Source organism: Nonomuraea sp. NPDC004702, assembly GCF_053601695.1.
This window is the reverse complement of the sequence record NZ_JBSGCE010000020.1, coordinates 55,378-164,775: the sequence shown is the minus strand read 5'-3', so window position 1 is coordinate 164,775 and position 109,398 is coordinate 55,378. Positions and strand designations below refer to the sequence as shown.

The 109,398-nt window shown below is 70.3% G+C and carries 118 protein-coding genes, 3 tRNA genes, 3 pseudogenes and 1 riboswitch (1 of these 125 only partly in view); of the genes and pseudogenes, 55 read left to right on the top strand and 69 right to left on the bottom strand.

Annotated features, from left to right (window positions below; genetic code table 11):
• Positions 1-336: 336 nt before the first annotated feature.
• From ACWEJ6_RS25350 to ACWEJ6_RS25340, 3 genes are all read right to left on the bottom strand, one after another.
• Positions 337-567 (bottom strand): hypothetical protein, encoded by a 231-nt coding sequence (locus tag ACWEJ6_RS25350; protein ID WP_358290834.1) that lies wholly within the window; start codon positions 565-567, stop codon positions 337-339.
• A 531-nt stretch (positions 568-1,098) separates the two neighbouring features.
• Complete coding sequence (locus tag ACWEJ6_RS25345) at positions 1,099-1,725, bottom strand: response regulator (RefSeq protein ID WP_452426595.1); 627 nt, start codon at positions 1,723-1,725, stop codon at positions 1,099-1,101.
• Complete coding sequence (locus ACWEJ6_RS25340; RefSeq protein ID WP_452426593.1) at positions 1,722-2,918, bottom strand: sensor histidine kinase; 1,197 nt, start codon at positions 2,916-2,918, stop codon at positions 1,722-1,724. The genes ACWEJ6_RS25345 and ACWEJ6_RS25340 overlap by 4 nt, the downstream gene beginning before the upstream one ends.
• A gap of 461 nt (positions 2,919-3,379) precedes the next feature.
• Here ACWEJ6_RS25340 and ACWEJ6_RS25335 point away from each other — a divergent pair, with 461 nt between their 5' ends.
• Together ACWEJ6_RS25335 and ACWEJ6_RS25330 are read left to right on the top strand one after the other, a co-directional pair.
• Positions 3,380-3,925, top strand: a complete 546-nt coding sequence (locus tag ACWEJ6_RS25335) for a hypothetical protein (RefSeq protein WP_358290847.1) — start codon at positions 3,380-3,382, stop codon at positions 3,923-3,925.
• 57 nt (positions 3,926-3,982) lie between these two features.
• Positions 3,983-4,055, top strand: a tRNA-Arg gene (locus ACWEJ6_RS25330).
• Between the two features lie 103 nt (positions 4,056-4,158).
• On the opposite strand, the gene ACWEJ6_RS25325 is transcribed toward ACWEJ6_RS25330, so the two are convergent.
• A complete protein-coding gene (locus ACWEJ6_RS25325; protein WP_452426591.1) occupies positions 4,159-4,671 on the bottom strand; it encodes a tyrosine-type recombinase/integrase in 513 nt (170 codons plus the stop codon).
• Positions 4,672-4,684: 13 nt separating this feature from the next.
• Between ACWEJ6_RS25325 and ACWEJ6_RS25320 the strand changes: the two genes are divergently transcribed.
• Positions 4,685-4,834, top strand: a complete 150-nt coding sequence (locus ACWEJ6_RS25320) for a hypothetical protein (protein ID WP_452426589.1) — start codon at positions 4,685-4,687, stop codon at positions 4,832-4,834.
• A 236-nt stretch (positions 4,835-5,070) separates the two neighbouring features.
• Here ACWEJ6_RS25320 and ACWEJ6_RS25315 read toward each other — a convergent pair whose 3' ends face one another.
• The gene (locus ACWEJ6_RS25315; RefSeq protein ID WP_452426587.1) at positions 5,071-5,883 is read right to left on the bottom strand and encodes a TetR/AcrR family transcriptional regulator; all 813 of its coding nucleotides are present in this window, start codon (positions 5,881-5,883) and stop codon (positions 5,071-5,073) included.
• Positions 5,884-5,953: 70 nt separating this feature from the next.
• Here ACWEJ6_RS25315 and ACWEJ6_RS25310 point away from each other — a divergent pair, with 70 nt between their 5' ends.
• The 4 genes from ACWEJ6_RS25310 (at position 5,954) to ACWEJ6_RS25295 (ending at position 9,261) form a co-directional block, all read left to right on the top strand.
• A complete protein-coding gene (locus ACWEJ6_RS25310) occupies positions 5,954-6,664 on the top strand; it encodes a hypothetical protein (protein ID WP_452426585.1) in 711 nt (236 codons plus the stop codon).
• A 262-nt stretch (positions 6,665-6,926) separates the two neighbouring features.
• Positions 6,927-7,499: an RNA polymerase sigma factor gene (locus tag ACWEJ6_RS25305; protein ID WP_387672142.1), complete on the top strand. Its 573-nt coding sequence runs from the start codon at positions 6,927-6,929 to the stop codon at positions 7,497-7,499.
• Complete coding sequence (locus ACWEJ6_RS25300; protein WP_452426583.1) at positions 7,496-8,542, top strand: CU044_5270 family protein; 1,047 nt, start codon at positions 7,496-7,498, stop codon at positions 8,540-8,542. The genes ACWEJ6_RS25305 and ACWEJ6_RS25300 overlap by 4 nt, the downstream gene beginning before the upstream one ends.
• A 98-nt stretch (positions 8,543-8,640) precedes the next feature.
• Positions 8,641-9,261: a DedA family protein gene (locus ACWEJ6_RS25295; RefSeq protein WP_452426581.1), complete on the top strand. Its 621-nt coding sequence runs from the start codon at positions 8,641-8,643 to the stop codon at positions 9,259-9,261.
• Positions 9,262-9,277: 16 nt separating this feature from the next.
• Here the strand turns inward: ACWEJ6_RS25295 and ACWEJ6_RS25290 are convergent, their stop codons facing one another.
• Positions 9,278-10,870, bottom strand: coding sequence for an FAD-dependent monooxygenase (locus ACWEJ6_RS25290; RefSeq protein ID WP_452426579.1), 1,593 nt, complete (start codon positions 10,868-10,870; stop codon positions 9,278-9,280).
• 95 nt (positions 10,871-10,965) lie between these two features.
• Here ACWEJ6_RS25290 and ACWEJ6_RS25285 point away from each other — a divergent pair.
• A pseudogene (locus ACWEJ6_RS25285) lies at positions 10,966-12,432 on the top strand (BTAD domain-containing putative transcriptional regulator); the annotation flags it as partial.
• A gap of 1,680 nt (positions 12,433-14,112) precedes the next feature.
• Here the strand turns inward: ACWEJ6_RS25285 and ACWEJ6_RS25280 are convergent.
• Positions 14,113-14,949, bottom strand: a complete 837-nt coding sequence (locus ACWEJ6_RS25280; RefSeq protein ID WP_358290929.1) for an ABC transporter permease — start codon at positions 14,947-14,949, stop codon at positions 14,113-14,115.
• Positions 14,946-15,971, bottom strand: coding sequence for an ATP-binding cassette domain-containing protein (locus ACWEJ6_RS25275; RefSeq protein WP_452426577.1), 1,026 nt, complete (start codon positions 15,969-15,971; stop codon positions 14,946-14,948). Before ACWEJ6_RS25275 ends, ACWEJ6_RS25280 begins: the two co-directional genes overlap by 4 nt.
• A 74-nt stretch (positions 15,972-16,045) precedes the next feature.
• Between ACWEJ6_RS25275 and ACWEJ6_RS25270 the strand changes: the two genes are divergently transcribed.
• Positions 16,046-16,624 (top strand): shikimate kinase, encoded by a 579-nt coding sequence (locus ACWEJ6_RS25270; RefSeq protein ID WP_452426575.1) that lies wholly within the window; start codon positions 16,046-16,048, stop codon positions 16,622-16,624.
• Between the two features lie 54 nt (positions 16,625-16,678).
• Here ACWEJ6_RS25270 and ACWEJ6_RS25265 read toward each other — a convergent pair whose 3' ends face one another.
• Positions 16,679-17,869, bottom strand: coding sequence for a serine hydrolase domain-containing protein (locus ACWEJ6_RS25265; protein WP_452426573.1), 1,191 nt, complete (start codon positions 17,867-17,869; stop codon positions 16,679-16,681).
• Between the two features lie 238 nt (positions 17,870-18,107).
• Between ACWEJ6_RS25265 and ACWEJ6_RS25260 the strand changes: the two genes are divergently transcribed.
• Both ACWEJ6_RS25260 and ACWEJ6_RS25255 read left to right on the top strand, forming a co-directional pair.
• A complete protein-coding gene (locus tag ACWEJ6_RS25260) occupies positions 18,108-18,815 on the top strand; it encodes a PAS domain S-box protein (protein ID WP_387672213.1) in 708 nt (235 codons plus the stop codon).
• Complete coding sequence (locus ACWEJ6_RS25255; protein WP_387672111.1) at positions 18,799-19,257, top strand: hypothetical protein; 459 nt, start codon at positions 18,799-18,801, stop codon at positions 19,255-19,257. Before ACWEJ6_RS25260 ends, ACWEJ6_RS25255 begins: the two co-directional genes overlap by 17 nt.
• Here ACWEJ6_RS25255 and ACWEJ6_RS25250 read toward each other — a convergent pair.
• The 3 genes from ACWEJ6_RS25250 to ACWEJ6_RS25240 form a co-directional block, all read right to left on the bottom strand.
• Positions 19,254-20,249, bottom strand: a complete 996-nt coding sequence (locus ACWEJ6_RS25250) for an LLM class flavin-dependent oxidoreductase (RefSeq protein WP_452426571.1) — start codon at positions 20,247-20,249, stop codon at positions 19,254-19,256. The two genes, ACWEJ6_RS25255 and ACWEJ6_RS25250, sit on opposite strands and share 4 nt — an antisense overlap.
• A gap of 142 nt (positions 20,250-20,391) precedes the next feature.
• Positions 20,392-21,738, bottom strand: a complete 1,347-nt coding sequence (locus tag ACWEJ6_RS25245) for a glycoside hydrolase family 6 protein (RefSeq protein ID WP_387672105.1) — start codon at positions 21,736-21,738, stop codon at positions 20,392-20,394.
• 144 nt (positions 21,739-21,882) lie between these two features.
• A complete protein-coding gene (locus ACWEJ6_RS25240) occupies positions 21,883-22,443 on the bottom strand; it encodes a TetR/AcrR family transcriptional regulator (RefSeq protein WP_452426568.1) in 561 nt (186 codons plus the stop codon).
• A gap of 99 nt (positions 22,444-22,542) precedes the next feature.
• Between ACWEJ6_RS25240 and ACWEJ6_RS25235 the strand changes: the two genes are divergently transcribed.
• From ACWEJ6_RS25235 to ACWEJ6_RS25210, 6 genes are read left to right on the top strand one after another with little or no spacing between them, the layout of a single operon-like run.
• On the top strand, positions 22,543-24,342 hold the full coding sequence (locus ACWEJ6_RS25235) for an MDR family MFS transporter (RefSeq protein ID WP_387672099.1): 1,800 nt from the start codon (positions 22,543-22,545) through the stop codon (positions 24,340-24,342).
• A complete protein-coding gene (locus tag ACWEJ6_RS25230) occupies positions 24,339-24,764 on the top strand; it encodes a hypothetical protein (RefSeq protein ID WP_452426566.1) in 426 nt (141 codons plus the stop codon). Before ACWEJ6_RS25235 ends, ACWEJ6_RS25230 begins: the two co-directional genes overlap by 4 nt.
• The gene (locus ACWEJ6_RS25225) at positions 24,761-24,997 is read left to right on the top strand and encodes a hypothetical protein (RefSeq protein WP_387672093.1); all 237 of its coding nucleotides are present in this window, start codon (positions 24,761-24,763) and stop codon (positions 24,995-24,997) included. The genes ACWEJ6_RS25230 and ACWEJ6_RS25225 overlap by 4 nt, the downstream gene beginning before the upstream one ends.
• A 13-nt stretch (positions 24,998-25,010) precedes the next feature.
• Positions 25,011-25,496, top strand: coding sequence for a universal stress protein (locus ACWEJ6_RS25220; RefSeq protein ID WP_387672091.1), 486 nt, complete (start codon positions 25,011-25,013; stop codon positions 25,494-25,496).
• Positions 25,497-25,525: 29 nt separating this feature from the next.
• Positions 25,526-26,257: a M15 family metallopeptidase gene (locus ACWEJ6_RS25215; RefSeq protein ID WP_387672088.1), complete on the top strand. Its 732-nt coding sequence runs from the start codon at positions 25,526-25,528 to the stop codon at positions 26,255-26,257.
• A gap of 11 nt (positions 26,258-26,268) precedes the next feature.
• Positions 26,269-27,114 (top strand): NUDIX hydrolase, encoded by an 846-nt coding sequence (locus ACWEJ6_RS25210; protein ID WP_452426563.1) that lies wholly within the window; start codon positions 26,269-26,271, stop codon positions 27,112-27,114.
• A gap of 13 nt (positions 27,115-27,127) precedes the next feature.
• Here the strand turns inward: ACWEJ6_RS25210 and ACWEJ6_RS25205 are convergent, their stop codons facing one another.
• The gene (locus ACWEJ6_RS25205) at positions 27,128-27,463 is read right to left on the bottom strand and encodes an STAS domain-containing protein (RefSeq protein WP_387672082.1); all 336 of its coding nucleotides are present in this window, start codon (positions 27,461-27,463) and stop codon (positions 27,128-27,130) included.
• 36 nt (positions 27,464-27,499) lie between these two features.
• On the opposite strand from ACWEJ6_RS25205, the gene ACWEJ6_RS25200 reads away from it, so the two are divergent.
• Positions 27,500-27,586: transfer RNA gene (locus ACWEJ6_RS25200), tRNA-Ser, on the top strand.
• Position 27,587: 1 nt separating this feature from the next.
• On the opposite strand, the gene ACWEJ6_RS25195 is transcribed toward ACWEJ6_RS25200, so the two are convergent.
• Complete coding sequence (locus tag ACWEJ6_RS25195; protein WP_452426561.1) at positions 27,588-29,756, bottom strand: nucleotide-binding protein; 2,169 nt, start codon at positions 29,754-29,756, stop codon at positions 27,588-27,590.
• A 114-nt stretch (positions 29,757-29,870) separates the two neighbouring features.
• Here ACWEJ6_RS25195 and ACWEJ6_RS25190 point away from each other — a divergent pair, with 114 nt between their 5' ends.
• Both ACWEJ6_RS25190 and ACWEJ6_RS25185 read left to right on the top strand, forming a co-directional pair.
• Positions 29,871-30,827 carry an NAD(P)H-quinone oxidoreductase gene (locus ACWEJ6_RS25190; RefSeq protein WP_452426559.1) on the top strand — a complete coding sequence of 319 codons (957 nt, stop codon included), beginning with the start codon at positions 29,871-29,873 and terminating at the stop codon, positions 30,825-30,827.
• Between the two features lie 5 nt (positions 30,828-30,832).
• The gene (locus tag ACWEJ6_RS25185; RefSeq protein ID WP_352318235.1) at positions 30,833-31,345 is read left to right on the top strand and encodes a bacterial proteasome activator family protein; all 513 of its coding nucleotides are present in this window, start codon (positions 30,833-30,835) and stop codon (positions 31,343-31,345) included.
• Here ACWEJ6_RS25185 and ACWEJ6_RS25180 read toward each other — a convergent pair.
• The gene (locus ACWEJ6_RS25180) at positions 31,336-32,115 is read right to left on the bottom strand and encodes an HAD family hydrolase (RefSeq protein ID WP_397212740.1); all 780 of its coding nucleotides are present in this window, start codon (positions 32,113-32,115) and stop codon (positions 31,336-31,338) included. The genes ACWEJ6_RS25185 and ACWEJ6_RS25180 overlap by 10 nt on opposite strands.
• Positions 32,116-32,365: 250 nt before the next feature.
• On the opposite strand from ACWEJ6_RS25180, the gene ACWEJ6_RS25175 reads away from it, so the two are divergent.
• Positions 32,366-32,569, top strand: coding sequence for a cold-shock protein (locus ACWEJ6_RS25175; RefSeq protein ID WP_043619750.1), 204 nt, complete (start codon positions 32,366-32,368; stop codon positions 32,567-32,569).
• A gap of 335 nt (positions 32,570-32,904) precedes the next feature.
• On the top strand, positions 32,905-34,272 hold the full coding sequence (locus tag ACWEJ6_RS25170; RefSeq protein WP_452426556.1) for a hypothetical protein: 1,368 nt from the start codon (positions 32,905-32,907) through the stop codon (positions 34,270-34,272).
• Here ACWEJ6_RS25170 and serS read toward each other — a convergent pair.
• From serS to ACWEJ6_RS25150, 4 genes are all read right to left on the bottom strand, one after another.
• Positions 34,236-35,498 carry a serine--tRNA ligase gene (serS, locus tag ACWEJ6_RS25165; protein ID WP_358290963.1) on the bottom strand — a complete coding sequence of 421 codons (1,263 nt, stop codon included), beginning with the start codon at positions 35,496-35,498 and terminating at the stop codon, positions 34,236-34,238. The genes ACWEJ6_RS25170 and serS overlap by 37 nt on opposite strands.
• Before the next feature lie 170 nt (positions 35,499-35,668).
• Positions 35,669-36,589 (bottom strand): prephenate dehydratase, encoded by a 921-nt coding sequence (pheA, locus tag ACWEJ6_RS25160; protein ID WP_387672065.1) that lies wholly within the window; start codon positions 36,587-36,589, stop codon positions 35,669-35,671.
• Positions 36,590-36,662: 73 nt separating this feature from the next.
• Positions 36,663-37,085 (bottom strand): DUF4446 family protein, encoded by a 423-nt coding sequence (locus tag ACWEJ6_RS25155; protein WP_358290965.1) that lies wholly within the window; start codon positions 37,083-37,085, stop codon positions 36,663-36,665.
• Between the two features lie 22 nt (positions 37,086-37,107).
• Positions 37,108-38,298, bottom strand: a complete 1,191-nt coding sequence (locus tag ACWEJ6_RS25150; protein WP_452426553.1) for a glycosyltransferase 87 family protein — start codon at positions 38,296-38,298, stop codon at positions 37,108-37,110.
• A 186-nt stretch (positions 38,299-38,484) separates the two neighbouring features.
• Here ACWEJ6_RS25150 and ACWEJ6_RS25145 point away from each other — a divergent pair, with 186 nt between their 5' ends.
• Complete coding sequence (locus ACWEJ6_RS25145) at positions 38,485-40,824, top strand: hypothetical protein (RefSeq protein WP_452426551.1); 2,340 nt, start codon at positions 38,485-38,487, stop codon at positions 40,822-40,824.
• On the opposite strand, the gene mptB is transcribed toward ACWEJ6_RS25145, so the two are convergent.
• From mptB to ACWEJ6_RS25130, 3 genes are all read right to left on the bottom strand, one after another.
• Complete coding sequence (gene mptB / locus ACWEJ6_RS25140) at positions 40,709-42,322, bottom strand: polyprenol phosphomannose-dependent alpha 1,6 mannosyltransferase MptB (RefSeq protein ID WP_452426549.1); 1,614 nt, start codon at positions 42,320-42,322, stop codon at positions 40,709-40,711. The genes ACWEJ6_RS25145 and mptB overlap by 116 nt on opposite strands.
• A gap of 122 nt (positions 42,323-42,444) precedes the next feature.
• Positions 42,445-43,176 (bottom strand): glycosyltransferase family 2 protein, encoded by a 732-nt coding sequence (locus tag ACWEJ6_RS25135; protein WP_452426547.1) that lies wholly within the window; start codon positions 43,174-43,176, stop codon positions 42,445-42,447.
• On the bottom strand, positions 43,173-43,520 hold the full coding sequence (locus tag ACWEJ6_RS25130) for an STAS domain-containing protein (RefSeq protein WP_352318253.1): 348 nt from the start codon (positions 43,518-43,520) through the stop codon (positions 43,173-43,175). The genes ACWEJ6_RS25135 and ACWEJ6_RS25130 overlap by 4 nt, the downstream gene beginning before the upstream one ends.
• Positions 43,521-43,680: 160 nt before the next feature.
• Here ACWEJ6_RS25130 and ACWEJ6_RS25125 point away from each other — a divergent pair, with 160 nt between their 5' ends.
• Positions 43,681-44,106, top strand: coding sequence for a hypothetical protein (locus ACWEJ6_RS25125; protein ID WP_358290975.1), 426 nt, complete (start codon positions 43,681-43,683; stop codon positions 44,104-44,106).
• Between the two features lie 83 nt (positions 44,107-44,189).
• Here ACWEJ6_RS25125 and ACWEJ6_RS25120 read toward each other — a convergent pair whose 3' ends face one another.
• Both ACWEJ6_RS25120 and ACWEJ6_RS25115 read right to left on the bottom strand, forming a co-directional pair.
• The gene (locus tag ACWEJ6_RS25120) at positions 44,190-45,314 is read right to left on the bottom strand and encodes a sensor histidine kinase (protein ID WP_364327934.1); all 1,125 of its coding nucleotides are present in this window, start codon (positions 45,312-45,314) and stop codon (positions 44,190-44,192) included.
• Entirely contained in the window at positions 45,311-46,009 is a 699-nt protein-coding gene (locus tag ACWEJ6_RS25115; protein WP_452426544.1) for a response regulator transcription factor, read from the bottom strand. Before ACWEJ6_RS25115 ends, ACWEJ6_RS25120 begins: the two co-directional genes overlap by 4 nt.
• A gap of 106 nt (positions 46,010-46,115) precedes the next feature.
• Between ACWEJ6_RS25115 and ACWEJ6_RS25110 the strand changes: the two genes are divergently transcribed.
• From ACWEJ6_RS25110 to ACWEJ6_RS25100, 3 genes are all read left to right on the top strand, one after another.
• Positions 46,116-46,289, top strand: a complete 174-nt coding sequence (locus tag ACWEJ6_RS25110; RefSeq protein WP_452426542.1) for a hypothetical protein — start codon at positions 46,116-46,118, stop codon at positions 46,287-46,289.
• Positions 46,286-46,486, top strand: a complete 201-nt coding sequence (locus ACWEJ6_RS25105) for a DUF6412 domain-containing protein (protein WP_352318263.1) — start codon at positions 46,286-46,288, stop codon at positions 46,484-46,486. The genes ACWEJ6_RS25110 and ACWEJ6_RS25105 overlap by 4 nt, the downstream gene beginning before the upstream one ends.
• Before the next feature lie 75 nt (positions 46,487-46,561).
• Positions 46,562-47,203 carry a YidC/Oxa1 family membrane protein insertase gene (locus tag ACWEJ6_RS25100; RefSeq protein WP_352363277.1) on the top strand — a complete coding sequence of 214 codons (642 nt, stop codon included), beginning with the start codon at positions 46,562-46,564 and terminating at the stop codon, positions 47,201-47,203.
• On the opposite strand, the gene ACWEJ6_RS25095 is transcribed toward ACWEJ6_RS25100, so the two are convergent.
• Entirely contained in the window at positions 47,200-47,625 is a 426-nt protein-coding gene (locus ACWEJ6_RS25095) for an ATP-binding protein (protein WP_352363279.1), read from the bottom strand. The two genes, ACWEJ6_RS25100 and ACWEJ6_RS25095, sit on opposite strands and share 4 nt — an antisense overlap.
• Before the next feature lie 151 nt (positions 47,626-47,776).
• Complete coding sequence (locus ACWEJ6_RS25090) at positions 47,777-49,645, bottom strand: ATP-binding protein (RefSeq protein WP_449915694.1); 1,869 nt, start codon at positions 49,643-49,645, stop codon at positions 47,777-47,779.
• A 95-nt stretch (positions 49,646-49,740) separates the two neighbouring features.
• On the opposite strand from ACWEJ6_RS25090, the gene ACWEJ6_RS25085 reads away from it, so the two are divergent.
• Positions 49,741-50,313: a methylated-DNA--[protein]-cysteine S-methyltransferase gene (locus ACWEJ6_RS25085; protein ID WP_452426540.1), complete on the top strand. Its 573-nt coding sequence runs from the start codon at positions 49,741-49,743 to the stop codon at positions 50,311-50,313.
• Here ACWEJ6_RS25085 and ACWEJ6_RS25080 read toward each other — a convergent pair.
• The 4 genes from ACWEJ6_RS25080 to ACWEJ6_RS25065 all read right to left on the bottom strand — a co-directional run bounded on the left by ACWEJ6_RS25080 (position 50,299) and on the right by ACWEJ6_RS25065 (position 53,663).
• Positions 50,299-51,636 carry a purine-cytosine permease family protein gene (locus tag ACWEJ6_RS25080; RefSeq protein ID WP_452426538.1) on the bottom strand — a complete coding sequence of 446 codons (1,338 nt, stop codon included), beginning with the start codon at positions 51,634-51,636 and terminating at the stop codon, positions 50,299-50,301. The genes ACWEJ6_RS25085 and ACWEJ6_RS25080 overlap by 15 nt on opposite strands.
• A riboswitch (TPP riboswitch) is annotated at positions 51,627-51,740 on the bottom strand. (Overlaps the previous gene by 10 nt.)
• A gap of 51 nt (positions 51,741-51,791) precedes the next feature.
• Positions 51,792-52,115 carry a rhodanese-like domain-containing protein gene (locus ACWEJ6_RS25075; RefSeq protein ID WP_352318274.1) on the bottom strand — a complete coding sequence of 108 codons (324 nt, stop codon included), beginning with the start codon at positions 52,113-52,115 and terminating at the stop codon, positions 51,792-51,794.
• A 26-nt stretch (positions 52,116-52,141) separates the two neighbouring features.
• On the bottom strand, positions 52,142-53,020 hold the full coding sequence (locus ACWEJ6_RS25070) for an Fpg/Nei family DNA glycosylase (RefSeq protein WP_387672027.1): 879 nt from the start codon (positions 53,018-53,020) through the stop codon (positions 52,142-52,144).
• A gap of 37 nt (positions 53,021-53,057) precedes the next feature.
• Positions 53,058-53,663, bottom strand: a complete 606-nt coding sequence (locus tag ACWEJ6_RS25065; RefSeq protein WP_397154971.1) for a TenA family protein — start codon at positions 53,661-53,663, stop codon at positions 53,058-53,060.
• A gap of 23 nt (positions 53,664-53,686) precedes the next feature.
• On the opposite strand from ACWEJ6_RS25065, the gene ACWEJ6_RS25060 reads away from it, so the two are divergent.
• A complete protein-coding gene (locus ACWEJ6_RS25060) occupies positions 53,687-54,337 on the top strand; it encodes a GOLPH3/VPS74 family protein (RefSeq protein WP_452426536.1) in 651 nt (216 codons plus the stop codon).
• A 57-nt stretch (positions 54,338-54,394) separates the two neighbouring features.
• Here the strand turns inward: ACWEJ6_RS25060 and ACWEJ6_RS25055 are convergent, their stop codons facing one another.
• Positions 54,395-55,657, bottom strand: coding sequence for an LCP family protein (locus ACWEJ6_RS25055; protein WP_364327965.1), 1,263 nt, complete (start codon positions 55,655-55,657; stop codon positions 54,395-54,397).
• 244 nt (positions 55,658-55,901) lie between these two features.
• On the opposite strand from ACWEJ6_RS25055, the gene ACWEJ6_RS25050 reads away from it, so the two are divergent.
• Together ACWEJ6_RS25050 and ACWEJ6_RS25045 are read left to right on the top strand one after the other, a co-directional pair.
• Positions 55,902-57,248, top strand: a complete 1,347-nt coding sequence (locus ACWEJ6_RS25050; RefSeq protein WP_452426533.1) for a hemolysin family protein — start codon at positions 55,902-55,904, stop codon at positions 57,246-57,248.
• A complete protein-coding gene (locus ACWEJ6_RS25045) occupies positions 57,245-58,291 on the top strand; it encodes a hemolysin family protein (RefSeq protein ID WP_357982951.1) in 1,047 nt (348 codons plus the stop codon). Before ACWEJ6_RS25050 ends, ACWEJ6_RS25045 begins: the two co-directional genes overlap by 4 nt.
• On the opposite strand, the gene pdhA is transcribed toward ACWEJ6_RS25045, so the two are convergent.
• On the bottom strand, positions 58,261-59,328 hold the full coding sequence (gene pdhA, locus ACWEJ6_RS25040) for a pyruvate dehydrogenase (acetyl-transferring) E1 component subunit alpha (protein ID WP_452426531.1): 1,068 nt from the start codon (positions 59,326-59,328) through the stop codon (positions 58,261-58,263). The genes ACWEJ6_RS25045 and pdhA overlap by 31 nt on opposite strands.
• 386 nt (positions 59,329-59,714) lie before the next feature.
• Positions 59,715-59,797 (bottom strand) — tRNA-Leu (locus ACWEJ6_RS25035).
• A 198-nt stretch (positions 59,798-59,995) separates the two neighbouring features.
• Between ACWEJ6_RS25035 and ACWEJ6_RS25030 the strand changes: the two genes are divergently transcribed.
• The 7 genes from ACWEJ6_RS25030 (at position 59,996) to pknB (ending at position 68,706) form a co-directional block, all read left to right on the top strand.
• On the top strand, positions 59,996-60,736 hold the full coding sequence (locus ACWEJ6_RS25030) for an FhaA domain-containing protein (RefSeq protein ID WP_125640997.1): 741 nt from the start codon (positions 59,996-59,998) through the stop codon (positions 60,734-60,736).
• 17 nt (positions 60,737-60,753) lie between these two features.
• Positions 60,754-61,224: an FHA domain-containing protein FhaB/FipA gene (locus tag ACWEJ6_RS25025; protein WP_357693136.1), complete on the top strand. Its 471-nt coding sequence runs from the start codon at positions 60,754-60,756 to the stop codon at positions 61,222-61,224.
• The gene (locus ACWEJ6_RS25020) at positions 61,221-62,510 is read left to right on the top strand and encodes a Stp1/IreP family PP2C-type Ser/Thr phosphatase (protein WP_452426528.1); all 1,290 of its coding nucleotides are present in this window, start codon (positions 61,221-61,223) and stop codon (positions 62,508-62,510) included. Before ACWEJ6_RS25025 ends, ACWEJ6_RS25020 begins: the two co-directional genes overlap by 4 nt.
• Positions 62,511-63,929: an FtsW/RodA/SpoVE family cell cycle protein gene (locus ACWEJ6_RS25015; RefSeq protein ID WP_358291006.1), complete on the top strand. Its 1,419-nt coding sequence runs from the start codon at positions 62,511-62,513 to the stop codon at positions 63,927-63,929.
• On the top strand, positions 63,926-65,386 hold the full coding sequence (locus ACWEJ6_RS25010) for a peptidoglycan D,D-transpeptidase FtsI family protein (protein WP_387672012.1): 1,461 nt from the start codon (positions 63,926-63,928) through the stop codon (positions 65,384-65,386). Before ACWEJ6_RS25015 ends, ACWEJ6_RS25010 begins: the two co-directional genes overlap by 4 nt.
• A gap of 21 nt (positions 65,387-65,407) precedes the next feature.
• A complete protein-coding gene (locus tag ACWEJ6_RS25005) occupies positions 65,408-66,778 on the top strand; it encodes a serine/threonine-protein kinase (protein ID WP_387672009.1) in 1,371 nt (456 codons plus the stop codon).
• An 83-nt stretch (positions 66,779-66,861) separates the two neighbouring features.
• Complete coding sequence (gene pknB, locus ACWEJ6_RS25000; protein WP_452426525.1) at positions 66,862-68,706, top strand: Stk1 family PASTA domain-containing Ser/Thr kinase; 1,845 nt, start codon at positions 66,862-66,864, stop codon at positions 68,704-68,706.
• Positions 68,707-69,173: 467 nt separating this feature from the next.
• Here the strand turns inward: pknB and ACWEJ6_RS24995 are convergent, their stop codons facing one another.
• The 3 genes from ACWEJ6_RS24995 to ACWEJ6_RS24985 are packed head-to-tail and all read right to left on the bottom strand — an operon-like array spanning position 69,174 to position 70,526.
• Positions 69,174-69,746 (bottom strand): anthranilate synthase component II, encoded by a 573-nt coding sequence (locus ACWEJ6_RS24995; RefSeq protein ID WP_364327984.1) that lies wholly within the window; start codon positions 69,744-69,746, stop codon positions 69,174-69,176.
• The gene (locus ACWEJ6_RS24990; protein WP_452426522.1) at positions 69,743-69,901 is read right to left on the bottom strand and encodes a hypothetical protein; all 159 of its coding nucleotides are present in this window, start codon (positions 69,899-69,901) and stop codon (positions 69,743-69,745) included. Before ACWEJ6_RS24990 ends, ACWEJ6_RS24995 begins: the two co-directional genes overlap by 4 nt.
• Position 69,902: 1 nt before the next feature.
• Positions 69,903-70,526: a class E sortase gene (locus ACWEJ6_RS24985; RefSeq protein WP_387672001.1), complete on the bottom strand. Its 624-nt coding sequence runs from the start codon at positions 70,524-70,526 to the stop codon at positions 69,903-69,905.
• Positions 70,527-70,670: 144 nt separating this feature from the next.
• On the opposite strand from ACWEJ6_RS24985, the gene ACWEJ6_RS24980 reads away from it, so the two are divergent.
• The gene (locus ACWEJ6_RS24980; RefSeq protein ID WP_387671998.1) at positions 70,671-70,916 is read left to right on the top strand and encodes a cell division protein CrgA; all 246 of its coding nucleotides are present in this window, start codon (positions 70,671-70,673) and stop codon (positions 70,914-70,916) included.
• Between the two features lie 34 nt (positions 70,917-70,950).
• Here ACWEJ6_RS24980 and ACWEJ6_RS24975 read toward each other — a convergent pair whose 3' ends face one another.
• Both ACWEJ6_RS24975 and ACWEJ6_RS24970 read right to left on the bottom strand, forming a co-directional pair.
• Positions 70,951-71,814, bottom strand: a complete 864-nt coding sequence (locus ACWEJ6_RS24975; protein WP_358291022.1) for a rhomboid family intramembrane serine protease — start codon at positions 71,812-71,814, stop codon at positions 70,951-70,953.
• 112 nt (positions 71,815-71,926) lie between these two features.
• Positions 71,927-72,463, bottom strand: a complete 537-nt coding sequence (locus ACWEJ6_RS24970) for a peptidylprolyl isomerase (protein WP_352363322.1) — start codon at positions 72,461-72,463, stop codon at positions 71,927-71,929.
• A 219-nt stretch (positions 72,464-72,682) separates the two neighbouring features.
• Between ACWEJ6_RS24970 and ACWEJ6_RS24965 the strand changes: the two genes are divergently transcribed.
• A complete protein-coding gene (locus ACWEJ6_RS24965; RefSeq protein WP_352363324.1) occupies positions 72,683-73,120 on the top strand; it encodes a hypothetical protein in 438 nt (145 codons plus the stop codon).
• A gap of 99 nt (positions 73,121-73,219) precedes the next feature.
• The gene (locus ACWEJ6_RS24960; protein ID WP_452426519.1) at positions 73,220-74,296 is read left to right on the top strand and encodes a hypothetical protein; all 1,077 of its coding nucleotides are present in this window, start codon (positions 73,220-73,222) and stop codon (positions 74,294-74,296) included.
• A 2-nt stretch (positions 74,297-74,298) separates the two neighbouring features.
• On the opposite strand, the gene ACWEJ6_RS24955 is transcribed toward ACWEJ6_RS24960, so the two are convergent.
• Complete coding sequence (locus ACWEJ6_RS24955) at positions 74,299-74,919, bottom strand: hypothetical protein (protein WP_452426517.1); 621 nt, start codon at positions 74,917-74,919, stop codon at positions 74,299-74,301.
• Between the two features lie 125 nt (positions 74,920-75,044).
• On the opposite strand from ACWEJ6_RS24955, the gene ACWEJ6_RS24950 reads away from it, so the two are divergent.
• Together ACWEJ6_RS24950 and ACWEJ6_RS24945 are read left to right on the top strand one after the other, a co-directional pair.
• Complete coding sequence (locus tag ACWEJ6_RS24950; RefSeq protein ID WP_352363329.1) at positions 75,045-75,716, top strand: response regulator transcription factor; 672 nt, start codon at positions 75,045-75,047, stop codon at positions 75,714-75,716.
• The gene (locus tag ACWEJ6_RS24945) at positions 75,713-77,059 is read left to right on the top strand and encodes an ATP-binding protein (RefSeq protein WP_452426515.1); all 1,347 of its coding nucleotides are present in this window, start codon (positions 75,713-75,715) and stop codon (positions 77,057-77,059) included. Before ACWEJ6_RS24950 ends, ACWEJ6_RS24945 begins: the two co-directional genes overlap by 4 nt.
• Here the strand turns inward: ACWEJ6_RS24945 and ACWEJ6_RS24940 are convergent.
• From ACWEJ6_RS24940 to ACWEJ6_RS24870, 15 genes are all read right to left on the bottom strand, one after another.
• Positions 77,046-78,011 (bottom strand): GNAT family N-acetyltransferase, encoded by a 966-nt coding sequence (locus tag ACWEJ6_RS24940; protein ID WP_452426513.1) that lies wholly within the window; start codon positions 78,009-78,011, stop codon positions 77,046-77,048. The genes ACWEJ6_RS24945 and ACWEJ6_RS24940 overlap by 14 nt on opposite strands.
• A gap of 10 nt (positions 78,012-78,021) precedes the next feature.
• A complete protein-coding gene (locus tag ACWEJ6_RS24935) occupies positions 78,022-78,372 on the bottom strand; it encodes a hypothetical protein (RefSeq protein WP_452426511.1) in 351 nt (116 codons plus the stop codon).
• A complete protein-coding gene (locus tag ACWEJ6_RS24930) occupies positions 78,369-78,746 on the bottom strand; it encodes an SgcJ/EcaC family oxidoreductase (protein WP_452426509.1) in 378 nt (125 codons plus the stop codon). Before ACWEJ6_RS24930 ends, ACWEJ6_RS24935 begins: the two co-directional genes overlap by 4 nt.
• A 115-nt stretch (positions 78,747-78,861) precedes the next feature.
• Positions 78,862-79,434 (bottom strand): PadR family transcriptional regulator, encoded by a 573-nt coding sequence (locus ACWEJ6_RS24925; protein WP_452426507.1) that lies wholly within the window; start codon positions 79,432-79,434, stop codon positions 78,862-78,864.
• 35 nt (positions 79,435-79,469) lie between these two features.
• Entirely contained in the window at positions 79,470-80,264 is a 795-nt protein-coding gene (locus tag ACWEJ6_RS24920) for an MBL fold metallo-hydrolase (protein ID WP_397155006.1), read from the bottom strand.
• A 34-nt stretch (positions 80,265-80,298) separates the two neighbouring features.
• Positions 80,299-80,940: a response regulator gene (locus ACWEJ6_RS24915; protein WP_452426505.1), complete on the bottom strand. Its 642-nt coding sequence runs from the start codon at positions 80,938-80,940 to the stop codon at positions 80,299-80,301.
• Positions 80,928-82,088, bottom strand: a complete 1,161-nt coding sequence (locus ACWEJ6_RS24910; protein ID WP_452426503.1) for a sensor histidine kinase — start codon at positions 82,086-82,088, stop codon at positions 80,928-80,930. Before ACWEJ6_RS24910 ends, ACWEJ6_RS24915 begins: the two co-directional genes overlap by 13 nt.
• A 61-nt stretch (positions 82,089-82,149) precedes the next feature.
• Positions 82,150-82,566, bottom strand: a complete 417-nt coding sequence (locus tag ACWEJ6_RS24905) for an acyl-CoA thioesterase (protein WP_452426501.1) — start codon at positions 82,564-82,566, stop codon at positions 82,150-82,152.
• Positions 82,563-83,180 carry a TetR/AcrR family transcriptional regulator gene (locus tag ACWEJ6_RS24900; RefSeq protein ID WP_387671965.1) on the bottom strand — a complete coding sequence of 206 codons (618 nt, stop codon included), beginning with the start codon at positions 83,178-83,180 and terminating at the stop codon, positions 82,563-82,565. Before ACWEJ6_RS24900 ends, ACWEJ6_RS24905 begins: the two co-directional genes overlap by 4 nt.
• A gap of 42 nt (positions 83,181-83,222) precedes the next feature.
• Positions 83,223-83,612 carry a hypothetical protein gene (locus tag ACWEJ6_RS24895; RefSeq protein ID WP_452426499.1) on the bottom strand — a complete coding sequence of 130 codons (390 nt, stop codon included), beginning with the start codon at positions 83,610-83,612 and terminating at the stop codon, positions 83,223-83,225.
• An 11-nt stretch (positions 83,613-83,623) separates the two neighbouring features.
• The gene (locus ACWEJ6_RS24890; RefSeq protein WP_452426497.1) at positions 83,624-84,343 is read right to left on the bottom strand and encodes a DUF6082 family protein; all 720 of its coding nucleotides are present in this window, start codon (positions 84,341-84,343) and stop codon (positions 83,624-83,626) included.
• Positions 84,344-84,347: 4 nt separating this feature from the next.
• The gene (locus tag ACWEJ6_RS24885; RefSeq protein WP_452426495.1) at positions 84,348-84,962 is read right to left on the bottom strand and encodes a DUF6879 family protein; all 615 of its coding nucleotides are present in this window, start codon (positions 84,960-84,962) and stop codon (positions 84,348-84,350) included.
• Positions 84,955-85,224, bottom strand: a complete 270-nt coding sequence (locus ACWEJ6_RS24880; protein WP_358291054.1) for a hypothetical protein — start codon at positions 85,222-85,224, stop codon at positions 84,955-84,957. The genes ACWEJ6_RS24885 and ACWEJ6_RS24880 overlap by 8 nt, the downstream gene beginning before the upstream one ends.
• Positions 85,225-85,352: 128 nt before the next feature.
• Positions 85,353-87,152 (bottom strand): flavin-containing monooxygenase, encoded by a 1,800-nt coding sequence (locus ACWEJ6_RS24875; RefSeq protein ID WP_452426492.1) that lies wholly within the window; start codon positions 87,150-87,152, stop codon positions 85,353-85,355.
• Positions 87,153-87,188: 36 nt separating this feature from the next.
• The gene (locus tag ACWEJ6_RS24870) at positions 87,189-87,614 is read right to left on the bottom strand and encodes a DUF6010 family protein (protein ID WP_352363358.1); all 426 of its coding nucleotides are present in this window, start codon (positions 87,612-87,614) and stop codon (positions 87,189-87,191) included.
• Between the two features lie 130 nt (positions 87,615-87,744).
• Here ACWEJ6_RS24870 and ACWEJ6_RS24865 point away from each other — a divergent pair, with 130 nt between their 5' ends.
• A complete protein-coding gene (locus tag ACWEJ6_RS24865) occupies positions 87,745-88,725 on the top strand; it encodes a GlxA family transcriptional regulator (RefSeq protein WP_452426490.1) in 981 nt (326 codons plus the stop codon).
• On the opposite strand, the gene ACWEJ6_RS24860 is transcribed toward ACWEJ6_RS24865, so the two are convergent.
• On the bottom strand, positions 88,706-89,236 hold the full coding sequence (locus tag ACWEJ6_RS24860) for a flavoprotein (protein ID WP_387671949.1): 531 nt from the start codon (positions 89,234-89,236) through the stop codon (positions 88,706-88,708). The genes ACWEJ6_RS24865 and ACWEJ6_RS24860 overlap by 20 nt on opposite strands.
• Complete coding sequence (locus ACWEJ6_RS24855; RefSeq protein ID WP_452426487.1) at positions 89,233-89,721, bottom strand: MarR family transcriptional regulator; 489 nt, start codon at positions 89,719-89,721, stop codon at positions 89,233-89,235. The genes ACWEJ6_RS24860 and ACWEJ6_RS24855 overlap by 4 nt, the downstream gene beginning before the upstream one ends.
• Before the next feature lie 66 nt (positions 89,722-89,787).
• Here ACWEJ6_RS24855 and ACWEJ6_RS24850 point away from each other — a divergent pair, with 66 nt between their 5' ends.
• Complete coding sequence (locus ACWEJ6_RS24850) at positions 89,788-90,618, top strand: alpha/beta fold hydrolase (protein ID WP_452426485.1); 831 nt, start codon at positions 89,788-89,790, stop codon at positions 90,616-90,618.
• A 28-nt stretch (positions 90,619-90,646) separates the two neighbouring features.
• Here the strand turns inward: ACWEJ6_RS24850 and ACWEJ6_RS24845 are convergent, their stop codons facing one another.
• Positions 90,647-91,318 (bottom strand): HNH endonuclease family protein, encoded by a 672-nt coding sequence (locus ACWEJ6_RS24845; RefSeq protein WP_452426483.1) that lies wholly within the window; start codon positions 91,316-91,318, stop codon positions 90,647-90,649.
• Between the two features lie 85 nt (positions 91,319-91,403).
• Between ACWEJ6_RS24845 and ACWEJ6_RS24840 the strand changes: the two genes are divergently transcribed.
• The gene (locus tag ACWEJ6_RS24840) at positions 91,404-92,000 is read left to right on the top strand and encodes a hypothetical protein (protein WP_452426481.1); all 597 of its coding nucleotides are present in this window, start codon (positions 91,404-91,406) and stop codon (positions 91,998-92,000) included.
• A 58-nt stretch (positions 92,001-92,058) separates the two neighbouring features.
• A complete protein-coding gene (locus ACWEJ6_RS24835) occupies positions 92,059-92,904 on the top strand; it encodes a helix-turn-helix domain-containing protein (protein ID WP_452426479.1) in 846 nt (281 codons plus the stop codon).
• A 16-nt stretch (positions 92,905-92,920) separates the two neighbouring features.
• Here ACWEJ6_RS24835 and ACWEJ6_RS24830 read toward each other — a convergent pair whose 3' ends face one another.
• The 3 genes from ACWEJ6_RS24830 to ACWEJ6_RS24820 form a co-directional block, all read right to left on the bottom strand.
• Positions 92,921-93,574 carry a class I SAM-dependent methyltransferase gene (locus tag ACWEJ6_RS24830; protein ID WP_387671933.1) on the bottom strand — a complete coding sequence of 218 codons (654 nt, stop codon included), beginning with the start codon at positions 93,572-93,574 and terminating at the stop codon, positions 92,921-92,923.
• A 63-nt stretch (positions 93,575-93,637) separates the two neighbouring features.
• A complete protein-coding gene (locus ACWEJ6_RS24825; protein WP_452426477.1) occupies positions 93,638-94,528 on the bottom strand; it encodes a permease-like cell division protein FtsX in 891 nt (296 codons plus the stop codon).
• A gap of 25 nt (positions 94,529-94,553) precedes the next feature.
• A complete protein-coding gene (locus ACWEJ6_RS24820) occupies positions 94,554-95,015 on the bottom strand; it encodes a hypothetical protein (RefSeq protein WP_452426475.1) in 462 nt (153 codons plus the stop codon).
• A gap of 272 nt (positions 95,016-95,287) precedes the next feature.
• Between ACWEJ6_RS24820 and trpS the strand changes: the two genes are divergently transcribed.
• Positions 95,288-96,268 carry a tryptophan--tRNA ligase gene (trpS, locus tag ACWEJ6_RS24815; protein ID WP_452426473.1) on the top strand — a complete coding sequence of 327 codons (981 nt, stop codon included), beginning with the start codon at positions 95,288-95,290 and terminating at the stop codon, positions 96,266-96,268.
• Positions 96,269-96,326: 58 nt separating this feature from the next.
• Here trpS and ACWEJ6_RS24810 read toward each other — a convergent pair whose 3' ends face one another.
• The 3 genes from ACWEJ6_RS24810 to ACWEJ6_RS24800 all read right to left on the bottom strand — a co-directional run bounded on the left by ACWEJ6_RS24810 (position 96,327) and on the right by ACWEJ6_RS24800 (position 98,670).
• The gene (locus tag ACWEJ6_RS24810; protein ID WP_452426471.1) at positions 96,327-97,766 is read right to left on the bottom strand and encodes a hypothetical protein; all 1,440 of its coding nucleotides are present in this window, start codon (positions 97,764-97,766) and stop codon (positions 96,327-96,329) included.
• 264 nt (positions 97,767-98,030) lie between these two features.
• Entirely contained in the window at positions 98,031-98,360 is a 330-nt protein-coding gene (locus tag ACWEJ6_RS24805; protein ID WP_452426469.1) for a hypothetical protein, read from the bottom strand.
• Between the two features lie 184 nt (positions 98,361-98,544).
• Positions 98,545-98,670, bottom strand: a complete 126-nt coding sequence (locus ACWEJ6_RS24800; RefSeq protein ID WP_452426467.1) for a hypothetical protein — start codon at positions 98,668-98,670, stop codon at positions 98,545-98,547.
• 262 nt (positions 98,671-98,932) lie between these two features.
• Between ACWEJ6_RS24800 and ACWEJ6_RS24795 the strand changes: the two genes are divergently transcribed.
• Positions 98,933-99,463 (top strand): CbrC family protein, encoded by a 531-nt coding sequence (locus ACWEJ6_RS24795; protein WP_452426465.1) that lies wholly within the window; start codon positions 98,933-98,935, stop codon positions 99,461-99,463.
• 23 nt (positions 99,464-99,486) lie between these two features.
• Here the strand turns inward: ACWEJ6_RS24795 and ACWEJ6_RS24790 are convergent, their stop codons facing one another.
• From ACWEJ6_RS24790 to ACWEJ6_RS24780, 3 genes are all read right to left on the bottom strand, one after another.
• Complete coding sequence (locus ACWEJ6_RS24790) at positions 99,487-100,032, bottom strand: GrpB family protein (RefSeq protein ID WP_452426463.1); 546 nt, start codon at positions 100,030-100,032, stop codon at positions 99,487-99,489.
• A gap of 250 nt (positions 100,033-100,282) precedes the next feature.
• A complete protein-coding gene (locus ACWEJ6_RS24785) occupies positions 100,283-101,062 on the bottom strand; it encodes a hypothetical protein (protein ID WP_452426461.1) in 780 nt (259 codons plus the stop codon).
• The gene (locus ACWEJ6_RS24780; protein ID WP_452426459.1) at positions 101,059-101,559 is read right to left on the bottom strand and encodes a SigE family RNA polymerase sigma factor; all 501 of its coding nucleotides are present in this window, start codon (positions 101,557-101,559) and stop codon (positions 101,059-101,061) included. The genes ACWEJ6_RS24785 and ACWEJ6_RS24780 overlap by 4 nt, the downstream gene beginning before the upstream one ends.
• Before the next feature lie 232 nt (positions 101,560-101,791).
• On the opposite strand from ACWEJ6_RS24780, the gene ACWEJ6_RS24775 reads away from it, so the two are divergent.
• The 4 genes and pseudogenes from ACWEJ6_RS24775 to ACWEJ6_RS24760 all read left to right on the top strand — a co-directional run bounded on the left by ACWEJ6_RS24775 (position 101,792) and on the right by ACWEJ6_RS24760 (position 104,853).
• Positions 101,792-102,100 carry a hypothetical protein gene (locus ACWEJ6_RS24775; RefSeq protein WP_452426457.1) on the top strand — a complete coding sequence of 103 codons (309 nt, stop codon included), beginning with the start codon at positions 101,792-101,794 and terminating at the stop codon, positions 102,098-102,100.
• A gap of 736 nt (positions 102,101-102,836) precedes the next feature.
• Positions 102,837-103,781, top strand: a pseudogene (locus ACWEJ6_RS24770) (CehA/McbA family metallohydrolase); the annotation flags it as partial.
• Between the two features lie 82 nt (positions 103,782-103,863).
• Positions 103,864-104,019: a hypothetical protein gene (locus ACWEJ6_RS24765; protein WP_452426455.1), complete on the top strand. Its 156-nt coding sequence runs from the start codon at positions 103,864-103,866 to the stop codon at positions 104,017-104,019.
• A 3-nt stretch (positions 104,020-104,022) separates the two neighbouring features.
• Positions 104,023-104,853 (top strand): protein phosphatase 2C domain-containing protein, encoded by an 831-nt coding sequence (locus tag ACWEJ6_RS24760; protein ID WP_452426453.1) that lies wholly within the window; start codon positions 104,023-104,025, stop codon positions 104,851-104,853.
• Here ACWEJ6_RS24760 and ACWEJ6_RS24755 read toward each other — a convergent pair.
• Complete coding sequence (locus tag ACWEJ6_RS24755; protein WP_397212643.1) at positions 104,833-105,060, bottom strand: hypothetical protein; 228 nt, start codon at positions 105,058-105,060, stop codon at positions 104,833-104,835. The genes ACWEJ6_RS24760 and ACWEJ6_RS24755 overlap by 21 nt on opposite strands.
• A 511-nt stretch (positions 105,061-105,571) precedes the next feature.
• Between ACWEJ6_RS24755 and ACWEJ6_RS24750 the strand changes: the two genes are divergently transcribed.
• A complete protein-coding gene (locus tag ACWEJ6_RS24750) occupies positions 105,572-106,006 on the top strand; it encodes a hypothetical protein (protein ID WP_452426451.1) in 435 nt (144 codons plus the stop codon).
• A 202-nt stretch (positions 106,007-106,208) separates the two neighbouring features.
• Here the strand turns inward: ACWEJ6_RS24750 and ACWEJ6_RS24745 are convergent.
• Both ACWEJ6_RS24745 and ACWEJ6_RS24740 read right to left on the bottom strand, forming a co-directional pair.
• Positions 106,209-107,037 (bottom strand): annotated as a pseudogene (locus tag ACWEJ6_RS24745) (IS5 family transposase).
• Positions 107,038-107,627: 590 nt separating this feature from the next.
• A complete protein-coding gene (locus ACWEJ6_RS24740) occupies positions 107,628-108,017 on the bottom strand; it encodes a hypothetical protein (RefSeq protein ID WP_452426449.1) in 390 nt (129 codons plus the stop codon).
• Positions 108,018-109,182: 1,165 nt separating this feature from the next.
• On the opposite strand from ACWEJ6_RS24740, the gene ACWEJ6_RS24735 reads away from it, so the two are divergent.
• A protein-coding gene (locus ACWEJ6_RS24735) for a hypothetical protein (protein ID WP_387671892.1) crosses the window boundary here: on the top strand, positions 109,183-109,398 show its 5' portion. It continues 204 nt past the right edge of the window; only the first 216 of its 420 coding nucleotides appear in the window; the start codon lies at positions 109,183-109,185; its stop codon lies off the right edge, out of view.

The following is a 109,398-nucleotide window of genomic DNA, read 5'->3' as shown; positions in this document are numbered from 1 at the left end:
GCCTGTGGCGGTGGCGGGGCCGTCGGCCTCGCCTGTGGCGGTGGCGGGGCCGTCGGCCTCGCCTGTGGCGGTGGCGGGGCCGTCGGCCTCGCCTGTGGCGGTGGCGGTGGCGGCGGCAACGGTCCTGGCTGTGACGACGGCGGTGGCAACGGCCCTGCCTGTGATGGCGGCGGGGGCATCGGCCCTGCCTCTGGCGGTGGCTGTGACGACGGCGGGGGCGACGATGGTGGTGGCCAGTTCTGGTGCGGCCCCGGCGAGCCCTGTGGCGGTGGTGTCGTCATCCCGCTACCTCTGGCCGGCAGGGGATGCTGCGTGCCGAACGATCAATGCCTTCACCTATGCGTACAGGCCGGGGTTCAGCCCCGTGCAATATCCGGCCGAGACGATCGACGCCAACGACCATCCGATCATCAACCCGAGCCCCAGGCCGAACGACCATGGCTTGCGCAGGACGACCAGCACGATGCCCAAGCCGAGCCCCAGAAGCAAGAGGAACCCCGCCGCGACGCCGATCCCCGCCGAGGACTGCGTGCTCAACGCGAGCAGCCCGACCACCAGGTTGATCATCAGGTAGGCGAAACTCCCGGCCAGCGCCAACGCAACGGTCAGCCCAGGCTGCCGCCGCGGCTCCGACGGCCCGCCCGGCGGCCCAGTTGGCGGCCCGGTTGGCGGCCCGAACGGCGGCTGCCCGGTTGGCGGTCCGGTTGGCGGCCCGAACGGCGGCTGCCCGGGAGGGGGCCCAGGTGGACGCTGCCCGGACGAAGGCTGCCCAGAAGCCCCGGACGGAGACTGCTCGAACGGCGGCTGCCCGTACGGCGACTGTCCGTACGGCGACTGTCCCAACGGCGGCTGCCCAGACGGCCCGGACGGACGCTGCCCGGACGGATGCTGCCCGGAGGGTGGCTGCCCAGCTGGAGGCTGGCCACCCGGCGGCCCGGGCGGACGCTGCCCGAGTGGAGGCCCCTCGGGGGATGGCTCCCCAGGTGGAGGCTGGCTGCCGGGCGGCCCGGGCGGACGCTGCCCGAACGAAGGCCCCTCGGGGGGCGGCTCCCCGGCTGGAGGGAGCGGCGGCGTGGTCACGGCGTTCACCCTACGGGGCTAAAGCGACTCTGAGTAGTAAATCGCCGCCTGCACGCGGCTCTTCAGGCCCAGTTTGTTAAGCAGCCGGCTGACGTGCGTCTTCGTGGTGGCCTCGGCCATGTCGAGTTCCTTGGCGATCTCGGCGTTGGACAGGCCGCGACCGATGCAGGCCAGCACCTCACGCTCGCGCGGGGTCAGGGCCTCCGGCTCGGGTGGCTCGCGGCGGGGCGGCTGGTCCGCGAAGGCGGCGATCAACCGTCTGGTGACGCCCGGCGCGATCATCCCCTCGCCGCCCGCCACCAGCCTCACCGCTTCCACCAGGGCATCGGCCTCGGTGTTCTTGAGCAGGAAACCGGCCGCCCCCGCCCGGAGAGCGCCGAAGACGTACTCGTCGACGTCGAACGTCGTGAGGATCAGGACGTCACTCACCCCCGCCAGCTCCCTGGTGGCGGAGATGCCGTCGAGACGAGGCATGCGGATGTCCATGAGGACGACGTCAGGGCGCAGCTCATGAGCCAACCGAACCGCCTGCTCACCATCGGCGGCCTCACCCACGACCTCGACGTCGTCGGCGCCGTCCAGAATCATCACAATCCCGGCCCGTACGGCCGCATGATCGTCAGCCACCAACACCCTGATACTCATGCCACGTCCGTTCCGCCATCACCATTCCTGGCACACTCGCCGCTCCTGGGACGGGCGTCGAGCGGCTGTGTGTCCGGGGTGAGCGACGTCGGAAAGGCCGCCGCGATGCGCCACCCATCCCCCGACCGCCCCGCCTCGAAGAACCCTCCGACCAGCGAAGCCCGTTCGCGCATGCCGATCAGCCCCGCCCCCGAACCCGGCAGCCGAGCCCCCCGCCGCCCGACCCGGTTCTCGACCGTCAGGAGAACCTCCCGAGGTTCGTAGGTCAGCGAGACGACGACCGGCGCCTCACCATGCTTGAGCGCGTTCGTCAGCCCTTCCTGAAGGATGCGATAACCGGCCAGATCCACCGAAGCCGGCACCTCACGCACCTCCCCGTCGATCCGCAACTCGACCTCCATCCCAGCCCGCCGCGTACGCTCGACCAGGCTCTCCGCGTCGGCCAGCCGCGGCCGGGTGGCCTCAAGCTCCGGCCCGTCCCCCTCACGCCCGCCGTTGGCCTCCCGCAGCAGTCCGATCATGTCCCGCATCTCGGCCATGCCCTTGACGCTGTTCTCCCGTACGGACTCCATGACCTTCCGCACCGTCTCCCGATCCAGGTCCTTGCGGGACAGAGCAGCCGTCGACTGGATGGCGATGGCACTGAAATGGTTCGCGATCATGTCATGCAACTCACGAGCCATCCGCGTACGTTCGGCAGCGATCGCGGCCTGCCGGTCGAGCTCGGCGAGATGCGCGACCTGCTCGGCCCGCGCGCGTTCCGCGGCCGCCCGGTCGCGCTGCTCCCGCAGCACCCAGGCCGTGGTGACCGGCGTGACCAGCACCAGCCCCGCCTGGATCCCCATGACGGCCAGCAACCGCCAGTCCGCCGCGATGAACGCCGCCACGGCGCCGGCCACCACGGCCAGCACCGTCGTGATCCCGAGCAACCACCGAGCGAGCCGCGCCGGCCCATAGAGCGCCGCGGCGTAAAGATTGTCAGTGAACACCAGCACGGTCGCCAGCGACGGCCCCACCAGCCCGTCGATCGTGATGGCCACCACCCCCAGCGCCAGCGACCACAACGGCGCCCGCTGCCGCAGCAACACGGCCGAACAGGTGATCGCCAACGGCACCAGCAACACCCACACCGGCACGCCGCGGCGCAGGTATCCACCGGCCAGAATCAGCAGCGCCCCCAGAACGAAGGCCACCCCGGCCGCCACCCCAGGCGGCACCCTGCCCTTCTCCTGACCGCCGCCCCCGGAGGCCCCTCGCGCCTCGAACCGCCTCAACCACCGTGAACCCGGCCGCACCCCGGCACCCCACGGCAGCGGCACCGACCGCCACCACTGTGAAACCGACCGCCTCGAGGCCGGCGGCCGGTCAGCGACCCTACGCACCCGGACCACCCGGCCTACTCCGGCCCCGCCCACACCCTGAACAACCGAAGGCGGCCCCCAGCGACGCCCCGGACAGTGTCGCCCGACCCGCCACCGCCCGCGCCCCGGCGCCACAGCCCCTCACCGCCGCTCGTGTCATGTCCTCATCTCACCACTCCCGAACGCCGCCGCCGTCCTCCGAGGGTCAGCCTGTGGATACACCTTTCGATGTATCCACAGGCTCGTTTTCGCCGACGATGTGCCGGGCCGCGAATCACAACAAGCTGGTACATGTGATTGTCGCCATCCTCATCGGCTGCGAAATCGGCTTCTGGCTCCTCCTGGGCCTCGGCCTGGCCTGCCGCTACCTCTGGAAGCGCCGACGGCTGAGCACGGCCCTCCTGCTCTGCGTCCCGCTCCTCGACGTGGTCCTCCTGGCCGCGGCGGTCATCGACATGCGCGGCGGCGCCACGGCGGACCTGCGCCACGGCCTGGCCGCGGCCTACCTGGCCTACTCCATCGTCTTCGGCCACCGGACGATGCGCTGGGCCGACGCCCGCTTCCACCACCGCTTCGCCGGCGGCCCCCCGCCCTGGAAGCCTCCAGCAGGCGGACCCGCCCGGACACGCTACGAGTGGGCGTTCTGGCTGAAACTGCTCCTGGCGTACGGAATCTCGTGCCTCATCCTCTTCGGCCTCATCTGGCTCGTGAACGACCCCTCCCGCACAAAAGCCCTGGTGGACTTCATGCTCAACCTCCTCAAGGTCCCCCTGATCGCCCTGATCTGGCCGGTGAGCCACACCCTCTGGCCCAAGAAGGAGGAGCCGGCTCGCCAGTGATCGCGGTATTCGGTTCGATGCACTGCACAGAACCCGCTATGCTTGCTTACGCAGCGAGCGGCCGTAGCTCAATGGATAGAGCATCTGACTACGGATCAGAAGGTTGGGGTTTCGAGTACCTCCGGCCGCACACATGCGAAAGGCCCGCAACCAGGGGTTCCTGGGAGCGGGCCTTTCTGTTTGTCAGGACAATCTCCGGAGCTTGCTAGCACCTCTGCTAACACGGGTCCTTCTCACTCACCGATCGCCTCGGCGAATATGTCGGCGGCTGATGCTTCGGCCGTGCGGATCACGTGGGCGTAGACCCTGAGCGTGATCGACGGGTCGGCGTGGCCGAGGCGGGCCGCGACCACATGGACGGGGGCGCCGGCCAGGAGCAGGATCGTGGCGTGGATATGGCGTAGGTCGTGAAGCCGTGCATGGGGCAACGGCGTGCCGGTGTTCGTTTGGTTGTGCCGCTTAATCAAGATCGGGAAAAGCGAGCTGAGCGTGTCGGGGTGAACGGGCTCACCCCATCCCGTGGTGAACACGTAGTCGCCAACGCCTCGCCACTCGGGGCCGAGCTGGAGCTTGTCCGCGGCTTGCTGGGAGCGTTGTGCGCGCAAGACCTGGACCGTCCGCGCGTCGAGGCTGACGACGCGCTTACGACCGCTCTTGGTGGTGCCCTCGACGCGCTTGCCGTTGATCCGGGTGGCGCTTGTCGGCGGATATGAAGGACAGCGGCACCGGGTGGTCACCGGGAGCATCCAGGGAGAAGGCTTGTCGGTGGATCGTCCCACCCGGCTGGTGATGCCCGACGGACGGCCGGTTCCCAGGACGGCGGTCGTGCTGGGACGGGGCAGTGAGCTGCACGTCGTCGTGGGGCCTACTTGGTTGAAGGCGGGGTTCGAGGACCTGGCGGCGGCGTGAGTGATCGAACGGCACGTGCGGAGTCTGTGCCAGTCGAGTGGCCATGGTTTGCGGCCTATGGCGAGAACGTGGCCGAGGATCGATCGCGGTGGGACGACATTGCCGTCGCCGAGACCTGACGCTGTTCGTACGTGATGGCGCCGCGGGAGGCGTTGGACCAGGCGTAGGAACGCACGCCTGATAATTCATGCACGCCTGCCGACGGGAACATCCGGGGGCTGGCTGCTGCGGCGTTCCTACTGCTGGACGTATGCCTCGATGCCGTCGAGGATTCTGGCGAGGCCGAATTCGAAGCCGTCGAGCGGAGGTTCGTCGGCGAGGAACATCGGGTCCTGGATCGCGTCCGCGACGGCGTTCAGATTGCGGGAGCGGAGCTGGCCGTCGAGGAACACGCGGACCGCGCGTACCGCCCGCTGCTGGTCGGGGTTCGCGCGGCGCAACGCGGCCGGCGTCGGAGTGTTGCGCCGCAGGTTGGCGCCGTACCGGGCGTGGCTGTCGAGGAGGTACGCGCAGTTCAGCATCAGCTGCGCCTCCATGCCGGTCGATCCGAGCGCGGTGATCAGGGCGTCCAGCCAGGCCGCGTTGTGCGGGGTCAGGGAGACGGTGGTCGGCACGTCCAGCAGCCACGGACGGGAGAGGAAACGCTCGAACAGCCGGCGTGACCACAGCGCGGCCGCCTCTCGCCAGTCGCCGTCGGGCAATTCGGGCGGGTCGCCCCAGGCGCGATCGGCCAGGAGCACGATGAGCTCTTCCTTGGAGCTGACGTAGCGATACAGCGCGTTGGCGGTCACGCCGATCCGGGCGGCCACCTTGGGCAGGGAGGCGGCGGCGATGCCCTCCTCGTCGGCCAGTTCGGTCGCGACCGCGATGATCTTCTCGACGCTGTGCGCCGGCTTGGGGCCGCGCCGCCCGCCGGTGTCGACGACGCCCCAGGCCGCGGCCAAGCCAGGCGGCAGCGCATCGAGGTCTGCGTCGTCGGCGGGCCCGAGATCCGGCGCGGGCTCGCGGTCTCGCGTGAGGTCGCGTCCGGAGCTCTTGCGTGGGGTCATGGCCGGCATCCTCTCGAAGATCTAAGGGAAATAGTAGACGGCTTACACAGTTGTTGCTACTGTGCATGCCATGAACACTTCATTACTTACACAGATTCAGCTTCCGCCCACGGCTCGCCGCTGGATCGGCGTGGCCGCGATCCTCGGCGCCGTCTTCGCGATGGCCGAGCTCCCCCTCTACTTCGTCGTGCCCGCGTGTGACCCTCCGGCCTGCGGTGTCGAGACCGGCGCCCTCATGCCGGACTGGCTGATCCTCACCCGCACGCTCTTCAACTTCTGCGCGCTGACGCTGTTCCTGGTGTTCATGAGCGGCGTCAGGTCCCTCATCACGCGGGCCGACGCCCGCTACGAATGGTTCGGGGCGGTCGCCGGCACCGCCGGCGTGGCGTGGACGATCATCGACATGGTCGCCAAGGGGATCGAGGGCAGCAACGCCATCAAGGCCGTCGAGGAGATCGACCCGACCCGCACCGTGCCCACCTACCTGCTCTACGGCTCGATGAGCCACCTGATGCTGGTCGTCTTCGGTGTCGCCTTCGGGTACGCGGTGCTGCGCACCGGCGCCCTTTCCCGGTGGGTCGGCTGGTCGGCGTTCGGCATCGCCGCACTGCATCTGGCCGGGGTGCCGTCGATGTTCTTCGGCTTCAACTCGTCGGAGTTCTACGCCTCGAACGGCTGGGGCGCGGTCGCGATGTTCAACGGCATCGCCGCCATCTGGGTGGCGGCCGTCGGCGTCGCGGCGCTGAGGAAGAGAGTCATCCCGACGCCACGGTTCGCCTGACGGCGGCGACGCACAGGCACGTACGCGTGGCGAGTTCGACGGGCCGGATCCCGCTCAAGCGAGTCGAATTCCGCTCAAGCAGGTCGAATTCCGCTCAAGCAAGCTGAAGCAGGTTGGATTCCGCTCAAGCAGGCTGAAGCGGGTCGGATTCCGTTGAACTCCCACGCGCCGAACTCCCACGAGGAGCGATGGAACCGAAAGGCCGGTGCGGGTGAGTCTGTGGTGAAGGGTGCGAACGCGCCCTGTGGAAGGACTTCCCCCCATGAGAGGACTCACCCCGGTGGCGGCCATCACGGACGCCGCCCTCATCGAGGAGTCGCTGGCCGACCCCGATCGGTTCGCGGGCCTCTTCGACCGGTACGCGGATGAGATCCACCGATATGCCACCAGACGCCTCGGCCAGGAGAACTCCGCCGCGGCCGACGACGTGACGGCCGAGACGTTCCTCGCGGCGTTCCGAAAACGGTCCCGCTACGACCTGTCCAGACCGGACGCCGCCCCCTGGTTGTACGGCATCGCCGCCAACCTGATCGCCAAACACCGCCGTACCGAGGTGCGCAGGCTGCGGGCCCTGGCCAGGATGCCGGGTCACGACGACAACCCCTTCGAGCAGCGCAGCATCGACCGGATCGACGCCCAGCGGCTCGGTCCCCGCCTGGCCGACGCGCTGGCCAGGCTCTCTTCGGCGGAACGCGAGCTGCTCTTCCTGGTCACCTGGGCCGAACTGTCCTACGAGCAGGCGGCTCAGGCGTTCGACATCCCGGTGGGCACCGTCCGTTCCCGTCTGTCCCGGATCCGGGCCAAGATTCGCAACGTCCTGGAGGACCCCCGATGAACGAGTTCGACCTGATCAACGAGGTCCGGCCGGAAGTGGCGCCCTACGACCCCGGCACCAAGGCCATGGCCAGGGATCGGCTGCTCAGGGCGGGGCGGTCCCGGTGGGCCTGGCGCAGGCCGTACACCTTCGCCCTCGCCGGAGGGCTGGCGGTGGCCGTCGGCGTGGTCGCGGTGCAGGTCCCGTCCCCCTCGAACCCGCCTCACGAGATGAAGCTGCTGTCGGCCGCCGAAGTGCTCAACCGCGCGGCGAGGGCCGCGGTCGACGAGATCGAGCCGCGCGACGACCAGTACATCGTGGTGAAGACCCTGCAGACGATGGACTACTCCCTGATGCCCTACGAGAAGTCCAAGGACCACTACTACCGGCGCTACAAGAACACCATCTGGCAGCGAGCGGGCGAGCGGCGGCCAGGGCAGTACGCCGACGGCGTGCGCAAGCAGACGCCCATCGAGCCCCTGGCCTATGCCGGCGAACCGATCCCGAAGTCCGCCTACAAGGACATGGGAACCAAGATCCAGCCCATCGTCTACTGCAAGGACTTCAAGAGCGACTACCCGACGATCAAGAACCTGCCGACCGACCCGGCCGGCATGCGCACCCACCTCGACGCCATGTGGAAGCCCAAGGCGGAGAAGCTGACGCCGTTCCTCGCCTTCCTCGCCGCACGTGAGCTGCTGTGGCAGACGTACCTGCCGGCCGCGCAGCGCAGCGCGTTGTACCAGGCCCTGAGCACGTTCCCCGGCATCACCATCGACGAGGAGGTGCAGGACGCGGCGGGCCGCGAGGGCGTCGGCGTGGGCTTCACGAGCCCGGACGGGCTGCGCTGGGAGCTGATCTTCGACAGGGACACCTACGCGCTGCTCGGCGACCGTCAGGTGGTGGTCGACACCAAGACGGCCAAGGCGGCCAAGGCTGCCAAGCCGCCGGCCGGAACCCTGGTGGCCGCCACGGCGCAACTCGACATCTCGGTGGCCGACTCGGCGCCCGACGTCGACATCGAGGAGAGGTTCAAGACCGGACAGTGGTGCACCGGCAGCTAGTCCCGACGAGGGCGGCGGGTGGGGTGTGGTTTCCCGCACCCCTGAACGGCCACCTGCCTCATGGTGGCCACCCCTTGGTCGTTCCTAGTCTCTGACGCATGACGGAATGGCTGATCGACCTGATGGAGCTGCTGGGCGCGCCGGGAGCGGGGATCGCGATCGCGCTGGAGAACCTGTTCCCGCCCCTGCCCAGCGAGGTGATCCTGCCGCTGGCCGGCTTCACCGCCTCCCAGGGGGCGATGAACCTTGCCGCCGTGCTGCTGTGGACCACGGCCGGCTCGGTGATCGGGGCGCTGGCGCTGTACTGGGTGGGCGCGGTGCTCGGCCGTGAGCGCACGCTGGCCCTGGCCGCCCGGCTTCCGCTGCTGAAGGTCTCCGACATCGCGCGGACGGAGGCGTGGTTCCACAAGCACGGGCGCAAGACGGTGTTCTTCGGGCGGATGATCCCGATCTTCCGCAGCCTGATCTCCGTTCCCGCCGGGGTGGAACGTATGCCGCTGGGCGTCTTCACGCTCCTGACCACGGCCGGGAGCCTGCTCTGGAACACCGTGTTCGTGCTGGCCGGCTGGGCGCTCGGCGAGAACTGGTCGCTGGTGGAGTCCTACGTCGGCATGGGCACCAACGCGGTCATCGCCGTGGTGATGCTGGCCGTGCTGGTCTTCGTGGGCGTCCGGCTGGGCGAGCGGCGCAAGGGACGGCATGCGGCACAGGCCGGATGACGGCGCGGGCCGGTCGTCACGGAGGCGCTGCGCGACGGACGGCTCGGGCGTCCTGCCCGGTCAACGCGGCGAGGGCGTCGAGGAGGGTGGAGGCGGCCGGAGGGCCGGACCAGCGGGCGGCGACGTGCCCGTCGGGACGGACGAGCAGCGCTCCCTGCGCGGTGATCCCGCAGAACGCCGCATGTTCCACGGGCAGGGACTCGACCCGCACCGGCCACGGCGTCGTCGGCCCGGCCCAGGCGACGGGGTCCGGGGTGAGCACGGTGAACCATTCGCCGAACGTGTCCAGGGTCGAGCGGTCGCGGGCGAGCCAGAGGTGCGGCATCCGGCGACCTGGTTCCGCGCTGGGCGCGTAGTCGGCGCCCGGCGGCTCCGGCGCGGGCCCCTCACCCGCGAGCACGGCGCCGGAGCGGTACGTGCCGCCGAGCACCAGGCCGAGCTGCGCGAAGTACCGCTCCGACCAGGGCAGCTCGACGTGGTCCGGCGCCGCCCGGCCGGGCTGGAGCTGGGCGCGGCGCCGGTTCTGCACGTCGAGCATGAGCTCGGTGTTGGCCACCGCCTGGCGCAGTGTCCGGCAGGCGACCGGCCGCCGCTCCTCCTCGTACGTCTCCAGCAGGCCGGGAGCGGCCCACCCCCGCAGGACGCCCGCCAGTTTCCAGCACAGGTTGTGCACGTCGGCGATGCCGGTGTTCATGCCCAGCCCGCCGACGATGGGCATCGCGTGCGCGGCGTCGCCGGCCAGCAGGATCCGGCCATGGCGGAAACGCTCGGCGACGAACGCGTCGGTCTCCCAGTGCTGGATCCGTACGACGTCGGCGGGCACGCCGCCGAGGGCGCGCGCGAGGAGGGCGGGCCAGTCGGCGTGCGGGCCGTCGTCCGGGGTGGGGACGAACCAGGCCCAGCCTCCTTCCGGATACAGCGGCGCGAACAGGCCGTGCGCGGTGAAGTAGACCCCGGCGGGCCGGTCGGCGCACCAGCGGCGCAGGTCGGCGTCGAACACGACGGTGGTGAAGCCCCCCATGCTCCCGGGCCCGGTGACGCCGATGCCCAGCAGGCGCCGCACGGTGGAGTTCGCGCCGTCGGCGGCGAGGACGTGACGGACGCGGAGCCGGGTGCGCTCGCCGCGCCGGGGTCCGCCGAGCAGGACGGCCACGACGCCGTCCGCCTCCTCGGCAAGCTCCGCGAGCTCGACGCCGAAGCAGGCCGGCGACCCCGCCCCGGCGAGCAGGACGGGTTCCAGGCGGTCCTGCGAGGTGACCACGCCGGTCACGGGGCTCTCGGGCACCGGCGCGTCGATGCCGGTCATCGCCGCCGTGGCGAAGTCGCGGCCGCACAGCGTGTCGCGGAAGCGGATGCGGCCGTACTCGGGGGCGAACGCGTGGGCGGTGATCCCGGCGGCGAGCCCGAGCCCGCGGTAGATCTCCATCGACCGCACGTTGACCAGCCTGGCCCGCGGGAAGGGCGACGGCTCGCGGTGCCGTTCGACCAGCAGGGTCCGCACGCCCCAGCGGTCCAGCAGCGCCCGTGCGGTGAGCCCGACCGGCCCGCCGCCGACGATCAGCACCTCCACCTCGCCGTCCGCCATGGGGACGCTCCGCAGCCGATCCACGCCTCATCGTAAGCAGGGCCTGCCCGGCCGGGTCGTCGCGGCGGGGCGGGCGCGGGAGGCGGCGCGGGCCGGTGAATCGTCCGTAAGCTGAGGATGTGTCTCCCGCACTGGTCCTCCTCGACGGCGTCCGCTGGCACGGCGCGCGCGTCGTGGGCGACCGCGCGCACACCCTGCTGGCCGTGCTCGCCCTGCACGGGCGCGCGGGCGTCGGCGACGAGCGACTGGTCGAGGAGCTGTGGCCCGACGGCGCGCCGGCCAACCCGACCAAGGCGCTGCAGGTGGTCGTCTCCCGGACCAGGGCCGCGACCGGCCCCGACGTCGTCGTGCGCGTCCCGCGCGGTTACCGGCTCGGGCTGTCCGCGGACCAGGTCGACGTCCTGCTGCTGGGGACGCTGGTGGAGCAGGCGCGGGCCGCGCTGGGCCAGGACGACGCGGCGCTCGCGCGCCGCCGTGCCGAGGAGGCCCTGGACCTGGTCGTGGCCGGCGGCCCCGACGGCGCCACGGGCGCGCTGGCCGACCTGCGCGCCGTCGCGGCGCGGCAGGCGGCCGAGGCCCGGCGGGTGGCGGCGATCGCGGCCGCCCGCGGCGGCGCGCACGAGGCCGCGCTGCCGCTGCTGGAGGAGGCCGCGGCCGACCGGCCGCAGGACGAGGAGCTACTGGCCTGCCTGCTGCGCAGCGAGGCCGCCGTCCGCGGCGCCGCCGCCGCGCTGGAGCGCTACGAACGCCACCGCTCGGGCCTGATCGCCCGGCTCGGCACCGAACCCGGCCCCGAGCTGGCCCGCGTGTACGCCGAACTCCTCGCCGCGGACCGGCCGGTGCGCGTCGGCCTCCAGTTCGACGGCTCCTCGCTGCTCGGCCGCGAGGACGACATCCGCGCCGTCCACGCCCTGTTGCAGACCAACCGGGTGGTCTCCGTCGTCGGCCCCGGCGGCCTGGGCAAGACGCGGCTGGCCCATGTGGCGGGCCGGAACGCCGCGCAGCCCGTCGTGCACTTCATCGAGCTGGTCGGCGTCTCCTCGCCGGAGGGCGTGGTGGGCGAGGTGGGGTCGGCGCTCGGGGTCCGCGACTCGGTCAGCGGGCGCCGGATCCTGACCGCCGGGCAGCGCGCCGACGTGCGCGCCCGCATCGCCCAGCATCTCGACCAGGCTCCGGCGCTGCTCGTCCTGGACAACTGCGAGCACGTGATCGAGGCCGTCGCCGACCTGGTGGCGTTCCTGACCGTGACGACCCGCGACCTGCGGGTGCTGACCACCTCGCGCGCCCCGCTGTCGATCCCCGCCGAACGCGTCTACCTGCTCGGCGAGCTGCTCGCCGAGGACGCGGCGGAGCTGTTCCGGCAGCGCGCCACGGCCGCCCGCCCCGGGGTGCGGATCGGCGAGGAAGCGGTCGCCGAGGTCGTCGCCCGCCTCGACGGGCTGCCGCTCGCGATCGAGCTGGCCGCGGCCAAGGTACGGGTGATGTCGGTCGAGGAGATCGCGCGGCGGCTGGCGGACCGGTTCGCCCTGCTGCGCGGCGGCAACCGGACGGCCCCCGACCGCCACCAGACGCTGCTCGCGGTGATCGACTGGTCGTGGAACCTGCTGGACGAGCCCGAACGGCGGGCCTGGCGCTGGTTGTCGCTGTTCGGCGACGGGTTCACGCTGACCGCCGCCGAGCACGTGCTCGGCCCGGACGCCCTGGCCGTCGTGGACGCGCTCACCGAGCAGTCGATCCTCGGCGTCCGCGAGACGGCGTACGGACTGCGCTACCGGATGCTGGAGACCGTCAGGGAGTTCGGGCGGCTGCGGCTGAAGGAGGCCGGCGAGGAGGCGGCGGCACGCGCGGCGCAGCGGAAGTGGGCCACGGCGTACGCCCTCGCCCACGCCTACGCCATGTTCGGCCCGGGGCAGTACGAGTCGGTCGACGCGCTGCACGCGGAGGAGGGCAACCTCGCCGACCTGCTCCGGCAGGCACTCGGCGAGCCCGACCCGGCCGCGACGGTCCAGTTGCTGGCCGGCGTGGGCTCGCTGTGGTCGATCCGCGGCGACCACACCCGGATCTTCGTCCACCGGGAGGCGATCGGCCAGGCGCTCAAGGGCTGGACGCCGCCACCGCCGCTCGTCGAGGTGACCAGGACCGCCCTGCTGATCACGCTGATGAACACCATCGCCGTCACCGACCGCGCCCACGATCCCCTGCGCCTGCTCCTTGAGGAGCTGCCGGAGACCGGCGAGACCGATCCCCGCCTGGGGGCCATGACCATGGTGGCGCTCGCGTGGGACCGGGACGACGCCCACCGCCAGCTCCTGGAGCTGCGCCGGAGCCCCGACCGCGACGTGGCGCTGGCCGCGGCGCAGGCGAGCATCCACGTCCTGGAGAACGTCGGGGAGGTGCACCAGGCGATCGGCGCCGCCGAGCAGACCCTGTCGCTGCTCCGCGAAAGTGAGGGCCCGTGGATCGGCGCGGTCGCGCACGCCGTGCTGGCCCAGCTGTACATGCAGCTCGGCGACCGCGGGCGGGCGGTCGGCCACGCGCGGACCGCGCTGCCGGTCCTGCGCCGGCTCGGCGCCGTCAACGACGAGGCCCAGCTCCGCTCCGTCCTGCTGATCTCGGCGCTGGCCGACGGCGATCTCGACGCCGCCGAGGCCGAGCTGGCCGGCATCAACGGGATCAGCGAGGGCGACACCGTGCTCGGCGGCGCGGCGATCGACTCGCTGTGCGCGGCCGAGATCGCCCTCGCCCGCGGGGAGACGTCCGCGGCGCTGGTGCACTACCGCAGGGCGGTCGAGCGGGCGCGCGACCTGCGTCCGCCGGGGGTGCCGTACGAGGGGGCCACGTCGTGGTCGGTCGTCGCGGAGTCGATCGCGCTGACGGCGTACGCCCACCACGCCGGGCCGCGGGAGGTCCGGTACGGCGCGGAGCTGTTCGCCGCCGCGCGGGGCTACGACCTGCTGATCGTGACGAACCCGGTCCTCGACTTCCCGGTGTGCGGCTCGATGTTGTTCGCGCTCGGGACGTGGGGGCTGCTGCGGCAGGCCGTGGCGGCGCGCGACGCGATCAGGCTGCTGGTGCTGGCCGAACGGTTCTCGTACAACAGCACGATGCCGAGCATGCACTTCGCGCTGATCGAGCCGCACGCGGAACGGGCCGCGCCGGGCACGCTCGCGGCCGTCCGGGCCGAGTACGGCCACCGGCGCGGCCCTGACCTGCTCGACGAGGCCCGGCGGCACGTCGATCAGGTCTTCGGCCATGACCGGCGGCGCTCACATGTGCCGCTTGTAGCTGCGCACCGACAGGGGCGCGAAGATCGCCATGACGACCGCGCACGCCAGCAGGGTCCAGGCCACCTCGCCGCTGACGAGGGCGTTGTTGGCGAGGTCCCGGGTGGCCGTGACCAGGTGTGAGACCGGATTGACCCGGACGAACGCGGCCAGCCACCCCGGCAGGGTCTCCACGGGGACGAACGCGTTGGACAGGAACGTCAGCGGGAACAGGATCATCATCGAGATGCCCTGCACGGCCTGGGCGCTGCGGGCGATCGTGCCGACCCAGGTGAAGATCCACGCCAGCGACCAGCCCGTGAAGATCGCCAGCAGGATCGCGGCCAGCACGCCGCCCACCCCGCCGCCCGGCCGGTAGCCCATCACCATGCCCATGCCGAAGGTCAGCGTGGCCGCGATCGTGTAACGCAGCAGGTCGGCCACCATCGGGCCGGCGAGCGGCGCGATCCGGGCGATCGGCAACGACTTGAACCGGTCGAAGACGCCCTTCTCCATGTCCTCGCGCAGCTGCGTGCCCGTCGCCATGCACGTCGTCAGCACCGTCTGGGCGAGGATGCCGGGGATCATCAGCGGGAGGTAGCTCTGCACGTCGCCGGCGATGGCGCCGCCGAAGATGAAGGCGAACATCGCGGTGAACAGCAGGGGTTGCAGCGCCACGTCGAAGAACTGCTCCGGATTGCGACGCATCTTCTTCAGCGCCCGCCAGGCCATCGACAGGGTCTGGCTGACGGTCTCCGCCAGGGTCACGCGCCGCCGCGCGGCCTCCACGCGGTCGGCGGCCCTTACCGTCTCGCGGGTGGGGGCGATCATGGTGCTCATCGGTTCTCCTCCGTGCCGGTCGCGGCGTCGTCGTCCGTCCCGTGGCCGGTCAGGACGAGGAACACCTCGTCCAGGCTGGGCTTGGCCACGCTCACCGACGAGATCGACACCCCGGCGGTGCGCAGGGCGATCAGCACCTCGGCGGCCAGGTCGGCCTGGTCGAGCGCGACGTTGAGGCGGCCCTGCTCCGGGCTGAGCACCGGGTCGGAGCCGAGCACGCGCCGCACGACCTCCACGGCGGCGGGCACCTCGTCCGGCTCGGCGAGCAGCAGCTGCAGGGTCGAGTTGCCGACCGCGCTCTTCAGCTGGTCGGGCGTGCCCTCGGCGACCTTGCGGCCGTGGTCGATGACGGCGATGCGGTCGGCGAGCTGGTCGGCCTCGTCCAGGTACTGGGTGGTCAGCAGCACGGTGCAGCCGTCGGAGACCAGGTCGCGGATGGCGTCCCACATCTGGCCGCGGGTGCGGGGGTCGAGGCCGGTGGTGGGCTCGTCCAGGAAGATCAGCGGCGGTCTGGTGATCAGGCTGACCGCCAGGTCCAGGCGCCTGCGCATGCCGCCGGAGAACTGCGAGATCGGCTTGTCGGCCGCGTCCTCCAGGCCGAACTGGCCCAGCAGCTCGGTGGCGATGCGCCGGGCGCGCGGCTTGGCGATGCCCTGGAGGCGGCTGAACAGCCAGAGGTTCTCGCGGGCGGTCAGGTTCTCGTCGACCGAGGCGTACTGGCCCGTGACGCCGACGAGCTGGCGGGTCACGTGCGGGTTGGCGGCCACGTCCACCCCGAAGATCTCGGCGCGGCCGGCGTCGATCTTCAGGAGGGTGGCCAGCATGCGGAGGGTGGTGGTCTTGCCCGCGCCGTTGGGGCCGAGGACGCCGAAGATCTCGCCGGTGCGTACGTCCAGGTCGATCCCGTCCACGGCCCGGTGTGCGCCGAACGTCTTCACCAGCCCTTCGGCGCGTACGGCCGCCTCGGTGGCCGCTCTGGGGGGCGGGCCGACCCCGGTGTGCCCGAGTTCTGTGATGCTCATGGCTCCAGTGTCGGGGACGCCGGTTTCATGGCGCCCTCGACAAGGTTTCACCGGTTGCCGAGGAGAATGTACGGATGCGTGAATCGCCGTGGATGATCCTCATCGGTCCCGCCGCGGCGGGCAAGAGCACCCTGGGCGAGGGCATGGCCGCGGCGACGGGCCGGCGCTTCGTCGACATCGACGCGATCGGCGCCGACTACTACGCCGAGGTGGGCTGGGACATGGACCGGCTACGCTCCCGGATCCGGGCCGTCGGCCGGGTCGCGGCCGAACGGGAGTGGGAGCCGGCCCGCGCCCATGCCGTGGAACGCGCGGTGGCCGACCACCCGGACGCGATCATCGCCCTCGGGGCCGGCCACAGCCACTACACGCGGCCGGAGCTGTTCCGGCGCGTCCGGGCCGCCCTCGCCGCCGTCGAGCACGTGGTGCTGGTGCTGCCCTGTCCGGACGAGGAACGATCCGTCCGGGTCCTGCGGCGGCGCAGCCTGGCCACGAAGCAGACCGACTGGATCAGCGCCGACGGCCACGACTTCCTCGCGGAATGGGTGCGCGACCCGGGCAACCGCACCCTGGCCACGACCGTCCTGCACACCGACGCGGACACCCCCGACCAGACCCTCACCCGCCTCCTGACCGCGTGCGGGACCGGCTAGCGCTCGGAGCCGAATCGGTAGACGGTCGAGTTCCTGGCCCGGAACCCGAGGCGGTCAGGCGCCCAGGACGGCGTTTCTCTCCTGGCGGATGATGGCCTGGATGTCGAGGTCGTAGTTGCACAGGATGACCCCGACCCAGTCGCTGTCGAGGTAGATCGACCAGTTCGTGTTGCCGCCCGCGATGCCGCCCCCGTGGCTGACGTGCCGCTGGTCGCCCGTGATCCCGGCGACCGGCCCGTACGCCTGGAACGCCTCCGCCGCGGGCGCGGGGCCGGGGCCGGCGAGGGGCGGGCCGGAGACCTTGGGGCTCAGGTAGAGCTGGGTGTAGGCGTGGTTCAGCAGCTTGTCGCGTTGCAGCGCGAGCGCGAAGCGCACCAGGTCGGGGGCCGTGGAGAAGCCGCTGCCGCCGCCGGAGCCGATGAAGGCGCGGGCGGCGTTGGTGCCCGGCCCGCCGTTCAGCACGGCCCCCGCCTCCAGGTGGCGGACGCCGTCCACCCGCGAGCCGTCCGACTGGTAGATGTACGGATGGGCGATGCGTGCGTCGTTGAGCCAGTCCGTCCGGGTGTAGTAGGCGGAGCGGGTCATCCCGGCGGGGACGAAGATGTTGCGCCGCACGTACTCGTGGAAGGGCAGCCCGGAGAGCGTGGCGACGAGCTCGCCGAGGATCTCGTAGCCGGAGCTGCTGTAGGTCTTGTCGGTGCCGGGGGTGTAGACGGGCTTGAGCAGGCGGGTCCGCGTCCTGATGAACCGGGTCTGCTCCTCGACGCTGTGGGTGACCACCTTGACGTCGTCCGGGTCCTGGACAGTGAAGTCCGGCAGCCCGGAGCTGTGGGTGAGCAGCTGGTGCACGGTGACGTGCCTGGCGACCTCGTCGGGGAAGCCGTCCAGGTACGTGCCCAGCTTCTCGTAGAACCTGAGCCTGCCCTGCTGGGCGAGCTGCACGACCGCCAGCCCGGTGAACGGCTTGGACGCCGACGCCAGGCAGTACACGGTGTCGGTCCGATTGCGGATCGACCGTTCCTTGTCCGCCATCCCGTACGAACGGGCCAGCACCGGACGCCCGCGACGGGCCAGCAGCGCCGTCCCGGAGAACTTGTCCTGCTCGGCCAGCGAACGGAGATGACGGTCATAGGCGGCCACCCCGCCCTCGGCAGGCGTCAGCCCGCCACCGGCCGCCAGGGGCACCGCCCCGAGCAGGCCCAACGTCGTCCGCCGCGACGGCCTCGCGGATCCGGCTCCACTCATGCGCACCTCTTCTCGGACAGGTCCAGGAAAGGCATGCAACCGGTCACGGCGTTTCCCCGGTGTTTCCCGTACGGCCGCCACGCCGGGCGAACCAGCACGGTAATCTCATCGGACGATAACTAAATGCATTAATCTGACGACTGTGAGTAATGGACACGTTGTCGGTACGCCGCCGCTTCGCCGTACCCTCACCCGCGTCCTCCGCCGCGTCGGGAGGCGGGGCGCCTCCTTGACGTTCGTGGGCCTGCTGAGCCTGGCCATCGCGGCCTCGCTGGCGTTCGTGCCGGGCAACCAGCGCGGCACGCCCGGCTACGCCTCGCTGGCCGTCGTCGCGCCGTTGCCCGCCTGGGCGGCGGTCTGGTGCGCGCTCGGTATGCTCTGCCTGGCGCAGGCGTTCATGCGGTCCGACCGGGTGGCCTTCGCCGCCGCGACCGCGCTGCTCCTCACGTACGGGCTGATCTATCTGATCTCGACCTTCACCGGCGACAACCCGCGGGGCTGGGTCGGCGGGGCGGTCTGGCTGGCCTTCGGCGGCTGGATCGCGCTGATCGCCACCTGGCCCGAGGCGGTCGTGCTGGGCCGCCTGCCGGGCGGCCGCGCGGCGTCCTCGACGGCCGTCATCGTGGCCGACGCCTCGGGCACGATCCAGTCGTGGAACCCGCAGGCCGAGGCCCTGTTCGGCTGGGACACCGACGAGGCGGTCGGCAGGTCGCTGACGATCCTGATGCCGCCGCGCTTCCGCGACCCGCACACCGACGGGCTCGCCCGGGTGCTCTCCGACGGCCACTCCGACCTGGCCGGCCGGATCATCCCGCTGGTCGGCCTCCACCGCGACGGCAGCGAGTTCCCGATCGCGCTGACGGTCAACGCCTGGCACAGCGACGACGGCGTCACCTACACAGGGGTGATCCGTCCATTGGGGGGCCGCCATGTCCGCTCTGAGTGACATCCTGGTCCAGCTCGGCGTCGGCATCGTGCCGCTCGGCGTGGCCTACCTCGCCTTCCGCTCGGCGACGGACGCCAGCAAGAAGTCCCAGCAGAGCGCGCTGCTCCAGGTCGAGCACCAGGCCGAGGTCGAACGCTCGAAGGTCGACGCCGAGGCCTTCATCCGCGCCAAGACGATCTACGAGGACGCCCTGGCGCAGATGGAGAAGCAGATGACCCGGATGCAGGGCCAGGCCAGCCAGCTCGGCGCGGAGCTGGTCAACGAGCAGAGCAGCTCGGTGGCGATGCGCGACCAGATCCGCCGCTTGCAGGCCCAGATCCGGGCACTGGAACGCACGGTTCTCGCGTTGCGCTCCCAGCTCGTGGACGCGGGGTTGTCACCGGCGCCGCCGTCCGACCTGACCGGGCCGCATCTGCTGCGGCCGCAGCACTCGGCCGACTAGGAGGCGTCGCGGGCCAGGCCGTGGGCGGCGGCCAGCAGCTCGATCGAGCGCAGCCACGCCTTCCTGTCGGGCGCCGAGGAGACCACGATCAGCTCGTCGGCCTGCGCGTGCGCGGCGAAGCGGGTGAGATAGTCCTCCACCTCGCCGGGCGTGCCAACGGCCGAGTACTGCATCATCCGCAGGATCTGCTGCCCGGCCGGCGATTCGAGCACCATGTCGGCCTCCTCCGGCGTGAACGTGCGCCCGCGCCCGAGGAACCGGCTCACCCGGTACCGCTTGGCCGTCAGCAGCTGCTCCTGCGCCTCCTCGCGGGTGTCGGCGGCGATCACGTTCACCCCGGCGATCACGTACGGCTCGGCGAGCTGCTCGGACGGCTTGAACTCGCGCCGGTAGAGCGCCACGGCCTCCTCCAGCGCGTCGGGCGCGAAGTGCGAGGCGAACGCGTACGGCAGCCCGAGCGCGGCGGCGAGCTGGGCGCCGAACAACGACGAGCCGAGGATGTACAGCGGCACGTTCGTGCCCTTGCCCGGCGTGGCGTCCACACCGGGGATGCGGGACTCGCCGGTCAGGAATCCCTGGAGTTCGAGGACGTCCTGGGGGAAGGTGTCGGCGGCGCCCGGGGTGCGCCTCAGGGCGCGCATGGTGGGCTGGTCGCTGCCGGGGGCGCGGCCGAGGCCGAGGTCGATGCGTCCGGGGTGGAGGGTCTCCAGGGTGCCGAACTGCTCGGCGATGGTCAGCGGGGAGTGGTTGGGCAGCATGATGCCGCCCGCTCCGAGGCGGATCGTCCTGGTGTGAGCGGCTACATGGGCGATGAGCACGCTGGTGGCCGAGGAGGCGATGCTCGGCATGTTGTGGTGCTCGGCGTACCAGATGCGGTGGTATCCCAGTTCTTCGGCCCGCTGGGCCAGACCCACGCTCGCGGCCAGACTCTCGCTCGCCGTCTCTCCGTCGCCGATGTGCGCCAGATCAAGGATGGAGAGTGGAACAGTCATGGGGAACGAGCCCTTTCGCCTGGACGGTGGCCATCGGGCAGTGCAACCGTAATGGCTCTCCGCTTATTTCCCGGGCTGGTTTCCGGGCTGCTTCCCGGGCTTGTTCCCCGGGCGCCCCCGTGCGGGGGGCGCCCGGGAGGCGTCAGGACGCGGTGCAGGTGAGGGCGGGCGGGGTGCTGGTCGCGGCGTCGCCGTTGGCGAGGAAGCCGAACGTGGTCGTCGCGCCGCCGGCCAGGGCGCCGTTCCAGCTCAGGTTCGTCACGGTGGCGTTGCCGGACAGGGTGCCGTTCCAGAGCTGGCTGATCGTCTGGCCGCCGGGGAACGTCCACTGGACCTTCCAGCCGGTGGTCGGCGCCGAGCCGGTGTTCTTCACGGTGACCTCGCCCTGGAAGCCGCCCTGCCACTGGCTGGTCACCTTGTAGGCGGCCGAGCAGCCGGCCGGGCCGGTGGTGGGGGTGACGGTGGGCGTGACCGTCGGGGTCACGGTCGGGGTCACCGTGGGCGTCACGGTCGGGCTCGCGGTGGGCGAGGGCGCGGCCATGGCCAGGTCGTACGCCCGCTGCGGCACGAACTGCCCGGCCCCCGCGATGCAGCCGTCGGCCTCGCCCGGCGGCTTGACCCACAGGTAGGCGTCGATCGCCGCGTCACCCGTGTTCGTGGTGCTCCAGATGCCCGTGGCCCGGCCGGCGGGGTCGCACCACTCGCTGCCCGCCGGGCCGTTGCCGTTGCGGCTGGTGTCGATGACCGCCTTCAGCCTGGACACGCCGGTCGCCGCGATGACGCTCTTGGCGTACGACACCAGTCCCGGCGTCGCGCGGTAGTTGGAGGTGTTGAGCGCGATGCCGTCGGCGCTGCCCCCGACGTCGGCGCCGTTGAGCCTGGACGCGGCCTCCGACGGCGACAGCCAGGCGTCATGGCCGATGTCGAAGTACACCTTGACCTGCGACGACGTCGCCTTGAACTTCTTGCCCGCGTACGCCATGGACGCCTTCACCTCGGCCTGCTGCGCGGCGTTCATGCAGTTCGTCATGATGGCCAGCGCGTCCGGTTCGAGGACGACGGTCGCCGCCCGCCCGCCCAGACCGGCCGCGATCTGGTCGATCCACGCCCGGTAGGACGCGTGGTCGGGCGCCCCGCCCGCGCTCGCGCCGCCGCAGTCGCGGTTGGGCATGTCGTACACGACGACGATCGGGATCTTGCCCGCCGCGGCGGCGGCCCCCACGTAGGAGTCCACCTGGCCGCGCACGGTCGCGGGGTTGTAGCTGGCGAACCACCGGCCCTGGGGGACGGCGGCGATCCGGTCCCTGATCACCGGCGTACGGCTGTCGCCCGGGTTGGCGGCGACCCATTTGGCGGCGTTCGTCTGGGGATCGAGGTAGAAAGCGGAGTCGGCGGCCTGGGCGGTGGACGAGGCGAGGACGACCGCCCCCGCCGCGGCCACGGCGGTGGCGGCGACGAGCGCCGCGAGCACGGGCCTTCTGCGAGACATGAGGTTACTCCGTCCGTAGAGTGGGAGTGGGAGCGCTCCCACGGCTCTCTCCGGATCGTAGGGAGCCCGCCCGGCCGCAGAAAGACATCCGACCGCTGCCGACCGGCTTTCCCCAGGCCACGGCCGGTCAGGGCGATGAAAGTTTCACTCCGCCAGGCACGCCTCGAACACCGCGGTCAACCGGTCGACATCGGCCGCCGTGGGCTGCTCCGGGCCCAGCCGGCGGCGCATCGCGCCGATGCCCAGGAAGACCGCCGTCGCCATCCTGGCCCGCGCCTGGACGTCGGCCCCGTCGAGCTGCGCGGCCAGCGGATCGAGGATGGACGTGCGCAGGCGCTCGCGCACGACGTCCTGGATCTCCGGATGGGCGGCCGAACGTTCGAGGGTGCGCAGCACCGGGCTCTCGGGGTCGTGGTGCATGCGCTCGGCGGCGTATTCGGCCAGGCGTCGCGGCAGGCTCCCGTGATCGCCGGCCAGCAGGGCGACGAACGTGGGCTCGCCTTCGAGCACCGCGCCGAAGAGCCCGGCTTTGGAGCCGAAATAGCGGCCGACCAGGGCGATGTTGGCCTCCGCGGCCGCGGCGATCATGCGGACGGTGACCTGCTCGTATCCGTGCTCGCCGAACAGCACGCGGGCCGCGTCAAGGATGCGCTGCCGGGTGGCCTCGCGTCCGCGGGGCCGGGCGTCCGTCGTCGGGGCGTCCATGTTCCGAACTCTACTCAGGAATAAAGTCACTTGCCGCGCGGCTAGTAAACATGCGTATACTCAACATTGGATAAGTGCGTACGAAGGGGATGTGGTGTCTTGGTAGCCCAGGCACAGGCCGCGCCCCCCGCCCGAAGGCAGTACACCCACCGCGAGATCCTCGAAGTCATGTCCGGGCTCATGCTCGCCATGCTGACGTCGATGATCTCCACTTCCGTGGTGGGCACCGCGTTGCCGACGATCGTGGGGGAACTCGGCGGTCAGGACCAGTACTCATGGGTGGCCAGCGCCACCATGCTGACGATGACGGTCTCGACGCCGTTGTGGGGCAAGCTGTCCGACCTGTTCGGACGGAAACTGCTCTTCCAGACCGCTCTCGGTCTGTTCGTGGCGGCTTCACTGGTGGCCGGTCTGTCGCAGAACATGGGACAGCTCATCGCGGCGCGTGCCGTGCAGGGCCTGGGCGTGGGTGGTTTGTCGGCACTTGCGCAGGTGATCCTGGGAGACATCGTCTCGCCGCGCGAGCGCGGCCGGTACTCCGGTTACATGGGGGCCGTCTTCGGGATCTCCACCGTCGCCGGGCCGCTGCTCGGCGGGTTCATCGTGGACACCGACTGGCTCGGCTGGCGCTGGTGCTTCTACGTCGTGGTGCCGTTCGCCATCGTCGCGTTCGCGGTGGTGCAGAAGGTGCTGCGGCTGCCCAAGGTCAAGCGGAACACCTCGATCGACATCTGGGGCGCGACCACCATCACGGCCAGCGCGGCCTCGCTGATGCTGCTGCTGACGCTGGGCGGCAACGAGTTCGAGTGGAACTCGTTCTGGACCTACTTCCTGGCCGCGTTCGCCCTGCTCATGCTGGCCCTGGCGGTGCTGGCCGAGCGTACGGCCCGCAACCCGATCCTGCCCCCGCGGCTGTTCAGGAACCGCACGTTCGTGCTCACCAGCGCGGCCTCGCTGTTCGTCGGCATGGCCATGTTCGGCGCGATGATCTACCTTCCGCAGTACCTGCAGATCGTCAAGGGCCTGAGCCCGACGAAGTCGGGTCTGATGACGCTGCCCATGGTGGTGGCGCTGTTCCTGGCGGGCGTGATCTCCGGCAAGATCGTCACGAACACCGGCAAGTGGAAGATCTTCCCGGTCGCCGGTCTGGTGATCGTGGCCGTCGGCCTGTTCCTGCTCTCCCGGCTGCACGTCGACTCCAGCGAATGGCTCATCGGCTTCGACGTGGGCGTCCTGGGCATCGGCCTCGGCCTGTCCATGCAGATGCTCATCCTGGCCGCCCAGAACGGCTCCGAGCTGCGTGACATGGCCTCGACCACGGCCGGCGTCTCGTTCTTCCGCTCGCTCGGCGGCGCGATGGGCGTCGCGGGCTTCGGCGCGATCCTGACCAACCGGCAGGCGAGCGAGTTCGCCGACCTGGTGGCCCAGGCCCGCCTCCACCTGCCCAGCACCGGGCAGAAGCTGGGCAGCCCCGCCGCCATCCAGCACCTGCCCGAGCCGATCAAGGGCATCATCCTGGAGTCCTTCACCCGGGCCCTGGAGACGGTGTTCATGGTCGGCGTGCCGATCGCCCTGCTCGGGTTCGTCGCGGCGCTGTTCCTGAAGGAGCTGCCACTGCGCGGCACCACGATGCCGGCCGGCCCCAAGCCCCTCGGCAAGGACGACCTCGTCCTGGCCGGGCTGCTCCTGGAGCTCATCGCCCAGCGCGTCGAGCGCTCGAACGGCCAGCCGTCCGCGCTGCTCTCCGCGGTCGCCAGGATGGCGCCGCCCGACGGCCGCCCCGAGCGCGAACGCGCCTGGGCGGTCGCACAAAACGTGCTCCGGCCCACCTCGCGCGCCCTCATCGCGCAGGCCACGCCGGCGCAGCAAGACCTCGTATCCGGAGGAGTCTCACAATGATTCGCAAGTTCGTGGGCGCCGTAGCGGCCGCCCTGGCGGTCATGGCCGGCCTGTGGCTGATGATCGCCCCCTTCGCCCTCGGCACGCAGCCCGAGAACGCCGACTGGACCGACCCCACCACGACCGAGTTCTTCTCGGGCCTGGGCGTGACCGTCTTCGGTCTCGTGGGCGTCGTCGGCTTCGTCCTGGCCATCTACGAAGAGCTCGTGGTCCGCGGGCTGGTGACCGTCAAGCAGCGCGTGCAGCCGGAGCCAGAGCCCGAGCCCGTGCCCGCCGCGCCGCAGGCGTCCTCGGCCGAGCTGGCGAGCCTGCTCGCCCCGCTCGTGGAGGCGCTGCGCGAGGACATGCACAACCCGAGCCGCGGCGGTGAGCACCGTCAGAACGGCAGGACCACCCTGGTGGGTCTGGAGGAGTCCCGATGAAGGCCAAGCTGGGCATTGCCGCCCTCGTCCTGCTGTTCCTGACCGGGCTGTGGCTGGTCGCCGCGCCGTTCGCGGTCGGCTACCAGCCCCGGGGCGCCGGGTACACGGACGCGACCGTCAACGACCTGTGGGTCGGCGGCGGACTCGCCGCGGTCTCGTTCGTCGCCCTGGTGATCTACGCCGCCGACTCACTGCGCGAGCTGGCCCGCCGCGGCAAGCACGCGGACGCCTGACGCGAGTCCTGCCGTGTTCGGCGGTAGCACAGACCCCGGCTGGGAGCCGCTGGAAGGCCGGCTCCCGGCTGGGCAGTTCGAGATCGGCAAGGACGGCGCCGGGCTGCTGGTCGTCGGCTTCGACGGGTCGGACCCCAGCCGCAACGCGCTCGCGTACGCGGCCGGCCTGGCCCGGCGGGACGCCGCCGCGCTGCTCGTCGTCTTCGTGGAGCCGATCAACAGCACCACGTTGTGGTTCTTCGCCGGCTCCCCGGTCATCCCGGACAGCGCGGCCGACCTCACCGACGACCTCCGGGACGAGCTGAAGGGCGCCGGCGTGCCCTGGCAGTTCGTCAGCGTCCGCGGGGACACCGCCCGCGAGCTGGAGGCGCTCGCCGGCTCCTACCGGGCCGACGCCATCGTGGTCGGCAGGTCGCGTTCCTCCTGGCACGCCCTGGGCGGCTCGGTGGCCGTCGGCCTGGCGAAACGGGCTCGCCGTACCGTGCTGATAGTCCCCTGACCTGGCATGACGTCGCATATGGTGGCCAGATGAAACGTACCGCCGCCATCGCGTTCGTGGTGCTCACGTCCGTTTCGTGCGCAGGGCAGGAGCCCGTCGCCTCGTCCGGCGCCACGCCCACGCCCTCCGCGCCCGCGTCCGGGACGACGTCGCCCACGACCTCGCCCACCAGCGAGCCGAGCCCGACGGCTCCGCCGCCGTTCACCTCGAAGGTCACAAAGGTGTCGCGCGAGCGGCTGCCGTACTCGTGGCGGCCCGGTTGCCCGGTGTCCTACCAGGACCTGCGGCTGGTCACCATGTCGTTCTGGGGCTTCGACGACAAGCCGCACACCGGCGAGCTCGTCGTCCGCAAGACGGTCACCGACGACATCGAGACCGTCTTCCGCAAGCTGTACGACTGGCGCTGGCCCATCCGGCAGATGAAGCTCGTCGACGTCTACAAAGGCGACGACTTCGCCTCCATCGAGGCCGACAACACCTCGGCATTCAACTGCCGTCGCGCGACCGGCTCCAGCAATTGGTCGAACCACGCGTACGGCCAAGCGATTGACATCAATCCACGCGAGAACCCATATGTCACTGCAAGCGGTGGCACAGCGCACCAAAATGCCAAGAGGTACACCGAGCGCCCAATGAAGGGTAAAGGTGTGGTAAACCCTGGAGACAAGGTCGTAAGGGCCTTCGCCGACGTCGGATGGGAGTGGGGCGGCTACTGGACGGGCGCCAAGGACCTGCAGCATTTCAGTAAGGGCGGAGGCTGAGACAATCCCTCATGGCGGCTAAGGACGGCGACGGCTGGGCCGAATGCGGGCTCGGACACAGACATTGGGGCATTCACGGAGCGTCGGGCCTGCTGCTCGTCCACCATGACCCGCTCGGCGTGCCCCACGTGCTCATGCAGGAACGCTCCTTGTGGAGCCACCACGGCGGCACCTGGGGGCTGCTCGGCGGCGCCCGCGACAGCCACGAGGACGCCGTCACCAGCGCGCTGCGCGAGGCCCGCGAGGAGGCCGCCCTCGGCGGCGACGGGTTCCGTGTCCAGGGCGTCTACCTCGACGACCACGGCGGCTGGAGCTTCGAGACGGTGATCGCCGAGTCCGCCGAGCTGGTGCCGGCCAAGCCCGCCAACAGCGAGAGCACCGACCTGCGCTGGCTGCCGCTGCCCGAGGTGGCCGGCCGCAAGCTGCATCCCGGCTTCGCCGCGACCTGGGACCGCGTCCAGGCCGCCATCCGTCCCGAGACGATCGTGCTCGACGTCGCCAACATCATCGGCGCGCGGGCCGAGCACGGCTGGTGGAACGACCGGCTGGGCGCGGCCACCCGCCTGCTCACCGACGTGGCGGAGCTCAGGCTGTTCCACCCGGTGTTGTCGCAGTGGTTCCCGCGGGTGGTCGCGGTGGTGGAGGGCGCGGCCAGGAGCACCCCCGAGATCCCCGGGCTGCAGGTCGTCGCGGCGACGGGCAGCGGCGACGACGCGATCGTCGACGTCGTGGCCCGGGCCAAGCCGTGGGAGCGGGTGCTCGTCGTCACGGCCGACCGCGGGCTCCGGGGACGGGTCGCCGAACTGGGCGCCGAGACCGAGGGCCCCCGCTGGCTCCTGTCACAACTGGGCCGCTGAACGGGCGGCACTGCTAAACAGGGAGCACCTCGTCGAAGGCGGCCGTCAGCCCGGTCACGTCGAGCACCCGTCGCAGCACGCCGTGCACGCCGAACAGGCGTAACGAGCCGCCGTGCCCGGCGACCGCGCGCTGGTGCTCCACCAGCGTCCACAGGCCGCTGGAGTCGCAGAAGTCGAGGTGGTGGGCGTCGATCGCGAGGTGCACGAGCCCTTCGGCGGTCAGCCCGGCCAGCCGCTGCCTCAGCAGGGGCGCCGTGACCTTGTCGAGGTCTCCGGCCAGGCGCACCGTCGTGTCGCCGGGACCACGCTCCACCTCGACGCCGAGATCCGCCACCTCCTGAACGTACACCCCTGCCACCACAGCCGCTATCGTGGTGTCCGCACAGGAGGGTTCGCATAGTGGACGAGTGCAGCCGCCTTGAAAGCGGCCAGGTCAGCGATGGCCTCGTGGGTTCGAATCCCACACCCTCCGCTCACTCGCGCACACCCGCGAACCCGTCGCCCACACTGGCGGCGAGCTGCAGGTAGGCCTCCCTGGTCGCCTCCTGGAGCCGGTCGAGGTCGATCTCCGCGCCCTCCTCCAGGTGCGGGTCGTACGGCACCCTGATCACCGCGCGGCACCTGGCCGCGAAATGGGCCTCCAGCTTTCTGATGTCCACCGCCGACTTCGACCGCGGCCGGACGCTGCACAGCACCACGGTCGCGTTCTTCACCAGGTCGGCGTAGTGGTGGGCCTCCAGCCAGTCGAGAGTGGCCGAGGCCGCCCTGGCGCCGTCCACGGAAGGGCTGCTGACCAGCACGATCTGGTCGGCGAGCCCGAGCACGCCGCCCATGGCGGAGTGGAGCAGGCCGGTGCCGCAGTCGGTGATGCAGATGGAGTAGAAGTTCTCCAGCACCTGGGAGACGGCCTGGTAGTCGGCGCCGCTGAACGCCTCCGACACCGACGGGTCGCGGTCGGAGGCCAGCACCTCCAGCCGCGAGGGCGCCTGCGAGGTGAACGCCCTGATGTCGACGTACCGCTTGACCTGGTCACGCTCGTTGAGCAGGTCGCGCACGGTGGCGGAGGTCTCCAGCACCAGCTTGTCGGACAGCGTGCCCCGGTCGGGGTTGGCGTCCACGGCGATGACGCGGTCGCCGCGCATCTGCGCGAGCGTCGCGCCGAGCCCGACCGTCGTCGTGGTCTTGCCCACGCCGCCCTTCAGGCTCAGCACCGCCACCCGGTGGTGGCCGGTGGTCACGGGGGTGCGCGCCCTGGTCACCAGCTCGCGGCGGCGGCGCACCTCCGGCGCCTCGCCCGGCTTGATCCAGCCGCCGGACGCCTTGTAGACCAGCCGCCGCCAGCCCTTCGAGGGCGCGTTGCGCCTGCCGCGCAGCAACGACTCCGGGTCGAGGCTGTCGGCGGTCGGCCTGCCGGTGAGCGGCGGGCGCTGCGGCGCGGTGAACACGGGGATGGGCGCCGGACGCCGCCGGCGCTCGTGCGGCGGCGGGATCTCCCGCTCGGCCGGCCGCCACTCCTGGCGGTCGCTCCACTGCGGGCGCTCGTCCCGCGCGGCGTCCTGGGGGGCGGGGGCCTCGCCGTGCGCGAGGTCGGGCCGCTGCGGGCGGCCCTCGCGGAAGGAGGTGTCGGACCACTGCGGCCGCTCGTCCCAGCGGGGCCGCTCGTCGGCCGCCGCCTCCTCGACCGCCTCCCTGCGTACGGGCTCCCCGCGTACGGGCTCCCTGCGTACGGGCTCCTCCGCGCGGACCGGCTCCTCTCGGCGGACGGGCTCCTCGAACCCCCGCGGCGGCTCGACGGGGGCGGGCTCGGCGGCTTCGATCGGGGCGGGCTCGTCGAACACCCTGGCCGCGTCGGTACGGGGCGGCACGTCGAACGCCCCGGGCGACTCGGTGCGGGACGGCAGGTCGAACGCCTTGGGCGACTCGGTGCGGGACGGCAGGTCGAACGCCTCGGGCAGCTCGGTGATCATCGGCTGCGTCTCGTTCGACTGCTCGGCGGGCCGCGACCAGTCGCCGAGCGACGGCCAGCCCGGCTCCTCGCTCTCGCGCGCCTGCTCCTCGCCCTGCTGGCGGCCCTGCTGCCGTCCCTGGTCCCCGACCGGCTCCTCGCCCTGCTCCTGGCTCGGCCTCTCGCCCTGCTCCCGGCCCTGCTCGGTGTCCTTCTCCCCGCTCCCCGCCCGCTCGGGCGGCGTGAACGTCAAGGAGTAGCTGTCGGTGTCGTCAGGACGCGGCAACGGCTTGAGCGGCGCCAGGAAAGGGTCCTCCGACCGGCCGAGACTCACCGGCGGCACGGCCGGCTCGCCTGCCACACTCTCCTGCCCCCTGCCGCCTTCCTGCCCCCTGCCGCTCTCCTGCGTGGCGGCCCTGTCCAGCCACTCCCCTGCCTCGCTCTCGGCCGCGGGCAGATCCTCGGCCGCCGCGTGGCCGTAAACGGAGTCGACGGCGGCGCGGAACAGCGGCGGCGTCGGCGTGTCGTGCGGCGTGGGCACGAGCAGCCACGGGTCCTTGGGGTACGGCGAAGCGACCGGCTCGTCCGCCGACGCGGACGAGGCTCCGACGGAGACGGGCGTCTCCTCCGTCTCCTTGATCGCGTCGAGCCAGGCCAGCTGTTCCTCGAGAGATTCTTCTCGATCGTGTCTTGCCACCGTGTTCCCCCTCGGGTGGGTCTAAAGGGGCAGCAAATACTTTGCAGGTTAACGCCACGCGTTCCCGCGCAGCCCGGCAACCCACAACTTCTTTGCCCGGCTACCGTGGATCGCATGCGAGCCATTGAGATCACCGAGCCGGGTGGACCAGAGGTCCTGGAATGGCGTGAGGTGCCCGATCCGGCCGTCGGACGCGGCGACGTGCTCATCGACGTGGTGGCCTCGGCGGTGAACCGCGCCGACGTCCACCAGCGGATGGGCTTCTACGACCCGCCGCCCGGCGCGCCCCTGTACCCGGGGCTGGAGGTGTCGGGCGTGGTGGCCGCGGTGGGGGCGGACGTCGAGCAGTTCAAGGCCGGCGACGAGGTGTGCGCGCTGCTGGCCGGCGGCGGTTACGCCGAGCGCGTGGCGGCGCCCTGGCAGCAGGTCATGCCGGCGCCGCAGGGCGTGCCGCTGGCGGAGGCGGCGGGGCTGCCCGAGGTGGCGTGCACGGTGTGGTCGAACGTGTTCATGGTCGGCCGGCTGCGGCGCGGCGAGACCCTGCTGGTGCACGGCGGGGCCAGCGGCATCGGCACGTTCGCGGTGCAGCTCGCCAAGGCGCTCGGCTCGCGGGTGGCGGCCACGGTCGGGTCCGAGGCGAAGGCCGAGCAGGTCAGGAAGCTGGGCGCGGACGAGGTCGTCAACTACCGCGAGGAGGACTTCGCCGACCGGGTGGAGGCCGACGTCATCCTCGACATCATGGGCGCCAAGTACCTGGCGGCCAACGTCCGGGCGCTGCGCACCGGCGGCCGGCTGGTGATCATCGGCCTCCAGGGCGGCGGAAGGGCCGAGCTCGATCTCGGCGCGCTGCTGACCAAGCGGGCCTCCGTCCACGGCACCACGTTGCGCGCCCGTCCGGTCGACGAGAAGGGCGTCATCGTCCGGAGCGTCGTGGACAACGTCTGGCCGCTGGTGGAAGCGGGTGCCGTACGTCCGGTGATCTACGCGAGCGTGCCCATGGCAGAGGCAGCCGATGCACACCGAATGTTGGATTCGGGAGAGCACGTCGGCAAGATCCTGCTAGTACGGTGAGTGTTATGAATGCTGAGGACAACAACACCCCTCACATCGTGGTGGTGGGCCCCGACTTCCAAGGTCAGGGCGATAGCGGTGATGAAGAGCGCTCGGTCACCAACCTGGTCGAGCAGCCCGCCAAGGTGATGCGCATCGGCAGCATGATCAGGCAGCTCCTGGAGGAGGTGCGCGCCGCCCCCCTCGACGAGGCCAGCCGCAAGCGCTTGAAGGAGATCCACGAGTCCTCCATCAAGGAGCTTGAGGACGGTTTGGCGCCGGAGCTGGTCGACGAGCTGGAACGGCTGTCGCTCCCGTTCACCGACGACAACGGCACGCCCCCCAGCGAGGCCGAGCTGCGCATCGCGCACGCCCAGCTCGTGGGCTGGTTGGAGGGTTTGTTCCACGGTATCCAGACCACCCTGTTCGCCCAGCAGATGGCGGCCAGGGCCCAGTTGGAGCAGATGCGCAGGGCGCTGCCCGGCGTGCCGGGTGACGAGGGCCACCGGCCGCCGAGCGGGTCGGGCCCCTACCTGTAGAGCCGTTCCAGCACCTGAGCGACGCCGTCCTCGTCGTTGGACGCGGTCACGTGATCGACCGCCGCCAGCACGTCGGGGTGGGCGTTCGCGACGGCGTACGACGTACCTGCCCAGCTCAGCATGGGCAGGTCGTTCGGCATGTCGCCGAAGGCGACCACGTGGGCCGGCTTGATCTCGTGCCGCCCGGCGAGCGTGGCCAGCGCCGTGGCCTTCGTCACGCCCTGGGCGCTCATCTCGACCAGGCCGCCGTGGCTGGAGTGGGTCGCGGTCACCAGGTGGCCCACCAGGTCGTGCACGGTCGCGTGCAGCTCGTCGGCGCCCATCTCGGGATGGAGGGCGAGCAACTTGGCGCAGGGCCGGGCGGTCAGCGCGTCTCGGTCAATCCGGACAACTCCGACACCCTTGCGATCCAGACCACCGAGCCGGAAATCGGACTCATGCGCAAAACCGCCTTCATACTCGACCGAAAATACGAGACCGGACACGTTCGCTCGTAGCTGAGCGACGACTTCCCCCAGTACGTGGGCGTCGATGAGGTGAGATTCCACTATCCGTTCGGTATGGAGATCGTAGATCAGTGCGCCGTTGGCGCATACGGCCAGGCCACGGTGCCGTACGGCGCCCGCGACCTCCCTCATCCACCTGGGCGGCCGTCCGGTCACGAAGACGAGCGCGGCCCCGGATTCCTCGACTTTCGCGAAGGCCGCAGCCGTCCGGGGAGACACGGTTCCGTCGGCGCGCAGGGCGGTGCCGTCGAGGTCGGTGGCCACTAGGCGCGGCGGTGCAAGGCTCTGCATAACAGGTTCCAGTTTGCCCGGTGATGCCGCCTGACAGAAATCTTCGTAGGGACGGGAACACCAACGCGCCAGAATGGTGTTAGATGTGATGGCGTTGTATTAGCTGATCCCGTAGTGAAAACCAGCATGACTTTGTCTGAGCCACCCCGGGTGCCTGCTGTACGACACACCGGGATCCACGAGGTGTGGGTCCCATAGATTCACATCCTGAGGGAGAGCTTTTATGGCTCAGGGAACCGTCAAGTGGTTCAACGCTGAGAAGGGCTTCGGCTTCATCGCCCCGGACGGCGGTGCGCCGGACGTGTTCGTGCACTTCTCCGAGATCGTCGGCAACGGCTACCGCAGCCTTGAAGACGGCCAGCGGGTCGAGTTCGAGATCACGCAGGGACAGAAGGGGCCGCAGGCCTCCCAGGTCCGTGCTATCTGACCTGTAGTTCGTAGTTCGCAAGTAAGGCCGGGGTCCGCATTCCAGCGGACTCCGGTCTTTTTGCTTCTCGCCCCGGAGACCGCCATTGCCTCTCGCCAAAGCCTGAGGACGCCGTGGCGGCCCCGAGAGGCGTCGTGCGGCCCCTCCCATGTCCGGACATGTACTCGCGCCTCAGCGGCCGTCTGAAGCGCCTGCCGACCTTCTGTCCACAGGCGCCTGTCGCCCTGTGGACAAAGGGGAGTTTCACAAATCAGTCACGGCCTCGGGCACGGCCCAACTTCCCTCCGTCTCCCGCCATCCACCCGTATATGAGGTACGCGTGGTTATGTCACCCCGTGACCATCACCGGGGTCATCCTGCTCCTGCTCAACGACCACCTCTTCAAGCCGCTCTGGCCCGGCCTCCTCACCGGCAAGCTCAGTGACCTGGCCGGACTCGTGGTCGCCCCCACCGTGCTGGCACTGCTCGTCGGACGCCGCGCCGACCTGGCGGCCACCGTCCTGACCGGCCTGCTGTTCACGTTCATGAAGACCACGGAGACGGGCGCCGATCTCGCCTCCCAGGCTTGGAGCCTCGTGGCCGGGCCCGCGCGCGTCCTGGCCGACCCGACGGACCTGATCGCCCTGCCCGCCCTCGCCCTGGCCTGGTGGGTACGGCAGCGCAGCGCCGGCACCGACTCCCCGCGCCGGCGGATCATGGTCACCGTGCCGCTGGCCGTCCTGGCCGTGACCGCCACGGCCGGGCCCGTCCCGGCATCGGCGGCCCTGTCCGTGGACGTGACCGAGTCGGGCAAGATCGTCGTTGGGACGACCGGCACGGAACACAGTTCCCGCCTCTCCGACGACGGCGGCACGACCTGGACCGACGGAACCGCGCCCGCCTCGACCCGGACGTCGATCAGCGCCCAGTGCGTGCCCGGCCAGGCGACCCGCTGCTACCGCGTCCGCCAGAACCACCTCGGCGTGGACCAGTCGGACGACGGCGGCCGGACCTGGCGACCCTCCTGGGAACCGTCCCCCGACGCCCGCCTCCGCCTGACCAGGAAGCACGGCGCGGAGGAGAGCATGCTCATGTCCTACGACCTGGCGGTCCAGGCCAGGCCCGGAGGACACGTCGTGGTCGTCGCCAACGGCGTGGACGGCATCCTGGTCAGGGATGTCTCAGGCGCCTGGCGTCGCCTCGGCTGGTCGTACACGCTCGACGACGTGCGGGCCGACGAGGTGGACCTCAGCCCCGAGCGGAACGTCGCGCTCTTCCTGGCGGTGTGCATGCTGCTGGGCGGCGTCGGCGCCAGGATGCGCAGGTATCAGGGCGCGTTCGCGACATCAGGGGCAATCGGGGCGCTGGCCATGTACGTCGCGCTGGACAGCGGGATCGGCGAGACGGTGTTCGTCAACCTCACCGCCGTGTTCAGCTGGGCGGTCGCGCTGGCGACCGGGCTGGCGTGCCTCGTGCTGGCCTGGGACGGCAAGCCGCAGCCGGTGAGCGCGCTGACCGGCGTGGTGGCCGCGCCGCTGGTCTACGCGGCCGTCTACCTGCCCTTCCACGGCTGGGCACGCGGCACGCCCGAGACCCACGGGACCGCCGTCATGCTCGCGGCCCTGCTGACGGGCCTGATCGTGGTCGCGGGCGTCGCCGTCATCGCGATCGACGCCCGCCGCCACTCCTACTTGGACGGCTCCAGCACGTCGAGCCCCACGTAGGGACGCAGCGCCTTGGGAACCACCACCGAGCCGTCGGCCTGCTGGTGGTTCTCCAGGATCGCCACGATCCACCGGGTGGTGGCCAGCGTGCCGTTGAGCGTGGCCAGATGCTGTGGCTTGCCGTCTTTGTCCCGATAACGGACGGCGAGCCTGCGCGACTGGAACTCGGTGCAGTTGGAGGTCGAGGTCAGCTCGCGGTAACGGCCCTGGGTCGGGATCCACGCCTCGCAGTCGAACTTGCGCGCCGCCGACATGCCGAGATCGCCCGCCGCCGTGTCGATGATCCGGTAGGGGACCTCGATCTTGGCCAGCATGTCCTTCTCCCAGGCCAGCAGCCGCTGGTGCTCCTCGTGCGCCTCCTCGGGACGGACGTAGGAGAACATCTCCACCTTGTCGAACTGGTGGACCCTGATGATGCCCCGGGTGTCCTTGCCGTACGAGCCGGCCTCGCGGCGGAAGCACGACGACCAGCCCGCGTAGCGCAGCGGCAGCTCGTCGCCGCTCACGATCTCGTTGGCGTGGTAGCCGGCCAGCGCCACCTCGGAGGTGCCGACGAGGTAGAGGTCGTCCTCCGGCAGGCGGTAGATCTCCTTGTCGTGGGCCACGTGGAAGCCGGTGCCCTGCATGGTCTCCGGCTTGACCAGCACCGGAGTGATCATCGGCGTGAAACCGGCCTCGATCGCCTGCTGCATCGCCATGTTGAGCAGGCCCAGCTGCAGGCGCGCGCCGACGCCCTTGAGGAAGAAGAACCGCGAGCCGGACACCTTGGCGCCGCGCTCCATGTCGATCGCGCCGAGCGCCTCGCCGAGCTCCAGGTGGTCCTTCGGCTCGAAGTCGAACTGGCGCGGCTCCCCGAACGTCTCCAGGACGACATAGTCGTCCTCGCCGCCCGGAGGGGCGCCTTCCTCGACGATGTTCGGCACCGTCTGCATGAGCTGGTCGAGCTCGGCGGCCAGCTTCTCCGCCTCGGCCTCGGCGGCCTTGACCTGGCTCGCGAGGTCTTTGGCCCGCTGGAGCAGCGCGGCCTTCTCCTCGCCCTGCGCCTTGGAGACCGACTTGCCCATGCTCTTTTGCTCAGCGCGCATCGACTCGAACGAGGTCAGCGCGGATCGGTGGCGCTCGTCGAGGTCGAGCAGCGTTGCGACGACGGAGTCGTCCTCACCGCGGGCACGCTGCGACGCCCGTAGCCGGTCGGGATCCTCACGAAGGGTACGCAGGTCAATCACAAGGAAAGGCTACCGGCGCCCACCCCCACCCCGCCCCCGGATTCCCCGGCGCACCACTCGGGCGCACCCGCGGACCCCCCGAAGGCACCGCGACCTGTGTGAACCATCGGGAACGGCCGGACCCGCGTCACCACCTCAGAGCGGTCAGGCCCGCGTGAACGCCCCAGGGGTCAGAGCCGGCCGGACCTGATGCGAGCCAGCCAGTCGGCGGCCTCGGCGAACTGGGTGTCGGCCGTGCCCCTCTTGATCTGCGGCGTGACCCCGTCGGCGCGGGGGTAGCTGCCGAGGAAGCGCACTTCGCCGCAGATGCGGTGGAGCCCGGCGACGGCCTCGCCCACCCGCGCGTCGGCGATGTGCCCCTCGAAGTCGAAGTGGAAGAAATAGCGCCCGATGCCGTCGCCCGTCGGCCGGGACTCGATGCGGGTCAGGTTGACCCCGCGCACGGAGAACTCGGTCAGCATCTCCAGCAGCGCGCCCGGGTGGTCGTCGGCCAGGAAGACGACCAGCGTGGTGCGGTCGGAGCCGGTCGCCTCCGGCAGCGGCCCCGGACGGCTCACCTTGACGAACCTGGTCACCGTGTCGGACCGGTCGCCGATGTCGCCGGCCAGCGCGACCAGCCCGTAGTGCTCGCCGGCGATGCGCGCGGCGATGGCCGCGTCGTACGGCGAGCCGGGCAGCGAGACCTCCTGGGCCGCGGCCGCCGTGGAAGGCGCGGCGACCACCACGGCGTCGGGCAGCTCGCGGGCGATGAAGGCGCGGCACTGCGTGATGGCCGCGGGATGGGTGTAGACCCGCTTGATGTGCGCGATCTCGGTGTCGGGCCTGGCCAGCAGCGAGAACTGGACCGGCAGCAGCAGCTCGGCCGTGATCGTCAACGGCTCGCCCCAGGCGAACTCGTCGAGCGTCGTGGTGATCGCGCCCTCGATGGAGTTCTCCAGCGGCACGACGGCGCCGTCGGCGTCACCGGAACGGGCGGCGTTGAGCGCCGCGCTCACCGTGGCGCAGGGCAGGCGCTCGGCGGCGGGGTCAAGGAGCCTCAGGGCCTCTTCGGTGAAGGTCCCTTCCGGTCCGAGATAGGCGAGTCTGGGCATGCATCCAGAGTATCCGCAGGTGGTCGCAGCACGCCGCCCTTTCGCCGACCGCGTACGGCACCCGTGCGGACACTCAGCGTGAACCCTTGAGGACCCGCGGCGGGACCAGCGGCCCCAGCCCGAGCCGGGCCGCCCGCACCGCCTGCTCCTCCTCCGGCGACAGCGGCTGCTGCCCCTTCCCGCCCACCACCGGACGCACGTACGTGCGTGTCTCGCTGGTGCCGTTGATCGAGGTCAGCACGATGCCGTCGCCCAGCCCGTTGATCATGGCCACCGAGAACGAGAGCCTGCCGCTCATCTCGGCGAGCGCGTCGTAGCGGCACACGGCCACGTCCCTGATCGCCTTGAGGTCGCCGGCGCCCTCGCCGGCCTGCCTGGCCACCCTGCGCAGACAGTCGTCGACGGCGGCCCTGGCCTGCCTGAGGCCCATGTAGCCGATGAACACGCCACTCACCCCGGCCACGAGGCCCACGACTACCCAAGCGGTAACGAGCACGCCACAGAGGGTAATACTTCGGTCAAGCCAGTTGCCGCCTTTTGGGCAACCAGGACGCCAGCAGCCAGACCAGAACCAGCGCCCCGAGCCCGAACCCGTCCTGCACGATCTTCCCGAGCACCAGGCTCACCCCCGGGATCCCGGCGGCGATCAGCGAGACCCCCCACCAGGGCACGGGCACCACGTAGAACAGCCAGACCCCCGCGGCCACCCGCAGCCTCACCGGATCGCGCCCGTCGCCGACGATCGCCCCGAGCACCACGACCACCCAGGCCAGGTGGTGGATCCAGGCGACCGGCGAGAGCAGCACCGCCATCAGCGACGTCAGCGCCACCGCCGTCAGCTCGTCCTTCGCCAGGTACGCCGCCCGCGCCGCCCGGAACCCGTACCAGGCCACGGCCGCCACGATCACCGCCCAGATCACGAACGTCAGCGACTCCGGCATGTACAGCCGCAGCAACATGCCGCGGATCGACTGGTTCGTCGTGGCGGTGTTCGCCCCCAGCCGCTCCGGATCGAGCAGCGCCGAGAACCAGAAGGCGGACGCGTCCTGCGGGATCACCACGAACGGCAGCACCGTCAGCACGGCCGCCACGAAGGCCGCCATGAAGAACGTCCGCCACTGCCTGGTGACCAGGAAGTAGATCAGGAAGACGCCGGGAGTCAGCTTGACGGCCGTGGCCAGCCCGACCAGGAACCCCCGGGGCAGCCAGGGCCGCCGTGCCAGGCAGTCGACCAGGCACAGGGCGACCAGCAGGATGTCCACCTGCCCGAACCGCACCTGGTCCCGGATCGGCATCAGGTACGTGCAGGCCACCATGAGCAGCCCGAACACCCACGGCACGTAGGCCCGCAGCGCCTGGCGGAACGCGAACCAGACGGTGACCGCCAGCGCCGCGAAGATGCCGGCCGTCCACACCCATTGGGCGGTGCCCCAGGACATCTCGGCCAGCGCCACGGCCAGCATGGCCGCGACGGGCGGATAGGTGAACGGCAGCAGCTGGGGCGCCGGGGTGAAGAAGTCGTACACCGGACGGCCGTCGAGCAGCATCTGGCCGCCGGTACGGTAGACGTCGAGGTCGACGAGCCGCTGGTCGTCCGGGTTGGTCAGCCACGTGTGCACGAGAGGCGCGGCCGCCGCCGCGACGACGAGCGCCACCACCACCCACGCCCACCACTGCCGCCGGATCACTCGCACCTCGCCTCTTGTCACGATGGGGCACGTTACCGTGGCTGTTGATCGAGGGCGCAGACACTGGGGGTTCCGGACATGCCTTACGCCACGCTCGGGGGCGAGCACCAAGCGCGTCGCGTACGCCCCGCGACCCCGAGCGCCCGCCCCGAGCCCCCGCACAATCTCGGTGCAGCGGCGCCTCGGGCGCGCCGCCGTCTCGTCACGGTGCTCCTCGGCCTCCTGCTCGCCGCCCTCCTCCTCCCCGGCACGGCCGCCGCCGCCCAGGGGAGCGCCGCGGCGGCCTTGGGCAACGGCGTCCCGGGGCAAGGCGGGCCGGCAGGGCGGCGGGTCGTCGTGGTCGGCGTCCCCGGTCTCCAGTGGAGTGACTTCAGCGAGTCGGGCACGCCGACCCTGTGGAAGCTCGTGGCCCAGGGCAGCTCGGCGTCACTGTCCACCCGCGCCGTCCCGCCCAAGGACCGTGGCCTCACCTGCCCCATGGCCGGCTGGCTGACCGTCTCCGCCGGTCAGCGCGCCGGCACTCCCGGACAGGGCTGCCCCGCCGCGACGCCTCCTCAGCCCGCCGGGGAGGGCGCCACCGTCCCCGCGTGGCGGGAACTGGCGGCCTTCCAGGCCGACACCGGCTACGCGGCCCAGATCGGCACGCTCGGCCAGTTGGTGGCGGACGGCGGCGGCAAGGTGGCGGCGATCGGCCCCGGCGCCGCCCTCGCCGCCGCCGACAAGACCGGAAAAATCACCAAATACGCCCCCACCCTCGACGCCCTGAACGACCTGACCCCCTACAACCTGATCGTCTTCGAAGCCGCCGACCTCACCACCGCCTGGGCCCGCGGCCCCCTCGACGATCACGGAATCCCGGTCTCGCTCCCGGCCGCCGAACGCCAAGCCGCCGCAACCAGGGCAGACCAGCAGATCGCCGCCCTGATCAGCAAAGTGCCCCAGAACACCACCGTCCTGCTCGCCGGCATCTCCGACCTCAGCTCGAACGCCCACCTGCACGCGGCCCTCGCCACGGGACCGTCCCCGAGCGGGCAGCCGTACCCGCGGGGTGGCTCTCTCACCGCCTCCTCCACCCGCCAGGACGGCCTGGTCACCATCACCGACCTCACCGCCACCGCCATCCAGCTCCTGGGCCTGACCGCCCCTCGCGACGTGGTCGGCCGCGCCTGGCAGCCCGACGGCGACGCCTCCGCGCCGGCCGCCGCCACGGTGACCCGACTGGCCGACGGCGACCTGGCCAGCCAGGTGCTCCGGGACGTACGCGGGCCCTTCTTCACCGTCCTGGTGAGCGTCCAGCTGCTCTTCTACGCCCTGGCCGCCCTGGCGCTGCGCCGCCGCCGCTCCTCCCGCGTCCGGCAGGCCCTGCCCGCGTCCGACGCCGCCGGCTCGTCGGCCGCCGACGACCGCACGCCCCCGGCGACCGCTCCCGAGGCGCACGGCCACCCCGCCCCGGCTGCGGGCGGCGACCCGGCCGACGCCTCGAAGCTGCTGGCCGCCATCCAGGTGGTGGCGACCGTCAGCGGCGCCATCGCCGTCTCCACGTTCCTGGCCCAGCTCGTGCCGTGGTGGAGCCTGCCGATGCCGATGGTCTCGGTGATCGTGACGATCCTGGCCATCGCCGCCCTGATCACCGGCCTCGCGTTCGCCGGCCCGTGGCGTGCGCACGTGCTCGGCCCGCTCACCGTGGTCGCGGCCGTCACCTCGCTCGCCCTCCTGATCGACGTGATGACCGGCTCGGCCCTCCAGGTCAACGCCGTGACCGGCTACGAACCCGTCACCGGAGGACGGTTCTACGGCTTCAGCAACATCGCCTTCGCCGTCTACGCCACCGGCACGGTTCTCGGCCTGGCCGGGGTGGCGCATTGGCTGCTCGGCAGGGGCGTCTCCAGGACGGTGGTCGTGGCGCTGTGCGGCCTGTACGGCGCCTTCGCCGTCTTCGCGGACGGTTCGCCCTCGTGGGGCGCGGACTTCGGCGGTGTCCCGGCGTTCGTGATCGGGGTGGCGGTCTTCCTCATCCTGCTGTCCGGCAGGCGGGTGTCGGTGGTGAAACTCCTGCTCGTGGGGGTGGGCGCGGTCGCGCTGATCGCCGCCATCTCGGTCTTCGACTGGATGCGCCCGGCCGACAGGCGCACGCACCTCGGCGCGTTCGTGCAGCAGATCATCGACGGCCAGGCGTGGACCGTCGTCGGACGCAAGTTCGGGGCCATGATCGGCGTGACCGTGGGCAACTGGCCGCTGACCCTGCTCTCGCTGGTCGCGCTGGCGTTCCTGTTCCTGGTGCTGGCCCGCCCGTCGCGGTGGGGGGCCTCGGCGCTGGGTCAGGCGTACACGCTGGCCCCGCCGCTCAGGGCCGGCCTGTTCGGGACGCTCACCTGCGCCTTCATCGGCTTCCTGATGAACGACTCGGGCATCGCCATCCCGGCCATGGCGCTCACGGTGGCGGTGCCGCTGACGCTCGCGGCCTGCGTACGGGCCCTCCAGCTCGCCACGCCCACACCACCAGCAGAACGGTCAACGCCAGCAGCACCCACGCGATCTGAGGCCTGAGGACGCCACTGAGCCATTCGACGCCCCGCGGCTGCCCGTCGACCCGGGCGGGCAGGTAGGCCAGGGACAGGACCAGCAGGTGGGCGACCATGAACCCGTCGACTGCCGAGGCGCCCACCAGGGCGAGCATGCCGAACGCCAGCCCGTCGTACCAGGGCAGGATGTACGGCGTGGCGAACAGGTAGGCCACGACGAGCGCCGCCGCCACGACCGGCGCCTCCAGCCCTCCTGAGGCCCCCTCGCGGAAGGCGGACCGCCGGGACGCCAGCCGGAGCAACGACCAGGCGACGAGCGCGAGCACCACCAGCGCGCCCACCTGGATCTCGCCCCGGTACGCGCGCCCGGTGCCCACCAGGGCCCAGAGCCACCCCTGCACCAGCTTCCAGAACGAGGCGTGCGAGATCGCCTTGCTGGTGGTCGTCACCGGCGTGATCGCCTCGGGCCCGACGACCGCGTAGCCGACGACCACCACGGCCAGCGCGCCGGCCGCCATGACGGCGAGCCGCCCGGGACGTCGGCGCAGCTCCCACGCGGGCCCCAGCGCCACCAGCCCCGCGTTGAGCTTCGTCGCCACCCCCAGCCCGAGCAGCGCCCCCGACGCGACCGGACGTGCCCTGGCCAGCAGCGCGGCCACCATGCAGGCGATGGCCAGGGTGTCGGCGTGCATGCCCGCGACCAGGTGGTAGAGCAGGAGCGGATTGACCGCCCACAACAGGGCGGCCCGCAGCCGCCGGGCGGGATCGTCCCTGGTGCAGCGGTCGATCAGCAGGGCCGTGACGACGAAGGCGGCGGCGTTGAACACCGCCAGCACGAAGATGGTCAACCGGAGCGAGTCGCCGCCGATCCAGCTCGCCAGCGCCTGCAGAGCGGTGGCGACGGGCCCATAGACGCTGGGTTCCTCGCGCCACGGCCGCTCGACCGCGTCGGCGATGGGATCGCCCGGCAGGTCGACGGCGCCGTGCGTGTAGGGGTTGAGCCCCAGCGTGACCATCCGGCCGTACACGGCGTAGTTGAGATGGTCGCCGGAGCCCGAGGGAGGCAGGAACGCGAGCACCCCCGCGGCGAGACAGCCGAGCAGCACCAACGGCCGGACCGGCAGCCCGGGACGCGGCCCGGCGGCCAGCGCCGCCAGCAGCCCGGCTCCGCCGATGAGCAATGCCGCCGCGGCCAGGACGAGCACCGCATAAGAATCAGGACGGGCATCCAGCCAGTACGGCGGCTGCCACCCCGGCCCGCCCAGCGCGGGCACCATGGGAGAGGGCCCGAGCAACCCGATCGTGATCGTCAGGAGCACCGAGACCGCGATCATCACCAGCCCGGGAACCGCGAGCCGCGCTCGAACGGCGTCGGAGAGCCGCCCCGGCCGAGGCGCCGCCCGCCCACCGGCCGCGGAGGCCCGGGCGAACACCGGCCGCCCACCCCACGCGACGACCCCGCCCACGCCCGCCGGGAACCGGCGCCGGTCGGCGGCAGACCACGGAAGCCGCAGCGATGCCACCCGGAAGGGTGGGGCTTGTGCCTGTTTGCGGCGTCTCTCCGAAGTCACCCGCAAATTCCAGCACACTCGTCACGGCCCCAGCCCCAGATCATCCACGCCTGTGGATAACCCGGAGCACGAAATCACCGCTTGGGAAGGAGTTTGCCGAGATTTTCGACGACCACCGGCTCCCGGCTCGCCAGAGCCAGAACGACGTCCCGCAACTGCCGGGCGCGGTGCAGCTGGGCCCGCCAGTCGTTGCCGGTGGCCCGGTGGGACATCTCCACCTCGACCTCGACGACCCTGAACCCCTTGCGCAGCAGGTCGATGGTGAGGGCCGTCTCCACGCCGAACCCGTGCGCCAGCGGCCGGGCGGCCTCGAAGGCGGCTCGGGTCAGGCAACGCTGGCCGTTGAGCGGCTGGGCGGCCTCGAAGCCGGTGGCGCGGCGGATGCCGTCTTTGGACACGCGCACGACTAACCCATGGCCGCCGAGCTTCACCCGCGTGCCGAACAGCGCGATCGTCATGTCGGCCTTGCCCTCGCGCACGGGCTCCACCAGCGGCGCCGCGGCGCTCGCCGTGTCACCCAGGTCGGCGTCGAGGAAGAGCAGGTGGCGAGGGGTACGGTCCTCGTCGAGGAGGCGTACGGCCTCAGCGCCCGTCTCCATGGCCGCGGCCTTGCCGCGGTTGCGGCTGTGGCGGACCACCCGCGCGCCCGCCGCCCGCGCCACCTTGCCGGTGCGGTCGTGCGAGCCGTCGTCGACGACCACAACGAGATCGACGCCCGGCAGGCCGGCCGCCGCGGCGACGGTGGCGGCGATGCGGTCGCCCTCGTTCACCGCGGGAATGACGACGGCCGTGTCAGCCTGCGTCATGATCCCTCGGTGATGAGGAACTCCTGCGGCAGCTCGTCATGCACGGTGAACACCGAGACGAGCCCCGTCACCTGCAGGATCTTGCGGACGGCCGGACGCGGCGCGGCCACCTCCAGCACACCTCCCCGCTCTTTCATGCGCTTGAGCGCCGAGAGCAGCACGTTCATCCCCGTGGAGTCGCAGAAATCCACGGCGGACATGTCGATGACCACCCGGCTGGGCTCGTCCTGCAGCAGCCGAGTGAACTCGGCCTGCAGGTGAGGCGCCGTATAGAGGTCGATTTCTCCGGTGATGGCAACGAGTGCGCACCCGGCATGTGATCGAGTCGAGACCTTGAGCTCCACATGGGCAGGCTAGCGGCGCGGAGGCTTCCGGTCACGTTGTCACGCCGAGAGGGGAACGACAGGTTTTTGTCCTCCGTTTGGGCTCCATCAAAACGGAGAGTACGCGAAGCTTGACAGCGTGACACCGGAACCGGCAACGCTTCATGGAGAAGGAGGGGCTGTGGCCCGCCCCATGGGCCTCGTATCGATGAATGCAGAGAAACCTGAAGATCCACAGCGTCAGGGGCTCCGGGAACGTCTGGAGACCATCCTCATCCGCACAGAAAAGGCCACGTCATGGCATGACGAAGCAGCGCGCCTGCGCAGTCTGCTGAACCACGAGGGCTACGTCCCGATCCGCACCAGGCTGGCGAGCGAAGACCTCGACTTCCTGGCCGGCTCCCGCGCCGACCTGCTCAGGTTCGCCGAGCTCGGGCTGCGGCTGCTCGACCTGCACCAGCCGCGCGACGCGGGTGGCATCACGAGCGACACCGCCAACCCGATCCTGCGCTGCCGGAGCTGCATGTGGCGCTGGCCCTGCCCGACGTTCCGGGCGATGTCGGAGTCGTTCGGGCAACGCGACACCGCGCTCCCCGAACCCGCCTGACCCGGGCGCCCTGACCCGGGCGACCCACGACCGAGGAAGCGAGACCACAGCGGAAGATCGAGGCAGGACACCGTGCGGGAACGTCAACTTCCGGACACCAGGGGCAACCGGATCTCGAACCGGCACCCCGGTCCTTCGTTGACCACCCCGATCATCCCATCATGCGCCTCGACGATCCCCTGGGCGATCGCCAGCCCGAGCCCGGCGCCGCCGTCGGCGGTGGGCGTACGCGCGGCCTCCCCCCGGAACGCCACCTCGAACACCCGAGGCAGATCCTCCTCGGGAATCCCCCCGCAACCGTCGGCCACCGAGAGGCAGGCCATCCCCTGCTCGTCCACCCCGGCCCGCAGCACCACCGCCCGTTCCGACGGCGTGTGCCGGATGGCGTTGACGACCAGGTTCCGCAGGGCCCGGCCCAGCGCCGCCGCGTCGGCCTCCACGGGCACGGCCCCCGCCGCCTCCGCCGTGAGCACCACCCCCTTGGCCCTGGCCAGCGGCTCGACCCCGGCCAGCGTGTCCGCGACGAGGTCGGCGAGCCCGATCCTGGCCCGCGAGAGCCGCAACGCGCCCGCGTGGATGCGCGACAGCTCGAACAGGTCGTCCACCATGGCCGAGAGCCGTTCGACCTCCAGCTTGATCTGGCCGTGGTAGCGCGCGACCGTCTCGTGGTCGGCCACCACCCCGTCCTCCAGGGCCTCGGCCATGGCCCGCAGGCCGGCGAGCGGCGTGCGCAGGTCGTGGCTCACCCAGGCGACCAGTTCCCGGCGCGCGCCTTCGAGCGCGCGTTCCCGCGCGTACGCCTCCTCAAGGGTGCTCGCGATCTCCTGGAGCTCGGCCGGCAACCCCAGCGGCGCCCTGAACGGCACGTCGCGCACGGCCGCCACCAGCCGCCTGCTCTCCCCCACCACCCGCCTGGCCAGCACGAACGCGACCCCGAGCCCCACCAGGCCGCCCACCGCGACCACGCTGAGCACGAAGTCCTTGACCGCCCCCTCGATGATCATCTTCATGGTGATGGCGACCACGCCCGCCAGCGTCGCCGCCACGGCGACCACCACCACGACGGCCAGCATCACCCCGATCGACCTGGTCCGCAGCCGTCCCATGGCCCATACGCCGGCGGCGGCGACCAGCAGCCCCAGCCCCGCCGAGACGGCCACGACCATGGGCAGCTCGCTCACCGACACCATGGGATCGGGAGGCGTCACCCCGCGCTCTCCTGCGGCTCGTACCGGTAGCCGACACCCCAGACCGTGACGATCCGCCGCGGCTCGGTCGGGTCCGCCTCGACCTTCTCCCGCAGCCGCCGCACGTGCACGGTCACGGTCGAGGAGTCGCCGAACGACCATCCCCACACCTGGTCGAGCAGCGCCGACCTGCTGAACGCCTGCCGTGGGTTGCGCATGAGGTAGGCCAGCAAGTCGAACTCCCTGGCCGTCAGCATCACCTGCGCGCCGCCGAGCCGCACCTCGTGGGCGCCGACGTCCACGACGAGGTCGCCGTCGCGCAGCACGCCGGTGCCGGCCGTGACCGACGCCCCCCGCGCCCGGCGCAGCACCGACTGCACGCGCAAGGCCAGCTCCCGGGGGCTGAACGGCTTCGTCACGTAGTCGTCGGCCCCGGTCTCCAGGCCCACCACCCGGTCGATCTCCTCGCCGAGCGCGGTCAGCATGATCACCGGGACCGGCCACCGCTCCCTGAGCTTCCTGCACACCCGGAGCCCGTCGATCCTGGGCAGCATCAGGTCGAGCACCATGAGGTCGGGCGGGTCGGCCAGGGCCCTGCGCAGCGCCTCGGCGCCGTCGCCCACGCACTCCACCTCGTGCCCGTCGCGCTCCAGATAGCGCGCCACGACCTCGGACACGGTCGGATCGTCGTCGACCACCAGGATGCGGGTGTTCACCGTCTCACCGTACGGCTGAGCCCCACGTGGCGGACATGGTGGCGGACATGGACGTCACAGGTTCGTAAGCCTCGCGGATCATGCTCGCAGGACGTACGGTGGCCTCATGAGTAGAGTCGTGATGCTCGTTTTAGGGACCCTTCTCGGTCTCTTCGTGCTGTTCAACTTCCTCCTGCCCCTGCTGGCAGGTCTGTTCAAGTTCGCCCTGATCGTCGGGGTCGTCGCCCTGATCGTCTTCATCGCGGTCACCGTCGTCGGTAAGTCCCGTTCGTCGCAGTGACGTCGCTTCTGTTCGATCCGTGGCTGGTGGGGATCACCATGATGGCGATCCTCCTGCTGGCCACGTGGGCGGCCACGTTGCCGCCCGTCCTCGGCGGTGAGTCTCCCGGCTTCCCGCTGACCTACGCGCGCCGCACGGCCTTCCAGCGGCTGCGCGATCCCGACGCGGCCGGACGCCCGCGTCCACGAGCGCCTTAGGCGAGCCCCGCTTCCGTCAAAGCGGGGCTCATCGTCATGAGTGAGCCCTGATCCGTCGTCATGTCTGAAGGGCTCATGATCGATTCACTTGTCACGTTCGTCATCGGCGTGTCCGGCGGCCATGCCGCGCTCGCCATCGTGCTGTTCACCCTCGCCGTACGCCTGGTCCTGCTGCCGCTCAACGTCCGGCAGGCGCGGGCCGGCCAGGTCCGGCAGCGGCTCGCGCCCAAGTTGCAGGAGCTGCGCAAGCGCCATGGGCGCGATCCCGAGCGGCTGTCCAAGGAGCTGACCGCTCTGTACGCCCGGGAGGGCACGTCGCCGTTTGCGGGGATCTTGCCGATGCTGGCGCAATTGCCGTTCCTGTGGCTGATGTTCAGGGTGGCCACGCACCCGACGGCACTGGCCGGTCACACTCTGTTCGGGGCGCCGCTGGGCCAGCAGCTCGCGGGCGTGGTGGCCAATTTCGGTCTGATCAGTTGGCCGGTTTCGGTCTTTGTCATCGTGATCGCGGGGCTCGTGCTGCTGGCATGGCTGTCGGCACGCTCGATCAAGGTGTCGGAGGAGCAGCCGGAGTTGCTGCGCAAGGTCATGCCGCTGTTGCCGTACGGCTCCGCGCTGGCCGTGCTCGTGCTCCCCCTGGCGGCCGGCCTGTACCTCCTGGTCTCCACGGCGTGGGCCGTCACCGAACGGGCCGTACTGGCGGCCAGGACCGCCTAACCGGCCTCCTTCAGGGCCGCGACCTGCCCGTTCACCGCCGCCCCGTTGGGTGCGGGCAGGATGGCCCACACCGTCGTCGTGTCACCGTCGTGACGAACCCCCCAGCTCTCAGCCACGTATTCGACGATCCCCAGCCCCCGGCCCCCGAGCGAAGACAGGGTCGGGCGGCCCGCCCGCGGCTCCGTCGCCGCACCCCCGTCGCTGACCGCCACCTCTATGTGATCGTCGCTACGCATCCAGGCGACCCTCACCATGCCTGAAGGCAGCGGATGCGCGTGCCGCAGCGCGTTGCTCAGCAACTCGCTCACCACCAGCACCGCATCGTCGATCGCGGCGGTGTAGACCCCACAATCCTGCAGGTCAGTGCTCAGACGCTGGCGGGCGACGGCGACGCTGGACGGCGCGTACGGCAGCAGCACCACGCTTGACACACCCACCTCCCCGTTCCCTGTGCCCCCCGCGGGAACACTCCCCGGTACGACCGAAATGCCCCGTTAGCCAATCGCAGAAACCGCATCTCGATCACAGCTTGTACACATTGGACGATAGATCAGCTCAACTGTGACCACCTCGTTACCGCATCGGTGTGTCGGATCGGATAGGGGAAGCGCGCCTCAGGATCAACCGCATCCTCGTACCCCCTCCGGGCCTCGGTTGAGCACTCACTTCTCCCCCCTGCGCCCTGGCCAGACTGCGCACGATGTAGAGCCCGAGCCCCACTCCACCAAAGCGTCTCCGGTCCCCGCTGTCCACCTGGACGAAGCGCTCAAAGATCCGTTCGCGGTCAGGCGGTGGGATTCCGACCCCCTCGTCATCCACCACTACGACCACGCCGTCGTCTTCGGGCCAAGCTTCAACACAGATCAATCCACCCATTGGGGAATATTTAAACGCGTTCTCCAGCAATTGCCCCAAAACGATGTCGGTTGCCAGGGCGTCACCCAGCACCGGCGGCAATTCGTCCGGGATGCGCACTTCGACGCGGTGGCGGTCGGACAACGCGGGGAGGCCGAGCGTGGCCGCGTGGATCCGGGCCGCGAGGTCGAACGCCTCGATCCGCACGGCCAGCTCGTCCGCGCCCGCCCTGGCTCCCAGCAGCAGGTGGTCCATGAGCTGGCCCAGCGATCCGGCCCGCTCGGCGATCGTGTGCACGGCCGAGCGGCGTTCCGCGTCGCTCATCTTGTCCCAGCGCGCGTCGAGCGTGCCGGCGAACCCGCGCACGATCGTGATCGGCGTGCGCAGCTCGTGGCTGGTGGTGGCCAGGAAGAGGTCCTTGGCCTCCTCCAGCTCCTTGGCCTGGGTGACGTCGCGGAAGTCGATGACGATCTCGCCGGTCTCCTCGATCCGCGCGCTCACCACGTCCAGCCAGCGCCCGTTCTCCATCTGGAACGTGAGCTTCTCACCGGGGCTGGGCAGCGGGAACGGCGGCGGGCCGCCGAGCACCGCGTCGGCGGGGAAGGCGGTCAGCTCGGCCGCGGCGGGGTTCCAGCGCACGACCCGGCCGGCGTCGTCCAGCACGGCGATGCCGTCGGCGCTGGCGTCGAACACGGCCCGCTCGTGCGCCCGCTGCCGCACCGCCTCCTGGTAGGCCACCGCATTCCCCACCGCGATGCCGGCGTGCCCGGCCAGCAGTTCGAGCAGCTCCAGCTCCAGGTGGCCGGGGGCGGGCCCGGCGAACAGCGCGTAGAGGGCGCCGTAGGGGCGGCCGCCGACCGCGGCCAGGCCGAGCGCGATCGTGTGCAGCCCGTTGAGCCTGGCCCACACCAGGTCGCCGAGCCCCTGGGACTCCAGCATGACGGTCTTGCCCGTCCGTAAGAGCTTGTCCACCAGGCTCGTCCGCAGGCCGGTGGTGGTGCCCCTGAGCGTCTCCGGCAGCCGGTACGTGCTGACCAGCCGCAGCCGCTCGCCCTCGATCAGCACGAACCCGCCCGCGTCCGCGCCCGTCAGCTCGGTGAGGCTGGCCGAGATGCGGTCGAGCACAGCCGGCAGCTCCAGCTCGGAGTTGATGTCCCCGACCACGTCGGTGAGCCGGCGCACCAGCCTGGCCCGGCGTTCCATGCGCAGCCCGGCGACCTCGTCGGCCCGCGCGGGATGGTGGGCCAGGACGTAGCCGACCACGGAGTTGCCCATGCGCAGGGCGTTGATGTCCACCCGCAGGTCGAGCGGCCTGCCGTCCTTGTGGACGCGCTTGGTGCGCAGCGACACCTGGCCCCCGGTGCGGACGCGCTCCAGCACCGCGTTGTGCTCGGCGGCCAGCTCGTCGGGGACGATCGGCGCCCGGCGACCCAGCATCTCGGCCGCCGTCCAGCCGAACAGGTGCTCGGCCGCCGCGTTCCAGACCAGCACGCTCTGGTCGCGGTCGAGCGCCACCACGGCGTTGGGGGACCCGGCGAGCACGGCGCGAGCGATCTCCTCGTCACTCCCGACCCATGCGTATCCCACACCTCCATAGTGCACGTGGCGTGGTGGGTCTGACGGGCGATCCGTCCGATACGCTGCGCTCACGAAGATTCCGGTGGCTGAAACGGGTGAGAGGCATGTCGAGCAGCGACCTCGATGCCCTGCTGAGAGTGACCTCCAGCACCTACAAGGGCGAGGGGCCCCCGGACGTCGCGTTCGGCACCTACGACGGCGCGGTGGGCAGGCTGGTGCTCGCGGTGACCGGCAAGGGCATCGCGGCCTGCAGTTTCGAGGCCGAGAACACCGTGTTCGAGCGGGTGGCCAAGGAGGTCGGCACGTTCATCGGGCCCGACGCCCGCCGCCTCGACCCGGTGCGCCGGGAGCTCGACGCGTACTTCTCCGGCCGGCTGCGCACCTTCGCCACGCCGGTCGACCTCGCGCTGGCCACGCCGTTCGCCCGTACCGTGCTGCAGAAGACCATGGCGGTGCCCTACGGCACGACCACGACGTACGAGGAGATCGGCGCGAGCATCGGACGGCCGCGCGCCCTTCGCGCGGTCGGCAACGCGATCGGCGCCAACCCGGTGTGCGTGATCGTGCCCTGTCATCGGGTGGTCCGTGAGGACGGCGAGCTCGGCGACTACGCCGGAGGCGTGGCCGCCAAGCAGCACCTGCTCAACGTCGAACGCCGGGTCTCAGCGGGCCGCTGAGCGACGCCGGCCGAGCACGCCGATGAGCAGCGTGACCAGGGCCGCGACCAGCGCGCCGCCGAGCGCGCCGTTCATCCACGGCTCCCGCGTGAAGCCGACGGCCTCGCGGGCGGAGGCCCAGAAGTCGTCCCAGCCGGCGACCGTGGGCGTCGAGGTGGTGAACCAGTAGGCGGCGAAGCCCAGCGCCCACGGCAGCAGCATCAGCCAGCGCGAGGGCGCGTCCTCGGCGGTGTTCCAGCGGGCCGCGCCGCCGAGCACGAAGTAGTCGACGGCCAGCACCGCGAACATCGGCACGAACACCGCGCCGATCACCCCGAGGAACGCGCCGTAGGAGGTGACGTCCACGACCAGGGCGATCGCGGTGGTGAGCACGCCGATCGCGGTCGAGACGACCCGCCGGTCCACCTTCGGCATCAGGTTCTGCAGCGAGACGGTGGTGGAGTAGACGTTGGCGAAGGACTGGTCGGTCTCGCGCAGCACCAGGATGCCGAAGAACAGCGCGCCCAGCGGCGCCGCGACGAACGGCTGGAACACGACCATGCCGTCGGCCTGGACCGCCTGGGCGCCCGCGATGGCCACCGCGTACACGCCGAGTGCCAGGCAGGCCACCTGGGCGACGGTGTAGCCGCCGACGACGCCGGTGAAGGCGGCCCGGCTGGAACGCGAGTGCCTGGCGAAGTCGGCGGCCATCGGCACCCACGACACCGACAGGGCGATGACGTAGTCGACGGCCGGGGCGAAGGCCGTCCACGACCCGCCCGTGTACGTCGGCGCCTCGCCCAGGAACGACACGGTGAACCAGATCAGCGACACGATCACGCCGGCGGTCACGTACCGGCGCAGCAGCCGGATCGACCCGAGCGGCCAGACGGCGAGCGCGGTGGTCAGCACCCCCGCCACCACCACCCACACCTGGTACGGGACGCTCCCGAAGATCGCGTTCGCGGCCTTGGCGATCACCCAGAGCTCGAAAGCCCCCCAGCCGAGCATCTGCACGATGTTCAGCACGGACGGGACGTACGACATCTTCGCCCCGAACAGCCCGCGCAGCAGCACCATCGCCGGCCGCCCGGTCTGCGTGCCGGGGATGGCCGACAGGCCGACCATGGCCGTGCCGATGAGGCTGCCGACCACGGCGGCCGTGAGCGCGGCCACGAGGCTGAGCGGCGCGTTGCCCAGGGGATCGATCAGGACGAGCGCGCCGGAGAAGCCGAGGAGGCTGACACCGAGGTTGGCCCAGAGCGCGCCCTGGTCGAGGACGCCGAGGGTCTTGGGGGGCGCGCCGTCAAGGGTCAGCGGAACTTCGTCGACGACATGCGTCATCGCACACTCCCTACGCCGGCATTACCCGGACAGGTTCAGGCGGTCGGCAGCGGCTGTGTTGCTGCCCTCTCAGCCCGGCACCCCGAGCTCCCGCGACTATGCAGTTGGCGCCCTCATCATGCCTCAATGGCGGCGGAATCGCCACAGTGGGGCATTCAGGCCACGAAAGGATCCTGCCCGGTCTCGCTGACCATCGGACGGCGCGCGAACTCCCACGACTGCATGCCGCCGCCCACGTTGACGGCGTCGCGCCCGAGCTGGTTGAGCCACGCCGTGACCTGCATCGACCGGCCGCCGACCCGGCACACCACGTAGACGGTGCGGTCGGCGGGCACCTCCTCGACCCGGCCCTGGATCTGCGACATGGGGATGTGCACGGCCTCGGGGGCGTGGCCGGCCAGCCACTCGTCCTGCTCGCGGACGTCGAGCAGGTAGGCGTCGTCGGGAACGGCGGTGACGTCGATCTCTGGAACGGTCATGTCTCCATCATCCCGCGCCCGGGACCCTACTTGAGCAGGCGCGACATCCGCCGGTCGGCCAGCGGCTTCCCGCCCGTCTGGCAGGTCGGGCAGTACTGGAGCGCGGAGTCGGCGAAGGACACCTCGCGGATCGTGTCGCCGCACACGTCGCACGGCTGGCCGGCCCGGTTGTGCACGCGCAGTCCGGACTTCTTCTCCGCCTTGAGGTCCTTGGCGGCCAGCCCGTGCGCCCGTTCGACGGCGTCGCGCAACGTCGTCACGATGGCCTCGTGCAGGTCGGCGATCTGCGCGTCGGTCAGCGTCGCGGCGATCTTGAACGGCGACATCCTCGCCGCGTGCAGCACCTCGTCGGAGTAGGCGTTGCCGATGCCCGCGATCACCTTCTGGTCGCGCAGCAGCCCCTTGATCTGGGTGCGGTTGCCGCCCACGATGCGCTTGAGCGCCTCGACGGTGAAGGCGTCGTCGAGCGGGTCGGGGCCCAGGGCGGCGACGCCGGGCACGTCCTCCGGCTTGTCGGTGACGTAGACGGCCAGCCGTTTCTGCGTGCCGGCCTCGGTCAGCTCGAAGCCGGGGGCCAGGCCGTCGTCGTCCGGCGCCAGCCGTACGCGTACGGCCAGCGGCCCCTTGCCCGGCCGCACCGGCCGGGCGCCGGTCAGGTCGTCGCGCCAGCGCAGCCAGCCGGCGCGGGCCAGGTGGATGATCAGGTGCAGGCCGTCGCAGTCGAGGTCGAGGAACTTGCCGTGCCTCGACACGTTCGTGACGGTGAGCCCGCCGAGCGCGGTGACCGGCGGGTCGAACGTCTTGAGCGCCTGGAAGCCGACGACGTCGACGCCGGCGATCGAACGGCCGACCGCCCGCTCGCGCAGGAAGTTGGTGAGCGACTCCACCTCGGGAAGTTCCGGCATGCCCCCAGGGTATGGCGCGCGCCGGGCCGGCACGCGACTACGGCACGTCCCAGAAGGCGAGCTCGTGTGCCATGCCCTCGGCGAACAGCGCCTCCGCCCGTACGGGGTCGGGGTCGGCCTCGTCGATCATCTGCCCGATCCGTACGGTCAGCGCCGCGAACGCGGGGTCGGCGTAGGTGTCCACCCAGGCCCGGTACCGCGGCTCGGCGGGCGGGTTCTCGGCGAGGATCTTCCCAAGACTCGAATATCCCCACATACACGGATAAAGCGCAGCCAACCCCTCCCCGTACGACCCCGCCGCCTCCAGCAGGAACGCCGTGTACGCCACACACGCCGGCCCCTTCACCGCGTTGTCCAGATCGGCCCCGAACTCCGCCGACAACGACCGATGCAGCCGCAGTTCGTCGTGGTACGTGGCGTACGCCAGATCCACCAGGTCGCCCAGATGCCCGTCCGGCGCCTGCCAGGCCAGCCTGGAGAACACCCGCACATAGTCGAGCAGGTACAGGTAGTCCTGCTCCAGCCAGGACCGGAAGACCGGCTCCGGCAGGTCGCCGCGCCCGATGCCGGCCACCGTGGGATGGTCCAGCTGCGCCTGGAGCAAGGGCCGGCCGATCGCGTGAAGTCTTTCCGAAATGCTCATGCCTGGGAGGTTAGTGTCGGGACATGACCGTGACGATCGCCGAAGAACTCCTCCTCCTCGCCCACGACGAGGAAGCAGGCAAGCAGCTCATCGGAGGCGTCCAGCTCGATCCCGCGCTCGGCGGCGCGATCCTCGCCGAGCTGGCCGCCGCGGGCCGCGTCGAGCTGGCCGACGACAAGGTGACGGTGACGGACCCCACCCCGCTGGGGGACGCCGAGCTCGACGCCGCCCTCGCCCGCATGGCCGAGGACGGCAAGGCCAGGAAGCCCGCGTGGTGGGTGCAGCGGCTGCAGTCGGACAAGCTGCGCAGGCGCCTGCTCACCAGGCTCGCCGAGGCGGGCGTACTGGCCGAGGAGCGCGGCCGGGTCCTGGGCGTCTTCCCGACCACGCGCTGGCCGGAGGCGGACCCCCAGGTGGAGGCCGACGTGCGCGAACGCGTCACGGCCGTCCTCGCCGGCGCCGACCCCGACGAGCGCACCGCCACGCTGATCGCGATCATGCACGCGGCGAAGCTCGACCGCAAAGCCTTCCCGGGCGCCGACCGCGAGCGCGTCAAGGAGATCGCCGAAGGCGAGTGGGCCGGCCAGGCGGTCGCCAAGACGATCACCGCCATCACCGCGGCCATCGCGGCCACCGCCTCCACCGCCGCGGTCGTCGCCGCCACCACGACCTGAGCCGGCCCTGACCGGGCCCGGCCGTTCCCGCGAGGCTCGCGCCTTTGCGGGAACGGGTCAACCGGCGTCCACGATCTCCTTCGGCACCGGCTTGTCGGCCTTCAGCGCGTCGAAGAGGGCCAGCGCCTTGAGCCGGTCCCACTTGACCGCCGCGCCGCCGCCGGCGACGATCTCGTTCCCGCCGAACGGCACCACCGTCGTGACCGGGCTGTCGCCCATCGCCAGCCCCAGCGAGAGCATGTCGAACGCGCCGGTGCCGGAGTCGACCTCGACCGCGTCCGTGGCGCTCATGGCCAGCGGGATCGAGGTGAACGGGTTGATCAGCACGCCCGGGCTGGCGGCCTTCTTCACCACCGCGCCGAGGAACTGCCGCTGCCGCTTGGTGCGTTCGAAGTCCGGCAGCGCGCCGCCCTTGCGGGTGCGCACGTAGCCGAGGGCCTGGGCGCCGTTGAGCACCTGCTTGCCCTTCTTGAGCTTGAGCCCGGCCTTGGGGTCGTCGACGTCGGCCCGGACGTTGATCTCGACGCCGCCGATCGCGTCCACGATGTCCACGAAGCCGGCGAAGCCGATCTCCATGTAGTTGTCGACGTGCACGCCGGTGACCGTCTCGATCGTGCGGACCAGCAGCTTCGGGCCGCCGGACGCGTACGCCGCGTTGAGCTTGTCGCGCCCGCGCCCCGGAATGGTCACCGCCGAGTCGCGCGGCAGGCTGACCAGGGTGGGCTTGTCGCCGTTGTCGGAGATGTGCAGCAGCATCATCGAGTCGGTGCGCTGCCCGACCGCGCGCCCGGTGGCCAGCTTCTTGCGCTCGGCCGCGGTCAGGCCCTTGCGGCTGTCGGAGCCGACCAGCAGCCAGTTGGTGCCGGGTGTGTCGGCGGGCCGGCCCGGGTACTCGTCGAGCACCCCGTCGATGCCCGCCAGCCGGGAGTTGATCCAGAAGAACAGGCCCACGGACGCCACCAGGAGCAGCGCGACCAGGCCCGCGACGATCTTCAGGACGGTCCGGCCGCGCACCCGCGGCCCCCTGGGCCCGCGCGGCTCCTTCGGCGCGGGGTCGCCCGCCGCCCTGAGCGGTTTGACCGGGCTGTTCCCGGCACGCTCGCGTCCGTAGACCTTGCCCGATCGGGGAGGCGGCGGAGGCGGCGGCGACTGCTGCTCGTCGGAGTAGGCGGGCAGCTTGGACGTGGCCGCGTTCGGCACGCCCGGCGGGACCCGGTGGGCGGGTGCGCCACCGGAACGCTGCCCGTCGCCGGGCCTCGGTGGCAGCGGGCGGCCGTCGCCCGGCGAGCGCATGGCCCGCGTACGGTCGTCCTCAGACACTTCGCCTTCTTCCCTTCGGTATGCCATAGACGCTACGTCCAACCCCCTGGCAGTGAAGACATCTCACCAAGTTTCTCCCACGGACAAGTACACACAACTAGCGGAGAGTCACTGCGGAAACATAGACGCGGACTGCGTCGTTAGCGTTATGGACGACCTCTATCGAAGGGATGATCGTGTCCGCTCCGGACTCGTGGAGTCTTGGCCCGTGCCTCGGCACGGGTTCCTCTGAGGGCTCACCCCGGTGAGCGCCTATCTCGGCCTACTGGCCCTTTTCCTCCTCACCGCCGCCACCGGGTACTTCGTCGCCCAGGAGTTCGCCTTCGTCGCCGCCGACCGGGGCCTCCTGCGCGAGCAGGCCGCCGCCGGTGACACCCAGGCCGAAAAGGCGCTCCAGGTGACCTCCCGGCTCTCGTTCATGCTCTCGGGCGCCCAGCTCGGCATCACCGTCACGGCCCTGCTCGTCGGCTTCCTGGCCGAGCCGGCCATCTCCGTCCTGGTACGGCCCTGGCTCGACGGCACGGGCCTGCCCGACGCGGCGATCACGGGGCTGTCCGTGGCCGCCGGCGTGTTCGTGGCGACCGTGGTGCAGATGGTGCTCGGCGAGCTGGCGCCGAAGAACCTCGGCATCGCCAGGCCCGAGCCGGTGGCCAAGTTCCTGGCCGGGTCCACGCTGGTCTACCTGGCGGTCGTCGGGCCGGTGGTCAAGCTGTTCGACTCGGCCGCCACCGGGCTGCTCCGCCGCGTCGGCATCGAGCCGGTCGAGGAGGTCGAGCACGGGGCCACCCCCGAGGAGCTCTCCCGGATCATCGAGGAGTCGACCCAGGCGGGCGAGCTGCCCCCGAGGTTGTCGGAGCTGCTGGAGCGCGCCCTGGAGTTCGGCGACCACAGCGCCGAGGAGATCATGGTGCCGCGCCCCCGCGTGGTGGCGCTGCGCGACTCCCAGCCCATCTCCGACCTGGTGGAGGTCATGCGCGAACGCGGCCACTCCCGCTACCCCGTCGTCGGTGACGACGGCGACGTGGTGGGCGTGACGGGCGTGCGCGAGCTGCTGGAGTCCGGCCTGGACGAGGGCCTGGTCGGCAGCATCACCCGCCCCGCGCTGCTGGTGCCCGACTCGCTGCCGCTGCCGGCCGTCCTCGACCGGATGCGGGCGGCCAACGACGACATCGTCTGCGTCATCGACGAGTACGGCGGCCTGGCCGGCGTGCTCACCGTCGAGGACCTGGCCGAGGAGCTGGTCGGCGAGCTCGTCGACGAGAACGACCCCGAGCCGGCGGGCGCCGTCGAGCGGCCCGGCGGCGTCTGGGAGGTGCCCGGCTGGCTCAGGCTGGACGAGGTCGAGCGCGCGACCGGCGTCGCGCTGCCGGAGAGCGACGACTACGACACCCTCGCCGGCCTGGTGCTGGCCCGGCTGGGCCGGATGCCCGACCCCGGCGACATGGTGATCGTCCCCATCGAGGGGGACGCCGACCCGTTCGCCGACGACGCGGCCGAGCACCTGGCCGAGCTGACCGTCATGTCGCTCAACCGCCGGGTGCCCGAATGGGTGCGGCTCGCGCCCGTGCAGCACGCGGAGGCGTCCCGATGACGATGATCCTGGTCAGCCTCGCGCTGCTGTTCTTCAACGCGCTGTTCGTGGCCGCCGAGTTCGCGTTCGTCTCCGCCAGGCGGCACCGCCTGGAGGAGATGGCCTCGGGCGGCAACCGCCTGGTCCGGGTCGCGGCCAAGTCGGCCGTGGGCGGCGGGCGTCAGCTCTCGCTCATGCTGGCCGGCGCGCAGCTCGGCATCACGCTGTGCACGCTGGGCCTCGGCCAGGTCACCGAGCCGGCCATCGAGCACTTCCTGGAGCCGGTCTTCGCCGCCGTCGGCGTGCCGGAGTCGCTGCGCATGCCGATCGCGCTGACGATCGCCCTGGCGCTGGTGACGTTCCTGCACATGGTGGTGGGCGAGATGGCCCCCAAGTCGTGGGCGCTGACGCACCCCGAGCGGGCGGCGCTGGTGCTGACGCTGCCGTTCCGCGGGTTCACGCAGCTCATGCGGCCGCTGCTGTCGTCGCTCAACGGGCTGACCAACCTGATCCTGCGCCTGTTCGGCGTGCAGCCGCGCGACGAGCTGGCCACCACCAGGACGCCCCGGCAGCTCGCCATGCTGGTGGGCGAGTCGGGCCGGATGGGCCTGCTCGACCGCGAGGAGCACGACCTGCTCACCCGCGCGCTGCGGCTCCAGGCCGAGGGCATCGAGCGTCTGATGGTGCCGATCGACCGGGCCGTGAAGGTGCCGCCGGCCGCCGGGTCGGCCCAGATCAGGGCCAGGGCGGCGGGCAGCGGCCACCTGCGGCTGCTCGTGGGCGGTCCGGCGGGCATCGAGGGCGTCCTGCACGCCCGTGACGCCCTCCTGCAGCCCACGCGCACGGCCGGTGAGCTCGCCAGGCCGCTGCCGAGGCTCGCGTGCGTCACGCAGGTCCCCGAGGCCGTGACGGCCCTTCAGGAGGCCCGCGCGCACCTGGCGCTGGTCACCGGCCAGGGCGGCGCGGTCATCGGCATGGTGAGCCTCACGGACCTGCTGGGCGAGCTCCTGGACACCAAGGCCGCCTCGCGCGCCTACTCCCCGGCGGCGAACCCGTCGAGGTAGGCGGCGTGCTGCGCCCGCTCGGTCTCGATGAGCGGGTGCGGCTCGGCGTAGACGTGTTCGAAGATCGCCGAAGGGGCGGGGTCGGGCAGTTCGAGCAGCCGCCTGCGCAGCTCGGCCCCGATCTTGGCGGCGTCGGCCTCGACCTCGCCGAAGAAGTCGTCGCCGGTGCCGGCCGCGGTCAGGTACGCCCTGACCCGCTCGATGGGGTCGCGCCGCCGCCACGCCTCGACGTCGTCCTTGGCCCGGTAACGGGTGGGGTCGTCGGAGGTGGTGTGCGCCCCCATCCGGTACGTGAACGCCTCGATGAGCGTGGGCCCCTGCCCCGACCGGGCGTCGGCCAGCGCCTTGCGCGTGACCGCGAGGCAGGCCAGCACGTCGTTCCCGTCGACCCGGACGCCGGGGAACCCGAAGCCCTCGGCCCGGCGGTACAGCGGGATCCGCGACTGGCGTTCCTGGGGCTCGGAGATGGCCCACTGGTTGTTCTGGCAGAAGAACACGATCGGCGCGTGGCAGGCGCCCGCGAAGACGAACGCCTCGTTCACGTCGCCCTGTGAGGTGGCGCCGTCGCCGAAGTAGACGATGGTCGCCCCGGCCTTGTCGGTGCCGATGACGCCGTCGCGCTGCATGCCCATCGCGTAACCGGTGGCGTGCAGCGCCTGCGTCCCGATGACGATCGTGTACAGGAAGAAGTTGTGCCGGGACGGGTCCCAGCCGCCGTGGTTGACGCCGCGCCACATGGCGACCACGTCGAGGGGGTCCATCCCCCGGCAGTAGGCGACCCCGTGCTCCCGGTAGGAGGGGAAGACGGCGTCCAGATCCCCGACGGCCCGCCCGGAGCCGACCTGGGCGGCCTCCTGCCCGAGCAGGGACGTCCACAGCCCCAGCTCCCCCTGACGGGCGAGCGCGACGGCCTCGGAGTCGATCCGCCGGACGACCACGAGATCCCGATAAAGATCCCGGATCTCATCATCCGAGACGACCAGCGGATATTCCGGATGCTCCACGCGCTCACCAGAGGGCGTGAGCAGCTGAACCATCGAGTCATCCATGTGCGGCAACCCCCTGAACAGAAACCCAGCGGCCACAGTTTGCCGTAGCCCTCAGGATCACCCGAACCCGCCCACCAAACCAATGTGACCTAAATCACGCAAGCCACCAGAAAGTTCACTGCAAGCCAGCTGACCTAAGGTCCAAGAACCACGTCACAAGAAAGAAATCCCAGAACCCTTGCGCAGCAAGACCCGGTACGAAACGGTGGGCCAGACCCACGAACAGCAACCCTCATGGACGGGGGTCCGGGGGAGAATCCCCCGAACGCTTGTCCCCCTGGGGGTCCGGGGGTCATCCCCCGGGCAGATATGACGAGGGGACCCGAGGAAGCCGACCTGTAAGGCCGGCGACCAAGGATCCCCTAGTCACCGAGTGGGCGAGGAGGGATTTGAACCCTCACGTCCTTTCGGACACACGGACCTGAACCGTGCGCGTCTGCCGTTCCGCCACCCGCCCGTTTGTGGGTGCGGAGAAACAGTAGCACGGAACAGCCACTGGTACTGAACCCGGATACGATCGCAGAAGACACGGAAGCGGAGGAGCTGGGCGCGACTGGCAACGAGCGTCACGACGCCGCCACGTGGGACGAGCGGAAACCGGGCGCCGGAAGCGTCTGGGGCCGCGATCATATGCAGGGAAGAAGGGAGGTACCCGGTGGGAGTCCTTCAGCGCTTCGAGCGAAGGCTCGAAGGCTTGGTTGAGGGGGCCTTTGCGCGGGCGTTCAAATCTGACCTTCAGCCGGTCGAGGTCGCCAGCGCGGTTCAACGGGAGATGGACGAGCGGGCGGCGATCGTCGCACAGGGCCGGACGCTCGTGCCCAACGACTTCGTGGTGGAGCTGTCCACGACCGACAGCGAACGGCTTGAGGTCTACGCCGACAGCATCAGCCACGAGCTGGCCAACCTCGCCAGGGAGTACGCCAAGGAACAGGGCTACTCCTTCGTGGGACCGGTCCGGGTGCGCTTCGAGACCGCCGGGGACCTGGCTGTGGGTCTGTTCCGCATCCGGTCCGGCGTCATCCGCGGCGCGACGGTCGAGCAGGACGAGATCCGCCAGCCGGCGAGCGACCTGCCCCCGTCCAGGCCCGGGGCCTTCAACGGGCGGCCCAGGCTGCTCGTCTCCACCCAGGACGACCCGCAGGGCGACCGCTCCTACGAGCTCACCACGCCGGTGACCTTGCTAGGCAGGGGCACCGACTGCGATCTTCGTCTTGTCGATCCGGGAGTCTCGCGGCACCATGCGGAGCTGCGCGTCGAGGGGCAGCTCGTGGCCCTCGTCGATCTCGGTTCGACGAACGGCACCTTCGTCAACGGCCAGCCGGTACGCAGAATCGAGCTCCAGAACGGCACGCGAGTGACGCTGGGACGCACGACTCTGGTGTTCCGGCGCGATTAGGGGTAGACAGACGGTCCATGTCCGAGCTCACGCTGCTGCTGATCCGGCTCGCCTTCCTGGCGGTGCTGTGGTTTTTCGTCATTGCCGCAGTCGGCGTGATCCGGACTGACTTGTTCGGTTCACGCACGGCTCCCGCGGGCCCGCGCAAAGCCGTGAAGCCCGCCAAACCGGTGGCCAAGCCCAAGAGCAAAAAGGGCGAGCCACGCCAGCTCATCGTTACCGGTGGCCCATTGCAGGGCACCACCATTAACCTCACGGAGACGCCCATCACCATTGGCCGGGCGAACGACGCCACGCTGGTAGTCAGCGACGACTACGCATCCAGCCGGCATGCCCGGCTCTTCCCTCAGGACGGTCAGTGGATCGTGGAAGATCTCGGTTCGACCAACGGCACGTATCTCGACCGCTCGAAAGTCACCCGTCCGACCCCGGTGCCGCTCGGTGTTCCGATCCGCGTCGGCAAGACAGTCATTGAATTGCGCAAATGACCATCGCACTCCGCTACGCCGCCCGCTCGGACGTCGGCCTCCTCCGCGAAGGGAACGAGGACTCGGCGTACGCTAGCGGCCGCCTGCTGGCCGTCGCCGACGGCATGGGCGGGCACGCACACGGCGAGGTGGCGAGCTCTGTCGCCATCGCCGCCATGGCCTCTCTGGAAGAGGCCCAACAGGGGGGTGACCTGCTCAACGCCATCGAGGCAGCGGTGCGCGACGCCAATCGCCGGCTGCACGAGATGGTCGGGCGGGATCCCAGCCTCAAAGGCATGGGCACGACGCTCACCGCCATGCTCTGGAACGGCACCCAGGTCGCCCTGGTGCACGTGGGCGACTCGCGCGCCTACCTCCTGAGACGCGGCGAGCTCTACCAGATCACCCATGACCACACCCTGGTGCAGCAGCTCGTCGACGACGGGCGCATCACGCCCGAAGAGGCGGCCACGCACCCCCAACGATCGATCCTGCTGCGCGCGCTCGACGGCAGCGGCGAGGTCGATCCCGACCTCACCCTGCGCGAGGCGCAGGTGGGCGACCGCTACCTGCTCTGTTCCGACGGCCTGTCGGGCGTGGTGAGCGCCGAGACGCTGCACGCCACGCTGACCAACATCGACGACCCCGAAGAGGTGGTCCGCCAGCTCATCGATCTGGCGAACCGGGGCGGCGGGCCCGACAACATCACGTGCGTGCTCGCCGACGTGCTGGAGATCAGCGACGGCCAGGAAGTTCCCGTGGAGGCGGCGGTCGTCGGCGCCGCGGGGATGACCAGGCTGCGAGGAGGCGCTCCGGAGACCCAGCCGGGGCGAGTGAGCGCGGTGACCGCACCCCAGCCGGCGATCGCCGACGGTGACGACTTCGATGAGCCGGTCGCGCAGGCGACCCGGCGGTCGGGGCGGCGCCGTCGTGTGTGGCCCGTGCTGGTCACCGTGCTCGGGGTGGGCGCCGTCGCCTTGGGCGCCGGCGGTTACCTCGGATGGCAGTGGACCCAGGACCAGTTCTTCGTCGGTGCCAGGGGCGACGAAGTGGTCATCTTCCAGGGGATCAAGCAGGAGGTGGGGCCGATCGAGTTCTTCCACGTGGAGAAGCGCACCGGCCGTCCGGTCTCCAAGCTGTCCCCGGCGGACCAGGCCCTGATCAAGAGCGGCATCCCCGTCACCGACGTCAACGAAGGCGTGACGAAGATAAACGGATTGAAGTTCTCCCAGGACGACAAGGGCGACACGAGCTCCACCACGGCCACGTCCCCGACTCCCTCCGCCACCAAGACGAAATCGCAATAAATGGCAGAAATGCTCGCGACCCCCGTCCCGATGCCGGCCAAACGGCGGGTGGCCCAGTTGGTCCTGCTCGCCCTGGCGGTGCTGATCATCATGGGCGCCTACGCCAACGTCGGCCTGGCCGTCGACGGCAAGGTGCCGGCCGGCATGCTGGCCTACGGGCTGGGCCTGGGCGGCCTGATGCTGGCGGCCTACCTGGTGCTGGCCAAGTTCGCGCCATGGGCCGACCCGCTGATCCTGCCGCTGGTGACCCTGATCAACGGCCTCGGGCTGGTGATGATCTACCGGCTGGAGTCGGCCGACATGGGCGGCGCCTCCGCGGCCAACCAGATCATGTGGACCGGCGTCGGCGTCGTGATGTTCTCGATCACGTTGATCGTGCTGCGCGACCACCGCATGCTGCAACGCCTGACGTACACGGCGGGCGCGGTGGGCCTGGTGCTGCTGGCGATCCCGGCGCTGCTGCCCGGCTCGCTCAGCGAGGTCCAGGGCGCCAAGATCTGGATCCGCATCGGCGGCTTCTCCATCCAGCCGGGCGAGTTCGCCAAGCTGGCGCTGGTGGTCTTCTTCGCCGGTTACCTGGTGGCCAAGCGCGACGTGCTGGCGCTGGCCGGGCGGCGGCTGCTCTTCATCGACCTGCCGCGTGCCCGGGACCTCGGGCCGGTCCTGGTCACCTGGGGCCTCAGCCTGCTGGTGCTGGTCTTCGAGAAGGACCTGGGCACCTCGCTGCTGCTGTTCGGGACGTTCATCGCGATGCTCTACATCGCCACCCAGCGCACCTCGTGGGTGCTCATCGGCATCCTGCTGTTCGTCGGCGGCGCCTTCCTCGCCGGGCAGGTCTTCGACCACGTGGGCGCGCGTTTCGACGCCTGGCTCGACCCGAGCAACCCGGTCTACTACGGCACGGCTCCCGTCTGCCTGGAGGACCCGCCGGGCGACCCGATGTGCAGCAAGAGCTACCAGATCATGCAGGGGCTGTTCGGTTTCGGCGCGGGCGGCATCCTCGGCACCGGGCTCGGCCAGGGCCACCCCGACCTGATCCCGCTGAGCTTCTCCGACTTCATCTTCGCCGCGACCGGCGAGGAGCTCGGGCTGACCGGCCTGATGGCGCTGCTCATGCTCTACGCGCTGCTGGTCGAGCGCGGCCTGCGCACCTCGCTCGTGGCCCGCGACCCGTTCTCGAAGCTGCTGGCGGGCGGCCTGTCGTTCATCCTGGCCTGGCAGGTGTTCATCATCGTCGGCGGCGTGACGAACCTCATCCCGCTGACCGGCCTGGTCACGCCGTTCATGTCGCAGGGCGGCTCGGCGCTGCTGGCTAACTGGATCCTTATCGCGCTGCTGGTACGCATGTCAGACGCGGCGCGACGGCCCCCGCCCCAGGCGATCCAGAACGAAGGACTCACCCAGGTGTTCCAGCGATGAACAGCACTCTGAAGCGCGCGGCCGTGGCCTGCCTGGTCATGTTCGCGCTCCTGATGATCAACGTGAACATCCTCCAGGCGGTCCGGGCCGACGACTACCGCTCCAACCCGAGCAACCGCCGCAACTACTACGAGCGCTACGCCGTCGAACGCGGCCGCATCACCGCCGGCGGCAAGGTGATCGCCCAGTCGGTGGAGACCGACAGCAAGAACTTCCGGTTCGTCAGGAAGTACACCGACGGGAAGCTCTACGCGCACGTCACGGGCTACTTCTCGCCCGAGAGCGCGAGCGCGATCGAGGGGGCCGAGAACAAGCTGCTCGACGGCTCCAGCGCCGACCTGCTGCTGCGGCGGAGCATCGACCTGTTCACGGGCGAGCCGACCAGGGGCGCGAACGTCGACCTCACGATCAACCCCAAGGCGCAGAAGGCGGCCTACGACGCCCTGCGCGCCAGCGGCAAGCGCGGCGCGCTGGTGGCGCTCGACCCGCGGACCGGCGGGATCCTGGCCATGGTGTCGCTGCCCACCTTCGACCCGGCCGAGCTGTCGGGCACCGACAAGGGCACGGTGTTCTCCCGCTACAACGAGCTGGACAAGGACAAGAGCCAGCCGCTGCTCAACCGGGCCATCGCCCAGACGTACCCGCCGGGGTCGACGTTCAAGGTCGTGACGGCGGCGGCGTACCTGGAGGACGACTCCTCGCGCGGCGGCGACACCACGGTCGACGCGCCGCAGCGGCTGCCGCTGCCCAACACCAACATCAGCCTGCCCAACTACGGCGGCGCGGCCTGCGGCGCTGGCCAGGTGCCGCTCGTGTACGCGCTGGAGAAGTCCTGCAACACGCCGTTCGCCAAGATCGGCATGCAGCTGGGCTTCGACAGGCTCAACGAGCAGACCGAGAAGTTCGGCATGGGCAAGCAGATCGGCGTGCCGATGTCGGTGGCCCAGAGCGACTTCGGCAGCAAGTACGACGACGCCGCGCTCGCGATGGCCTCGATCGGCCAGCGCGACAACCGGATGACGCCCCTGCAGATGGCCATGATCGCGGCCGGCATCGCCAACGACGGCAAGGTGATGAAGCCGTACCTGGTGAACAAGATCACCGACTCCAAGAACGACGTCATGGAGGAGGCCAAGCCCGAGGAGCTGACCGAGGCGGTCAGCTCCGAGACGGCGAAAAAGCTGCGCGACATGATGGTCAGCGTGGTCAACAACGGCACGGCCAACCTCGCGCAGGTGCCGGGCGTCCAGGTGGGCGGCAAGACCGGCACCGCGGAGACCAGCAACGGCGCGCCGCCGCACGCCTGGTTCATCTCCTTCGCGCCCGCCGAGGACCCGAAGGTGGCGCTGGCGGTCATCGTCGAGTCGGGCGCGGCCAACGTCGGCGCGGAGGCCACGGGCGGCCACACCGCCGCCCCGATCGCAAAGGCTGTGCTGGAGGCGGTGCTGAACAAGTGAGTGACGGTAACGTGCTGGGTCATGCGGCTCCGTAACCGCTATCTCCTGCTCTCCCGCATCGCCACGGGCGGTATGGGAGAGGTGTGGCGCGCCCGTGACGAGCTTCTGGGCCGCGAGGTCGCGGTCAAGATCCTGCGCAGTCACATGCACGCCGACCCCACGTTCCGCGAGCGCTTCCGCAACGAGGCGCGGCTCACGGCCGCCCTGGCCGATCCCGGGGTGGCCCAGATCTTCGACTACGGCGAGCAGAGCGATCTGGCCTATCTCGTGATGGAGCTGGTGCACGGCGAGCCGCTGTCGGCCATCCTGGGGCGCAACGGCGCGCTCGGGCCCGAGGTGGCCCTCGACGTGGTGCACCAGACCGCCAAGGCGCTGCACGCGGCCCACTCCTCCGGGATCATCCACAGGGACGTCAAGCCCGGCAACCTGCTGGTCACCCGCGAGGGCACGATCAAGGTGACCGACTTCGGCATCGCCCGCGCCCTGGAGGCCGCGCCCGTCACGCAGACCGGCACCGTCCTCGGCACTGCCCAGTACGTGAGCCCGGAGCAGGCCCAGGGTTTCCCGCTCACGCCCGCGACCGACCTGTACTCGCTGGGCGTGGTGGCCTACGAGTGCCTGGCGGGCCACACGCCGTTCCGGGCCGACAGCCAGGTGGCGATCGCGCTGCTGCACCTCAACGAGCAGCCGCCGCCGCTCGGCGCGGACGTGCCCGTCCCGGTGCGCGACCTGGTCATGACGCTGCTGTCCAAGGAGCCGGGGATGCGTCCGGCCTCGGCGCTGGAGGCGGCCGACCGGGCGTACGTGCTGCGCCAGTCGCTGGTCGAGGGCGTCGAGCAGGGCGCCGACCTGAGCATGTACACCGATCCGGCGGGTTTCCGGGTGCGCGAGCCGGCCACGGAGGACCAGCGGGCGACCGAGAGCCTCGCCCCGGCGACGACCGTCCAGAGCCCGCCCGACCCGCCGCCACGCAGCCGCCGCGGCGCGCGGACGCTGGCGCTGGTCGCGACGGCCGGCTGCGTGGCCGCGGTGGGGCTGAGCGCGATCACGTTCGCCAACCGCGATACGACGCCGCCTCCCCTGCCGGAGATCGCCGAGCCCAGCCACTCCCCGATGCAGTCGCCTGAGCTGCTCAGGCCCACGCGGACGAAGAAGCGCACGCGCCGACCCCCGGCGGTTCCGGTGAAGTCGACGCGGCCGGTACCCTCGCGGTCGGCTACGGTAAGCAAGTCGGCTACTCCTACGAAGAAGCCGACACCGAAGCCAACCCCGACCACCCGTACCCCGACTCCCACCCCCACCACCCCAACGCCCAGCAGGACACCGACAACTCCGACACCAACCGCTTCGCCGGACCCGGGTGGCACAAACCCGCCGAAGGAGGAGACGTGATGCGCTACGGGGTCGATGATGGACACCGGCGGCCCCCCGAGCAGGCCGGTACCCAAGATGAACGGTAAGGGACAGTGCAGGAAATGACTCAGCCTCGGCTACTCGGAGGTCGTTACGAGCTCGACGGTGTCGTCGGGCGCGGCGGCATGGCCGAGGTGTATCGCGCCCGAGACATCCGGCTGGACCGCATAGTCGCGATCAAGACCCTCCGCTCCGACCTGGCGCGCGATCACACCTTCCAGGCCCGCTTCCGCCGCGAGGCGCAGTCGGCGGCCTCACTGAACCACCCCGCCGTCGTCGCTGTCTACGACACCGGCGAAGACGTCACCGACGGCACCCCGGTGCCCTACATCGTGATGGAGTACGTCGACGGCCGGACGCTGCGCGACCTGCTGCGCCAGGACCGCCGGCTGCTGCCCGAGCGGGCGGCCGAGCTGGTCGACGGCATCCTGCGCGCGCTCGACTACAGCCACCGCGGCGGCATCGTCCACCGTGACATCAAGCCGGCCAACGTGATGATCACGCGCGCCGGCGACGTCAAGGTGATGGACTTCGGCATCGCGCGCGCGATGGCCGACTCGGCCGCCACCATGACCCAGACGGCGCAGGTGATAGGGACCGCCCAGTACCTGTCGCCCGAGCAGGCCCGCGGCGAGCGCGTCGACGCCCGCAGCGACATCTACTCCACCGGCTGCGTGCTGTACGAGCTGCTCACCGGCCAGCCGCCGTTCACCGGCGACTCCCCGGTGGCGATCGCCTACCAGCACGTCCGCGAAGAGCCGATCCCGCCCTCGCAGATCGACCGCGAGATCCCGGCGTGGGCTGACGCGATCGTGCTCAAGGCCATGGCCAAGGACCCGGCCCACCGCTACCAGAACGCCGGCGAGATGCGGGCCGACATCCAGCGGGCCATGTCCGGCATGCCGGTCGACGCCCAGACGATGGCGATGACCGGGAACTTCAACCAGGGCACCCGCATGATGACCGCCACCCAGGCGGCCCAGGGCCCGGCCACGCAGCGCACCGGCGCGGTCCCGCCGTACGAGTACGGCGACGGCGACGGCACCCGCGTGGGGCGGCGCAGGGCCTCCGGCGGTGGCGGCAACGCGGTCAAGACAGCGTTGTGGATCATCATCCCGCTGCTGATCATCGGCGCTTTCGTCACGGTCGGCTACCTGGTGTTCGGCACCAAGGCCGCGCCCACCGACGCCTCGATCACCATCCCGGCCCTGGCCACGCAGAAGCTGGATCCCGCGCAGAAGGCGCTCATCACCCTGGGCCTGAAGCCCGAGGTGGTGCAGGAGGCCAGCGACGAGTTCGGCAAGGGCACGGTGATCCGGACCGAGCCGGCGGAGGGCGAGAAGGTCGAGAAGGGCGCCACGGTCAAGCTGGTCGTGTCCAAGGGCAAGGAGAAGGTCGCCGTACCCGACGGGCTCATCGGCATGGACACCCAGGACGCGATGAAGGCCCTCGCCGACGTCGGCCTGAAGGGCGTGGTCAAGACCAAGCAGTCCGCCAAGCCCCAGGGCAAGGTCTTCGAGACCAAGCCGGCGGCCGGCACCGAGATCGAGAAGGACGCCAGCGTCACCCTCTACGTGCCGTTCGAGCTGACCGAGCTGCCCGACGTGACCGGCTACACCCAGCAGGACGCCATCGCCGCGCTCAAGGGCGCCGGCTTCAAGGTGAAGGTGTCGCCGCAGGCCGACAGCCAGGCCGAGGGCACGGTCATCCAGCAGAACCCGGGCGCGGGCCAGAAGCTGCCGCCGAACACGACGATCACGATCGTGGTGTCCACCGGCCCCGAGACGGCTCCGCCGCCCACCAACGAGCAGCCGACCGAGCAACCGACCGACGACCAGACGGACGACTTCCCGTCCGACGAGCCGACCGAGGACAACCCGATCGGCGACGACGGCCTCAACGGCTGACCGACCCCCCCAGGGCCGCCCTCCCCACACGGGAAGGGCGGCCCTCGGCGTTCCACCGCAGAACTTCCGGCGCGCCGACCACTCAGCCTCGCGGAAGGGGCCGGGGGGCGAGTGCGCCGTGTTGTGGGAAGGGGGCCGAGAGTAGCGAGCGTCCCGTGTATCGGGAAGGGCCGAGAGTAGCGAGCGTCCCGCGTTGCGGGAAGACCCGGGGTCGCGAGCGCCCCCCGGTGCGGGGATGGCCCGGGGGTCGCGAGCGTCTGGCGTTGCCGGAAGGGCCGGGGTGGCGGGTGGCGAGCCCTGCCGGAAGGGCCGGGGTGGCGGGTGGCGAGCCCTGCCGGAAGGGCCGGGGTGGCGGGTGTTCCGGTGTGCCGGGAGCCGGGGTTCACGGGGAGCATGGAGAACGCCCCCGCCGCTCGGGGGCAACGGCGGGGGCGTTCATTTGGTAGTCGCTCTGTGCGAGCCGGGCGTTACACGATCCCGTGCAGCCAGTTCCCGAGCAGCCGGTGGCCGTGCTCGGACAGCACCGACTCCGGGTGGAACTGGATGCCCTCGATGGGCGCCCGGCGGTGGCGCAGGCCCATGATCACCCCGTCGTCGGTGCGGGCGGTCACGTCGAGGACCTCGGGGACGGTCTCCGGCAGCACGGCGAGCGAGTGGTAGCGGGTCATCGGCACCGGCGACGGCAGGCCCTCGAAGACCCCCTTGCCGTCGTGGTGCACGGCGCTGGTGCGCCCGTGGACCAGCTCGGGCGCGCGGGCCACGGTGGCCCCGAAGGCGACCGCGATGGCCTGGTGGCCGAGGCAGACGCCGAGCAGGGGCGTGCCGCGTTCGGCCGCGCGCAGCACCAGCGGCACGCTCACGCCGGCCGCCTCCGGGGTGCCCGGCCCGGGGCTGACGAGCACGCCGTCGAAGGCGTCGCCGTCGCGCACGCCCACGACGTCACGGGGGCGCACGTCGCAGTCGGCGCCCAGCACGCGCAGGTACTGGACGATCGTGTGGACGAAGCTGTCGTGGTTGTCCACGACCAGCACGCGGGTCATCTTCTTACGGTCACCTCGTCGAGCGTCACCGCCGGCTCCAGGAGCGGGAACACGGCATACCAGAGTACGACCCCCACGACCATGACCAGCAAGGCGGCCGCCAGCACCTTGCGACGGGGGGCGCCGGGCAGCTTGCGCCAGATCCAGCCGTACATGTCATTCCTTTCTGAGCTCGGTCTTCTTGAGCACGCCGTACACGATGAGGCGCTGGGCGGCGGAGTACTCGGGGTGGCAGGTGGAGAGGGTGATGTAGGCGCGGATGGGACGGATGTCGGGCTTGCCGGGGACGGGGGCGAGCACCTCCACCTCCGTGGGCTCCACGACGTCCTGGGACGTGACGCGGTAGGTGTAGCGGGCCTCGCGGGCGTCCACGACGATCTCGTCGCCGCGTTCGAGCTCGTCGAGCTCCTTGAACGGGGCCGCGTACGTGGTCCGGTGGCCCGAGACCACGAAGTTGCCGATCTGGCCGGGCATGGCGCTGTCGGGGTAGTGTCCCGGGCCCTTCTTCAGGTGCTCGGCGTCCACGCCTTCGACGATGGCGTACCGGTAGTCGCGGCCGAGCCGCGGGATGCTCAGCATGGCGACGGCCCTGCCGAGCTGGACTTTGTCGATGCGGCCGCGGTCGCGCTCCGCCTTCTCGGCGGCCAGCTCGCGCTGGAGCAGCAACTGCTGGCTCTTGGTGTAGGCGCCGGTGCCCCAGAGCAGGTAGGCGCAGAACAACATGAGGACCAGGCCGGCGGTGATGCTCAGCTCCCCCACGGCCCGGAAGATGGACCGCATGTCGTCAGCGTATTCATGACATCTCCCGACGTGGGGGATCGCCATGTCGTGCGCGTGGCGACTATCCTGGGGCACGCTTCAACTACGCTTAACGAAGAGCCTGTGGACGATCCGGAAGCCCAGGCCCTCAGCAGGAGTTACCCAGTGCCCAAGTCCAAGGCTCGCAAGAAGGCGGTTTACACCCCGCCGCAGAAGTCCCAGCAGGTCAGGGTCAGCCCGCGCTGGCTGGCGCCCACCATGGTGGTGTCCTGGATCATCGGCATCCTGTGGATCGCGATCTACTACATCGCCCCGCAGGCGCCCTTCTTCAGCGACCTCCAGAACTGGAACCTGCTGATCGGGTTTGTCTTCATCATCTTCGGTGTGGTTCTTTCCACCCGCTGGCGTTAGTTCTTTCCACAGTCTTTTCCACAGCCTGGGGAAGTCAGATCGAGCTCAGGATCGCCGAGGTCCGGGCCATCACGAGCACGGCTAGCACGGCCAGCGCTCCCGCGATCGCCAGCACCTGCCACAGGGTCCGGTTGTTCTTGGGGGCGTAGGCCATCGCTCCCGCCAGCACCGAACCGGTGATCAGGCCGCCGACGTGCCCTGTCCAGCTGATGCCCGGGAACACGAAGGTGATCACCAGGTTGATCACGATGAGCATGGCGATGCCGCGTACGTCCATGTTGAGCTTGCGGCCCACCACGAAGACGGCGCCGAAGAGGCCGAAGATGGCTCCGGACGCGCCCACGGTCGGCTGGCCGAGCGGGTCGAGCCAGAGGCTGAGCACGCTGCCGCCGACGGCGCTGACGAGGTAGAGGGCCGTGTAACGCACGTGCCCGAACGCGCGCTCCAGATAGGGCCCGACGACGTAGAGCGCCCAGCAGTTGAACAGGATGTGGAAGACGCCGGCGTGCACGAACGCGGCGCTGACCAGCCGGTAGTAGTCGCCGAAGACCGCCACTCCGGCCGGCCACATCTGCAGCGCGCCGGTGACGGCGGGCACGAGGTATTGGGCGCCGAAGACGAGGACGTTGACGGCCAGGATGGCCCAGGTGACGTACGGTGTGCCGACGACCTGGCCGCCGAAGGTGGAGCGGGCCTGGCGGAAGCCCTGGTTGCCCTGGGCGACGCATTCGGGGCACTGGAAGCCCACGGCGGCGTCGCGCATGCAGTCGGGGCAGATGGGCCGGTCGCAGCGCTGGCAGCGGACCCAGGTCTCCCTGCCGGGATGCCGGTAGCACGTGGGGACCGCCTCGGCAGGCTGCTCGGGCTGCGAGGGCGGGCTGGGCGGCTGGCTGGTCATGTCCAGAGCCTATGACGTACCGGACGTAGCTGTGTGCCGTCGATCAGGGCTGTGACATGCCTGCCCGAAGGGGGCGGGACCCGTGGACGGCCCGCCCCCGTCAGCGATCGGCTCAGCCCTGTACGCGCTCGATGGTGACCGACTCCAGGACGACGTCCTGGACGGGACGGTCGCGCCGGTCGGTGTCGGTCTTGGCGATGGCGTCGACGACGTCCTGGCCCTCGACGACCTCACCGAAGATCGTGTGCTTGCCGTTGAGGTGCGGCGTGGGCACGACCGTGATGAAGAACTGCGAGCCGTTGGTGCCCTTGCCGAACCGGACGCCCGCGTTGGCCATGGCCAGCAGGTAGGGCCGGTTGAAGTAGAGGTCCGGGTGGATCTCGTCGTCGAACTCGTAGCCGGGGCCGCCGATGCCCTGGCCGAGCGGGTCGCCGCCCTGGATCATGAAACCGGAGATGACCCGGTGGAAGATGGTGCCGTCGTACAGACGGGCCGTGCTCTTCTCGCCCGACTCCGGATGCGTCCACTCGCGGGTGCCCTCGGCGAGCTCCACGAAGTTGCGGACGGTCTTCGGCGCCTGGTTCGGGAAAAGCTCGACCTTGATATCGCCGCGATTGGTCTTCAGATTTGCGATCAGCTTCTCAGCCACGAGACAGCTGCCCCCCTCTATGCACAGGGTTGTTTGTGATGTTCTGAGCAGTATGGCCGTTCGGCCTCCTGAGCCATCCTCCCATGGACCGCCATGATTGAGCCGCCTTGTCCAGGGAAGGTCAAGCGCGGGGCCCCAACGACAGGGGAGGTTGTCGTGTCCCTGACACTGAAGAGACGCCGCGTGGTAATAGAGGTACCCGCCACGTGGATGGGCCGCATGAAGGCCCAGGCCGTCAAGACCGGCCATCGCATGGCGCCAATGGCGGACCAGGCCAAGGTGGCCACCGCACAGCGCATCGAAGACGCCCGTTACTGGGCGGCGCCAAGGCTCGACGCCGCGGCGCACGGGTTCGAGGATCAGGTCGCCCCCAAGGTCAGCAGGATGCTGTCGGCGGCGGCCAAGCGAATCGACCCGAAACCGTCCCGGTCACGGCGGTGGCCGACGATGGTGCTGCTGACCGGTCTTGCGGTCGGCGCGATCGGCTACATGGCCTACCGTCGCAACGCCCAGCAGTGGACCGAGCACATGAAGGACTCTGCCTCCGATGCATCACGCTGGGTCGGTGAGAAGGCGGACAGGACCGCGCATTCAGCGGACCGGATGGCGTCCAACGTGCAGAACAAGACGGACCAGGCATCGCACAACATGCCCTGATCCAGACCGAAAGCGCGCCCCCGCTCTCACGAGAGCGGGGGCGCGCTTTCGCGTTCCGGCCCGTTGACGGTTCACCAAGCGCTTGCTACAAAGCCGAGCATGGCGCTGTCACCGCTCGACGATCACCCCGTGCACCAGACCGCCCAGGTCATGCGGCACGTCGCCACCTCCGACCGCAACTTCTACGACCGCTACTACTTCAACTGCCACGCCGGCACCGACGAGCTCATGCTGATCGTCGGCCTCGGCCAGTACCCCAACCTCGGCGTCACCGACGCCTTCGCCCTCGTAAGGCACGGCGACCTGCACCGGGTCGTGCGGGCCTCGCGCGAGCTGGGCCCCGACCGGATGGACACCAGGATCGGCCCCTTCCGGGTCGAGGTGATCGAAGGGCTCAAGCGGCTCCGCGTGATCCTGGAGCCGACCGAGCATGGCCTGTCCTTCGAGCTCGACTGGGAGGGGACGATCCCGGCGACCCTCGAACCCCGCCACTTCCTGCGCTGGCAGGAACGGGTGATGTTCGACTCGGTGCGGCTCGCCCAGACCGGCCGCTGGTCCGGCAGCATCGCCGTCGGCGACCAGGTGATCCCGGTCACCCCCGACCGCTGGCTCGGCACCAGGGACCGGTCATGGGGCGTGCGGCCGGTGGGCGAGCCCGAGCCGCCCGGCATCCAGGCGAACAACCCCGGCACGTTCTACTGGCTGTACACGCCGATGAAGTTCGACGACCACGCCATCCTGTGCATCATCCAGGAGGACCACCGTGGCCGGCGGCTGCTGGAGGAGGCCGTGCGCGTCTGGACGGACGGGCGGGAGGAGGAGTACCTCGGCCGGCCGGACTACCACCCGGTCTACGCCCCGGGCACCCGGGACGTCGTGGACGCCGTGATCGCATTCTCGCCGCCGGGCGGCAGGCCGTTCGAGGTGCGCTGCACGCCGGTGCTGCCGGTGCACCTCATGGCCGGCACCGGATACGGGCTGGAGCCGGAGTGGAGGCACGGCATGTACCAGGGGCCGGGGCCGGTCGTGCAGGGGGTGACGTACCGGCTGCCCGACGACGCCGCCAGGATGTGGGGCCTGGTCGACGCCGTCGGCCGCTTCGAGTACGACGGGCTCGTCGGCCACGGCCTGTACGAGTACTGGGCGCTCGGCCCGCACCCGTCGTTCCCCGGGTGAACCTACTTGGCGGGCTCGGCGGGGGCGCACTCGATGTGGACGACCTTGCTGGGGTCGTCCAGCTGCTTGGCGCCCGGGGGAAGCTCGGTCGCGGGCAGCGCCGGAAGCATCCGCGCCGCCTCGCCTTCAGGAAGGGCGGTGGGTCCGGCCTCGGCATCGGTCAGGGGGGTCGCCGGGACGGCGGGCACGGCCTCGCCCTCGGGAACGGTGGCGCTCGGGGTGGTGGGCGCGGCCTCGGTGCCGGACTGAGGGGCGACCGGAGCGGAAGGCGTGGTCGGGGCGGCCTCGGTGCCGGACTGAGGGGCGGTCGGGGCGGAAGGCGTGGTCGGTGCGGCCTCGGTGATCGTCCGGGGGGCGAGTTCGATCACGCGGCCCCGCTCGGCCTTGAGCTCAGGCGCGCCGTCCGCCCGCTCCCCCTTCTCGTCGCGCATGACGAAAATGCGGGCCGCCGGGCCGTCGGCGAGCTTGACCTCCTTGCCGTCCGACGTCCGGCAGAGCACAGCCGTGGTGGTGGCGGTGGTGGTGTCGGGTGCGGGGGTTCCGTCGGCCAGGGCGGAGCCGCCCAGGCCCGCGAGCGCGAGCACCCCCACCGTGCCGAGGACCGCGAGACGTCGCTTGAACATGCATTCTCCTCAGTGGAATCCATCCGAACGCCCCCGAGCGTGCTCGCCCGCACCTGAAGCGACCCTGAACGCGCCCGAAATGATCTTCAGGTTGGCTTTAGGTTCGCTCAGGCACTCTGGACGTCGTGCGAGTGCTGCTGGTGGAGGACGAGGAACGGCTGGCCGGCCTGATCAAGGGCGGGCTGGCGGGCGAGGGCTTCGCCGTGGACGTGGCCCACGACGGGCGCGACGGCCTGTGGATGGCGACCGAGAACGCCTACGACGTGATCGTCCTGGACGTGATGCTGCCCAGGATGAACGGCTACACGGTCTGCTCCCGGCTGCGCGAGGCGGGCGACTGGACCCCGATCATGATGCTCACCGCCAAGGACGGCGTCTACGACGAGGCCGAGTCGCTCGACAACGGCGCCGACGACTACCTGGCCAAGCCGTTCTCGTACGTGGTGCTGCTGGCCCGGCTGCGCGCCCTGGTGCGGCGCGGCGGGACCGAGCGGCCGGTGACGATCACGGTCGGCGACCTGGTGGTGGACCCGGCCGGCCTGCGCTGCCGCAGGGGCGGGGTGGAGGTCGGGCTGACGCCGAAGGAGTTCGCGGTGCTGCACGCGCTGGCCCGCCGTCCCGGCGAGGTGGTGTCCAAGAGCGAGCTGCTGGCCCAGGCGTGGGACTTCTCCTACGACGGCGACCCGAACATCGTCGAGGTCTACATCAGCGCCCTGCGCAGGAAGATCGACCTGCCGTTCGGCCGGACGACGCTGGTGACCGTCCGGGGAGCGGGTTACCGGTTGGAGGCGGCATGAAGGCGCTGCTCGGACGGCCGACGTGGGCCCGGGTGTCGAGCGGGCTGTCGTCGGTGCGGGTGCGGGCCACCGTCGCGGCGACGCTGGTGGTGGCCCTGGCGCTCGGCGTGGCCGCCCTGGTGCTGGTCATGGCGTTGCGCGGCACGCTGGAGGGCAACGCGGGCGAGGAGGCGGTCAGGCGCGCCGCGGCGGCGATGCCGTACGCGGAGACGGTGCCGATCATGCCGGAGGGGGCGACGCCGGCGGCCACGACGACCGCCGCCCAGATGAGCACCATCATGGTGGACGACCTGTCCGTGGTGCGGCTCGCCGATCCGGACCTCGTCCTGGCCGGCCGCGCCACCGGCTCGCCCGCCCTGTGGGCGCAGCCGGCCGACTACGCCGTCGCGGGCCTGCAGGTGAGCACGCCGACCGGCCCGGCCACGCTCTGGTCGCGGGTCTCCCTGGACGGCGTGCAGAAGGCCGTCCAGGCCCTGTACGGCGCGTTGCTGCCCGGCGTGCCCGCCCTGCTGCTCGTGGTGGCCGGGATGACCTGGTTCTCCGTGGGCCGCGCGCTGGCCCCCGTGGCCGCGATCAGGGCCAAGGTGGCCGACATCACGGCCCGCGACCTGCACCAGCGCGTGCCGGTGCCGGGCTCCAAGGACGAGATCGCGGCCCTGGCCACCACCGTGAACGGCACCCTCGACCGCCTGGAGACGGCCGTGGGCCGGCACAAGCGGTTCGTCGCCGACGCCGCGCACGAGCTGCGCAGCCCCATCGCCACCCTGCGGGCCCGGCTCGAACTGGCCGAGCAGAGCGAGCTCACCCGCGAGGCGCTGGCCGACGTCGAACGCCTGCAGTCGCTGGCCGCCGACCTGCTCATGCTGGCCAAGCTGGACGCCGGCGAGCCGCTGCGCACCGACGAGCTGGACCTGGGTCAGGTGGCGGCCGAGGAGTCGCTGCGCGCCAGGCGGCGGCCGGAGATCAGGGTCGAGCTGGACATCGAGCCGGACGTGGTGCTGCACGGCTCCCGCGCCCACCTCGACCGGCTGGTCACCAACCTGACCGACAACGCGGTACGGCACGCCGCCTCGGCCGTACGCGTACGGGTGCGCGCCGAGGAGGGCCGGGCCGTGCTGGAGGTGCGCGACGACGGCCCGGGGATCCCGCCGGAGCACCGCGAGGCCGTCTTCGGCCGCTTCACCCGCCTGGACGAGGCTCGGGCGAGGGACGCCGGCGGCGCCGGGCTCGGCCTGCCCATCGCCAGGGACATCGCCCACCTGCACGGCGGCACCCTCACGTACACGGACGCCGGTTTCGTGGCCCGGTTCCCCCTCGCGGACGGGGCGCTCAGCCCCGTTTGACGGCCAGGGCGTAGTTCGTGCTGCGCTGGAAGATCTCGAAACCGGCGCGGGAGTAGACGCTGACGGCTCCCGTGGGGTTGTCGGCGTCGACGCCCAGCCCGGTCGTGTCGAACCCCTGCGCGCGGAAGGCGGCCAGGGCGTGCGCGATCAGCGCGCCGGCCACGCCCTTGCCGCGCCACTCCCGGAGCGTGCCGATGATCTGGATCCAGGCCCGGCGCTCGCCGGACAGCGCGTTGTAACCCTCGAAGGTGTGGGTGATCAGCGTGCCCACCGCCTGCCCCTCGTGCAGGGCCAGGAACGACGATTCGGGCAGGAAGTTCTGGGAGCCGACGATGTAGTCGCGCCAGCTCTCCGGGGTGTGCGGGACGCTGCCCCAGTGGTCGAGGAACGCCTCGTTGCGTACGCGGCGGGCGCCCTCGTCCAGCTCGGGCGACCAGGGGGCGATGGTCACCCCGGCGGGCGGCGTGACGGCCGGCAGGTCGCCCGACAGCGAGCGTCCCATGTGGGCGAACCAGCGGTTGGCGACGAAACCGGCGCCCTCGGCCAGCGCCTTCAGCCCGAGGTTGGTGTCGGGCGCGTAGAGGTGGATCTCCGGCTGCACGCCGGGGAACGCCCGCTCGCTCAGCCCCGGCGCCGCGGCCAGGCTCCAGTCGACGATCCGCCGCCCGAGCCCGCGCCTGCGGTGGGCGGGGTGCACTCCGCCCGACAGCCGCATGACGTGGGTGTCGGTGGCGGACTGCCGGGTCGGCAGGTAGCCGTAGGCGACGATCTCGCCGCCCTGCCTGGCCGCGAGCGTCCCCGCGGCCAGGTCGATCAGGCGGTGGCCGAGCTGCTCCCTGACGTCGTCGAGGTCGTGGACCTCGCCCGTGCGATCCTCGGCCTCGATCGCGGCCAGGAGTGCGGCGAGCGCCTCGGCGTCGTCAGGGGTCAGCGGTTCCCACACCAGGCTCATGGCCAGCAGCCTAGGACAGCCTGGCGGAGCACCCCAATTCTTTCCCCATGCGGGCGATGCCTTCGGCGAAGCCCTTTCTCGTCCGCTGTGCGAACCCGATGAAGAACCGGTTGGCCAGGGGCACGGCCCAGCGTCCCCGCTCGGCCACGTCGTAGACGCGGTGCTCCACGCGGGCGCCCTCGGGGTGCGGGAGCACGGTCCACTCGCCCCGGTACCACCAGCCGCCCTGGTAGGCCACGGTGTACCCGTCCTGCTCGACGGTCATCGGGTGTTCGGGCAGGGAACGCGTCAGGGCCTGCCACACCTGCTCGGCCGGGGCGCCGACCACCCCGGCCACCTCGGTGATCAGCCGTTTCCTCACGGCTTGCGCACCCGGCTGTTCTGGAAGGAGGCGAACCGCCAGCCTTCCGGCGTGCGCAGCGCGGTCAGCGTGACGACGGACTGCCTGCTCGGGTCGGGCACGCCGGCCACCGACGAGCTGCCGCCGGCGATCACCAGCGCGACGTCGTCGGTCAGCGGCCTGACGAGCGGCGCGGGGCCGCCCTCGGCGAGCTTGACGGAGGTCTCGAACAGCGCTCGGTGGGTCTCCTCGATCGCCTTCCTGCCCCGCAGGTGCAGGCCGAAGAAGGTGATGTAGTCGGCGTCCTCGGTGAACAGGCCGGCGTAGGCGGCGGAGTCGCCGGCGTTCCAGGTCTCGGTCATCCGCTCCACCAGGCGGGTGATCTCTTCGGACATGGCACAGCTCCTTTCGTCGCGGCGCCTATCCTGGGAGTTGCGCGTCCGGGCAGGGCAGGCGCCGTGTTCGGATGTCCGGCCGCCGGGGTGTTGGCGCACTCCGGCGGCCCTTCTCTCACCCCTCGGTCGTGCTCGTCCAGGCGAGCTCGCCCTGGTCGAGCCGGTCGAGAAGCCTTCTGATCCAGGCGAGCTCGGCGGCGTGCAGCGCCTGCTCGCACTCGACCTCCAGCATGAGGATCTCGGGCAGGCCACTGTCGCGCATGGCCTTGATGTGTCCTTCCATCCCGGCGAGCGTGCCTTCGAGGGTGGCGGCGCGGGTGCGCAGCGCCCGTTGCGCCTCGGGCAGCGGCAGGCAGCCGATCAGCGAGATGGCCGCCACGAAGGCGCGCCGGTCGGGGTCGGGCTGCTCCAGCAGCCGCCGGAGCCGGGTGATCAGCTCCTCGCGGCCCTCGTCGGTGATCTCGTAGACCGTGCGCTCGGGCCGGCGGCCCTCGCGCCCGGTCGCGGCGGGGACGATCAGCTCGTCCCTGGCCAGCCGCTCGACCGCGTGGTAGAGGCTGCGCGGCAGGCCGGTGATGTAGTCCTTGTGCGTGTCGATGATGAAGCGGTGGAGCTCGTAGGGGTGGCTCGGCTGCATCGTGAGCAGGGCGAGCACGGTCAGGTCGACCAGGCCCTTGCGTTGTGCCATGTTGCCTCCCCCTATATTGCAGTTTGCAATATAGCTCACCTGTCGAGCTGGAGGAAGGCCCGCTCGATCGCCTGCCGCGACACCTCCTCCGGGTACGGGAACCGCGTGATCGAGTCGCGCAGCCCCTCCACATGGGCCTTCGCGGCCAGCTCCGCCACCAGCGCCAGCTCGGCCTGCTGCTCCTGGACGAAGGCCCGGCCGACCACCGCGCCGTGCCCCGGCACGAACACCGGCTCGGGCAGCGCGTCGAGCATCGCGGCCGTCGTGTCCGGCCAGTCGAGCGGGTAGGAGTCGCCGAACGCCGGCGGCGCGCCCTCCTCGACCAGGTCACCGGCGAACACCACGCCGGCGTCCGGCACGTGCACGACGATGTCGTTGCTGCTGTGGCCGAGCCCGAAGTGCCGCAGGTGCACCATGCGTCCGCCGATGTCGAGGCTGGCCGAGGTGGTGAAGGTGTGGTCGGGCGGCACGATGGCGATCTCCTCCATCTCCGCGCGGCGGTCCGGCAGCCGTTCGATGACGTCCGCGCGGTGCCGCTCGCCGTAGACGTCGATCTCCTCGGCGCACCGGACGTGGCTCCAGATCTCGGCGGGGCGGAAGAGCGCGTTGCCGAAGTAGTGGTCGAAATGCGAATGGCTGTTCACGACCGTCCACGGGTGGCCGGTGATCGTCCTGATCGCGTCGATCAGGTCGGCCGCCTCCCGGTGGGAGCTGCGGGTGTCGAGCACCAGGCAGTGCCCGTCGCCCACGATCAGGCCCGTGTTCAGGTCGAAGGACCGATGGCGGCGCACGTATACCCGGTCGCCGACCTCCTGCCACTGCTCGTTCATGGCAACGAACCTTACTTTTCGGACTTCCCGCCGGTCATCCCCGAAGGTAGGCCAGCACGGCCAGGACCCGGCGGTGGCCGTCGGACTCGGGCGGCAGGTCGAGCTTGGTGAAGATGCCGGCGATGTGCTTGGCCACCGCGGCGTCGGTGACGACCAGCTCCCTGGCGATCGAGGCGTTCGCGCGGCCTTCGGCGATCAGGGCGAGCACCTGCTGCTCGCGCGGGGTGAGCCGGGCCAGCGGGTCGCGCCGCCGGCGCAGGAGCTGGCGCACCACCTCCGGGTCCACGACCGTGCCGCCCGCGGCCACCCGGTCGAGCGCGTCGACGAACTCGCGCACGTCGCCGATCCGGTCCTTCAACAGGTAGCCGACGCCCGCGCCGGCGCCGGACTCCAGCAGCTCGGCCGCGTACGTCTGCTCGACGTACTGGCTGAGCACGAGGACGGCCAGCTCGGGGTGGCGGCGGCGCAGGCCGAGCGCGGCGCGCAGGCCCTCGTCGGTGAAGTCCGGGGGCATGCGCACGTCGGTCACCACGGCGTCGGGGCGGTGCTCGGCGACCGCCGCGACCAGGGCTTCGGCGTCGCCGACCGAGGCCGCCACGGTGTGGCCGAACCGTTCGAGCAGTCCCACCAGCCCCTCGCGGAGCAGCACGGCATCCTCGGCGATCACGACGCGCACGGAATCTCCACTCGTACCAGGGTCGGGCCGCCCGGCGGGCTGGACACCGACAATCTTCCCGCCACCACGGCGAGCCTGTCGGCCAGGCCGGTCAGCCCGGTGCCCCTGGCCGGGTCCGCGCCGCCGACGCCGTCGTCGCGCACCTCGACGGCCAGCGTGCCGGCCGCCGTCCGGGCGGTGACCGTGGCCCTGGTGGCTCCGCTGTGCCTGGCCACGTTCGCCAGCGCCTCGCTGACCACGTAGTACGCGGTGACCTCGACGGGCGCGGGCAGCCGTCCCAGCTCGTCGGCGTCCACGTCCACGGGGACGGGCGAGCGTCCGGCCACGTCGCGGATCGCCGCGCCCAGCCCGCGGTCGGTGAGGACCTGCGAGTGCACGCCCCGGATCAGCTCGCGCAGCTCGGCCAGCGCCTGCCTGGCCTCGTCGTGCGCCACGTCGAGCAGCCGGGCCGTCGGCGAGTCGTCGGGCACGTCCAGCCGGGCGAGGCCGAGCGTCATCGACAGCGCGACCAGCCGCTGCTGCGCGCCGTCGTGCAGGTCGCGCTCGATCCTGCGGCGTTCGGTCTCGAAGGCGTCCACCAGGCGCGCCCGCGACCGCACGACCTCGCCCAGCTCCGACCCGGCCGGCGCGAGCACCGCCCTGACCATCGCGCCGCGCGCCCCGCCCCAGGCCGTGATCGTGTACGCCGCCACCGGCAGCAGCAGCACCCCCGCCACGCCAGCCACGGCGCCCAGGGCCGGCCCGGCCTCCGGCTGGACCGCGGGCGACAGGATCAGCAGCACCGGCCCCCCGACGGTGAACCCCAGCATGACCAGGTCGATCCACCACATCGCGAACACCGTCATGACCGCGACCCCGATCTCCCGCCGGCGCCGGTCGGGCACCGGCGGCAGCGGCACGGTGTCCACCAGGCGCAGCCGCACCCGTTCGAACCGGGCGACCAGCGGCACGACCAGGGCCAGCAGCACCGGCACGAGCAGCAGCCCGGCCGGCGGCCCGGCGAGCCCGACCGCGATGACCCCGAGGGCGACGGCCGCCCCCGGAACCACGCTGCCCACCAGGTACGCCACGCACCGCCACGGCCAGGCCGACCGGAGGAAGCCGGGCGGCCGCCGCGTGAGCGCTTCGAGCGCGGTCCTGTCTCCCACCCGGTGACCGTATCCGGGGCCGGGAACGGCCCGCAGTAGTGCAGGGTCTACCGTCGGCGGCTCAGCCCGCCATCAGCGGCTCGGCGGCGGTACGCAGCTCGACGCTGAACGGCGTGGGCCGGAAGGTCTGCGGATCGAGGTTGACGTTGACGCGGTAGCCCTCGGCGTGCACGACCGAGCGGTCCTGCGACAGGACGCGGAAGCCGTACACGCCGCTGGTGCGGCCCATGCGGTCGATCCAGAAGTCGACCTGCACCTCGCCCGCGCCCATGACCGGCGCGTTGTAGGTGATCTTGAACTCGCGGACGGCCAGGTAGAGGTCCTTGAACTTGGAGATCGCCGGGTCGAAGCTCCAGCCCTGCTCGGCCCAGTAGGCGGAGATCGCGCGCTCGACCAGCAGGGCGTAACGCGAGTTGTGCAGCAAGCCCATCGCGTCGAGGTCGTCGAAGTGCACCTGGGCGGGGCGGGTCTGGGTCACGCGAACTCCTTCAGTCGGTCGTGGACGGCTCGGCGGGCCCGCTCGTAGGCGGCCTCGCCCCTGCCGAGCAGGCGGGTGTGGGTGACCGCGGCCTCGCCGAGGGCGTCGATCTCGTACGCGAGCTGCGCCGGGTCGGTCTCCGGGGGCAGCTCCCCCAGCTCGACCGCCTCCCGGACCAGCCGCTCGATGAACCTCAGCCAGTCGGCCATCGACTCGGCCACCCGGTCCCTGACCGGGCCGGGACGGTCGTCGAACTCCACCCGCGCCGTGTAGAAGAAGCACCCGCCGGGCAGGACGCCTCTCTCGTAGAACCGCAGGCGGGCCTCGTGCAGGGCCAGGACGCGGGCCACGCCGGGAGGGGCCTTGAGCGCGGGCTTGACGATCTCGTCGGTCCATTGGCGGACGGCCCACTCGATGGTGTCAAGCTGAAGTTGCTCTTTATCCCTCCAATGGGCGAAAAATCCGGATTTGCTGACTCCGGCGGCTTCGGCCAGCCGGCCCAGGGTCAGCCCGTCCAGACCGTGCACCGAGGCCAGCGACACGGCCTGCCCGAGGATCGCCTCACGGCTGCGCTGCCCGCGCGCCCGGCGACCGTCTTCCTTCACGTCGGCCATGCCGCCAGCATACATTAACGACCGATCGTTCAGATTGCTGGGTCAGACCCTCCCGTAGCGCACCGCGACCGCGTCGAAGATCCGGACCGCCGCCGCCGCGTCCGCGTCCGCGAGCGGGCAGTCGAGCTGGGGATCGTTGCCGTCGAGCCCCGACTCGCGCTCGACGATCCGCGCCACCTGGTACATCAGGTCCACGACCCGGCCCGCGGCCTCACCGTGCCACCAGTAGGGCACGCTGATCCCCCAACCGCCCGCCCAGTGGTCCACGGAGATGCCGGTGCCCTCGTGTTCGAGCTCCCAGTTGGGCGGGTCCTCGAAGACCCTCACGTCGCCGAGCAGCGCGCGGGCCTGGGTGACGACGTTGTTCCAGGCCACCGGGTCCGGCGGGCGCGGCTCGGCGTCCTCCGAGCCGAAGTACAGGTCGTAGCTCATGGTGGACGAAACTAGCGCCCACCCCTGACGAATCCCCGCAAAATACGCCGAACGACAACAACCAGCGCGAGCGCCACCCCGACCCCCACCACCACGGAACTCCCCCCGCGGACCGCCCGCGCGGCCACGGGCGCCGCCCCGCCGGCGGTGACCTCCGAGTAGACGTCGTCGATGATCAGGTTGAACCGGCGTTCCCTGCGCGACCCGGCGCTCGCCGTCCGCAGCGTCCGCGCCTGCCGCCAGAAGTCACGCCCGATCGGCCCGGCGAGCACGGTGGCGGCGATCTCCCGCAGGTGCGCCTCGGTGATCGAGCGCAGCTCCCACATCAGCAGCCAGTGGTTGAGGATCATGTTCACGTACAGGTGGGCCCGCTGGCCCTCCTCGTCGCCGGAGGCGAAGAACGCTCCCCAGCAGGCCCGGTAGAGCGGGTCGTCCATCGCCATCTTCATCAGGTCGCCGTGCAGCGTGCGCAGCGCCTGCTCCCTGGCGGACTTGGCCTCCCTGGCCTGGAGCACGAGCGAGAACGCCACGCCGATGAGCGCGAGGACGGCCAGGATGGCCGAGGCCGCGCCGTACGTCTGGCCGATGTCGCCGAGCACCGACCAGTCGCCGCGGCTGCGCCCCAGAGCGGCCAGGAAGAACGGCGAGGCGACGACCAGCCCGGCAGCGGCGACCACCGACAGCAGGAGCAGGATGGTCACCCAGTAGCGCCCGAACGACCGCCTGTTCACCGGGCTACAACGTGGCGGAGTGGCGCAGGGGCGGGGGGAGGACGTCGCGTTCGGCGGCCATGTACGGAATGAGCTCCACCCCCTGGCCGAAGATCTTCTCCATGTCGTCTCCGCAGCTCTCGATCAACGACCGGTCGAGGATCTTGCGCGCGCCGGTCAGTGTGCCGTCCTCGCTGTAGAGCACCTCGTACATGACCGTCGAGTCAAGGACGACCAGCTCGGGCAGCGGCCCGGGGAAGCCGAGCGCGGGCAGGCGGTCGGCTTCGAGCACGCGGATGTGCTCACCCGCCAGCGCCCGCAGGCGGATGTAGTAGAGCTCCCACTGCAGGTAGCGGCTGAAGGGCCGCTCGACGAGCCGGACGCGCCGCATCGCGAACTCCCCCGCCTCGCGCAGCGGCCGCTGGATCTCGTGGCGACGCTCGTCGATGAGCCGGATCGCCTCGCCCCAGTCGCCGGCGTCGAGGGCCAGCCAGCTCGGCTCGTCCGGCTCGCGATAGCTCTGGCGGGTCTCCAGTTTCCAGAAGACCCGTTCGAGCCCGCGGAAGTACGGCCAGAAATCGGAGAAATACTCATCTGGAGTGAGCAGCTGGGACTGCGCCGCAGCGACGTTTCTAAGCATCAGGGATATCCGGCTTGGCGGCTACGAGCATCTTGCGAGGAATGACGACCAGGCGTTCGTCTCGGGCAATACTAACCCCCGCGGGCAGGCGGCCACGATAACTCTCCGTGAGGTCGCGTCCGATCACCGCTATATCGCCGTTGGAAAGCTCCCAGATGTCAGGACATGAGGGACTTGCCGTGGTATCGCCGAGCTCAAGGGCCGACCTCCCCAGGCGTCGTCGCAGTTCGGCCGATGCGTCAGCTTCCCATGGACGCGCCACGGCAAAACCTCTTTTCCCTGGTGGCGTTACGCATGAGTGTGACATCGAATGCCATGACGGACAATGTCCCTGTCACGGAAGAGTGAATTCACTGCGGCGGCAGTAATGTTTTCACGGTGCGCGCCGGATCATTCTCCCTCTGCGCGCTTGCGGAACTCCAGCCCCTCGAACGCCCCCGACGTGCGCCAGCCGTCGATGTAGGCGAAGTACGCCATCGCCCCCTGTGGATGGCCGATGTTCAGCCGGCCTTTCATGCCGGCGTCGCGGCCCTCGTTGTTGTAGTAGCCGGGGGTGCAGTCGGCGGAGGCGCCCAGGATGCTTCCGGGGCCCGACAGCAGCAGCTCGATCCAGGCGTCCTCGGCCTCCTGGGTCGCCTCGACCTCGTCGAAGCCCTGGTCGAGCGCGTGGCTGACGATCGTGGCGATGGTCCGGCCGGCCTCGGTGAGGTTGTGCGGGATGTTGGAGATGAGGTTCGCGCCCTGCGTGGGCTGGACGACGAAGACGTTCGGGAAGCCGTGCACGTGGATGCCGTGCAAAGTGCGCATGCCGTCCGCCCAGCGGTCGGTGAGCCGCAGGCCGTCGCGGCCGGTCAGCTCGTAGCCGGCGCGCCGGGTGTAGTCGGTGGTCACCTCGAAGCCCGAGGCGTAGATGACGCAGTCGACCTCGTACTCGACGCCCGCGGCCACCACTCCCCGCGCGGTGACGCGCTCGACGCCCTTGCCGTCGGTGTCCACCAGGCGGGTGCCCGGCACGTTGAAGGACTGCAGGTACTCGTCGTGGAAGCAGGGACGCTTGCAGAGCTGGCGGTACCAGGCCTTGAGCTTCGCCGCGGTCTCCGGGTCGGCGACGATCGCGTCGACGCGGGCCCGGATCTCCTCCATCTTCTCGAAGTCGGACTCCTCGTACGCCTGCGCCATCTTCTCCGGGGTCAGGTCCTCGGGCGGCAGGGCCGCGATGCGGGCGCGGACGCGGCGGGCGATGTCGGTCCAGCCGTCCATCACCAGGTCCTCGTCGACCAGGCCGCCGGTCTGGTTGCCGGTGAAGTTCTCCAGCCAGCACTGCTGCCAGCCGGGGGTGGCGATCCTGGCGAACCAGGCGGGGTCGGTGGGCCGGTTGTCGCGTACGTCCACCGAGGAGGGGGTGCGCTGGAACACGTACAGCTCGGCGCAGGCGCGGGCCAGGTGCGGCACGCACTGGACGGCCGTCGCGCCCGTGCCGATGACGGCGACGCGCTTGTCCGCCAGCCGGTCCATGGGCGCGCCCGTGGGGTCGCCGCCGGTGTAGTCGTAGTCCCAGCGGCTGGTGTGGAACGAATGCCCGCGGAACTCGTCGATGCCCGGGATGCCGGGGAGTTTGGGCACGTGCAGCGGGCCGATGCCCATGACCACGAACCGGGCGGTGAAGGCGTCGCCGCGGTTCGTCCGGACGGTCCAGCGCGACCGGGACGCGTCCCACTCCAGGTCCTGGACCTCGGTGTGGAAGAGCGCGTCGTCGTACAGGCCGTAGTGCTTGCCGATGCGGCGGCAGTGTTCCAGGATCTCGGGCGCGTGCGCGTACTTCTCCGTCGGCATGTGGCCGGTCTCCTCCAGGAGCGGCATGTACACGAACGACGCGGTGTCGCACTGGGCTCCCGGGTAGCGGTTCCAGTACCAGGTGCCGCCGAAGTCGCCGCCCTTCTCGACGATCCGCACGTCGCCGACCCCCGCTTCCCTGAGCCGGGCGCCGGTGACGAGCCCGGCGAACCCGCCGCCGACGACGGCCACCGTCACGTGGTCGGTCTTCGGTTCGCGCTCGGTCCTCGGCGTGTACGGGTCGTCGAGGTAGTGGGCGAAGCGGCCGGTGAGGCGGACGTACTGGTCGTCGCCGTCCGGGCGGAGCCGCTTGTCGCGCTCTTCGAGGTATTTGCGGCGGAGGGCTTCTTTGTCCATACGTCCTCCGGGGACGAGGTTCCGAATTCCAGAATGTCATTCGCGAATCTCGTTCGACAAGGCCCGCGGACGGGCGAAGCGGGCCCGCAGCCGGCCGAGGACCGGCGGACCGCCCGCGAAGCACCACAACGCGATCACCGGATCGCAGATGGCGCAGCCGAAGGAGGAGTCCGCGGCGAAGGGCAGCAGCGGGCTGCCCTGGAGGTGGTGCAGCACGTCCCAGGCGGTGTGCAGCAGCCAGCCGATGCCGATGAACGTCCAGCTCTCCAGCCCGCGGTAGGCGACGTAGGTCATCACGACCGGCAGCAGGAACTCCCAGTAGCCGAGCCCGCCGCCGCTGAGGTAGGCGGCGCCCGCGCCGGCCACCAGCACGGCGTTGGCACGGCGGCCGTGCGGCTCGGGGATCAGGGAGACGAGGGAGACGGCGACCAGGCCGATCAGGATCGGCATGAGGATGGACATGGGCACTTCCTGCCGGTTTCGAGGGGAACGCAGCCAGGCTAGGCGGGCCGTCCGGACCGTCACAGTGGCTGGTTCGACAAACACCGACGAGTTCCCGCCAACCGCCCGCCGCCTGGCCTAGCGTGGCCGCATGCACACTGTGGCGATCCTGGCCCTCGATCACGTGGTGGCGGCCGACCTGGCGATCCCGGTCGAGGTGTTCGGCCGTGCCCGGCTGGCCGACGGGAGCCGCCCGTACCGGGTCCAGGTGTGCGCGGCGACACCGCAGGTGCCCGCCGACGCCTTCACGATCGTCGCGCCCCACGGCCTGGAGGCGCTGCGCACCGCCGACACGATCATCGTGCCCGGCTGCTCGGAGCAGGCCGTCCCGCCGGGGCCCGAGGTGCTCGCGGCGCTGCGCGACGCGGCCGCCGCCGGCACCCGCGTCGCCTCCATCTGCGTGGGGGCCTTCACCCTGGCCGCCGCCGGGCTGCTCGACGGGCTGGGCGCGACCACCCACTGGATGGCCGCCGACCGGCTGGCCGAGCTGTTCCCCGACGTCGACGTGCGGCCCGACGTGCTCTACGTCGACAACGGCCAGATCCTGACCTCGGCCGGCGCCGCCGCCGGGCTCGACCTGTGCCTGCACCTCGTCCGGCGCGACTTCGGCTCGGCGGTCGCCGCCGACTCGGCCCGCCTGTCGGTGACGCCCCTGGAGCGGGAGGGCGGCCAGGCCCAGTTCATGGCGCACACCCGGCCGCCCGTGCCCCAGGGCTCGCTGCTGGAGCCGGTGCTGGCGTGGATCGAGGACAACCTCGACGGCAAGGTGACCCTGGCTGCGATGGCCGCGCACTGCGGGATGAGCGAGCGCACGTTCGGCCGCCGGTTCCGCGAGCAGACCGGCACCACGCCGCTGCAGTGGCTGCTGCGCGCCCGGGTGCGGCGGGCGCAGCTCCTCCTGGAGACCACCGACCACGGCGTGGAGCGGATCGCCGCGCAGTCCGGGTTCGGCTCGGCGGTCGCCCTCCGCGAGCGGTTCAAGCGGGTGGTCGGCGTGCCGCCGCAGTCCTACCGCGCCTCTTTCCGGCCTCTCGTCACGGACGGGCCTCTCGTCACGGACGCAGCGCCGTGAGCGCGCTCTCCCAGACGTAGGTGTCGTTGCCGTCGCCCGCGCTCGGCGTGTGCGGCTCGAACTGCCCCGGCCCGATCAGGACGCGCACCCCCTCCGACCGCAGCTCCTCGACGCTGCGCCGGAAGGGCGCGCGGGCGGCGAGCGCGCTGTTGACGAACGGCAGCACGACCACGGGGATGCCGAGCCCCGGGGCCTCGGCCAGCAGCCCGAGCGCGTAAGTGTCGGCGACGCCCATGGCGAACTTGTTGATCGTGTTGTACGTGGCCGGGGCGACGATGATCGCGTCGGCCCTCGGCGGCCTGGGCTCGTGCGGCTTGCGGTACCGGCTGCGGACCGGGCGCCCGGTCAGGCGCTCCAGCTCTGGCACGTCGATGAAGCCGAGCGCCGACGGCGTGGCGACGACCTGGACGTCCCAGCCCTCCTCCTGGGCCGGGACGACCAGCCTGGCCACGTCGCCGGCCGGGCCGGCCGCGCACACGATGACATAGAGACTGCGTGCCGGTGTCTTCACGATTGAGATCGTAGGACGCCCGCCGCCCCCTCGACCTCGCGTACGCGGGCGGCGACCTCCGGCGTGAGGTGGCGGGCCAGCACCTCCAGGGCGGCGGTGACCTCGCGGACCGCCTCGGGGGCCGGATCGGGCAGGGCGGCGGCGAGGGCGTCGTCGATCGTGGCGGCCCTGACCTCGGCGACCCGGGCGGAGGGCGTCGCCGCGGGACGGATGAGCCGCCGCCGCCGGTCGGCCGGATCGGGCACGCCCTCGATCGACCCCGTGGACTCCAGCCGGGCGACGGCCGTGGACACCTGGCTCTGCGGCAGGCCGGTCCGCGCCGCGATCTCGCTGACCGTCGTGCCGGGGTGGGCGACCACGTCGCCGAGGACGACGAGCACCGTACGGACCGAGCCCCGGGGGCCGTCGCCCTTCGGCTGGGGCATCGCCTGCTCGCCGATCTTCATGAGGGTGCGGCCGAGCAGGAACAGTTCGACTCCGTTCATGAAGTCATGATACATCTATATCGATGCATCGATTTAGATGCTTTTTTCCTAACGGAGGAGACCCCCATGAACACCCTTCCCGTCCCAGGCGCCACCCTCCACTTCCAGGTCGAGGGCAGCGGCCCGGTCCTGTTGTTGTCGCAGAGCGGCGAGGGCGACGCCGATCGCACCGCCGACCTCGTGCCGCTCCTGGCCGACGCCTTCACCGTCGTCACCTACGACCGGCGCGGCCTGTCGCGCAGCACCCTCGACCCAGCCGCGCCGCCCGTCACCATGGCCGACCACGCCGACGACGTCGCGCGGCTGCTCGCCGAGGTCGCCGACGGGCCCGCCCTGATGGCCGGGTTCAGCATGGGAGGCGCGATCGGCCTGCGGGTCGCGGCCCGCCACCCCGGCGTGCTCGGCACGCTGATCGCGCACGAGCCCGTGCTGCCGAACCTGCTGCCCGCCGCCGGGCGCGCCGAGCACGTGGCCGAGCTGGCGGCCATCCAGCGGGCGTACGCGGACGGGGGGCTGGCCGCGGCCTTCCCCGCGATCACCCGGCACCTCGGCATCGACCCGGCCCACGACGAGACCGAGGACGGCCTCACCCCGCAGCCGCTCACGGCCCGGCGGCAGGCCAACTTCGGCTTCTTCATCGGGACGGAGTTCACGGCCGTCATGGAGGACGACCTCGCCCCGGCGGAGACGGTGGGCACCGGGACCCGGGTGATCCCGGCGATCGGCCTCGCCACCCGGCCGTCGGTGCACACCTACCGCTGCGCGCTCGCGCTGGCCGAGCTGCTCGGCGTCGAGCCGGTCACGCTGCCGGGCGGCCACAACGGCAACACGGCCTTCCCGCGCGCGACGGCTCGGGCGCTCAAGGAACTGCTCGCTCCGCGTCACGTTCACGCGTGAACGTCCGGGCGGCCAGGTGGACACGCGCTCAGCGGCCGCAGGTGCGGAGCATGTTGGCCAGCGCCACGCGCTCGCTGCGCGTCACGAACAGGCGGTAGTGGTGCTTCACGGTGATCCACGAGGTCGCGTAGCGGCACCAGTAGGCACGGCGGCGCGGACGCCAGCTCTGCGGCCCCTGCCCGCCCTTGGCGATGTTGGCGGAATGGCTGACGGTGACCAGCTCAGGACGGGTGAGATCGTTGGCGAAGGCCCGCCGCCGCGCCTGGCTCCACCTCTTGGCGCCCGAGCGCCAGGCGTAGGCCAGCGGGACGACGTGGTCGACGTCCACCATGCGCTCGCTCTTCAACCGCCTGCCGTCGTACGGGCTGTACCAGACGCCCTTCATGGGATGGCAGGCCGCGTTCCTGCGCACCCGCCGCCCGTCCCGGGCCAGGACGGTCTCGCGTACGTCACACCTTCCCTTGTGACGTCCCCACCTGGGCTGGAACCGGCGGTGGGTGTAGCCGCGCAGCGATAAGGGCCTGGCGACCCGTAGCTGGGCCAGCATGCGGCGGGCCCGCGCCGCACTGACCTGCGCGCCCGCGTGGGCGCGCGCGCCGGACTGCGCCGCGGCCGGCTGCGGCGCGGCGACGACCTCGGTGATCGGGATGACCAGAAAGGCGAGGACGGCCATCAGGACGGCCCGTCTCAGGAAGATCATGCTTTACCCCATACCCACCCAGGACGGACCTCCTCCAAGTGGATGGCCAGCCCTCCGCAAGTGGGGGTGCGTACCTTCCCGAACCATGAGAAAGCTCCCTCTCCTCCTCGCCGCCCTGACCGCCGCCTGCGCCACCGCGCTGCCCGTGCTGCCCGCGACCGCGTCCCTCGCGTCGGCCTCCTCCGCGAGGAAGACGCTCTCCTTCCGCGGCATGACGCTGCGGATCCCCGCCGACTGGAAGGTGCACCGGTCGGGCGACCACGTCGTGGTGGTGACCGGGTTGTTGTGCAAGAAGCCGGAGCCGTTCGCGCCCGACTGCGAGAGCTTCTGGATCTTCGGCCCGAAGGACTACACGAACGTGCCGGTCGGCGGCGGGTCCGTCACGTACACGGGCAAGCAGCAGTTCCATCCGTTCAGCGGGGTGATCCCGTGCCCGTTCAACTCCAACCTGAGCTGGTATCCCGGCGAGAAGGCGTCCTACCGCGGGCTGCGGCCGGTGGGCTCCGGGCACAAGGCGACGTACACCACCTGGCCGAACCGCTGCGTGACGAACGACACCGGCCGCACCACCGCCAGGTGGAACGAGAAGGAGTGGTTCCTGCCGCGGTCCGGGATCCTGGTGGTGGACGCCTGGAACACCTACGGGCTGGCCGGCGTGCTCAAGCGCGCCACCTGGAGCTGATCCCGCACGTCCCGGTTTCCGGCACCATGGGCGGTGGTCCGGTGATGCGGGGTGAGGGATGACGAGCCGGTTCTTCATCGGTGAGGGGTACGCGTCGTACCAGGGGCCGTCGGCGGACAACTCGCTCCATCGTCACGCCGCCTACCAGGTGACGGCCGCCGTGGAGGGCGAGGTGACCGTCATCGACGAACGGGGGGCGTGTCATCGCGGGCCTGCCCTGATCATCCCGCCCATGGTCCGGCACCGCATGCCGGGGGCGCCGGACGTCCGCATCTGGTTCGTCGAGCCGCAGTGCTCGTACGCGTCCACCCTGCGCGACCGCTGCACCCCGGCCCCCGACCGGTCATCCACCGGCTCCGGCCTTTCAGCTGCGGGAGGCAGCTCCCCCGCCGGCTCGGGCCTTCCGCCCACCGTCGGCTCCCTCGGCGGCTCCGGCTTCCCGTCCGTCGGTGGGGTGATCACCGCGGCCGCCGACCTGCATGTTCTTCGTGAGGAGGACTTCCGTCTGGCGGCGGAACCTCGGCCGTCCCGGGCGCTCGATCCGCGCCTGGTGATCGCGATGGAGGCGTTGACGTCGCGGAACCTCCTGGTCGCCGACGCGGCCGCGCAGGCCGGGCTGTCCCCCCAACGCCTGCGCGCCCTGGCCCGGCTGCAACTCGGCATGCCGCTCGCCCGGTGGCGCATCTGGCGGCGGCTCACCCGAGCGGCCCGCGCCCTGGCCGACGGCCGCTCGATCGCCGAGGCCGCGCTCGACGGCGGCTTCGCCGACCAGGCCCACTTCCACCGGCAGCTGCGCGACATGCTGGGGCTCACACCGGCGACCGTGCTGCCGCTGCTGCGCCGGTCAGCCGCGGGTGGCCACGTAGACGGAGATCGAGCCGGTCAGCCGCGGGTGGCCACGTAGACGGAGATCGAGCCGGTCAGCCGCGGGTGGCCACGTAGACGGAGATCGAGCCGGTCACCGTCCGCACGACCTCCGCCTCCCGGACGTCCGCGAACCCCGCGCCGGTCATCAGCTCCGGCAGCACGCCGTCCGCGTTGGGCTGCGTGTCCCGCACCCCGTCGGCCAGTTGCACGACACGGAACGCCAGCCGCATCGACGCCGTCCGCTGCCACCCGTAGTCGGCAATCACCAGCTTGCCGCCCGGCCGCAGCACGGCGTGCATCGAGGCGAGGATCGCGCGTTTCATCGGAAGCGGACATTGGTGGAGGACGAGGCTCGACATCGCCGTGTCAGCCGACCCCGGCCCCAGCAGGCCGGTCAGCGCGTCCCCCATGCCGAGCCGCCATTCCGGGGCCGTCCCGCTCGCCCTGCTCTTGCGTCGCGCCTGGGCCAGCGTCTCCGGATCGGGGTCGACGCCGATGATCCGGGCCCGCGGTTCGAGGCGGTGCAGCAGCATGGCCTGCGAACCGGTGCCGCAGCCGACGTCCACGATCGTGTCGTCGGGCCTGGGGGCGACGTGCATGGCCACCAGGCTGCGCCACAGCCGTTCCCGCGTCAGGGCGACCACCGGGTCGTACAGGCGGGTGAACTTCAGGCGTCCGAGGGCGGGGGTGAAGGTCTGTTGCGACATGAGCGCAGTCTCAGCCGTACGCCACATCCCGGTCTTGAACAGAACGCTCGCGCGTCGACGCTGCTACTCGCATGCCCGGGTCAGGGCTTCGACGTCCTGCAGCCCGTATTCGGACCAGAGCCGCGCCACTTGCGACACGCACTCGTGGTCCCACACCTGGCTGACCCCTGGCATCTTCGCGAGCCGGTGGCGCCAGGGGCCGCGGTTCACCTCCGGCTGTATCGACAGCCGATACGACTCGGGCATGTCCGACACCCTGGTAGCCGCGATCAACGTCTCATTGTCCGCGTACGTCTCGACGAAGTGGCGATAGGCCGTCTTCTGGTCCTCGTATTCATACGATTCGAGGCCGGGAATCCGCTCGATGACGGCGACGATCGCCTTCTTCTCCTTGGCGGTGGCGGCCTTCTTGTTCGCCCCTCCCCGCCCGTGCCGGCACTCGGGCAAGGAGGAATCGCCCGTGCAGAGGAACACGGAGACTTCCACACTCCAGTACGGCCGGGTCACGCGACGGGTCTCCAGCTGATCGACCACCAGCCCGACCCCGGGCCGCCGATCCGCCGCATTCACGATGCGGGTCCGATCAGCCACCTCGGAGACCCGGATCCAGAACGACTCCGGCATGTCCTTGGCCCGCACCTCGGCCAGCATCTTCCGCTGACCGGCGAACTCCCGCCGGAACCCCGCATAGGACGCCGCCCGGCTCACGAACCGGACCTCGGTCACGCCCGGCGTGGAGTTCAGGAAAGCCTCCATGTCGCGCCGCTGTCTCGCCGTCGCATGCCGTTTGTCACACCCGCGCGCGGAGGGCGTACAGAGGAACACCGCGATTTCACCGTTGTCAGCGGCGACGTCCGCGGGACCGGGCTCCACCTCGGCCGACGCGGCCTGCCCGGCCATTCCCGACAACGCCACGACACTCGCAACCAGCACCCGCCAGAACCGACGTCTCACCGGACTCCTCGCACCACGAGAATATTCACTTGCGCCTGCGCGGGCGTCGCTGACGTACCGGCGCGGTCGAGGAATCGTAGCCGGACCATCGCAACATCAAGATGGACATGCCGACGACCGTAGTCACCGCACCGGAGAAGAGGCCCAGAAGCACCAGGACGCTTTCGCCTTCCGGATCGCCTATCCCGGACGGACCGGTCTCGACCCATTCGCCCATGGCCCATGCCTGAGTGGCGACCAGCACCCCGAAAAGGGTCGTGACCGTCCCCAGCAGATAGCCAGGAGTCCGCGCCCATGCCCCTTTCACGGCGAGCACGAACCCCCCGACCAGCGCGATCGGCACGGTGACGAACTGCCCCATCTCCAGGGCCATCAGCGTCGAGACCCGCGCATGCTGAAAATCGTCCTCACGTAGCGGCGACCACAGGACCAGGCACAGCGCAGCACCGGCAAGAATGCCTATCGCGAACAACCGGAGCATCGCCACGGGCAGCATGATCCCGGACCAACCCACCGAACCACCAGACGTTTGACCATACTCATCGACCAGCGGACCGCCCGCTCCAAACCGGGTGGTACGGTATGCGTCATGCGGATGATCCACTCATTTCTCGGCTGGTGGCGCCCCTAACCGGGCGGCACTGCTCATCCGCGCAGACCTGACAAAGCGGCCGCCCAGTCCCGGGCGGCCCGTCGGTGTCCTCATCTCTCGGCCGATCCAGGACGACAGGCGGCTCCCGACCTGAGGGAGCTCCACCGATGCCACGACGTCTCACGGGTTTCACGCCGTCCGGCGACCTGCACCTCGGCAACTACTTCGGCGCCATCGCGCCGATCATCGCCGGTCAGACCACCACGGACACCGTCGTCTTCATCTCCGACCTGCACGCGCTCACCCTGGACCACGACCCCACCCAGGTGCACCGGCGAACCCTGGAATTCGCCACCCTGCTGCTCGCCGCCGGCACCGACCCCGAGTCCTGCCTGTTCCTCGTCCAGTCGCACGTCCCGGAACACACCGAACTGCACTACCTGCTCGAATGCACCACGGGCTACGGCGAGGCCCAGCGGATGATCCAGTTCAAGGAGAAGTCCGGCCGTCAGCAGCAGGTCCGCATGTCGCTGCTGACGTACCCGATCCTCATGGCCGCCGACATCCTGCTGTACGACACCGACGAGGTCCCCGTCGGCGAGGACCAACGCCAGCACGTCGAGCTGGCCAGAACCGTCGCCCAGCGGTTCAACACCCGGTACGCCCCCGTCTTCACCGTGCCCACGGCGGTCAACCCGCCGGTGGCCGCCCGTCTCATGGACCTGACGTCCCCGGGCGACAAGATGAGCAAGTCGGCCGCCACGCCGGGCGGCGCCCTGCGCCTGCTCGACGAGCCCGACGTGCTGCGGCGCAAGGTGATGCGCGCGGTCACCGACGCGGACAACACGGTCGCGTACGACCCCGACCGCAAACCCGGCGTCTCGAACCTCCTGGCCATCCTGGCCGCCTGCACCGGCCACGCCCCCGAGGACCTGGCGTCCCGGTTCGACCGCTACGGCGAGCTCAAGGAGGCGGTGGCCGACGCGGTGGTGGCCACCCTCACCCCCATCCGCGACCGCTACGTGCACCTGTCGGAAGATCCCGGCCACGTCCAGAAGGCCCTGCGGGCCGGCGCCGAACAAGCCCGCGACCTGGCCGGCGCCAAGGTCCGTCAGGCCAAGGCAGCCATCGGCCTGCTCCCCGCCTGACTGCGACTCAACCCCGCACCACGCCCGCCTCCGACCCCGCACCGGAGGCGGGCACCCATCACCCGCCGATCAGGACATCGGCCCCCTCAGAGCCCTCACGAATCCGCCCGAGCACCCGCAGAAAACGACGACCGTGCGGATACAGGTTGTTCTGGGGCAGCCAACCGGTGGTGCGGCTGATGCCGGCCTCTTGCAGCTCCTGACGGACGCGTCGGCCGAGCAGACCGGCGACCGCCTGCCCATGACGACTGCGCGTGATTTTGAACTCGGTGAGCCTGCACGTGTCCGGTGACGGCTGCTGCAGCTGGATCTCCACCGTGCCGAGCACTTCTCCGGCCATCGGATCGCCTGGCGGCCGCTTCTCGTAGGACCAGCGGCGCAGGTCCCACACGCGTGCCTCGTCGAGGGGTAGCGCCTGTCGTACGTGTGTCTGGCCGTCGTCCCCCACTACGGCGACGTACCGGACCCGGTTGTCGGAGCAGGGGGTGAGGTGCAGGTGATCACCTGAGCAGAGCGGATCCCAGTGGTAGGCGAACCAGATCAGCGACGAGGCGAGCTCAGGGTAGGCGCCGGCCCATCGGTCGTCGAAGAGGAACCACTGTTCGTACGTCCCGTGGCCGCCGTGGACGAACATCTGGGCCACGTGCTCACCCGTCCGGACGACGGTCCCGTCGCGATCAGTCTCAAGGAGCCGCAGCGCTTCGGCATGCGAGTGAGGCAGGGCATGCTCCTGGCCCGCCCCCCGCGGATGCTCGGGCCATCGGCTGCAACGCTCCAGCGCGGCCGCTACGCCGTCCTCGCCGGGCGCGACCAGCACACGCAGAACACGCAGCTCTTCGGGCCACTCCTCGGTGGAGGCGTCCAGGTCCCGTAGCGCCGCGCCGAATCGCGACAGTCGTACACCGGGCAACACGTGAGTGGGATTCCAGCCGATGCTGTCGTGCCTCGCCTTGCAGGTGAGCAGTACCGCGAAGACGCACCCTTCCTCCGCAGGCGCTCGCTCGGTCAGCTCGGTGACCCGCAGCGGCGGCGTGAACGTCGTGGCGCCCGCAACGGCATCAGCCACCTCGGGCAGCGGCCCGTCGTGCACGGCGAAGGCCCACCGCCCCGGATCCGCCGCGACCGCGGCGTCATCGACGAGATAGTAGGCCACGTCATAATTCAGCCCGTTGGCGAGCACGCGAACGCTGTGCTCGTCGACGTTGCACTGATAGACGTCCGGGATCCGCGTTCTGGCAAGAGTGCGGAGCTCCTGCATGGTCGCGGGGGCCGGGCCGCCCTCCGAGAAGAGACAGTCCAGCCCATGGACATTCGCCCCCAGCTCCCGCATGAGCCGGTCATGGGTGTCCTGAGCCGCGGTATCACTCCAAACGTTCCGGACCCACTCCAGGACCGTCGGCTCGGCCAGGCGCCGGACCGACTTTCCCAACATCCCTTGGTCCCAGGATCGATAGACCACGTACACGGGCGGCCTCTCACGACTGAGCAGCGTGATCACGGCCACATTGCCCGAGCTGGTGGGCATTCACAACTCGCGCGAAGCAGGCCAGCGGTCAAGGCGGGAAAGCAGGCTGCCGACTCCAGCCCGCGGCTCGCCGTCGTACAGGCGGGCCCCAGACGTCATCCGGGGCCGTTCTGTTCACGAGCGCCGTACGGCGGGCAGCGCGGCGCTGCGTCGCCTCCCGCGGCGAACTCGCCGCGCTCATCGCCGACCTCAGCTGAGCACCTTCCCCTCTGCCGACGGACACCCCGGGTCCCGGCGTCAGAGCAGCGCCAGGCAGGCCGCGAACGGCAGCGGGATGAGCACCGCCGTGCCGAGCCGGGCCGCAAGCCCCCGCCTGCGCCGGACCGGGAGAACCACGTCGACCACGACCACCAGCGCCAGGGTGGCGACGCCGGTCACCGCCAGGAGGAACATGACGACGCTCGCGTGATCGAGCGTCGTGTAGTTGCAGTTGACGAGACCCGGCTTGGCGAGGTCTTCCGTGCTCCTGCAGTCCATCGGCAGGTACTCGGTCAGCAGCCAGCGCGCCAGAGCGAGCGGCAGGGCCGCGGGCACGCCGAGCGCGAGGTTGGCCAGGGCGGGGCCCAAGAGCCCGCTCCTTGCTCGTCGCTCACGCCGAGAAGGCGGGTCCGTCCTGCGCACAGCCATCGAACCGCCCTCTGCTCTTCGGTAACCCGCCAGGGGCATCATGACCTACGACGCCCGGCCGACCCTTATCGGCTGACCTGTTCCCATGCGACGCCTACAGGCAGCTTGGCAGCGGGACGGCCGGTCAATCACGCAGGCGAATCGCGGCTTCGATGCGAAGGCCGACACCGATCCCAGCGAAAATGAGCGTCCCGAGGAGAGCATTGGTGGAGAGCTCTTGCTGGAAAATGAGATCGAAAGCGGTCACCACCGCTGCAAGTACAGGGCTCTCACGGTAAGGGCGTCACCTGTTGCGCCTGTTTCCGGGGTGGCGGCGTCGTCCGGCTCATTCACACGGCAGAGCATCGCAGAAGAGTCCGGAGCAGCACAGGCAGCAGATCGGGATGTGGCGTCCGATGGAAGGACGCGGCTGTCGGCTGGGCCCCTCATTCCTACGAGCCCGTTTCCCGGCCTGGAGAGGTGACGGCTTGCGGCAGCACGGCTCTACCTGTCCACCCGCGTACGCTACCGCCATGCTGCCCGATTTCGCCTATCACCCGGCCCCCCTCAACACGGGATCGGTGACGGCATCTGATGCCGCCTGCGTGTGCTGTGAAAAACAGAGAGGCTACGTCTATACAGGGCCGGTCTACTGCGTCGAGTCTCTCGCCGGTGAGCCATGCCCCTGGTGCATCGCGGACGGAAGTCTGGCAACCCGCTTCGATGCCACCTTCGTGGATGTGTATGACGTCCCGGACGACGTCCCAACGAAGGTGATCGAGGTCATCAGCCGCCGCACCCCCGGTTTCTCCACCTGGCAGGGAAACCGTTGGCTGTTCCATTGCGGCGACGGAGCTGCTTTCCTCGGCGCAGTCGGGGCATCGGAACTCGTCGCTTACCCGGATGCGCGGGAAATGCTGCGCTTCGAGAATTCCACCGGCGGGTGGTCCACCGAGCAGGTGGACGAATTCCTTGCCGCACTCGACAAAGACGGCAACCCGACCGGCTACCTGTTCAGGTGCCGCAACTGCGGGATCCACATGGCGTACGCGGACTACACCTGACCTCGGTTGTGCACGCCGAGCCCCTATTGGGACGGCACCTGGCTGGCATTTATCGAGGCTCGTTCAGCGTCGGTCAGGCCGGCTTCCGCGAGAATGGCCTGGACCGTCGCGTTCTTTCCTCGGACGTAGTCGTCCATGTCGGCGGCGTTCCCGGCAGCGTGCTTCTTCACCATGGCGTACTGGTCGCGAAGTCTCGCGTTGGTTCGCAGGGTGTCTCTGACCGCGAGATGATTGCGGAGGGACAGCGAACCGTCGACGATGACGTAGGTGTGGGTCCCGGCGAGTCGTGCGGGTGCCTTGAAGGCCCATCTCTGGGGGATCCCCCGCTCGCCCAACGGCGAGAACCCCAGGCCGATCAGGACGTCCGTGGCGGCGGCGACATCCTGCTCCGCCACCACGATGTCGCAGTCGATGATCGGCTTGGCGGCCAGCCCGGGAACTGACGTGCTGCCGACATGTTCGATGGAGATCACGGCGACTTCGGCGGCTGCCAATGCTTCGGCGTACTCCCTGCGCAGCGCCTCGAACCGATCCGGCCATATGGGGTCATAGTCGACTATCGTGATCACGGCTGGAGCCTAGTGGGCGGACAGGCATCCGCGAGCGGTGCGCAGGAAAGTCCGACTGCCGGCCATGTTCCGTTCGGGCCGAACAGGCGATGATCGACTACACCCCGATCGCCTCGCACAGACGCCGGCCCGCCACCATCCGGGACCGGCCCCCGCCGCGCGCCCGGACGGCGGGCGGGGTGAGGGCCGCGGTGCCGCTCTTCCGGTGCCTCCTGTCGGGCGGGACGCCGTCCGGCATCGTGCCCCGTGATCAGGAGGGTTGGTGACCGCGATCAACGGTGGTTGGGCGGTCGTAGACGCCGACCGCCCACTCGCCGGGCTGTTCGCCGACCTCCGCCGAGAGGCGTTCGAGCACGTCCGAACGGGAAAGTGAGGCGCTGGCCGCCGGTTCGTCGCATGTCGCCCCCTTCCGGGACGGCAGGCAGCGGCCGAGTTCTTCGGCGACCCTGACGACGGGGGCGTCCGCGGGGAAGACCCATACCTGGATCGTCTGGCGGCCCTTGAGCCATTTGGTCGGTGCCGACAGCCGGTCGTGGTGGCCGCCCACCCCGGCGCCGCACCGCCCGGACGTGCCGCCCGATTCGCCGCTCTTGAGCGGGACCCTGACGACGACCCATGCTCGGGGATCAGCACAAACCACCTTGTAACCGGTGGAGAAGCTCGTCGGTGTGAACGTCACGCTCTGGCGGACGCCTGTCGTGCCGAAGCGCTGGGTGTGGATGAGGGGAAGGGTGAACTTCTCGGCTCCCAGCGCTACGGGGAACGTCTTGGGCAGCTCCGGGGGCGTCTGGATCCGCGCCGAGCTGGGCGGCGCGGCCACCGCGGCCTGGTCGGTCCGGTCGGGGCCCGTCAACATGACGGCAGCGACGGTGGCGACGGCCAGCACCCCGACGTTCAGCGAACGTCGGACCCGCCGCATCCGGCGGCCTCGGCGGACGATCGCGTCGAGGTGGGGGACCGGTTCCCTGCTGTTCGCGTCATGGGCGTACGTGTCCAGGAGCGTGCGCAGGTTGCTCTCCGTGTGCCTCATCGCTGGAGCTCCTTCAGATTCATGGTGCGGATGTCCGGATCGACGCGCAGACGGGTCAGCGCCCTGCCGAGCTGGCTCTTGACCGCGCCCAGCGAGCAGCCGACGATGTCGGCGATCTGGGTGAGCGTCCGTCCCTCGAAATAGTGCAGGACGATCACCGCCCGCTGACGGGGCGACAGGGTGGCGATGGCCTTCCACAGCGCCGCCTGGTCCCCCACGGCGGCCGCGTGGTCCTGCGGGTCGGCCGTCTCGGGCAGGGTCTCGACCGGCACCTCGCCACGCCACAACCGACGCCACCAGGTGGCGTGGGTGTTGACGATGATGCGATAGACGTACGGATCGGGGTTGCCCTCGATCCGCCGCCAGGCCACCCATGCCTTGGCCAACGCCGTCTGCACCAGGTCCTCGGCGGTGCCCCAGTCCCTGGTGAGGAGGTACGCCATCCGGCACAGCCGTAGATGGCGATGCGCCACGTACTGGGCGAACCCGTCGTCCATCAGTCATCTCCGTCTCGTCGTCTCCGGCGATGACTACAACGTGGGTGGCACGTACGGATGACAGGCACGCGCTGAAAAGCGACGGAGACCGTCACCACTCTCAGGGCAGCCTGGCGACCTGGACCCTGTGGATCAGACCGGAAGAATACCGGCTCCTCCAACGGATCGTCGCTGCTCAAGCAGCACCTCATACGCTGTGATCATGTCGGTCACCCCTAACTGGAGTGGGCCCATGACCAGTTCAGAGGAACTTGAGCGAGAGAACGCGATAGTTCTGGATGCGGTCCAAGCATTATTGGGACTTATTTCTGCTGACGTCATTGCCGTCGCAGTCTGCGTGGAGACGGAACGCGTCGGATTGCATTTCTGGGTTCGACGCCGTACCAGTGAACTCGACGAGGACATCGAGGATGCGATCTTCGAGCTCGACGCTCTTCTCTCTGGAGACGGCCCCCTCATCGAGTCACGAATCCATGACGGGCCACCTGATTCGACGATGCTGCGTTCGTACGGTCGGATGATCTATTGGGCGAAGTGCTAGGCGCGCTGTAGCTCAACCGCGTTCCCCGCGCCCCCCACCAGCCCCCTGATTTGCCCCCATGTCGAAACGCTCACACCTGAGCCCAAGATCATCGAACGTACTCCGAGGCCTGGAGGGGTTAACGGTGACGGACAGCCGCTTCAATGCGCAGAGTCAATCCAACAAGGACCACGAGCGTGAAGACTGCAAGGACCTGCCAGGGTGGCTCGCCCTCTGCGAAGAACAGGGCTCCTACGCAAAGAGCCAGGCCCAGCACCAGCACAACGGTGCCACACACGCGGAGGGTATCGATCTTGTCCGACTCGGTGGGTGGGGTTGTATGGAGCATCGTTCACCTCGTCCCTACCGCGGTCATGGCGAGAGCATCCCACGTTGATCCACGATCCGAAAGTGCGTAGCTTGCCGCATCTACGCCCCGACTGGTCCATGCCTCAGATTGGCAGCAGACCGCAATCACACCGCCCCCAGCAATGTGCGACGGCCAACTACGCGTGGCAATCGTAAAGGCTGCACCTGTACGACGGCATTGGGCCAGGTTGGAGCGTTCGGTTCATGCGTGCGGGGCCGGCCCGGTGTCCCGCCGTTTGATCGAGGAGCCGATGACCCGCATGGGCCACACAGCACCAGCGCCGCCCTCATCTGCCGGCACTCCACGGACGAACGTCAACGCGACGTAGCACGCAAGTCCGACGAGCTTACTTGTGGATTTCTCCTGTGAAGTGAATACGCTGCCGGGATGGTCACGGACATTGGGACGTCGAAATCGCAGTTCCCGCCGAAGCGGGTGGTTGGTCAGGAGCGTGGCTGGTATCGAGGTGACTGCCATGTGCATTCGGTTCTCTCGAACGGTGGAGAGCTGACGCCGGAGCAGCTCGCGGCCGGCGCTCGTGCGGCGGGGCTGGACTTCATCGCGACCACTGAGCACAACACCGCAGATGCGCATGGTGCGTGGGGTTCGCTCGTCGGCGACGGCCTGCTGGTGATCCTTGGCCAGGAGGCCACCAGCCAGACCGGGCACTGGCTGGCGCTCGGCATCGATCCGGGGCAGCTGGTCGACTGGCGGTACGGCGTCCGCGACGACGTGATCGGCAAGCATCTGGATCAGGTACATGAGGCTGGTGGCCTATGCGTGGCGGCCCACCCGCATGCGCCGTACCCCTCTGGCGTCTTCATGTACCCGTTCGAGGGATTTGATGTGGTGGAGGTGTGGAACGGACTTTGGCTCTCCGATGAGCCTTGGCAGGCGGACAATGCGGCAGCACTGGCCGAATGGGGCCGGGGCCTGGCCGTCGACAACCGCCGTGGACGGTGGCGACCTGCGATGGGCAACAGCGACACCCATCTGGAGGGCCAGATCGGCAGACCGCACACCGTCGTGCTGGCTGAGGAACTGAGTGCGGACGCGGTCCTCGCCGGCATCCGTGCCGGCCGGACCTGGATCGCCGAATCGGCCACGGTTGAGCTGTCGCTCCAGGCCTTTGCTGGTGATGGCAGCGCCGATATCGGGGGGCGGCTGGATACCTACGGCGAACCGGCTGTGGTCCGGGTGGACGTCTGTGGTGTGCCGTCCGGCATTGTCAGCTTTCACACCGATCGAGGGACGGTGCACCGCGCAGCATTGCCAGGCGATGGATCAGGCGTCTTGGAGTGGCATACCAATGCGGAGGAATCGTCCTTCGTCCGCGTTGAGGTGCGTCATCCCAACGAACACATGGCGGCGCTCACCAACCCCATCATCCTGAGCTGGAGCGACGAGGGGTCAGATGATGCAGCTCTTCCAGACAGAGAGCGCGGCCCTGTGGGGACAGATCGGCGACAAGCGCTTCTCCACGGTGGTCAGCGTCGAGTACGACCCGTCAACCGGCGAGCCCATCAAGGCCGAGCTGGCGAGCCCGCTCTACCAGCACGAAGAGGAATAAGCCGTGCGAGTCGCCTTCGCCACCCAAGCAGCCCCAGGCAGGCCGAACGAGGACTTCGTCGCCGCCACCCCGGACGCCGCCGTGCTCGTCGACGGCGCCGGCACCCCGCCTGGCTCCGACTCCGGCTGCTCCCACGGCGTGGCCTGGTATTCCCGCACCCTTGGCTCCGCCCTCATCGCCTCGATCAGCCAAGCCGCCAGTCCCCTGCCCGAGCTGCTGGCCGAAGCGATCAAGACGGTCAGCTCCCTCCACGACAACACCTGCGACCTGAACCACCCCGGCTCCCCCTCGACCACCGTCATCATGCTCCGCCGCAGGAACGAGCTGATCGAATGGCTCGTCCTAGCCGACCCCGTCCTCGTCCTGGACATCACCGGCCCCCCAGACCCGACGGTCATCTGCGACGACCGGGAAGCCCAGGTAAGCACCCGCTACCGGACCGAGATGGACGCCCTCGACTCCGGCAGCGACGCACACGTCTCAGCCCGCCAACGCTACGTCGAAACCCTGCGCTCCCACCGCAACCGCGACGGCGGCTTCTGGGTCGCCGCCACCAACCCCCTCGCCGCAGACCAAGCCCTCACCGGCAACATGCCCGCCGACCGGGTACGCGCAGCCGCCCTGCTCAGCGACGGCACCTCCCGCCTCGTCGACCGCTTCCACCTGGCCACCTGGCGCGAAGCCCTGGACACACTCGACCAGCACGGGCCGGCGAACCTCATCTCCCAAGTCCGAACCGCCGAACACTCCGACCCGCACGGCGAACGCTGGCCCCGCGGCAAGACCTACGACGACGCCACCGCCGCTCACCTCTCATTCACCACGACGGAATAGGCACGTGATGTTGTCGTGGCGGCGACCGAAGGCGGCCACCAGGACGCTGGTGGCCATGTGCTCCAAGTACCACCCCTGCCCCTCGATCTCCTCGATGAGCTCACCGATCTCGGGGAGAGTTCTTCCTTCGGGCGCCTTGTCCAGAGGGGCAGTGAACCGGGCGACGAAGACCCGCCGCCCGGCCGCATAGGCATGTCCGGCAGCCACGACGACCTGCTGCTGACTAGGGCTAGGCCCACGAAGCACCATTAATGACGCACCTTTCTGTCATTCATCGAGGGTTGCCTCGATATGACATGCAAAGGGCATAATCCCAGCCCAAGGCGACTGAGCGCAGCAAAATTCCGCCCACTTAGCCGCAGCCCCCCATTCGCCGCTCCGAGAAGTCCACCACCAGTGTCAACCCCGTGGGCAGTTGGAGAGACTCTGGTTTTCGTCCTCCACGCAGCCATCTGGTCAGTTCCTCGGAGCGACCCAATCGCACCCGAGCCGCGCTGCCCTCCCAGCACTCCACAGAAAAACGCCAGGTCAGAAGCCCAGCCTGATGACCTGGACTGCCGGACGCCGTGTTCAGAGGGTGGTGGGCGGTGGTCGCAGTGAGCCCGTGTGCGGGGACGTTGCTATCAGGGCTGCTGTCATCGCGCTTGCCGGACCATGACCTTCGTCCACTACTGTCGCCCGAGTCGATCTACCGGCAAGCAGGAGAACGGAGGCTGTCGTGGGGCAGACACCTCATGCAGAGACGAACCTCCTCGCAGAGACACTCCGCGCCGGGGCGGTCCTGACCGTCTCCGGGCCGGTCATCCTGAAGACTTCCCGGATCAGCGCGGCAGAGCTGAACATCGGGATCTGCCGGGGGAGCCGACTTCGTCGTTCCCTTCCTCATGACGACAAGTGCATGGTGGCAGCTGCTCTCGTGGGCCGAACTCCTGCTGCCGGTGGTCCTGGCAGGTCTCCTGCTGCGCGCCTCGCCACGGACCACGCTCTTCGAGGTCGCGGCGATCAGCATGCCCGGACGTTCCTTGAACACCTTCGGACCATAGACGAACCGCTCTACGCCACCTTCGTGCTCATGCTCGTCCTCGGCCTCCGGCGTGGTGAAGTCCTCGGCCTCACCTGGGACAGCATCAACCTCGACGGCCAAGAACTGTGAATGTCTCAGCAGCTCAACCGCGTCCACGGAAACTGCTCCACCGCGACACCACCAAGACCACCGACTCAGACGCCTCGCTGCCGCTCCCGGCCTTGTGCGTCACCGCGCTCAAGCACCGACGCCGGTCCAGGAGGGAGCTCGCAAGGAAGCCGGCGACAAGTGGAAGGACTCAGTGGGCGTTTAATCCTGTCTGGTCTCGGGTTCAGGTGCCGCGCCAGGTGGGGGTGTTTTCGCCGGTGAGGCGGCGGGCCATGAGGTCGATCACGGCGATGTGGATCACGGCTTCGGCCCGATCGGTTCGTGCTTCGTAGGCGGCGGTGCAGCATCAGCCAGCCGAGGGTGCGCTCGGCTACCCATCGGCGTGGCAGTGGGGTGAATCCCCTGGTCGCCGGGTCTCGCTGGATGACCTCGACGTCGATGCCGAGAGCGGCGCCGCCCTCGATGACGGTGGTGCGGTAGGCACTGTCGGCCCAGGCCTTGGTGAGGGTGGGCTGGCCTGCGGCGACCTGGGTCAGGAGCGGCAGTCCGGCGGCGCTGTCGGAGATGTCGGCTGCGGTGACCAGCACGGCGAGCAGGAGGCCGAGGGTGTCGGTGACGATGCTGCGCTTGCGGCCGGCGATCTTCTTGCCGGCGTCGTAGCCCTGGCTGGTGGCGGGTACGTTGGCCGAGGTTTTGACGCTTTGGGCGTCGATCACGCACGCGCTGGGGTCGGGGTTGCGGCCTTCGGTGGTGCGCACGTGGCGGCGTAGCAGGCTGGTGAGCTGGTCGAAGATGCCGTCTTTCTGCCAGTGGGCGAAGTAGGCGTAGGCGGTCTGCCAGGGCGGGTACTCGTGCGGCGGGTAGCGCCAGGGGATGCCGGTGCGGTTGACGTAGAGGATGGCGTTCAGGATGGTGCGCAGGTCGTGTTCGGGCGGGCGTCCGATGTCGAGGGCGCCTGCGCGGCGTGCTGCGCGCCAGGCGGTCAGGACAGGCTCGACGAGCGCCCATCGGGCGTCGGACAGGTCGCTGGGATACGGTCGCGGTTCGGTCATGCCTTTGGCGTACTGCCGGGCGAAGTGGCTGGCCAGACGGCTGTCCGGCCGTCGATCAAACCTGGGCGAGGTGCCTCATGTTGGAATGAGACAGGATTTTTCGGGTCAGACGGGGCGCGTCGCACTCCCTCGAATCGCCTATCCACCACCAAAGTTGGTCGAAGCTCGTGTTGATATGGCGATCAGTGTGCGAGACAAAGCGGCCTTAATATCATCTTTCAGGGCTAAACGCCCACTCAGAGCTCGTCTTCACCACCCGGTACGACACACCCGTCGAACCACGCAACTTCAACCGCTCGTTCGAGCTACGTGGCAAGGCCGCCGGTGTCCCACGCATCCGCGTCCGCGACACCCGCCACACCTGCGCCTCGATGCTCGCCGCTCTGGGCTTCACCTCAGGTGGCAATGCGCATCCTGCGTCACTCGCAGATCTCCGTGACCATGAACGTCTACACCCAGATCGCCAGCCCGGAGACCCGCAAGGCCGTCGACCAGCTCAATGCCAGCCCAGATCTCTAGCCCCACAGAACCCTAGTCATGCCATCAGCGGAGGCCATTCCCACGGCTAGGGGCTGGTCTCCGCTGCGGTTCTAGGCGTGGGCTATCTGCAAGTCGCCTCCCCAACTTCGGGCGATGACAGCTCCATCCTCGAACTCGAAGGCCATGCGCATGCGTTGGCCGGACAAGTCATCGAACTCCTCGACCAAGCGCCGCAACCGCTGACCGATGTACCTCACGAAGGAAACTTCATCGGGAGCGGTGATCACATCCACGCGACTGCCCAGCTCCTCCATCACGTAGCCCTCCCCCGGCTCCTCGGGGTCGATCCTGAGTTCCCAATCAGCGGCCACACCTAGGTTGACAGTCAACGTCTCGAATCTGAGCCAGACCTCGCCTATGACCGGGGGTTCAGATCGATGTGTGAACTGACTTGCTAGCACGCTCGCCAAGCGCAGATTCTCCAGGGCAGTCACATCCACCGGATCAGCCTAATCCGTAGCCCATCGATGGGCATCGGCTGCAGGGGTTGCTGTATGGCGCTGCTGTACGGAGATCAAAAGGCCCTCCCGGATCATCCGGGAGGACCTTTGCGTTGGGAGCCGCCTTGGGGATTCGAACCCCAGACCCCTTAATTACGAGTGAAGACACGATCGACGAGAAGACATGCGCAAGGCACTCAAGTGCCTTGGAGATCATTTAGAACGCCGGAGACAGCAGGATCTATCACAGTAGGCCATCTCTGACCGGGGCGGCTTTCGCAATTCACGGCTTCGTACAGCAACCGCTCTCTACCCTGCCATCGACAAGGCTCGTAACGTCAGCAGTCATGGCAGACGTCGTGATTTGGGTGAAGCCCTACGAACGCAAGAATCACAACCCAGGCACAGAGGGATACAAAGGCCTGTGCGGCTGGCACGGAACGACCTCCGGTCGAGGACCGTGTCGCAACGAGCCATACGCGAGCGTGAAACTGAACTACGCGAACTACCAGCCAGTTCAGTCGGCCTGCGTCCAAGCCCTCAAGGAGATCTCACAGCGCTACGGCTTCCCCATCCGCAAGAGCAGAGCATGCGCGCAGACGATTGACGCCGTGGCTGGGCCTCGCAGCCATACAAGATCGAAAAGGCCACTTCCCGATCACGAGTAGTGGCCTTTGACCTGCGGTGGAGCCTAGGAGATTCGAACTCCTGACACCTGCTTGCAAATCGGCCTGATCCTGAAGGACAACAGCCTCGACCTGCGCGGGAGACAGTCCGCAAGTGACCGCAATCAACCGCTGTTGACCGCCCTTAATGGCACGCTAATGGCACGACGATCACGCTCGCCACCTGGGCACTCCGCCCAACGCGAGGACCCCGTCCTCTGATCATCCCGTCTGCCGTCGACCCGCCCGAAGGGAAAGTCGGCCAGAGCCGATGGCGGACGCGATGGTCAGGCTTGCGGACGCGATGATCAGGCTTGCACCTCAGCCACCTACCGCGTTGATACCCGGCATGACGACCATCCCGGAGCCGGAGCGCCCTCGCCGGAGGCAAGAGCACCTGGCTGCGCTTCACACGCGAAAGCACCTCGTGGTCAACTCAGGGAATGTCGGCGATCGTCACATCCATCATTGCGGTCACAGGGACCCTCTTAGGTTCTCTGATGACATTTCTACTCCAGCGTCGTTCCATCGACAGATCGGAGAGGTTCGCTCGAGCGGAGCGGCTTCGAGGCGAGCAGATCAAGATCTACAGCGACTTTGCGCGTACAATCCTGGACTTCCGCAGTGCCCAACGACGGGCCTGGAGCGAGCGGGCCAAGGACGACAGGAACAGCGAGGCCTACCGCACGGCGGTGGATGAGGTCTTGCGCGCACGT

Bases quoted from the DNA above. Each gene is read 5' to 3' on its own strand.
- ACWEJ6_RS25065 (WP_397154971.1), bottom strand. From the start codon at position 53,663: ATGAGCATTTCGGAAAGACTTCACGCGATCGGCCGGCCCTTGCTCCAG.
- ACWEJ6_RS24850 (WP_452426485.1), top strand. From the start codon at position 89,788: ATGAACACCCTTCCCGTCCCAGGCGCCACCCTCCACTTCCAGGTCGAG.
- ACWEJ6_RS24780 (WP_452426459.1), bottom strand. From the start codon at position 101,559: ATGGACGACGGGTTCGCCCAGTACGTGGCGCATCGCCATCTACGGCTG.
- ACWEJ6_RS24930 (WP_452426509.1), bottom strand. From the start codon at position 78,746: ATGTCCGAAGAGATCACCCGCCTGGTGGAGCGGATGACCGAGACCTGG.
- ACWEJ6_RS25300 (WP_452426583.1), top strand. From the start codon at position 7,496: ATGAACGAGTTCGACCTGATCAACGAGGTCCGGCCGGAAGTGGCGCCC.
- ACWEJ6_RS24955 (WP_452426517.1), bottom strand. From the start codon at position 74,919: ATGTTCAAGCGACGTCTCGCGGTCCTCGGCACGGTGGGGGTGCTCGCG.
- pdhA (WP_452426531.1), bottom strand. From the start codon at position 59,328: ATGGTTCAGCTGCTCACGCCCTCTGGTGAGCGCGTGGAGCATCCGGAA.
- ACWEJ6_RS24775 (WP_452426457.1), top strand. From the start codon at position 101,792: ATGACCAGTTCAGAGGAACTTGAGCGAGAGAACGCGATAGTTCTGGAT.
- ACWEJ6_RS24830 (WP_387671933.1), bottom strand. From the start codon at position 93,574: ATGTCGCAACAGACCTTCACCCCCGCCCTCGGACGCCTGAAGTTCACC.
- ACWEJ6_RS25045 (WP_357982951.1), top strand. From the start codon at position 57,245: ATGACGATGATCCTGGTCAGCCTCGCGCTGCTGTTCTTCAACGCGCTG.
- ACWEJ6_RS25135 (WP_452426547.1), bottom strand. From the start codon at position 43,176: ATGACGCAGGCTGACACGGCCGTCGTCATTCCCGCGGTGAACGAGGGC.
- ACWEJ6_RS24920 (WP_397155006.1), bottom strand. From the start codon at position 80,264: ATGAACGAGCAGTGGCAGGAGGTCGGCGACCGGGTATACGTGCGCCGC.
- ACWEJ6_RS24870 (WP_352363358.1), bottom strand. From the start codon at position 87,614: ATGTCCATCCTCATGCCGATCCTGATCGGCCTGGTCGCCGTCTCCCTC.
- ACWEJ6_RS25250 (WP_452426571.1), bottom strand. From the start codon at position 20,249: ATGACTGTTCCACTCTCCATCCTTGATCTGGCGCACATCGGCGACGGA.
- ACWEJ6_RS24785 (WP_452426461.1), bottom strand. From the start codon at position 101,062: ATGAGGCACACGGAGAGCAACCTGCGCACGCTCCTGGACACGTACGCC.
- ACWEJ6_RS25020 (WP_452426528.1), top strand. From the start codon at position 61,221: ATGACCATCGCACTCCGCTACGCCGCCCGCTCGGACGTCGGCCTCCTC.
- ACWEJ6_RS25100 (WP_352363277.1), top strand. From the start codon at position 46,562: ATGATCGATTCACTTGTCACGTTCGTCATCGGCGTGTCCGGCGGCCAT.
- ACWEJ6_RS25075 (WP_352318274.1), bottom strand. From the start codon at position 52,115: ATGACCGTTCCAGAGATCGACGTCACCGCCGTTCCCGACGACGCCTAC.
- pknB (WP_452426525.1), top strand. From the start codon at position 66,862: ATGACTCAGCCTCGGCTACTCGGAGGTCGTTACGAGCTCGACGGTGTC.
- ACWEJ6_RS25265 (WP_452426573.1), bottom strand. From the start codon at position 17,869: ATGAGTGGAGCCGGATCCGCGAGGCCGTCGCGGCGGACGACGTTGGGC.
- ACWEJ6_RS24925 (WP_452426507.1), bottom strand. From the start codon at position 79,434: ATGGCACAACGCAAGGGCCTGGTCGACCTGACCGTGCTCGCCCTGCTC.
- ACWEJ6_RS24875 (WP_452426492.1), bottom strand. From the start codon at position 87,152: ATGGACAAAGAAGCCCTCCGCCGCAAATACCTCGAAGAGCGCGACAAG.
- ACWEJ6_RS24945 (WP_452426515.1), top strand. From the start codon at position 75,713: ATGAAGGCGCTGCTCGGACGGCCGACGTGGGCCCGGGTGTCGAGCGGG.
- ACWEJ6_RS25245 (WP_387672105.1), bottom strand. From the start codon at position 21,738: ATGTCTCGCAGAAGGCCCGTGCTCGCGGCGCTCGTCGCCGCCACCGCC.
- ACWEJ6_RS25010 (WP_387672012.1), top strand. From the start codon at position 63,926: ATGAACAGCACTCTGAAGCGCGCGGCCGTGGCCTGCCTGGTCATGTTC.
- ACWEJ6_RS24885 (WP_452426495.1), bottom strand. From the start codon at position 84,962: ATGCTTAGAAACGTCGCTGCGGCGCAGTCCCAGCTGCTCACTCCAGAT.
- ACWEJ6_RS25175 (WP_043619750.1), top strand. From the start codon at position 32,366: ATGGCTCAGGGAACCGTCAAGTGGTTCAACGCTGAGAAGGGCTTCGGC.
- ACWEJ6_RS25080 (WP_452426538.1), bottom strand. From the start codon at position 51,636: ATGACGCATGTCGTCGACGAAGTTCCGCTGACCCTTGACGGCGCGCCC.
- ACWEJ6_RS25005 (WP_387672009.1), top strand. From the start codon at position 65,408: ATGCGGCTCCGTAACCGCTATCTCCTGCTCTCCCGCATCGCCACGGGC.
- ACWEJ6_RS25210 (WP_452426563.1), top strand. From the start codon at position 26,269: ATGGCGGCTAAGGACGGCGACGGCTGGGCCGAATGCGGGCTCGGACAC.
- ACWEJ6_RS25085 (WP_452426540.1), top strand. From the start codon at position 49,741: ATGTCGAGCAGCGACCTCGATGCCCTGCTGAGAGTGACCTCCAGCACC.
- ACWEJ6_RS25240 (WP_452426568.1), bottom strand. From the start codon at position 22,443: ATGGACGCCCCGACGACGGACGCCCGGCCCCGCGGACGCGAGGCCACC.
- ACWEJ6_RS25225 (WP_387672093.1), top strand. From the start codon at position 24,761: ATGAAGGCCAAGCTGGGCATTGCCGCCCTCGTCCTGCTGTTCCTGACC.
- ACWEJ6_RS25025 (WP_357693136.1), top strand. From the start codon at position 60,754: ATGTCCGAGCTCACGCTGCTGCTGATCCGGCTCGCCTTCCTGGCGGTG.
- ACWEJ6_RS25110 (WP_452426542.1), top strand. From the start codon at position 46,116: ATGAGTAGAGTCGTGATGCTCGTTTTAGGGACCCTTCTCGGTCTCTTC.
- ACWEJ6_RS25350 (WP_358290834.1), bottom strand. From the start codon at position 567: ATGATCAACCTGGTGGTCGGGCTGCTCGCGTTGAGCACGCAGTCCTCG.
- ACWEJ6_RS24840 (WP_452426481.1), top strand. From the start codon at position 91,404: ATGAGAAAGCTCCCTCTCCTCCTCGCCGCCCTGACCGCCGCCTGCGCC.
- ACWEJ6_RS25070 (WP_387672027.1), bottom strand. From the start codon at position 53,020: ATGCCGGAACTTCCCGAGGTGGAGTCGCTCACCAACTTCCTGCGCGAG.
- ACWEJ6_RS24960 (WP_452426519.1), top strand. From the start codon at position 73,220: ATGGCGCTGTCACCGCTCGACGATCACCCCGTGCACCAGACCGCCCAG.
- ACWEJ6_RS25215 (WP_387672088.1), top strand. From the start codon at position 25,526: ATGAAACGTACCGCCGCCATCGCGTTCGTGGTGCTCACGTCCGTTTCG.
- ACWEJ6_RS25255 (WP_387672111.1), top strand. From the start codon at position 18,799: ATGTCCGCTCTGAGTGACATCCTGGTCCAGCTCGGCGTCGGCATCGTG.
- ACWEJ6_RS24990 (WP_452426522.1), bottom strand. From the start codon at position 69,901: ATGTACGGCTGGATCTGGCGCAAGCTGCCCGGCGCCCCCCGTCGCAAG.
- ACWEJ6_RS25280 (WP_358290929.1), bottom strand. From the start codon at position 14,949: ATGAGCACCATGATCGCCCCCACCCGCGAGACGGTAAGGGCCGCCGAC.
- ACWEJ6_RS24900 (WP_387671965.1), bottom strand. From the start codon at position 83,180: ATGGCCGACGTGAAGGAAGACGGTCGCCGGGCGCGCGGGCAGCGCAGC.
- ACWEJ6_RS24845 (WP_452426483.1), bottom strand. From the start codon at position 91,318: ATGATCTTCCTGAGACGGGCCGTCCTGATGGCCGTCCTCGCCTTTCTG.
- ACWEJ6_RS24795 (WP_452426465.1), top strand. From the start codon at position 98,933: ATGCTGCCCGATTTCGCCTATCACCCGGCCCCCCTCAACACGGGATCG.
- ACWEJ6_RS25315 (WP_452426587.1), bottom strand. From the start codon at position 5,883: ATGACCCCACGCAAGAGCTCCGGACGCGACCTCACGCGAGACCGCGAG.
- ACWEJ6_RS25190 (WP_452426559.1), top strand. From the start codon at position 29,871: ATGCGAGCCATTGAGATCACCGAGCCGGGTGGACCAGAGGTCCTGGAA.
- ACWEJ6_RS24995 (WP_364327984.1), bottom strand. From the start codon at position 69,746: ATGACCCGCGTGCTGGTCGTGGACAACCACGACAGCTTCGTCCACACG.
- ACWEJ6_RS24895 (WP_452426499.1), bottom strand. From the start codon at position 83,612: ATGAGCTACGACCTGTACTTCGGCTCGGAGGACGCCGAGCCGCGCCCG.
- ACWEJ6_RS25345 (WP_452426595.1), bottom strand. From the start codon at position 1,725: ATGAGTATCAGGGTGTTGGTGGCTGACGATCATGCGGCCGTACGGGCC.
- pheA (WP_387672065.1), bottom strand. From the start codon at position 36,589: ATGCCCAGACTCGCCTATCTCGGACCGGAAGGGACCTTCACCGAAGAG.
- ACWEJ6_RS24985 (WP_387672001.1), bottom strand. From the start codon at position 70,526: ATGCGGTCCATCTTCCGGGCCGTGGGGGAGCTGAGCATCACCGCCGGC.
- ACWEJ6_RS24835 (WP_452426479.1), top strand. From the start codon at position 92,059: ATGACGAGCCGGTTCTTCATCGGTGAGGGGTACGCGTCGTACCAGGGG.
- ACWEJ6_RS24865 (WP_452426490.1), top strand. From the start codon at position 87,745: ATGCACACTGTGGCGATCCTGGCCCTCGATCACGTGGTGGCGGCCGAC.
- ACWEJ6_RS25060 (WP_452426536.1), top strand. From the start codon at position 53,687: ATGACCGTGACGATCGCCGAAGAACTCCTCCTCCTCGCCCACGACGAG.
- ACWEJ6_RS25310 (WP_452426585.1), top strand. From the start codon at position 5,954: ATGAACACTTCATTACTTACACAGATTCAGCTTCCGCCCACGGCTCGC.
- ACWEJ6_RS25185 (WP_352318235.1), top strand. From the start codon at position 30,833: ATGAATGCTGAGGACAACAACACCCCTCACATCGTGGTGGTGGGCCCC.
- trpS (WP_452426473.1), top strand. From the start codon at position 95,288: ATGCCACGACGTCTCACGGGTTTCACGCCGTCCGGCGACCTGCACCTC.
- ACWEJ6_RS25275 (WP_452426577.1), bottom strand. From the start codon at position 15,971: ATGAGCATCACAGAACTCGGGCACACCGGGGTCGGCCCGCCCCCCAGA.
- ACWEJ6_RS25295 (WP_452426581.1), top strand. From the start codon at position 8,641: ATGACGGAATGGCTGATCGACCTGATGGAGCTGCTGGGCGCGCCGGGA.
- ACWEJ6_RS25230 (WP_452426566.1), top strand. From the start codon at position 24,339: ATGATTCGCAAGTTCGTGGGCGCCGTAGCGGCCGCCCTGGCGGTCATG.
- ACWEJ6_RS25270 (WP_452426575.1), top strand. From the start codon at position 16,046: ATGCGTGAATCGCCGTGGATGATCCTCATCGGTCCCGCCGCGGCGGGC.
- ACWEJ6_RS24940 (WP_452426513.1), bottom strand. From the start codon at position 78,011: ATGAGCCTGGTGTGGGAACCGCTGACCCCTGACGACGCCGAGGCGCTC.
- ACWEJ6_RS25325 (WP_452426591.1), bottom strand. From the start codon at position 4,671: ATGCTCCCGGTGACCACCCGGTGCCGCTGTCCTTCATATCCGCCGACA.
- ACWEJ6_RS24975 (WP_358291022.1), bottom strand. From the start codon at position 71,814: ATGACCAGCCAGCCGCCCAGCCCGCCCTCGCAGCCCGAGCAGCCTGCC.
- ACWEJ6_RS25015 (WP_358291006.1), top strand. From the start codon at position 62,511: ATGGCAGAAATGCTCGCGACCCCCGTCCCGATGCCGGCCAAACGGCGG.
- ACWEJ6_RS24965 (WP_352363324.1), top strand. From the start codon at position 72,683: ATGAAGGCCCAGGCCGTCAAGACCGGCCATCGCATGGCGCCAATGGCG.
- ACWEJ6_RS24765 (WP_452426455.1), top strand. From the start codon at position 103,864: ATGATGCAGCTCTTCCAGACAGAGAGCGCGGCCCTGTGGGGACAGATC.
- ACWEJ6_RS25305 (WP_387672142.1), top strand. From the start codon at position 6,927: ATGAGAGGACTCACCCCGGTGGCGGCCATCACGGACGCCGCCCTCATC.
- ACWEJ6_RS24855 (WP_452426487.1), bottom strand. From the start codon at position 89,721: ATGAACGGAGTCGAACTGTTCCTGCTCGGCCGCACCCTCATGAAGATC.